Annotated in this window: 96 protein-coding genes and 1 riboswitch (2 of these 97 running past the window's edge); of the genes, 36 read left to right on the plus strand and 60 right to left on the minus strand. The window is 45.8% G+C overall.

All coding sequences use genetic code 11. The annotated features are described in order from the left end of the window. Together EZE20_RS04000 and EZE20_RS04005 are read right to left on the minus strand one after the other, a co-directional pair. A protein-coding gene (locus tag EZE20_RS04000) for a DUF4249 domain-containing protein (RefSeq protein WP_132114728.1) crosses the window boundary here: on the minus strand, positions 1 to 405 show its start. 594 nt of this gene lie to the left of the window's left edge; the window shows 405 of its 999 coding nt (coding positions 1-405); its start codon is at positions 403 to 405; the stop codon falls past the left edge of the window. A gap of 7 nt (positions 406 to 412) precedes the next feature. Continuing rightward, positions 413 to 2,818, minus strand: coding sequence for a TonB-dependent receptor (locus EZE20_RS04005; RefSeq protein ID WP_132114730.1), 2,406 nt, complete (start codon positions 2,816 to 2,818; stop codon positions 413 to 415). Between the two features lie 166 nt (positions 2,819 to 2,984). On the opposite strand from EZE20_RS04005, the gene EZE20_RS04010 reads away from it, so the two are divergent. From EZE20_RS04010 to EZE20_RS04020, 3 genes are all read left to right on the plus strand, one after another. Further along, a complete protein-coding gene (locus EZE20_RS04010; protein WP_132114732.1) occupies positions 2,985 to 4,313 on the plus strand; it encodes a GntP family permease in 1,329 nt (442 codons plus the stop codon). Between the two features lie 107 nt (positions 4,314 to 4,420). After that, on the plus strand, positions 4,421 to 5,452 hold the full coding sequence (locus EZE20_RS04015; RefSeq protein WP_132114734.1) for an LA_2272 family surface repeat-containing protein: 1,032 nt from the start codon (positions 4,421 to 4,423) through the stop codon (positions 5,450 to 5,452). A 221-nt stretch (positions 5,453 to 5,673) separates the two neighbouring features. After that, a complete protein-coding gene (locus tag EZE20_RS04020; protein WP_132114736.1) occupies positions 5,674 to 6,060 on the plus strand; it encodes a DUF2306 domain-containing protein in 387 nt (128 codons plus the stop codon). 10 nt (positions 6,061 to 6,070) lie between these two features. Here the strand turns inward: EZE20_RS04020 and EZE20_RS04025 are convergent, their stop codons facing one another. Next, positions 6,071 to 7,069 (minus strand): c-type cytochrome, encoded by a 999-nt coding sequence (locus EZE20_RS04025; protein WP_132114738.1) that lies wholly within the window; start codon positions 7,067 to 7,069, stop codon positions 6,071 to 6,073. 274 nt (positions 7,070 to 7,343) lie between these two features. Between EZE20_RS04025 and EZE20_RS04030 the strand changes: the two genes are divergently transcribed. After that, complete coding sequence (locus tag EZE20_RS04030) at positions 7,344 to 7,868, plus strand: DUF421 domain-containing protein (protein WP_132114740.1); 525 nt, start codon at positions 7,344 to 7,346, stop codon at positions 7,866 to 7,868. Positions 7,869 to 7,980: 112 nt separating this feature from the next. Then, positions 7,981 to 8,967: a phosphotransferase gene (locus EZE20_RS04035; protein ID WP_132114742.1), complete on the plus strand. Its 987-nt coding sequence runs from the start codon at positions 7,981 to 7,983 to the stop codon at positions 8,965 to 8,967. 72 nt (positions 8,968 to 9,039) lie between these two features. On the opposite strand, the gene EZE20_RS04040 is transcribed toward EZE20_RS04035, so the two are convergent. The 5 genes from EZE20_RS04040 to EZE20_RS04060 form a co-directional block, all read right to left on the minus strand. Then, positions 9,040 to 9,693, minus strand: coding sequence for a TenA family protein (locus tag EZE20_RS04040; RefSeq protein ID WP_132114744.1), 654 nt, complete (start codon positions 9,691 to 9,693; stop codon positions 9,040 to 9,042). Between the two features lie 17 nt (positions 9,694 to 9,710). Next, positions 9,711 to 10,541, minus strand: coding sequence for a bifunctional hydroxymethylpyrimidine kinase/phosphomethylpyrimidine kinase (thiD, locus tag EZE20_RS04045; protein ID WP_132114746.1), 831 nt, complete (start codon positions 10,539 to 10,541; stop codon positions 9,711 to 9,713). After that, positions 10,538 to 11,164 (minus strand): thiamine phosphate synthase, encoded by a 627-nt coding sequence (gene thiE, locus EZE20_RS04050; protein ID WP_132114748.1) that lies wholly within the window; start codon positions 11,162 to 11,164, stop codon positions 10,538 to 10,540. Before thiE ends, thiD begins: the two co-directional genes overlap by 4 nt. 27 nt (positions 11,165 to 11,191) lie before the next feature. After that, positions 11,192 to 11,995 carry a hydroxyethylthiazole kinase gene (gene thiM, locus EZE20_RS04055; RefSeq protein WP_132114750.1) on the minus strand — a complete coding sequence of 268 codons (804 nt, stop codon included), beginning with the start codon at positions 11,993 to 11,995 and terminating at the stop codon, positions 11,192 to 11,194. Positions 11,996 to 12,081: 86 nt separating this feature from the next. Then, positions 12,082 to 12,174, minus strand: a riboswitch (TPP riboswitch). A gap of 172 nt (positions 12,175 to 12,346) precedes the next feature. Next, complete coding sequence (locus EZE20_RS04060) at positions 12,347 to 12,784, minus strand: response regulator (protein WP_132114752.1); 438 nt, start codon at positions 12,782 to 12,784, stop codon at positions 12,347 to 12,349. Positions 12,785 to 12,966: 182 nt separating this feature from the next. On the opposite strand from EZE20_RS04060, the gene EZE20_RS04065 reads away from it, so the two are divergent. Next, positions 12,967 to 14,238 carry an alkaline phosphatase family protein gene (locus EZE20_RS04065; protein WP_132114754.1) on the plus strand — a complete coding sequence of 424 codons (1,272 nt, stop codon included), beginning with the start codon at positions 12,967 to 12,969 and terminating at the stop codon, positions 14,236 to 14,238. Here the strand turns inward: EZE20_RS04065 and EZE20_RS04070 are convergent. From EZE20_RS04070 to EZE20_RS04080, 3 genes are all read right to left on the minus strand, one after another. Then, positions 14,177 to 16,732: a cation-translocating P-type ATPase gene (locus EZE20_RS04070; protein ID WP_132114756.1), complete on the minus strand. Its 2,556-nt coding sequence runs from the start codon at positions 16,730 to 16,732 to the stop codon at positions 14,177 to 14,179. The genes EZE20_RS04065 and EZE20_RS04070 overlap by 62 nt on opposite strands. Positions 16,733 to 16,778: 46 nt before the next feature. Continuing rightward, positions 16,779 to 17,225 (minus strand): hypothetical protein, encoded by a 447-nt coding sequence (locus EZE20_RS04075; RefSeq protein ID WP_132114758.1) that lies wholly within the window; start codon positions 17,223 to 17,225, stop codon positions 16,779 to 16,781. A 169-nt stretch (positions 17,226 to 17,394) separates the two neighbouring features. Continuing rightward, positions 17,395 to 18,318: a LysR family transcriptional regulator gene (locus tag EZE20_RS04080; RefSeq protein ID WP_132114760.1), complete on the minus strand. Its 924-nt coding sequence runs from the start codon at positions 18,316 to 18,318 to the stop codon at positions 17,395 to 17,397. 95 nt (positions 18,319 to 18,413) lie between these two features. Between EZE20_RS04080 and EZE20_RS04085 the strand changes: the two genes are divergently transcribed. From EZE20_RS04085 to EZE20_RS04095, 3 genes are read left to right on the plus strand one after another with little or no spacing between them, the layout of a single operon-like run. After that, positions 18,414 to 19,850, plus strand: coding sequence for an NADP-dependent isocitrate dehydrogenase (locus EZE20_RS04085; RefSeq protein ID WP_132114762.1), 1,437 nt, complete (start codon positions 18,414 to 18,416; stop codon positions 19,848 to 19,850). A gap of 16 nt (positions 19,851 to 19,866) precedes the next feature. Further along, positions 19,867 to 20,115, plus strand: coding sequence for a hypothetical protein (locus tag EZE20_RS04090; protein ID WP_132114764.1), 249 nt, complete (start codon positions 19,867 to 19,869; stop codon positions 20,113 to 20,115). Beyond that, complete coding sequence (locus EZE20_RS04095) at positions 20,112 to 20,390, plus strand: hypothetical protein (RefSeq protein ID WP_132114766.1); 279 nt, start codon at positions 20,112 to 20,114, stop codon at positions 20,388 to 20,390. Before EZE20_RS04090 ends, EZE20_RS04095 begins: the two co-directional genes overlap by 4 nt. 168 nt (positions 20,391 to 20,558) lie before the next feature. On the opposite strand, the gene gloA2 is transcribed toward EZE20_RS04095, so the two are convergent. The 5 genes from gloA2 to EZE20_RS04120 form a co-directional block, all read right to left on the minus strand. Beyond that, complete coding sequence (gloA2, locus tag EZE20_RS04100) at positions 20,559 to 20,954, minus strand: SMU1112c/YaeR family gloxylase I-like metalloprotein (RefSeq protein WP_132114768.1); 396 nt, start codon at positions 20,952 to 20,954, stop codon at positions 20,559 to 20,561. Positions 20,955 to 20,972: 18 nt separating this feature from the next. Further along, complete coding sequence (locus EZE20_RS04105) at positions 20,973 to 22,607, minus strand: ribulokinase (protein ID WP_132114770.1); 1,635 nt, start codon at positions 22,605 to 22,607, stop codon at positions 20,973 to 20,975. A gap of 200 nt (positions 22,608 to 22,807) precedes the next feature. Beyond that, on the minus strand, positions 22,808 to 24,346 hold the full coding sequence (locus EZE20_RS04110; protein WP_132114772.1) for a M20/M25/M40 family metallo-hydrolase: 1,539 nt from the start codon (positions 24,344 to 24,346) through the stop codon (positions 22,808 to 22,810). A gap of 119 nt (positions 24,347 to 24,465) precedes the next feature. Further along, a complete protein-coding gene (locus tag EZE20_RS04115; RefSeq protein WP_165933402.1) occupies positions 24,466 to 25,713 on the minus strand; it encodes an aminotransferase class V-fold PLP-dependent enzyme in 1,248 nt (415 codons plus the stop codon). 69 nt (positions 25,714 to 25,782) lie between these two features. Further along, entirely contained in the window at positions 25,783 to 26,181 is a 399-nt protein-coding gene (locus tag EZE20_RS04120) for a hypothetical protein (RefSeq protein WP_132114776.1), read from the minus strand. 212 nt (positions 26,182 to 26,393) lie between these two features. Here EZE20_RS04120 and EZE20_RS04125 point away from each other — a divergent pair, with 212 nt between their 5' ends. Then, positions 26,394 to 27,671, plus strand: a complete 1,278-nt coding sequence (locus EZE20_RS04125) for a PQQ-dependent sugar dehydrogenase (protein ID WP_132114778.1) — start codon at positions 26,394 to 26,396, stop codon at positions 27,669 to 27,671. 174 nt (positions 27,672 to 27,845) lie between these two features. Here EZE20_RS04125 and EZE20_RS04130 read toward each other — a convergent pair whose 3' ends face one another. Genes EZE20_RS04130 through EZE20_RS04145 form a run of 4 tightly spaced genes read right to left on the minus strand, consistent with a single transcriptional unit; the run spans position 27,846 to position 33,739 of the window. Then, positions 27,846 to 28,628, minus strand: a complete 783-nt coding sequence (locus EZE20_RS04130; RefSeq protein WP_132114780.1) for an SDR family NAD(P)-dependent oxidoreductase — start codon at positions 28,626 to 28,628, stop codon at positions 27,846 to 27,848. Positions 28,629 to 28,676: 48 nt separating this feature from the next. Continuing rightward, the gene (locus EZE20_RS04135; protein ID WP_228713520.1) at positions 28,677 to 29,783 is read right to left on the minus strand and encodes a sugar phosphate isomerase/epimerase family protein; all 1,107 of its coding nucleotides are present in this window, start codon (positions 29,781 to 29,783) and stop codon (positions 28,677 to 28,679) included. Positions 29,784 to 29,789: 6 nt separating this feature from the next. Then, positions 29,790 to 32,345, minus strand: a complete 2,556-nt coding sequence (locus EZE20_RS04140) for a DUF7133 domain-containing protein (protein WP_132114782.1) — start codon at positions 32,343 to 32,345, stop codon at positions 29,790 to 29,792. A gap of 26 nt (positions 32,346 to 32,371) precedes the next feature. After that, the gene (locus EZE20_RS04145; RefSeq protein WP_132115114.1) at positions 32,372 to 33,739 is read right to left on the minus strand and encodes a Gfo/Idh/MocA family oxidoreductase; all 1,368 of its coding nucleotides are present in this window, start codon (positions 33,737 to 33,739) and stop codon (positions 32,372 to 32,374) included. A gap of 297 nt (positions 33,740 to 34,036) precedes the next feature. On the opposite strand from EZE20_RS04145, the gene EZE20_RS04150 reads away from it, so the two are divergent. Further along, the gene (locus EZE20_RS04150; protein ID WP_132114784.1) at positions 34,037 to 34,945 is read left to right on the plus strand and encodes a YitT family protein; all 909 of its coding nucleotides are present in this window, start codon (positions 34,037 to 34,039) and stop codon (positions 34,943 to 34,945) included. A gap of 37 nt (positions 34,946 to 34,982) precedes the next feature. On the opposite strand, the gene EZE20_RS04155 is transcribed toward EZE20_RS04150, so the two are convergent. The 8 genes from EZE20_RS04155 to EZE20_RS04190 all read right to left on the minus strand — a co-directional run bounded on the left by EZE20_RS04155 (position 34,983) and on the right by EZE20_RS04190 (position 45,801). Next, a complete protein-coding gene (locus tag EZE20_RS04155; RefSeq protein WP_132114786.1) occupies positions 34,983 to 36,215 on the minus strand; it encodes an MFS transporter in 1,233 nt (410 codons plus the stop codon). 143 nt (positions 36,216 to 36,358) lie between these two features. Further along, a complete protein-coding gene (locus EZE20_RS04160) occupies positions 36,359 to 37,126 on the minus strand; it encodes a 3-ketoacyl-ACP reductase (RefSeq protein WP_132114788.1) in 768 nt (255 codons plus the stop codon). 108 nt (positions 37,127 to 37,234) lie between these two features. Continuing rightward, complete coding sequence (locus tag EZE20_RS04165; RefSeq protein ID WP_132114790.1) at positions 37,235 to 38,380, minus strand: Gfo/Idh/MocA family protein; 1,146 nt, start codon at positions 38,378 to 38,380, stop codon at positions 37,235 to 37,237. Positions 38,381 to 38,455: 75 nt separating this feature from the next. After that, positions 38,456 to 39,268 carry a sugar phosphate isomerase/epimerase family protein gene (locus EZE20_RS04170; protein WP_132114792.1) on the minus strand — a complete coding sequence of 271 codons (813 nt, stop codon included), beginning with the start codon at positions 39,266 to 39,268 and terminating at the stop codon, positions 38,456 to 38,458. Positions 39,269 to 39,318: 50 nt separating this feature from the next. Continuing rightward, a complete protein-coding gene (locus tag EZE20_RS04175; RefSeq protein WP_132114794.1) occupies positions 39,319 to 40,701 on the minus strand; it encodes a glycoside hydrolase family 88 protein in 1,383 nt (460 codons plus the stop codon). Positions 40,702 to 41,059: 358 nt separating this feature from the next. Then, the gene (locus EZE20_RS04180; protein WP_132114796.1) at positions 41,060 to 44,119 is read right to left on the minus strand and encodes an Eco57I restriction-modification methylase domain-containing protein; all 3,060 of its coding nucleotides are present in this window, start codon (positions 44,117 to 44,119) and stop codon (positions 41,060 to 41,062) included. A 155-nt stretch (positions 44,120 to 44,274) separates the two neighbouring features. Further along, complete coding sequence (locus tag EZE20_RS04185) at positions 44,275 to 45,189, minus strand: helix-turn-helix domain-containing protein (protein ID WP_132114798.1); 915 nt, start codon at positions 45,187 to 45,189, stop codon at positions 44,275 to 44,277. Positions 45,190 to 45,231: 42 nt separating this feature from the next. Continuing rightward, a complete protein-coding gene (locus EZE20_RS04190) occupies positions 45,232 to 45,801 on the minus strand; it encodes a DUF4126 domain-containing protein (RefSeq protein WP_132114800.1) in 570 nt (189 codons plus the stop codon). A 102-nt stretch (positions 45,802 to 45,903) separates the two neighbouring features. Here EZE20_RS04190 and EZE20_RS04195 point away from each other — a divergent pair, with 102 nt between their 5' ends. Next, positions 45,904 to 47,670, plus strand: a complete 1,767-nt coding sequence (locus tag EZE20_RS04195; protein ID WP_132114802.1) for an ABC transporter ATP-binding protein — start codon at positions 45,904 to 45,906, stop codon at positions 47,668 to 47,670. 200 nt (positions 47,671 to 47,870) lie between these two features. Here the strand turns inward: EZE20_RS04195 and EZE20_RS04200 are convergent, their stop codons facing one another. The 6 genes from EZE20_RS04200 to EZE20_RS04225 form a co-directional block, all read right to left on the minus strand. Beyond that, the gene (locus EZE20_RS04200; protein WP_132114804.1) at positions 47,871 to 48,191 is read right to left on the minus strand and encodes a 2Fe-2S iron-sulfur cluster-binding protein; all 321 of its coding nucleotides are present in this window, start codon (positions 48,189 to 48,191) and stop codon (positions 47,871 to 47,873) included. 92 nt (positions 48,192 to 48,283) lie between these two features. After that, the gene (locus EZE20_RS04205; protein WP_132114806.1) at positions 48,284 to 49,288 is read right to left on the minus strand and encodes an NAD(P)/FAD-dependent oxidoreductase; all 1,005 of its coding nucleotides are present in this window, start codon (positions 49,286 to 49,288) and stop codon (positions 48,284 to 48,286) included. Positions 49,289 to 49,402: 114 nt separating this feature from the next. Continuing rightward, on the minus strand, positions 49,403 to 50,299 hold the full coding sequence (locus tag EZE20_RS04210; protein WP_132114808.1) for a LysR family transcriptional regulator: 897 nt from the start codon (positions 50,297 to 50,299) through the stop codon (positions 49,403 to 49,405). A gap of 30 nt (positions 50,300 to 50,329) precedes the next feature. Then, positions 50,330 to 52,888 carry a penicillin-binding protein 1A gene (locus tag EZE20_RS04215; RefSeq protein ID WP_132114810.1) on the minus strand — a complete coding sequence of 853 codons (2,559 nt, stop codon included), beginning with the start codon at positions 52,886 to 52,888 and terminating at the stop codon, positions 50,330 to 50,332. A gap of 76 nt (positions 52,889 to 52,964) precedes the next feature. Further along, the gene (gene msrB, locus EZE20_RS04220; RefSeq protein WP_132114812.1) at positions 52,965 to 53,456 is read right to left on the minus strand and encodes a peptide-methionine (R)-S-oxide reductase MsrB; all 492 of its coding nucleotides are present in this window, start codon (positions 53,454 to 53,456) and stop codon (positions 52,965 to 52,967) included. Between the two features lie 111 nt (positions 53,457 to 53,567). Continuing rightward, a complete protein-coding gene (locus tag EZE20_RS04225) occupies positions 53,568 to 54,878 on the minus strand; it encodes an alkaline phosphatase D family protein (RefSeq protein ID WP_132114814.1) in 1,311 nt (436 codons plus the stop codon). A gap of 211 nt (positions 54,879 to 55,089) precedes the next feature. Here EZE20_RS04225 and EZE20_RS04230 point away from each other — a divergent pair, with 211 nt between their 5' ends. Then, on the plus strand, positions 55,090 to 56,346 hold the full coding sequence (locus EZE20_RS04230) for a DEAD/DEAH box helicase (protein ID WP_132114816.1): 1,257 nt from the start codon (positions 55,090 to 55,092) through the stop codon (positions 56,344 to 56,346). A 129-nt stretch (positions 56,347 to 56,475) separates the two neighbouring features. Here EZE20_RS04230 and EZE20_RS04235 read toward each other — a convergent pair whose 3' ends face one another. Next, positions 56,476 to 58,029, minus strand: coding sequence for a DUF5723 family protein (locus EZE20_RS04235; RefSeq protein WP_132114818.1), 1,554 nt, complete (start codon positions 58,027 to 58,029; stop codon positions 56,476 to 56,478). A 314-nt stretch (positions 58,030 to 58,343) separates the two neighbouring features. Between EZE20_RS04235 and EZE20_RS04240 the strand changes: the two genes are divergently transcribed. After that, positions 58,344 to 59,774, plus strand: a complete 1,431-nt coding sequence (locus EZE20_RS04240; protein WP_132114820.1) for a circularly permuted type 2 ATP-grasp protein — start codon at positions 58,344 to 58,346, stop codon at positions 59,772 to 59,774. A 10-nt stretch (positions 59,775 to 59,784) separates the two neighbouring features. Here EZE20_RS04240 and EZE20_RS04245 read toward each other — a convergent pair whose 3' ends face one another. The 3 genes from EZE20_RS04245 to pyrF all read right to left on the minus strand — a co-directional run bounded on the left by EZE20_RS04245 (position 59,785) and on the right by pyrF (position 62,590). Beyond that, complete coding sequence (locus EZE20_RS04245; RefSeq protein WP_132114822.1) at positions 59,785 to 60,462, minus strand: pseudouridine synthase; 678 nt, start codon at positions 60,460 to 60,462, stop codon at positions 59,785 to 59,787. A 4-nt stretch (positions 60,463 to 60,466) separates the two neighbouring features. After that, on the minus strand, positions 60,467 to 61,696 hold the full coding sequence (lysA, locus tag EZE20_RS04250; RefSeq protein ID WP_132114824.1) for a diaminopimelate decarboxylase: 1,230 nt from the start codon (positions 61,694 to 61,696) through the stop codon (positions 60,467 to 60,469). A 66-nt stretch (positions 61,697 to 61,762) separates the two neighbouring features. After that, on the minus strand, positions 61,763 to 62,590 hold the full coding sequence (gene pyrF / locus EZE20_RS04255; RefSeq protein WP_132114826.1) for an orotidine-5'-phosphate decarboxylase: 828 nt from the start codon (positions 62,588 to 62,590) through the stop codon (positions 61,763 to 61,765). A gap of 112 nt (positions 62,591 to 62,702) precedes the next feature. On the opposite strand from pyrF, the gene rfbC reads away from it, so the two are divergent. Next, positions 62,703 to 63,248, plus strand: coding sequence for a dTDP-4-dehydrorhamnose 3,5-epimerase (rfbC, locus tag EZE20_RS04260; protein ID WP_132114828.1), 546 nt, complete (start codon positions 62,703 to 62,705; stop codon positions 63,246 to 63,248). Positions 63,249 to 63,390: 142 nt separating this feature from the next. Next, positions 63,391 to 64,155, plus strand: a complete 765-nt coding sequence (locus EZE20_RS04265; protein ID WP_132114830.1) for a tyrosine-protein phosphatase — start codon at positions 63,391 to 63,393, stop codon at positions 64,153 to 64,155. Between the two features lie 3 nt (positions 64,156 to 64,158). Here the strand turns inward: EZE20_RS04265 and EZE20_RS04270 are convergent, their stop codons facing one another. Next, positions 64,159 to 64,839, minus strand: coding sequence for a type 1 glutamine amidotransferase domain-containing protein (locus tag EZE20_RS04270; protein ID WP_132114832.1), 681 nt, complete (start codon positions 64,837 to 64,839; stop codon positions 64,159 to 64,161). A 603-nt stretch (positions 64,840 to 65,442) separates the two neighbouring features. Here EZE20_RS04270 and EZE20_RS04275 point away from each other — a divergent pair. The 3 genes from EZE20_RS04275 to EZE20_RS04285 all read left to right on the plus strand — a co-directional run bounded on the left by EZE20_RS04275 (position 65,443) and on the right by EZE20_RS04285 (position 67,651). Next, the gene (locus EZE20_RS04275; RefSeq protein ID WP_132114834.1) at positions 65,443 to 66,393 is read left to right on the plus strand and encodes a manganese catalase family protein; all 951 of its coding nucleotides are present in this window, start codon (positions 65,443 to 65,445) and stop codon (positions 66,391 to 66,393) included. A gap of 15 nt (positions 66,394 to 66,408) precedes the next feature. Then, positions 66,409 to 67,110: a DsbA family protein gene (locus EZE20_RS04280; protein WP_132114836.1), complete on the plus strand. Its 702-nt coding sequence runs from the start codon at positions 66,409 to 66,411 to the stop codon at positions 67,108 to 67,110. A 157-nt stretch (positions 67,111 to 67,267) separates the two neighbouring features. Then, positions 67,268 to 67,651 carry a hypothetical protein gene (locus EZE20_RS04285; protein WP_132114838.1) on the plus strand — a complete coding sequence of 128 codons (384 nt, stop codon included), beginning with the start codon at positions 67,268 to 67,270 and terminating at the stop codon, positions 67,649 to 67,651. A 186-nt stretch (positions 67,652 to 67,837) separates the two neighbouring features. Here the strand turns inward: EZE20_RS04285 and EZE20_RS04290 are convergent, their stop codons facing one another. From EZE20_RS04290 to EZE20_RS04305, 4 genes are all read right to left on the minus strand, one after another. Continuing rightward, positions 67,838 to 69,382 carry a 4Fe-4S binding protein gene (locus EZE20_RS04290; protein WP_132114840.1) on the minus strand — a complete coding sequence of 515 codons (1,545 nt, stop codon included), beginning with the start codon at positions 69,380 to 69,382 and terminating at the stop codon, positions 67,838 to 67,840. 54 nt (positions 69,383 to 69,436) lie between these two features. Further along, a complete protein-coding gene (locus EZE20_RS04295; RefSeq protein WP_132114842.1) occupies positions 69,437 to 70,771 on the minus strand; it encodes an NAD(P)/FAD-dependent oxidoreductase in 1,335 nt (444 codons plus the stop codon). A gap of 48 nt (positions 70,772 to 70,819) precedes the next feature. Next, positions 70,820 to 71,218 carry an OsmC family protein gene (locus tag EZE20_RS04300; RefSeq protein WP_132114844.1) on the minus strand — a complete coding sequence of 133 codons (399 nt, stop codon included), beginning with the start codon at positions 71,216 to 71,218 and terminating at the stop codon, positions 70,820 to 70,822. Between the two features lie 129 nt (positions 71,219 to 71,347). Further along, entirely contained in the window at positions 71,348 to 72,376 is a 1,029-nt protein-coding gene (locus EZE20_RS04305; protein WP_132114846.1) for an AI-2E family transporter, read from the minus strand. 183 nt (positions 72,377 to 72,559) lie between these two features. On the opposite strand from EZE20_RS04305, the gene EZE20_RS04310 reads away from it, so the two are divergent. Further along, positions 72,560 to 74,455: a beta-N-acetylhexosaminidase gene (locus tag EZE20_RS04310; protein ID WP_132114848.1), complete on the plus strand. Its 1,896-nt coding sequence runs from the start codon at positions 72,560 to 72,562 to the stop codon at positions 74,453 to 74,455. Positions 74,456 to 74,569: 114 nt separating this feature from the next. Here the strand turns inward: EZE20_RS04310 and EZE20_RS04315 are convergent, their stop codons facing one another. Both EZE20_RS04315 and EZE20_RS04320 read right to left on the minus strand, forming a co-directional pair. Next, a complete protein-coding gene (locus tag EZE20_RS04315; RefSeq protein WP_132114850.1) occupies positions 74,570 to 76,015 on the minus strand; it encodes a DUF5723 family protein in 1,446 nt (481 codons plus the stop codon). A gap of 84 nt (positions 76,016 to 76,099) precedes the next feature. Further along, positions 76,100 to 76,822, minus strand: coding sequence for an OmpA family protein (locus EZE20_RS04320; RefSeq protein WP_132114852.1), 723 nt, complete (start codon positions 76,820 to 76,822; stop codon positions 76,100 to 76,102). A gap of 231 nt (positions 76,823 to 77,053) precedes the next feature. On the opposite strand from EZE20_RS04320, the gene EZE20_RS04325 reads away from it, so the two are divergent. Further along, complete coding sequence (locus EZE20_RS04325) at positions 77,054 to 77,215, plus strand: DUF1328 family protein (protein ID WP_132114854.1); 162 nt, start codon at positions 77,054 to 77,056, stop codon at positions 77,213 to 77,215. A gap of 171 nt (positions 77,216 to 77,386) precedes the next feature. On the opposite strand, the gene guaA is transcribed toward EZE20_RS04325, so the two are convergent. Then, a complete protein-coding gene (gene guaA, locus EZE20_RS04330) occupies positions 77,387 to 78,916 on the minus strand; it encodes a glutamine-hydrolyzing GMP synthase (protein WP_132114856.1) in 1,530 nt (509 codons plus the stop codon). A 139-nt stretch (positions 78,917 to 79,055) separates the two neighbouring features. On the opposite strand from guaA, the gene EZE20_RS04335 reads away from it, so the two are divergent. Then, positions 79,056 to 79,247, plus strand: coding sequence for a cold-shock protein (locus EZE20_RS04335; protein ID WP_132114858.1), 192 nt, complete (start codon positions 79,056 to 79,058; stop codon positions 79,245 to 79,247). A gap of 77 nt (positions 79,248 to 79,324) precedes the next feature. On the opposite strand, the gene EZE20_RS04340 is transcribed toward EZE20_RS04335, so the two are convergent. Beyond that, positions 79,325 to 80,710 carry a Gfo/Idh/MocA family protein gene (locus tag EZE20_RS04340; protein WP_132114860.1) on the minus strand — a complete coding sequence of 462 codons (1,386 nt, stop codon included), beginning with the start codon at positions 80,708 to 80,710 and terminating at the stop codon, positions 79,325 to 79,327. 192 nt (positions 80,711 to 80,902) lie between these two features. Here EZE20_RS04340 and EZE20_RS04345 point away from each other — a divergent pair, with 192 nt between their 5' ends. Beyond that, complete coding sequence (locus EZE20_RS04345; protein ID WP_132114862.1) at positions 80,903 to 81,139, plus strand: hypothetical protein; 237 nt, start codon at positions 80,903 to 80,905, stop codon at positions 81,137 to 81,139. A gap of 85 nt (positions 81,140 to 81,224) precedes the next feature. On the opposite strand, the gene EZE20_RS04350 is transcribed toward EZE20_RS04345, so the two are convergent. Further along, positions 81,225 to 82,781 carry a RagB/SusD family nutrient uptake outer membrane protein gene (locus tag EZE20_RS04350; protein WP_132114864.1) on the minus strand — a complete coding sequence of 519 codons (1,557 nt, stop codon included), beginning with the start codon at positions 82,779 to 82,781 and terminating at the stop codon, positions 81,225 to 81,227. A gap of 36 nt (positions 82,782 to 82,817) precedes the next feature. After that, positions 82,818 to 86,057 carry a SusC/RagA family TonB-linked outer membrane protein gene (locus EZE20_RS04355; protein WP_132114866.1) on the minus strand — a complete coding sequence of 1,080 codons (3,240 nt, stop codon included), beginning with the start codon at positions 86,055 to 86,057 and terminating at the stop codon, positions 82,818 to 82,820. 480 nt (positions 86,058 to 86,537) lie between these two features. Between EZE20_RS04355 and EZE20_RS04360 the strand changes: the two genes are divergently transcribed. The 5 genes from EZE20_RS04360 (at position 86,538) to EZE20_RS04380 (ending at position 90,842) form a co-directional block, all read left to right on the plus strand. Further along, positions 86,538 to 87,458 (plus strand): aspartate carbamoyltransferase catalytic subunit, encoded by a 921-nt coding sequence (locus tag EZE20_RS04360; RefSeq protein ID WP_132114868.1) that lies wholly within the window; start codon positions 86,538 to 86,540, stop codon positions 87,456 to 87,458. 196 nt (positions 87,459 to 87,654) lie between these two features. Then, a complete protein-coding gene (locus EZE20_RS04365) occupies positions 87,655 to 88,200 on the plus strand; it encodes an LVIVD repeat-containing protein (RefSeq protein WP_132114870.1) in 546 nt (181 codons plus the stop codon). 34 nt (positions 88,201 to 88,234) lie between these two features. Next, a complete protein-coding gene (locus EZE20_RS04370) occupies positions 88,235 to 89,008 on the plus strand; it encodes an LVIVD repeat-containing protein (protein WP_132114872.1) in 774 nt (257 codons plus the stop codon). Beyond that, positions 89,005 to 89,706: a DUF3575 domain-containing protein gene (locus EZE20_RS04375; protein WP_132114874.1), complete on the plus strand. Its 702-nt coding sequence runs from the start codon at positions 89,005 to 89,007 to the stop codon at positions 89,704 to 89,706. The genes EZE20_RS04370 and EZE20_RS04375 overlap by 4 nt, the downstream gene beginning before the upstream one ends. Positions 89,707 to 89,894: 188 nt before the next feature. Beyond that, entirely contained in the window at positions 89,895 to 90,842 is a 948-nt protein-coding gene (locus EZE20_RS04380; protein WP_132114876.1) for a bile acid:sodium symporter family protein, read from the plus strand. A gap of 102 nt (positions 90,843 to 90,944) precedes the next feature. On the opposite strand, the gene fbaA is transcribed toward EZE20_RS04380, so the two are convergent. After that, complete coding sequence (gene fbaA / locus EZE20_RS04385) at positions 90,945 to 92,024, minus strand: class II fructose-bisphosphate aldolase (protein ID WP_132114878.1); 1,080 nt, start codon at positions 92,022 to 92,024, stop codon at positions 90,945 to 90,947. Between the two features lie 223 nt (positions 92,025 to 92,247). Between fbaA and EZE20_RS04390 the strand changes: the two genes are divergently transcribed. Both EZE20_RS04390 and EZE20_RS04395 read left to right on the plus strand, forming a co-directional pair. After that, the gene (locus tag EZE20_RS04390; protein ID WP_132114880.1) at positions 92,248 to 92,487 is read left to right on the plus strand and encodes a hypothetical protein; all 240 of its coding nucleotides are present in this window, start codon (positions 92,248 to 92,250) and stop codon (positions 92,485 to 92,487) included. Beyond that, positions 92,484 to 93,668: a hemolysin family protein gene (locus EZE20_RS04395; RefSeq protein ID WP_132114882.1), complete on the plus strand. Its 1,185-nt coding sequence runs from the start codon at positions 92,484 to 92,486 to the stop codon at positions 93,666 to 93,668. The genes EZE20_RS04390 and EZE20_RS04395 overlap by 4 nt, the downstream gene beginning before the upstream one ends. A gap of 8 nt (positions 93,669 to 93,676) precedes the next feature. Here EZE20_RS04395 and EZE20_RS04400 read toward each other — a convergent pair whose 3' ends face one another. From EZE20_RS04400 to tsaD, 3 genes are read right to left on the minus strand one after another with little or no spacing between them, the layout of a single operon-like run. Further along, positions 93,677 to 94,525: a UbiA prenyltransferase family protein gene (locus EZE20_RS04400; protein ID WP_132114883.1), complete on the minus strand. Its 849-nt coding sequence runs from the start codon at positions 94,523 to 94,525 to the stop codon at positions 93,677 to 93,679. 3 nt (positions 94,526 to 94,528) lie between these two features. After that, positions 94,529 to 95,323, minus strand: a complete 795-nt coding sequence (locus EZE20_RS04405; RefSeq protein WP_132114885.1) for an MOSC domain-containing protein — start codon at positions 95,321 to 95,323, stop codon at positions 94,529 to 94,531. 40 nt (positions 95,324 to 95,363) lie between these two features. Next, positions 95,364 to 96,362 (minus strand): tRNA (adenosine(37)-N6)-threonylcarbamoyltransferase complex transferase subunit TsaD, encoded by a 999-nt coding sequence (tsaD, locus tag EZE20_RS04410; protein ID WP_132114887.1) that lies wholly within the window; start codon positions 96,360 to 96,362, stop codon positions 95,364 to 95,366. Between the two features lie 76 nt (positions 96,363 to 96,438). Between tsaD and EZE20_RS04415 the strand changes: the two genes are divergently transcribed. Next, a complete protein-coding gene (locus EZE20_RS04415; protein ID WP_132114889.1) occupies positions 96,439 to 101,010 on the plus strand; it encodes a translocation/assembly module TamB domain-containing protein in 4,572 nt (1,523 codons plus the stop codon). A gap of 22 nt (positions 101,011 to 101,032) precedes the next feature. Here the strand turns inward: EZE20_RS04415 and EZE20_RS04420 are convergent, their stop codons facing one another. Beyond that, positions 101,033 to 101,431, minus strand: a complete 399-nt coding sequence (locus tag EZE20_RS04420) for a hypothetical protein (protein WP_132114891.1) — start codon at positions 101,429 to 101,431, stop codon at positions 101,033 to 101,035. Positions 101,432 to 101,497: 66 nt separating this feature from the next. Between EZE20_RS04420 and EZE20_RS04425 the strand changes: the two genes are divergently transcribed. From EZE20_RS04425 to EZE20_RS04435, 3 genes are all read left to right on the plus strand, one after another. Then, positions 101,498 to 101,980 (plus strand): DUF2147 domain-containing protein, encoded by a 483-nt coding sequence (locus EZE20_RS04425; RefSeq protein WP_228713522.1) that lies wholly within the window; start codon positions 101,498 to 101,500, stop codon positions 101,978 to 101,980. Between the two features lie 120 nt (positions 101,981 to 102,100). Further along, positions 102,101 to 104,911 (plus strand): M16 family metallopeptidase, encoded by a 2,811-nt coding sequence (locus EZE20_RS04430; protein ID WP_228713524.1) that lies wholly within the window; start codon positions 102,101 to 102,103, stop codon positions 104,909 to 104,911. Between the two features lie 291 nt (positions 104,912 to 105,202). Then, positions 105,203 to 106,147, plus strand: a complete 945-nt coding sequence (locus tag EZE20_RS04435; protein ID WP_132114893.1) for an EamA family transporter — start codon at positions 105,203 to 105,205, stop codon at positions 106,145 to 106,147. Positions 106,148 to 106,155: 8 nt separating this feature from the next. Here the strand turns inward: EZE20_RS04435 and EZE20_RS04440 are convergent, their stop codons facing one another. Continuing rightward, positions 106,156 to 107,268, minus strand: coding sequence for an MFS transporter (locus tag EZE20_RS04440; protein ID WP_228713526.1), 1,113 nt, complete (start codon positions 107,266 to 107,268; stop codon positions 106,156 to 106,158). A 373-nt stretch (positions 107,269 to 107,641) separates the two neighbouring features. Here EZE20_RS04440 and EZE20_RS04445 point away from each other — a divergent pair, with 373 nt between their 5' ends. Further along, positions 107,642 to 108,439, plus strand: a complete 798-nt coding sequence (locus tag EZE20_RS04445; RefSeq protein WP_132114897.1) for a murein L,D-transpeptidase catalytic domain family protein — start codon at positions 107,642 to 107,644, stop codon at positions 108,437 to 108,439. On the opposite strand, the gene EZE20_RS04450 is transcribed toward EZE20_RS04445, so the two are convergent. The 4 genes from EZE20_RS04450 to EZE20_RS04465 all read right to left on the minus strand — a co-directional run bounded on the left by EZE20_RS04450 (position 108,397) and on the right by EZE20_RS04465 (position 114,227). After that, positions 108,397 to 109,590: a L,D-transpeptidase family protein gene (locus tag EZE20_RS04450; RefSeq protein WP_132114899.1), complete on the minus strand. Its 1,194-nt coding sequence runs from the start codon at positions 109,588 to 109,590 to the stop codon at positions 108,397 to 108,399. The genes EZE20_RS04445 and EZE20_RS04450 overlap by 43 nt on opposite strands. Positions 109,591 to 109,753: 163 nt before the next feature. Next, the gene (locus tag EZE20_RS04455; RefSeq protein WP_132114901.1) at positions 109,754 to 111,976 is read right to left on the minus strand and encodes a DUF5916 domain-containing protein; all 2,223 of its coding nucleotides are present in this window, start codon (positions 111,974 to 111,976) and stop codon (positions 109,754 to 109,756) included. Position 111,977: 1 nt separating this feature from the next. Further along, the gene (locus EZE20_RS04460; RefSeq protein WP_132114903.1) at positions 111,978 to 112,484 is read right to left on the minus strand and encodes a peptide deformylase; all 507 of its coding nucleotides are present in this window, start codon (positions 112,482 to 112,484) and stop codon (positions 111,978 to 111,980) included. Positions 112,485 to 112,763: 279 nt separating this feature from the next. Further along, the gene (locus tag EZE20_RS04465) at positions 112,764 to 114,227 is read right to left on the minus strand and encodes a M20 family peptidase (protein WP_132114905.1); all 1,464 of its coding nucleotides are present in this window, start codon (positions 114,225 to 114,227) and stop codon (positions 112,764 to 112,766) included. 172 nt (positions 114,228 to 114,399) lie between these two features. On the opposite strand from EZE20_RS04465, the gene EZE20_RS04470 reads away from it, so the two are divergent. Further along, positions 114,400 to 114,801 carry a VOC family protein gene (locus EZE20_RS04470; protein ID WP_317129151.1) on the plus strand — a complete coding sequence of 134 codons (402 nt, stop codon included), beginning with the start codon at positions 114,400 to 114,402 and terminating at the stop codon, positions 114,799 to 114,801. Positions 114,802 to 114,867: 66 nt separating this feature from the next. On the opposite strand, the gene ccsA is transcribed toward EZE20_RS04470, so the two are convergent. Further along, positions 114,868 to 115,343: the 3' end of a cytochrome c biogenesis protein CcsA gene (gene ccsA, locus EZE20_RS04475; RefSeq protein WP_132114907.1), read on the minus strand. Its footprint extends 2,119 nt past the window's final position; only the last 476 of its 2,595 coding nucleotides appear in the window; its start codon lies beyond the right edge, outside the window — the gene reads right to left on this strand; the stop codon is at positions 114,868 to 114,870.

Consider the following 115,343-nt stretch of genomic DNA (forward strand, 5'->3'; position numbering starts at 1 on the left):
GGCCCGGCGGTTACCTTCGGCAACGGTGAGGGTGTAGGTCTTGCCAGCCAGAATCGGAAACTGTTTGGTAGAAATGGCAAAGAGTTCTTCCTGAGGTACATACGTTAGTGCCGCTGATGTTTTTCCATCTGATATCTGTACGGAAGCCTTTGGCAGTGCGTCGCCGGTATAAATCGTATCGCCGTTTATGATCATCAAATTTGAGCCTGTCAGTACCTCCCCAAACAAGGGCCGGGTTTGACTGACTTTCACCCGAATGAGCGTGTCTTGCGGAGAAATGAACGAAAAGAGCGTTAGCTGTGAAGTGGTTTTGGGAAGTTCGGATTCCGGAATTGTATTGACGAGCGTGTCACAGGCCATATTTCCCAGCACGAGCAACATCAGAAGTAGCGAATATCTTGTCATATCTATTTTAAAACTTGAAGTTATAGCTGAATGAGGGAAGAAACGGAAAGAGTGAATAGCGTTTGAGAACGTTGCGGTACGTGGTGGTGCCGGCGGCGTTGGTGACGGGCTCGGAGGCGATGTCGTAAAAAAATGGATTTCGACGGTTATAGGCATTATAAACGCCAAATTCCCAGGTACGTTCGTGATGTTTGAGCTTCTTGCGAAACTGAACGGCTATATCCATTCGGTGAAATGGCTCCGCCCGGAAACTATTTTTGGCCCCATATTCATTTACGCCCCGGCCAGTCCAATCCAAAAATTGATTATAAGGACTCGTAGCATTGTCGCGGTAAACGTTGTAGGTAGAAAGCGGGATAGTCAGTGCATTGCCCGTTCCGTAAACCCAGGTAGCCGAAAGCGTAATCCGTTTAGTGAGTTCAAAAATACCTACTACCGAAAGGTCGTGGCGGCGGTCGTAACGGGGAAAAAACGTTTGTCCAAAGTTGAGTTCCGGAAATTTCCATTGGGTCCAGGAGAGGGTATATCCGATCCAGCCCGACAGCCGTCCGTATTTTTTCTGAATCAAAAACTCCGTTCCGTACGACCATCCCCGGCCCGACGTCACGTTGTTTTCCCAGTTGAGTTCGTTGGCATTTTCTCCATCCAAACTCAGGAAAGAAGAGCCTTCTTTATAATTCAAGATATTATTCATGTCTTTATAGTAGCCTTCCAACGTAAGCGTAAGTGCCGGATTTTCAAGATCTTTGGCAAAACCTGCGGCAATTTGTTTGGACTGCTGCGGCGCTACACGGTCGGTGGTGGGCACCCACAAGTCGGTTGGCAGTCCCAGGCCGGTATTCGACAGCAGGTGCACGTACTGATTCATGTGGGCGTAGGAGACTTTAAACGAAAAGTCTTTGGCCAGCCGTAGCGCTGCTGAAAAGCGTGGCTCGGGCCGGATGTAGTTTTTGGATTCGGTCGTAAACGAACTTAGCCGAAAACCAACGTTCATTTTCAGGGCATTGAAAGGCTGCCAGGTATCTTCTACGTAAATTCCGCTCTCCACACTATTGACGGGCCGCACCGATCGCTCAATCGACTGATCGAAGAAAGAACCCTGAATGGCAAGCGCCGAAGGAACAAACCGATGAAAGGTAGCCTGCACGCCAAATTTGATGGCGTGTTGGGTATTGGGATAAAAATCAAAATCTGTTTTGATGCCAAAATCCCGAATTTTAGATGTGTAGTCGAGGCTGAACTCATCGCCCGAGCTGCCGTCTTCATAAATATCTTTGGTGTAGCTATTTACTCCAAAATTAAAATTACTGGCAATAAGCGAGGTATTGGCGAAGAGTTTTTGCCCAAACAGGTGATTCCAGCGGAGTGTTGCCGTGGCATTTCCCCAATCCAGGCCATTGCGTGAGTCAATTTCCGGTCCGATTTCATTGGCATAGAACCGATCCCGGCCAAAGTAGCCGCTCAGGTAGAGTTTGTCTTTGGCGCCCAAATCTACGTTTACTTTGGCGTTCAAATCATAAAAATAGTAGCCGGGCCGGACCTGCGTGGGGTCATTGCGCTGCTGCGATTTGATCAGCGGCGCGGCCAGAATATCGATGTACGTGCGCCTGCCTGATACCAAAAACGATGCTTTTTTTGATTTGGTCAAAGGCCCTTCCAGCGTCAGGCGGGAGGAAATGAGGCCAATGCCGCCCTCGCCGTGGAGTTTATCTTTGCTGCCTTCCTTCATGTTCATATCCAGAACCGACGAAAGTCTGCCGCCATACCGCGCCGGAAAACCACCTTTGGTAAGCTCGACACTTTTGAGGGCGTCGCTGTTAAAAATGGAGAAAAAACCAAACAAATGACTCGCATTATAAACCACGGCATCATCCAGAATAATAAGGTTCTGATCCGGCCCGCCGCCGCGTACATACAGGCCCGTTTGGCCTTCGGTGCCTTTTTGAACGCCGGGCATTAGTTGCAGCACTTTCAGGACATCTTTTTCGCCAAAAAATGCCGGAATTTTTTTGATCTGCTGAATCGGGATTTCTACCTGACTCATTTGGGCACTCCGGCTGACGTAATCTTCCTGCCGCCGTGCCGATACGGTCACTTCGTCAAGCTGATTGACGCTCGCCAGGAAAATGTTGAGCGTGGTGTTTTGTGAAAAAGGGCTCAACAGACGCTCGGTTTTTTCGTAGCCGACAAATGAATAAATCAGCCGCAGCGAGTCAGCTGCCGGAAGTGTCAGTGAGTAAAAACCATACGTGTTGGTGACGGTTCCAAAGGCCGTACCGGGCACGAAGACATTGACGCCCGGTAGCTGCTCCTGACTACCGGATTCGCGCACAAAACCGCTGATAGTCAGAAGGTTTTGAGAAAAACAAATACCCGAACTGAGGAGGAAAAAACACGTAAAGAATAGGCGCATACAGATAGAGGATTATTTTATATGTAGGTAACGATTCTTAAAAGTCAATATTGGTTGCCAATCAGTAAAATAATATTGTTCAGGAACCTGCCCTTTCTGCCTAAGTAAAAGCAGTGCCACGGTGTCTTATTTGTACTATTTTGGGCCTTTTTATTCCTAATCCGCTATGTTTACCCTTTTGGTCATCCTGATTTCTCTTGCGCTGATTATCCTTGCCATCATTAAATTCGACATTCACCCGTTTCTCGCGCTTTTTGTGGGCGCCATTATTTACGGTCTGTTGGCCGGAATGCCGGGCGACCTCATCCTGAAATCTATCACCGAAGGCTTTGGAGGCGTGTTGGGAAGCATTGGGCTGTTGATTTTGCTGGGGGTAATGATTGGTACTTTTCTGGAAAAAACCGGCGGCGCCTTTGTCATCGCCCAGCGGATCCTGGCCGCAATTGGCGAAAAATCGGTGATGTTGGCCATGATGATTACCGGATACATTCTATCCATTCCGGTTTTTGGCGACAGCGCATTTATCATGATGAACCCGATCAATAAATCGCTGTCTTTCAAAGGAAAACTGCCCTATGCAACCACCACCGTGGCGCTTACGCTCGGGATTTCGGCGAGTCATTCGTTGGTGCCGCCCACACCGGGGCCCATCGCCGCTACCGGAATTTTGGAGGCTGACCTCGGCATGGTAATACTTTGGGGCATCATCGTGAGTGCGTTGGCCCTGGTCCCATGCTACTTTTTTATTCAACGTTTTACTCGACACATTCACCTGGTTCCCCAGTTTGCAGAAGTAAAAAGTGAGGCGATTATTGGGAAAAAACCTGGCCTTGGTAAGTCATTCATGCCCATTATTATTCCTCTGTTGTTGATCGTACTGGCGTCGATAGCCAAGTATCCGACGCAACCTTTTGGCGACAATTCCTTCACAACCACGCTGTTGTTTGTGGGTAGTCCCGTAATCGCCCTTTTAATTGGAGCTTTTTTGTCCTTTATGCTTCCTGAAAAATTTGATGCAAAACTGCTTTCTTCCTCCGGTTGGATCGGCGAGTCGCTGCTTATCGCCGCGCCGGTCATTCTGATTACGGGCGCCGGGGGAGTTTTTGGAAAAATGCTTCAAAATTCAGGCATTGCTGACCTGGTAAGCAGCAATTTAAGCGCGGCTTCCTGGGGTATTTTTCTTCCTTTTTTGATGGCGTTGGCGCTCAAAACCGCTCAGGGATCATCTACGGTTGCACTCATTACCACGGCATCCATCGTAGCTCCGCTCCTGGCAACGCTGGGTTTGGATAGCGAAATGATGCGGGTGTTTACGGTGCTTTCCATCGGAGCCGGAGCCATTGCCATTTCGCATGCCAACGATAGTTTCTTTTGGGCCATGACGCAGCTTTCGGGTATGAATATCAAGCAGGGAAACCAAACCCATAGCTTGGGTACGCTCGTGTTGGCCACTTCTGCCATTATGATTATTTACGTATTGACACAATTGATTTAACCGAAATAATTCAATTTCTATTAATAAAAAAACCAGCAATGCTGAGGGGAAATGATTTTTGAAATGTCTTCGTACAAGACTAACTATTTCAAAAATTCATTTTAGCCATGAAAAAAATTACTCATGTACTAGTTGCCCTATTGCTGGTTTTACCGCTTTTGCTGCATGCGCAGGCCGACGAAACGACAGACGAATTTCGCCCCGTTCAATTTACATTTTTAACACCCATCGGCACCAATGGACTAGATGCTGTACGCTATGTGAATGGCTTGTCAGTCAATATGTTGGGGGGCGTAGCGAAGGGGCTGGACGGCGTAGAATTCAGCGGCATTTTTGCCATCGAAACCCACAATGTAAAGGGCGGGCAGTTTGCCGGTATTTTTAATGCCGTAGGCGGTCAGGTTCGTGGTGCGCAGTTTGCGGGCATTGCCAACCTGGTTGCCAAAAACGTGCACGGCGCACAGTTTGGCGGGATTGCCAATATTTCAGGAAAAGAGGTAGATGGCGGACAGTTTGCAGGTATTGCCAACCTTGCCATTGGGGTAGAAGGTGCGCAGGTATCCGGTATCCTAAACGTAGCCGCAGGCCGGGTAAAAGGGGCGCAGATTGGCCTGATTAACCTGGCCGAAGAGGTAGACGGCGTTCAGATTGGCCTGATTAACTACGCCAAAAATGGCTACCGCCGCGTAGAATTCTGGGCGAGTGATGTGCTGTATGCCAATGCCGGATTCAAGATGGGCGGCAATCGTTCTTTTTATACCATTTTTACAGCTGGCGCTACCTGGCCCGATAGCAAAACCGCCCGTTGGGGCTATGGACTTGGGTTTGGTACCAATAGGCCTTTGGGTAAAAAGAACCAACTGAGCCTGGAAGGAATTTCCTACCACATCAACGAGCGCAAAGCTTCCTGGCAGGACCTGAACCAACTGAATCAGCTGCGGGCGAGTTTTATCTTCCCACTTCGCAATCGTCTGGCCCTGACCGTGACGCCTACGTTTAACGTACAGGTATCGCAGCTACGCACCGCCGATGGCAGTGTTGGTGCAGAATGGGTCGACTGGCACGTGTACAACAAAGTCTTCAATAACCGCACCCGACTCATGATGTGGCCTGGCCTGAACGTCGGGATTCAGTTTTGATCGGAAATGATGATGTATAATTTTCGTAAAGAAAAGCAGTCAGCCCACATCAACGGGCTGACTGCTTTTTCACTTTGAAATTTTCAAAAACAATTGATCTGGTATTTTGGCAATTTGAGTACACAAAATCTTCATTTCGTCGGAAATGCAAAGCATGTAAGCGTTCGTGCAGGTAGTTTTGAATCAACGTAAAACACCTGCTCACACAAACCGCTTTGGCCATGACTTATTCTCAATTGATGTACTTTCACCTCCTGACCGTCGTTCCCTGTTTCTTTCTCGGAACGGCCCTGATTTTTATGCGCAAAGGAACCAATCTCCACAAATTCCTTGGCCGGATTTACATGATTCTCATGGTAATTACAGCCCTGAGTACCCTATTCATGCCGGCCAAAGTTGGGCCCTTGTTTTTTGGACATTTCGGATATCTACATCTATTTAGTTTCCTGACGCTCTATTCCGTTCCGACGGCCTATTGGGCTTTGAAAAAAGGAAATGTAAAACTGCACAAACGCAAAATGATTTTGCTATATGTTGGCGCATTGCTTATTGCAGGCGGTTTTACCTTCTTTCCGGGCCGCTTTATGCATACCGTGTTTTTTGGATAAATCAGATTGTTTAGCGCAATGCCACCGAAGTGCCAACTGGTACGAACCTTTCTGGAATTAAATTTTTTACAGGTTCAAGCGTTTTCAGAAAGGTGTAAATTGCACCCAAATCTTCTTCCTTCATTCCGGCATACATCATCCACGGCATGATGGTTTGAAACTCTCCCGGCCCAATTTTCTGGGGCTGATAGCTACTGTCGGCATAAGCCTTGAACCGCGCAATGAAAGCTTCTTTGGTCATTCGACCCAGGCCAGTTTCCGAATCCGGTGTCAGGTTGGGACTGTAAACGGTACCTGTCGGCAATTCAAAATTTCGCCCACCGGCGTACATTTTATCCAGAATCAGCTGTCCATTTTCAAATGGCGTGTGGCACTCCACGCAACCGGCAATCGTAATCAGATATTTCCCTCTTCCGACTTCATCCGTTGCGGCTGGCATTGGCAGTGGGTTTGCTGCTTTGGGAATAGTATTTATTATAAAATTAAAAGGGAAGTCTGCCTGAGAATCAGCCGGTTTATTTTCAATTGCAGGCAGCGTACGGAGGTACGCAATGATACTTTTTACATCTTCATCATTCATTTGTCCGTAATAAGGGTAGGGCATTACGGGGAAAAACGCATGCCCATCACGGCTGACTCCGGTGGTAATCGCCCGGTAAATTTCGCCGTCGGTCCAGGAGCCAATGCCAAAAGGGGTTATGTTTTTTGATGTAAAAGTTCCAGGAAAACCCGCCCGCTGATCAAATACCTCGCCCCCTTTACCCAAGGTACCGGCTACGAGTGGAGCCGAAAAAAGTTCGTAATTGCGCGTGCTGTGGCAGTCCATACAAACTACTACATGATTGGCCAAATAAGCACCCCGCTCAATGCGCGCAGGCGTTGATTCCACTTTTAACTCCGGCGCTTGACCTACATTCGGTAGCGCAAATTTGACATAGGTCATGCCGGCCACTACTACTAAAACCACCAGTCCAAGGACCCAACCGATCAATTTTAAAGCTTTTTTCATACCGTTTTTTTGAATTGTTGTAACCAAATAAATCATGTAAAAGAAAAAATTTATCCTGAATTTTTTCTTCAATTGGCTCATTTATTTATAGTTAAGAATGATTTTTTTATCAAAAGGAAAATGTGCCAAAAGTTTTCTGTTTTAGAAAAAATTCAATGTTTCAGGCGTTTTGTGCTGAGGTATATTTTCAAGAAAAGTTGCGATACAGGCGTATAGTAATACCACAGAAGTAGTCGCATTTCACATTTTGTTCCTTTATAATTTTAAAAAATTCATGGAAAAGATATTTTTTGATACCTGGGAAAGCCTGTTTCGGACGTTTATCATCACTATTTTGGCTTATGTAGTACTAATTTTTATGTTACGCTCCTCGGGGAAACGAACACTATCAAAAATGAATGCATTTGATTTTATCGTCACAATTGCCCTGGGTTCGTCGTTGGCTACGGTGGCTTTAAATAAAAATGTGGCGCTGATTGATGGTGCATTGGCGTTTTTCCTGCTCATATACTTACAATATGCGTTAACCTGGCTATCGGTTAGAGAAAATAAAATCAAGAAATTGGTCACGAGTCAGCCGTCACTTTTGCTTTACCGGGGAGAGTTTTTGCCGGGAGCATTGAAAAAAGAGCGGATTACAGAAGAAGAAGTCTATGTAGCAGCCCGCCAAAAAGGAATTACATCTACGGCTGATATTCATGCCGTTGTTCTGGAAACTACCGGAACGCTTACGGTTATTGCGGCTAATGAAACACCGAATTCGGATGCAATGAAAAATGTGAAAAATTATCCGGGTTAAGACGGAACTCACAAATTACCGAGCACTTTTGTTTCCAAATCCGATTTATTCAAATCTCTGAGTCATAAGTTTTACACTATATTTACGCCTATTTCTCTCAATATAGCGACGAATGATCCCTTTCCCGGTTACAGATTCCACTCTCTCATCGTTGCACCTCGGGCGCTTTGTGGCAGAACACTACAACCTAGGTTCAGAAACTACCTGTCAAATTGTGCGTACAGGCATTAATCATTCCTACCTGATTACGGATCAGGATAAGAAATATATTTTTCGGGTATATAGTTTTAACTGGCGCAGCCGGGAAGAAGTTTCGGAAGAAATACGGCTGCTAAATGTCTTGAAAAACAGGGGATTATCCGTGTCTTTTCCAATTCCGGACTCCAATCATCAGTTTATTCAGGAACTATCGGCTCCGGAAGGAGCCCGCTTTGGAGTGCTTTTTAGTTTTGCTCCTGGTAAAAAAGAGCGCTATTTTTCGTTGGAAACCTGTCGTTCTTTGGGGGTAACACTCGGGAAATTTCATGAAGTAATGGGTACTATGGAGTTACAGCGTATTACGTATACCTCCGAAACGCTCATTCGACAACCGTATCAGTTTGCTACCCGCTTTTTCAGTCCGGAATTAGCTGAAATGCAATGGATTAAAAAATCAGAACAATCCGTAGAAGAGTTGTTTGCAACCGCTTCACGTTTGTCATTGCGGCATGGTGCGGTACATTTGGATATGTGGTACGACAACATGCATATTCTGAATGAAGAAACCCACACGATTTTTGACTTTGATTTTTGTGGAAATGGTTATTTGCTTTTTGATGTAGCCTACTTCATCATGCAGTTATACCATATTGAACCCAACAAAGAACTTTATCAAAAAAGGCGTAAAGCCTTTCTTTCAGGCTATACAGCAATTTTACCAATCAGTGCCCAAGAACTGGAACTTTTGCCGGAGGCAGGGCGAGCGCTTTGGATTTTTTATTTGGGTGTTCAGTCACAACGGTTTGACAATTGGTCCAATGTTTTCCTGTCGGAAAACTACCTGATTCGGTTCATTGGTATGTGTAAAGATTGGCTGTCTTTCCATGGGATAGAAGAGTAAATCATTTAGCAGAAAAAAGTATAACCGATTCTTTTTGATTCTATTGTATGATTTCTTGCCAACCTGAATGTTCTAGATTTTCCAATTTTCCAGCTGATACGCACTTTCCCAAAATAGAAATTCCATACGCGCGGAGGTCCGGTATGCTACTTTCATGCGCTGCTGCATGCTTTCACTCGCCTGCGCCGCTACCTGATTGCATAGGTCCATTGCTTTTTGAACCGCTTCGGCAAATTCTTCACCGGCATAGGTATCAATCCATTGCTGATAAGAATTGGGAATAGTTTGCCCGGAAAAAATCGCATCCCCATTTTTTTTGTAAATCCAAAAACAGGGCAACAATGCCGCTACGGCCACTTCAAACGGTTCATGCGCACAAACTGAGCGTAAATAGTGCGTATACGCAAAGCAGGCAGGTGCCATCTCCCGGACAACAGGTTGAGGCATTTTTTGCAAAAAGCCTTCGTGCAAAACACGCTCCACAAGCAGGGCATTTCGCGAAAAATCAAGGAGTTGCAGCATTTGATCAGCTTGCGCGGCCCGTGTTGCGGCAACGGCAAGCGCTCGTGCAAATTCTACGAGATACAGAGAATCCTGATAAATATAAAAACTGAATTTTTCTGCGGGAAGCGTACCTTTTTTGAGTTCCTGATTGAAAGGATGATTCTCGATTTTATGGTAGATCGACAGGTTTTCTTGCCACAGTAGATCGGTAAATAGAGACATTTTTTTTAATAAATTTATTACATACTACTCTCTTTGTATTGCATTTCCCTTGGTGCAAACGAATGATTGAGCGGACCATGACCGCCTCCGGTTTGCACGTCTTTTCCTGCCAAAATGGCCCCTGCTACGTAGTTACGCGCTTCGTCGACGGCATCAAACAGCGACAAACCCAACGCCAGAAACGTAGCAATCGCCGACGATAACGTGCAGCCTGTGCCGTGCAGATTTTTACTGGGAATAAATTCAGATTGAAAAATATGGGTGGGTTTTCCGCTTTGCGCCAGAATATCGTACACCTCCCGACCCGGCAAATGTCCGCCTTTTAGCAAAACCGCCGCGCAGCCCTGCGCCACGAGTTCTTCAGCGGCCTGCTGCATTTCTGAAACCGACCCAAGCGATTGCCGAACCAACAACTGCGCTTCATCAAGATTTGGTGTCAACACGGTAAGTTTGGAGAAAAGTTCTTTCCGTAGAATTGCAATTGTTTCATTTTGAATAAGTTTTGCCCCACTTGTAGCTACCATCACCGGATCAAAAACCACGTGACGAGGCGAATACTGATCCAGGGTTTGCCCAATAACCGTCGCAACTTCCCGGGTATTAATCATTCCGATTTTTACAGAATCTATGGTAAAATCCTCAAAAACAGCTTCCAGTTGCTGCCGCAAAAAGTCGGGTGGTACGGGATGAATCGCCTGTACGCCCTGTGTATTTTGGGCCGTTAGAGCCGTCAGAGCCGACGTTCCAAAAGCGCCCAAAGCCGCAATCGTTTTGAGATCAGCCTGAATACCAGCACCGCCGCCGCTGTCGGAGCCGGCAATTGTAAGGACAATTGGGTATCTTTTCATGGATTAAGTGCTGCATTGGTGATACTTTTGAGAAGAATCTGCGCGGCCCGGCGCGGGGATTCTGCGCTGCAAATTGCGGAAATAACGGCGATTCCATCGGCCCCCTGCGACACGGCCTCTGCGGCCTTGACGGCGTTGAGCCCGCCGATGCCGACCAACGGATGACGGCTGTTTGCACGTACCCACCGCAAGCCCTCCATGCCCCAGGCGGGCGCGGTGTCGGTTTTGGACGGAGTGTTGAACAACGGACTTACCGCCAGGTAGCTCAACTCCCAGGCTTCGGCTTCTTGTACGTCTTTTTTGGTTTCGACCGAAAGACCAAGCATGTAGTGTTCGGGCAACATTTTTTTTACTTCCGTATAGGGTAAATCCTGTTGCCCTACATGCACGCCATCGGCCTGTGCTGCGAGTGCCACGTCCACGCGGTCGTTGATGATGAGTGGGACTTTGTAGGGTTCAAGCAGGGCTTTCAACCGAATGGCTTTTTCGATAAATTGCTGCGTTCCGAGATTTTTCTCCCGCAGCTGCACGAGTGTAACTCCACCCAAAACGGCTTCTTCAACCACCCAAAACAAATCCCGCCCCAAACAGGCTTTTTCATCCGTAACCAGATATAGTTTCATGCGAATTTTGGTTTTTGTGAAATTATCTCAAATTTCCTGCCAGGCGATTTTTGCCTTTTCTGTCAATAGTTCCGGGCTTATTTCGGCCAAAGCATCCAAAAAATGAATCTGAAAACTTCCCGGTAAAGTGGAACGTTCTGCGGCCATTTCACCACACACGCCCATTGTTGTAGCGGCAGCCACGGCAGCTTCAAACATGGAGCCTCCTCCGGCACAAAAAGCCGCCGCCACGGACGAAGCCGAACAGCCCATGCCCGTCACCTGACTCATAACCGAATGCCCGTTTTCGATGAGGGCTACCTGTTTTCCGTCCAAAACAACGTCTACCGCGCCACTGACGCTGACGACGCAGCCGTGGCGGTCGTGGAGAATGCGGGCGGCTTCTATACTTTGCAGCGACGAATCGGTACTGTCTACGCCTCTCGTACTGCCCGTCAGTCCGGCCAAAGCCCTGATTTCGGACGCATTGCCCCGAATGACCGTCGGGGTAGCCTGAGCGAGAAGTTGCACCAATACCTGATTCCGGAAGGAGGTGGCTCCGGCGCCTACGGGATCCAGAATTATAGGTTTTCCGAGCCGAGCCGCCGTTTGCATGGCTTGTTGCATGGCCGAAACCCAGGGCGTTGAGAGCGTACCAATGTTAATGACAAGTGCTCCTGACAACGCCACCATTTCGTCAACTTCCTCTGCTGCATGCGCCATCACGGGCGAAGCACCCAACGCAAGTAGCGCATTGGCCGTAAAGTTCATAACTACATAATTGGTGATATTGTGCACGAGCGGGCGGGTGGCACGCAGAGTGGTAAGGGCAGCCTGTGGGGAATTTTTCATGGAGTACCGTTTTTTGTTTTTGATAACTAAAAAAACAGAATGGACGCTGGAAGGCGAACGGTACGTACCGATACTAAGTCTAGAAGAGTTAGTAGTAAGCTTTTCCCTACGACAGCGTCAACTGTATCAGGTTCAAAGGGTATTCTCTCAGTCCATAACGGACACCCCCAAAGCCATTCTTAGTTCAAATGTACATAAATATTCTAAATTGATGTATTGGATGGTGTGAAATTTAACTATCTATTGAGGTAAAGAAATGCACAGAGATAAAAAGAGGTTGCTTAGATTCAATGCTCTAAAAGGACGGGTTTTGAAACCTGCCTTTCCACAAATCATTTTTCAGCCCTATATCTATTGCTGCACATTTTTGATATAATTGGGCGATTCGCATTCCTGCCAGTATTCCACGATTTTTACGATAATTTCTTTCAGCTTTTCGTAGCTATTGGGCTTAATAAAAAAACCTTGAATCGACCTTGAATAGGCATCAATTACGTGTTTTTGTTCGGCGCTTGTGGAAAAAAAAAGATAAGGGATGGATTTCATCCGAAGGTCTTCGTTGTTGTGAATCTTCTCCCGCAGTTCCATTCCGTTCAATTTTGGCATGTTGATGTCGGAGAGAACGAGAAACGGTTCAATATCAGTAGTAGTCAGATATTCCAAAGCCAATATGCTGTCGCCAAAGAAAATCAGTTTATTCTCATAATTTAATTCTTTGAAAATTTCTGCCAAAATAACCTGATCATCAAGATCGTCTTCAATAATGACAATGGGCCCGGTTTTATTCATGATAGAATTAGTTAGAGTGGGGTTCTTGTAAGGTAAGAGTTTTTTGGAGGAAACAGAGCGTTTTTTTGTCGGCGGGGATGTGATTTTTTTGTGAAATTCCCGGAAAGAGTATCGGGATAAAGGCTAGTAGTTGTATACTCGCACGTTTGATACCCTGTTCCTGCATGAAATCATTGAAATCTATGAACTATTCTTTCGCTCTATTTTGTCTACTGCTTACTTCTGGACTTACATCTTACACTAGTCAGGCCCAATCTGCGGCAGAACCAAAGGCGATTTTCATCATCGTCGACGGGATTTCTGCCGATGTACTGGAAAATATTGCTACGCCCAATTTGGATGCAATTGCCAAAATTGGCGGATACAGCCGAGCCTACGTAGGGGGCGAAAAGGGAGCCTATTCGCAAACGCCAACTATATCTGCCGTTGGGTACAACAGTCTGCTAACGGGTACCTGGGTGAACAAGCATAATGTGTGGGGAAATGACATAAAGGCGCCTAACTATTTATACCACAGTATTTTTCGGTTTTTCGAAAATCAATATCCGCACAAGAAAACTGCTGTTTTTTCAACATGGTTAGATAACCGTACCAAGCTGATCGGAGAGGGCCTGCCGCAAACGGGTCAGCTCCGACTCGACTATTCGTTTGATGGATTTGAATTGGATACGCTCCATTTTCCGCACGATAAACAAGCGCATTATATCCGGGACATCGACGAACTCGTCGCAGCCGAAGCCGCCCGCTACCTCCGGCAGGAAAGCCCGGATTTGAGTTGGGTGTACCTGGAATTCACGGACGATATGGGCCACCGCCACGGCGACAGTGAGTTTTTCTACGAGGCTGTCCGACAAATGGACAGGCAAGTCGGGCAGATTTGGGCGGCGATTCAGGAGCGGCAGCAGACGTACGGCGAAAACTGGCAATTGTTCATTACCACAGATCACGGACGAAGCGCGGATACCGGAAAAAATCACGGGGGGCAGTCGGATCGGGAGCGTTCTACCTGGCTCGTAACCAACGCCACAAACCTCAATCGCTTGTTCACCCAAAGTGCTGCGTCGGGCATTTTGCCTGGCATTGTGGACATTATGCCCACGCTTACGCGCCACTTACAGCTTCATATTCCCAAAGAACAGGCCTTTGAACTCGACGGAGTGCCCCTGACCGGACCAATTTCGTTGATAAAGCCAACCACAAAACTGGAAGGCAAAACGCTCAATATTGGCTGGAAATCCATGAGCACGGACCCAAACGAAGGGGTGAAGATCTGGCTGACAACTACTAATAATTTCGAGAAAGGCGGCAGTGATCGCTACCTGTTCATGGGTGAAGCAAAACTTTCCGACGAAGGAGCACAACTATCCGTAGAGGGCTTACCCACGGAGTTTTTTAAGCTCGTTTTGCAAGGAAGGCACAATTCGGTGAACCGTTGGATTGTGAATCAGAAGTAGTTTTTTTGCGAGTATATAATTTGACTAACTCGTACCAAAGCACTGACGCCGTCCCCACCACAAAACAGCTGACAACTTTTGAAACAGTCAGCGGAGCAAAGTTGAAAAACTTTGCCAAAGGAGGTGTGTAGATAAGGAGGAACAACAAGCACAACGTGAGTGAAATCATGTACCACACGAGATTATTTTTATATCGCAGGGTGGTCAGAAGCGAATAAAAAAACGAGCGATTAACCAGTGTGAGCGTAATATTTGACACAATAAGCGTAGCAAAAACCATGGTTCGGGTTTGGGTTTCGCCCATATTTTGCGCTACCGCAAGCTGGTAAATAAGTAACGTTCCTGCTGTAATACACAATCCCTGAAAAATGCTGGTAGTTAGCTCTTGATAATTAAAAAAAGTCTGACTCGGCGGTCTGGGTTTTTGCAGCAGCGTATTCTTTTCCATGGGTTCATTTTCATAGATAATGGAGCAAGTGGGGCCCATGATGAGTTCCAGAAAAATGATATGAGCCGGAGAAAAAATGGCCGGATAAATCCAGCCCAAAACTAACGGTATAAAAACTGTAAGTATAATGGGAATATGGATTGAAATAATGTACTGAATTGCTTTTTTAAGATTTGTATAAATTTTACGGCCCATGGCTATGGCAAGAAGCATATCGGCCAAATCGTCTTCAATCAGGATCAGGGAGGCGGCTTGCTTTGCAATTTCCGTTCCTTTTTTGCCCATCGCAATTCCGATATGAGCAGCTTTGAGTGCAGGCCCGTCGTTGACTCCGTCGCCAGTCATGGCTACAATCTCCTGATTGGCTTTGAGTGCCTGAATGATCCGGAGCTTGGCTTCCGGAAACATTCGGGTAAATAGCTTGGTGGGCCCTACGCGGGAACGCAGTTCTTCCTCCGAAAGAGTCATTAATTCGTCTCCTGTGAGTGCATGTTCTGCTCCGCGAAAACCTACCTGTCGGGCAATGGCGGCGGTAGTTGCGGCATTGTCGCCGGTCACGATCTTTACATCAATTCCGGCGGCATAAAATTGCTCAAAAACGTTTGATATATTCTTTTTGGGTGGATCATAAAAAGCAACCAGCCCGGCAAAAGTAAACGTCAGCTCCTGTTGAGACTCGGGAAAAACTGCTGGCTCCTGCGAAACTTCTCCAACACCAAGTACCCGAAATCCTTCGCTTGTCAGGCTATGCAGCGCTTGTTCAATTTGGTTTTTTTCTGAGTCAGGAAGATTTGACACTGCCATCAGGGCCTCTGGTGCGCCTTTTGCCGCAATAATCGCTGGCCCGTTTGCAGGCCGGAACACGTGCGTCATGAAAGGAGGCTTTCCGCTCAGCGGGTATTCATGCGCCAAATGGTAATTGTTTCGCAAATCCTGAGGGGCATGTTGTGCGTAGGCTTCATGCAGTGCAATTTCCATGGGGTCAAACGGGAGGGGTTCACTTGCCCACATGGCAAGGGCCAAAAGCTCCTGCGCTTCGGTAGTACCGAGTTCTCCTGGCTCAATGAAGTGGGCGGTTTTGTGGACATATATCCGGGCCAGTGTCATTTTATTTTCGGTGATTGTTCCGGTTTTATCCGTACAAATGACCGTTGCGCTCCCGAGCGTTTCCACCGTTTTCATTTGCTTCACCACCACGCCCATCTTCATCAGGCGCCAGGCTCCCAGGGCCATGAACGTAGTAAAGGCAACGGGAATTTCTTCCGGCAAAATGCTCATAGCCAAGGTCAACGCTTGTAGAAGGCTGTTCAGGAATTCGTAGGTGCGAAAGTAGTTAATGCCCCAGACCACCAGAAAAACAGCGGCCCCAAAAAGTATCATTCGTTTCACAAATTGGCTGATCTGCGCTTCCAGTGGCGTTTTCTCTTCCTGAATCTCATCCAGACTTTTCCCAATGCGGCCCAGGCGGGTTTGTCCACCAATGGCCGTTATTATGGCAATTGCCATTCCGCTGACTACCTGAGTTCCCCGAAATATTTCGTTGGTATTGGCTTCCGAGTTTTTTGGAACGGGCAAAGACTCGCCCGTCAGAATCGACTCATTGATGGTGCAGTCATGTGCTTGTACCACCCGTGCATCAGCAGGCACAGAAGTGCCCTCTTCGGCTAACAGGTAATCGCCCAGCACCAGCTCGTCGGCTGGCATCGGTATTGTTTGACCGTTTCGGATCACTTTGGCGCGAGGCTGCGTAAAGGTTTCAAGTTTTTCCAGGGCAGTACGGCTGCGTGAATCCTGATAGAGGGAGATGGTAGCTACAAAAACAATGGCTGATGCCAAAAAAATGCCATCTCCGGTATTGCCACTTATAAAATACAATGTGGAAGTTAGCAGCAGGAGAAGTACCATAGGCTCTTGCGCCAAGCTTTTGAGTGCTCGCCATAGGCTATTTTTCTGTTTGAAGGCCAGGGCATTTGAACCATTATTTTTTCGTGATTCAAGTACCTGCTCATCGGTAAGCCCCGAAAATTGCACCAGCTGATCTTCCATGTCGCCAGAATGTTTTTCGTTAAGGTACACCGAATTAACGACTCTTCTACCAAACGCCCTGCTGATCTGTATCAGGTTGGCTTACAGCATTAATTTTGAAAGTTGATTCTCTCGAAATGAGCATGTAGGCGATGTTGTGCATGCTGCTATCGTCAAAAGACAGGCAATACGATAATTGTTGCCTGGGTATCCCGGAAAATATTGTCGGATTGGAAGTAGCGCCCTCCCAATGATCAAGCAACCCGTATCGTTTTGTGCGGTTATTCCATGTTTTAATGAATTGATGTTTGGGTATTTTGGCCCGCAAGGGTCGGGAATAAAAACCGTAGGCGGTTTCAATTTTTCCTGACTGAATTTGTGCAAAATAATAGTTCATTACCTGGTCCGGATTGCGAAAATCCGTCGGGCTATACCTTCGGGAAAAATAAAATGCAGAGCCAATCGCGAGGGTAAAAATGCCTGCTAAAAAAAATACATTTTGACGTGGATTCATGATAAGGGTTAGGAGAGTTTTACACTACATTGAATCGTCAATGTACTATTTTATGTTTATTCCCGCAAAGAAATATTTATCAAATGGGAATTTTTATTAAAAATACTAAATTTACGATAGTTACTAAAAAAAATGACGTTTTTTCAAGTGTAACAAATCAAAATTCAAATTAGAATTGTTCGGTCCAGCTAAAATGTTTTTCAATTACGGCAGCTTTGTTTTTTTGGATATAGGAAAGAAATGACTGCGCTACCGGCGAGAAGTTTTTGTTTTTTAACCAAATCAAATTCCAGCGCGAACGAATCGGAAATCCTTCGACCGGTATGACGTGTAAATCACCGTTTCGAAGTTCGTTTTTTAAACCAATTAATGGCATAATTGAATAGCCCAATCCAGCCATAACTGCCTGTTTTACAGTTTCATTGGACGTTAACTCCATTTTTTTATGTACCGGAAGATGATTTTGATCAATAAATTTTTCCATCACCTGACGGGTACCTGAGCCCGCTTCCCGGTAAATCAGTGGTAATTCGTCGAGCAATTCTTTGGAGTACATACTTTCGCCAAAAGTCCGTTCTGCATTTCCTACTACATATAATTTGTTTTCCATGAGCTCAATTTTTTCTACCTTCAAATGTTCGGGAATAATTGATACAAGGGCAAAATCTATTTCGTTGCGTTCCAGACTTGTTAATACGCCGGTTTTATTAGTTACATCTAACATCAATTCTATCCCTTCATGCTGATGTAGAAAGTCGGTTAAGAAATAGGGCATGACGTACTTACCCGTTGAAACGGATGAAATTTTGAGTCTTCCTGAAAGCTGACCTTTAAACGCCAATGTTTTATAATTGATGGCGTAGACTTCGTTCAGAATGTTCTCGGCAGCTGCCGAAATTTCCTTGCCAAATTCTGTAACATATAGTTTCCTGCCCACGACCTCGGTGAGCGGAATTTCAAATTGATCCTGAAAATTTTTTAACTGAATCGACACCGCCGGTTGCGTCAAATGCAACTCCTCTGCGGCTTTTGTGATGCTAAGGGTCTGGGTAATTTTCAGAAAAACCTGTAACTGATGAAGGGTATAGTTCATAAGTAATATTTATATAAAATATTACAAATATAAATAAAAATTTATGATGGCCCTTTGCCAATTTTGCATCAGTAAAACAGTCAAAACCAAAAACTATGACACGAATTACCGTTGCAAAAGGAGATGGCATTGGGCCGGAAATTATGGATGCCACACTGGCAATTATTCGGGCTGCGGGCGCGCAGTTTGAGATCGATGAAATTGAAGTAGGAGAGAAGGTATATCTGGCCGGAAACACGGCCGGAATCTCCAAAGAATCGTGGGACGTCATCCGAAGGAATAAGGTTTTTTTGAAAGCGCCAATTACAACTCCGCAAGGCGGTGGCTACAAAAGCCTGAATGTAACGACCCGCAAATTTCTGGGACTTTATGCCAACGTCCGGCCTTGCATGAGCCTGCATCCGTATGTAAAAACCAAGCATCCGGAAATGGATTTGATCATTATTCGTGAAAATGAGGAGGATTTGTACGCAGGAATTGAACATCAGCAAACGGACGAAGTGGTGCAGTGCCTGAAACTGATTAGTCGGCCGGGCTGTGAAAAAATTGTTCGTTACGCCTTTGAATACGCCCGTCAGTACGGGCGCAAAAAGGTAACCTGCTTTACCAAAGATAATATCATGAAGCAGACCGACGGGTTGTTTCATCAGGTATTTGACGAGATAGCGGCGGAGTACCCGGACCTGGAAAATGAGCACTGGATTATCGACATCGGAGCCGCCAAAATGGCCGATACGCCCGAGGCGTTTGATGTGCTTGTGATGCCTAATTTGTACGGCGATGTGCTGTCGGACGTAGCGGCACAGATTGCCGGTTCGGTTGGTTTGGCGGGCTCAGCCAATATTGGCGAAGAGTGCGCAATGTTTGAGGCGATTCACGGATCAGCACCACGCCGGGCCGGACAAAATATGGCCAATCCTTCGGGCCTTTTGCAGGGGGCAATTATGATGCTCAACCATCTTGGACAAACTGCCTGCGCTGAAAAAGTACAAAATGCCTGGCTGAAAACGATTGAGGACGGAATTCATACCTACGATATTTACAAAGAAGGAGTTAGTAAACAAAAGGTTAGTACGAGTGAATTTGCTGAGGCAGTAATTGCGAATTTGGGCGAAAAACCCACGCAGCTAAAATCAGTTTCGTATGCCAATAGTTCAGCGTTGCAGCTGCCGCGCTACCAACGCAAAGCGCCGAAAAATAAAGAATTGGTGGGCGTGGATGTATTTGTGCATTGGTCAGGTACTGATCCTGATTTGCTGGCGCAAGAGCTGGCCGCAATCCGGACGCCTGCTTTGGAACTTAGCATGATCACAAATCGTGGAATCAAAGTTTGGCCGGATGGCTTTTCGGAGACCTTTTGTACCGATCACTGGCGCTGCCGATTTAAGGCTGGCTCGGGGAAGCAACTTTCCAAATCTGATATTGTGATGTTGCTGGCTAATGCCGAGTCTCTGGATATTGACACGATTAAAACCGAAAATCTGTACGAATTCGACGGAAAACAAGCCTTTTCAATGGGTCAGGGACAGTAACCAAACCAACAAAGCAATGAAAATACATCTGATTGACGGTCATTTTGAATCTCGGGAAACCATCGAACTTCTCACCCAGCTAGTGCATGTCAAAATAAAATTTCAGGAAAGTAAGATTACAGCTGCCAGTGTAGAGGAGGACATTAAAATGCGTGAAAAACGGATTAAAGAGTTGCAAAAAGAACTATTTGAAGTCAGGCAGTTTGTTGCTCAGAATCATGCTGAAATTGCCCTGACGGGAACCATTGAACTACATGTATTATGACAGATTTTCCAAAATTTAAATTGGTCGAAGGTACGTTTGTTCCTGCCGAAGCGACCCGCGTTATGTGTGACCTCATTCATAGTAAAATCAACTACCATAACCTGGAAATTCTTTCGGCCATCGAACGGAACCTTGACACCCCGGTGCATTCGGAACAGCGAATTGAAGAGTTGATACGGTTCAAGAATGAACTGAAAGTTTTACTGGATAAAGCAGAAAGCATGCACATGAAACTAAAAATAGATGGGGTTATATCCATAACTCTGACTTCTTAGGCTGCCAAATAAAGGTTGTGTGAATGTTTACAGGTTGGAGTTGTTAACTCCAACCTGTTTTGTTTTTAGAAGTGACAAAATTTATTCGGTGAAATTATGCAGTAACTGGTTAACCAGTAAAAAGATAAAAACTTAATTTTCTTAATTTCTTACTAGTAAACCAAAAAATTAAACGTTCCTCTCATAAAACTCAATGGGCAAATCGTCGGGATCGGCAATGAAGGTAAATTTTCTTCCGGTCTGTGCATCTACCCGAATCGGCTCAGCCTCAATGCCTTGTTCATGAAGCGTATCTATAATGGCTGCAACATCATCTACTTCAAAAGCCAAATGTCGCAGCCCGGCGGCTTCCGGTCGGGAAGGACGTGCCGGTGGGTCAGGAAATGAGAAAAGCTCAATTACATAGCTGCCGTTCAGCGCCAAATCAAGCTTATATGACTGACGCTCAGATCGGTAAATTTCCTGTATGACGGTAAGACCGAGAATCTCCGTATAAAATTTCTTGGAGCGTTCATAGTCAGCCGAGATGATGGCGATGTGGTGAATCTTATTGAGATGAAGCATTTTATAAATTGTTAAAAATCAGAGCTCTACGAAAGCTCCCAGCGCCTGATATTTTACATATAATTTTTTATAAATTTCTACAACTTCCGGACGAGGTTCGTAGCTCGCATCAAAACCGGAACCCATCGCTTTTTGGGCCTCGGGCAGCGAGGCATGCGCACCCGCCGCTACGGCCGCATTCATAGCCGCTCCCAACGCGCACGCCTGATCTGAACTTGTTACCTGAATAGGCATATTGAGTACGTCAGACAAGGTTTGCATCACAAAAGGAGATTTTTTGGCAACGCCGCCAATGGCAATAACCCGCTTAATGGGCACACCTTCGCTCAGAAACCGATCGACAATTGCCCGTGAACCAAAAGCGGTTGCTTCAACTAATGTCTTGAAAATCAGCACAGCATCCGTTCCCAGGTTGAGTCCCATCAGAGCTGCTTTGAGCCCGTGATTTGCATCAGGCGTCCGACGACCGTTGATCCAGTCGAGGGCTACGGGGTCGTTCTCGGTTACGGGTAGGGCAGCGGCTTTTTCTGACAAGTACGGAATCAGCTTTTCTGCCAGCAACTCGGCCGCTTCCTGACCCAGCAGTTGCCGCACAGGTTCAGTAATGAGGCGCTGAAACCAGGCGTAGTAGTCGCCGTAGGCGGATTGTCCCGCTTCGGTGCCCAGCATGCCGGGCACAATGGAGCCGTCCACTTGTCCGCAGATACCTTTGATGAGTAAATGACCGATTTCTTCATTTGGTGCCATGAGCATATCGCAGGTCGAGGTTCCCATGACACGTACAAAAGTATACGGCTCAATCTCAGCCCCAACAGCACCCATGTGGGCATCAAAAGCGCCAACGCCCACAACAACCGAAGTCGAAAGCCCCAGTTTTTGAGCCCATTCCGACGACAGCGTTCCCATTCCTTCATCGGATGTGTAGGTTTCGCGATACAGCCGGTTTCGCAAACCGTGCAGAAGTGGGTCAAGAGTGGTCAGAAATTCGTCGGAAGGTAGCCCGTCAAACGTTTCGTTCCACATGGCTTTGTGGCCTGCCGCACAGCGTGAGCGTTTCATTGTGAGCGGGTTAGTGTTTCCCGTAAGCACTGCCGAAATCCAGTCACAGTGCTCTACCCACGAAAAAGCTTTTTCCCGAATGCTTTCGTCTACTCGCAGCGTATGCAGGATTTTTGCCCAAAACCATTCAGACGAGTAAATGCCTCCGACAAATTTGGTAAAATCAATCTCCCAGCTATGAGCCAACGCATTGATTTCGTCCGCTTCCGCATTGGCCGTATGGTCTTTCCACAGAATAAACATGCCGTTCGGGTTTTCGGCAAATTCGGGAAGCAGGGCCAGCGGAGTGCCATTTTTATCTACCGCACCGGGAGTTGAGCCGGTAGTGTCCACCGAAATACCGACAATTGAGGTGCGAACCGTGTCCGGGCAGGTTTCAAGCGCCGCCCGAATACACCCTTCGAGTCCTTCCAGGTAGTCAAGCGGGTGCTGCCTGAATTGCGAAGAAGCCGGATGGCAGTAAAGCCCCTTTTTCCAGCGGTCGTAGGAATGAACGGCAGTTCCGGCTATTTCACCGGTTGAAGTATTAACAATTAGTGCCCGAACCGAATCTGTGCCGAAATCGACGCCAATGGTATATTGATTTTGTGTCATGATGGTTTTACAAAAAAATGCGCAGGTTCTTTGCGTCAGGAAATGGTTGATTTTGAATTAAAAGAAGTAAACATTCATTTTGCCAGAAAAGGAAAAATGAGAGACTTTATACGGTATTTCCCAAAAGGCTTTACTAAAAAAAAGCTCCTGTTGCAGGAATAATCCTCAACAGGAGCTAGTATAGAGCTGATTAGCGAAAATTATTCCAACCCGCCCCGTCGGGTAGGCGAGCGCTTCGCGGGCCAGGTGGTTGGCTCGCCGTTGCGACCTACCGGTATGCGAACTTCTTTGGACGTGTCTTCGTCTTCACAAGCCATATACACCAAAATTGCGGTCAGAATGGCATTGCTGCGTACATCGTCAAATACAATCTTATCGTAGGTATCCAGATTGGTGTGCCACGTATAGTTGCCATATGACCAGCTAAGTGAACTCAGCGAAAAAGCCGGAACGCCCGCCGCAAGAAACGAGGCGTAGTCGGACCCGCCGCCGCCCGGATTACCGGGATAGGTGAACGTAATGTCTTTGGTAATTTCTGCCGGTACCTGACTAAACCACCGACCCAAATAGTCGTAGGCATGTACAAAACCCTGTCCCGAAATATTGGCCACACGGCCCGTGCCATTGTCCTGATTAAACAACGCCTGAATCTTCGGCAGCATGTTGGCGTGGTCTTCCACAAAACCGCTTGACCCATTCAATCCTTGTTCTTCACTGCCCCAATGTCCCACCAAAATCGTCCGTTTGGGGTTTGGGTAAACTTTTTTCAGAATCCGCATAACCTCCATCATCAGAATCGTCCCCGTTCCGTTGTCGGTAGCACCAGTACCGCCATCCCACGAGTCAAAATGCGCCGAGAGCATCACGTACTGATCAGATTTTTCGCCGCCCATCATTTCCGCAATCGTATTATAAGTAGGTACCACCCCGTTTTCTTTGGATTCCGCTTCCAGCCGAAGCGTTGGTTTCTTGCCACTTTCCACCAGCCGATACACCAATCCGTAATCTTCCAGACTCAGGTCAATGGTAGGTACTTTTTTGGTGTATGCGCTAAAAATTTTATTTGCTCCAAATCCCTGCGACCAGTAGGAAGTTACGATACCCACAGCTCCGGCATTTTCGAGAGTAATTGGCAAACTCCGGCGGTCTTTGCCGGTCTTGGCAAGTCGCGCATTCCAGGCCTCCGTTTGTTCTTCTTTTTCTTTTTTAATTTTTTCAAAAGATTCTTTGGTGGCAAACTCCTCCCAGTTGTAATTGGGGCGTCCGGTTGGTTGCAGCATCGAAATCATGACCAATTTCCCTTTTGCCGAGGGAAGCCATTTTTGAAACGCCAGTGAATCGGCAAACTCCGGCAGAATAATTACCTCAGCCGTCACGCCACCTTTTGGTGTGGCGGGGCTCCATGCCAGTTGAGTGCCCGAAAGCGATCGTACCCAGGGAGTTAGCAGGTCAATGTGGGTAATACCGCGTTCCCAGCCGCGCCATTCGCCCCATTTTTCGTTGCGTGCCTGAATGCCCCATCCGGCATATTTTTGCACGGCCCATTCGTGGGCCTTTTGCATCTGCGGACTTCCCACAAGTCGTGGGCCAATGCCGTCCATCAGTTCATGGGCAATCGGTTCGAGTTGCGAGTTATTGGTTGCTTCGGCAATGATTTTGTCGATGATTTCCTTTTTTACCTGTGCAATTGAAAAGTGCCCGGCCAGAAGAAACCCGACGAGTAGCAAATGTTTTTTCATGGGTTTGGTTGTTTGTGTAGCTAAATATATGCCTAACAAAGAGAAGAATTAGTAAAAAATAGATTTGTTTTACTCTTTCACCGGAATTTGCCAATCAGTTGATTTTTATAAATTCTGAATTACGACTCATTTTTCAGCAACTCCCGTAGGCCTGCCGCACAGCGATCCATTTCTTCCGACGTATTGTAATGAGAAAGACTGATGCGAAGTACGCCGTCGGTCAGGTCTTTTACGCCCATTGCCTGCAACAGTCGATAGGCGTAAAAATGCCCGTTTTTAGCGGCAATATCATAAGCAACTAATCCATCAGCCAGAGTTTTGGACGGTACTTTGGCGGCTGTCAGTGAGATATTTGCCTCCCGGTTTTCTACCGTAGAGCGCCCAAGGATCCGTATGGGTAGCGTATTCAATTGCCGCAAAAGTTGATCACAAAGGGCGGTTTCATGCGCATGCATGAGTCCGGACACAAGCCGGGCTTTTTGATGCAGCGGCAGCGATTCATCCGTAAAATGATGGGAATAAAGCGCCTGAAAATAGTCCCCGATTCCGGCCAACGCAGCGATAGCCGCATGGTCGGGACCAGCGGAGTCCAGGCGTTTGTTGAGATAGGGGGTATTGAAAAAATGGCATTGCGGCGCCAGAAGTTCCAGAAAATCAGGCTTTACTACAAGCACTCCCTGATGCGTACCGTAGGTTTTGTAAGTGCTGAAAACGTACGCATCCACGTCAAGTTCGTCGAGATTTGGCCAGCTGTGGGGTGCACACGAAACGCCATCTACCACAAAACGAGCACCAACGGACCGCACGCGCTGCCCAATTTCGGCCAGCGGATTGATCGTGCCAATGATGTTGGAACTGTGCGTGACGCACACCAAAACCGTAGCCGGATTGAGTAGTTTTTCTAAATCTTCCAGCGCAAGCTCACCGGTAGCAGGGTCAACTTTCCAGAATTTCAGCGTGGCGCCCTGCTGCTGACAGAGGCGTTCCCAGCCACCGATGTTCGATTCGTGGTCCTGCTCAGTAACAATAACTTCGGTATTTTTTTTCACCAATGGCACACAGGCCTGCGCCAGTGTATTGAAGCATTGCGTAGAAGAAGCTCCCAGTGTAATAAAATCAGGAGAGACGTTCAGCAAATCGGCCATCGTTTGACGGCCTAAATCCATGGCTTCTCCGGCCCGACTGGAAAGCGGATTGGCGCCGTAGGGTTGTACTTTATAGTTCCTGTAAAAATCGGTCAGGCGGTCAATTACCGCCCCGGCTACGAAACTCCCCCCGGCATTGTCCAGAAAACCCAGCGTTTGGCCGGTTGGGGTTTGAAATACGGGAAATTGTTGTTTGACAAAGGCTACATCAAGTGATTTCATGCGAAGTGTTTTGAACAAAATGATGTGGCAAATTAGCATTTTGCAGCGTCAACAAGGGCACTATGGCATTTATTTTTCCAGAGCAAGACGAGCGGTGAATAGGGCGAGCAGGAAGGTGAGAGGAGTGAAAATGATGGTTTCCAGGGAATTCAAAGCCAGGAGGTTGCCAACGGTATTTAATGTAAAAAGGGCTACAAATAGCCAAAGAAAAAGCGTAATAAGTGGGTGAGAAGCCTTTTTGTCAACCCGCTTTTTTTTAATTAAAATTAAAGATAGAAATAGGAAGTTTATGGCAAGAGCAACGCTTTCAAACTGAATGAGTTGGTCACGTGTTTGCAGCTGTCCGCCCCACACCATTGTGATAGGCACAAACCCCAGGAGAGCTGAAATATGGTATAAAAATGTAAATATAAGGATACCAATCAGCGCTTTGTATGCAAAAGTGAATGGAATGTGGCGAAGCGGCATAGTTGAAAGATTTGAAGGTTTACGCTCTGAATGTAGCCGTGAAGATACCACGATGCCCCTGATTTATTTACCTTTTCAATCCTGAAAATTATACGCTTAACGTAGGGGAAACGGTACCACCAAATTGGGGAATATGTAGTGATAAATAAGTAAAAGAATTTACAAAAGAGCTTTGGAAGAAGTTGTTTTCATTTAATTAATCCTCTTTTTTCATGCAAAAAATAGCACGTACTGCGTACTTGTCTGCGGTGGTGGCCGGATTGGGTTCACTTTTGGCATTTACAGACGGCCTTGTACCTTTTTCCGAGTCCGTCCAATCTCCCAAAATCGCTGCGGCCATCAAAGTCCCCACGGGTTTTGTGACGACAATCGTAGCCGAAGACCTGCCGGGCGCCCGACACATGGTGGTTTCCAAAGGCGGTGATTTATTTGTAAAGCTCTCAAAACTCAAAGACGGTAAAGGGATTTACAGGTTGTCGGATACCAACGGAGACGGTGTGCCTGATGCCAAAACGGGCTTTGGCGATTACAAAGGAACCGGGATTTTTATCAAAAACGGGTATTTGTACGCTTCGTCCAATAGTGAGATTTTTCGCTATAAACTCAATGAAAAAGAGGAAGTTATAGATTCTGAAAAGCCCGAACGGCTGGTTTCTGGAATGGTAGATACTGGCCGCGATAATTCCAAATCAATTGCCCTGGACGATCAGGGAAATATCTATGTGAACATCGGTTCGTCTAACGAAGCCTGCCGGGAAACCGGAACGGGTAAAGGAATGATGCCGTGTCCGTTGCTTGATACCGTGGGCGGAATTTGGCGTTTTAAGGCCGATCAGCTAAATCAAACTCAAAAAGATGGTTTTCGTTTTGCGACGGGTTTGAAAAATACTGTCGGCCTGGACTGGAATCGGAAGACCAACTCTCTGTTTGTGCTGCACCACGGACGCGGACAGTTCCATGATTTTTACCCCGATTTTTTTACGCCTCAGCAAAGTGCGGTATTACCTTCTGAAACGATGTATGAGCTGCATGAAGGAGCTGACGCAGGATGGCCGTATGTGTACTATGATCATTTTCAGAAGAAAAAAATCCTTTCACCAGAGTATGGAGGAGATGGCAAAAAAACGGGAGGTGAAAAAGCACTGAATCCCGTAGCGGCCTTTCCAGCGCATTTGGGGCCAAACGGATTGCTTTTTTATACGGGTAAAATGTTTCCAGCCAAATACCGCGACGGTGCTTTTGTTGCGTTTCACGGACAAAATTCCGACATGAAAAAAGGCTATTTCGTTGCTTTTATTCCATTTAAGAATGGAAAACCAGCGGGTCCGTATGAGGTTTTTGCGGATAATTTTGCCGGAATCGATCTTGCCAAACCCAGCGGCCCGGTGCAGCACCGTCCGTGTGGACTGGCCCAGGGACCCGATGGTTCTCTCTATGTTTCGGACGATTTGAACGGGACTATTTTCAGAATTGCGTATGCCAAAAAATGAGAAGCATGTATTGATCCCTAAAAACTGATTTGGTTGCTTTTAGCTCCGTCAGCAGCGGCCCATAGGTACTGAAAATGGGCCGCTCCTAACGGAGCTCATGCGTTTTTTACGGCAACACATCTACAAACAGGTCGCCATGCTGAGGCTTAGGTAATTAATTTAATCAGTCACTTTTCAGCGGGCAGTCCAGCCACCATCTACCGGAATAATCGACCCTACCATGTAGCTCGCTGCATCGCTTGCCAGAAAAATGGCCAGGCCCTGAATTTCCTGCAACTCACCCCAACGGGCCAGCGCCGTGGCTCCCACAATGAAGGATTTGGCTTCCTCGGTATGTGCAATCGGCAGGTTCATTTCGGTCAGAAAAGGACCCGGACAAATGGCATTTACATTAATTGCAAAGGGAGCAAGTTCCAGCGCCAGCGCGCGGGTCATTTGTACCACGGCACCTTTGCTCGACGTATAAGGTGTGCGGTTTGCCAGCCCCACCATGCCAAGCGTACTTGCCAGGTTAATGATTTTTCCGGCTCCCTGTTTTTTCATGGCAGGAGTTACCGCCCGGCAGCACAGCCATGTTCCATTCACGTTGACCTCCATGACTTTTGAAAAATCTTCCGGTGTAACCTCATCAATTGCGCCTCTGATGTTGATGCCAGCACTATTGATAAGAATATCAATCGTGCCAAATAATTCAAGCGTTTTTCGAGCCATTGCCTCCGTTTGTTCCACGCTCGTAACATCGGCTGCGAAGGAGTTGATTGTGCAGGCAGGATATTCGGCCCGAAGGGTTTCCGCGGCCTGAGCGCCTTCTTCGGCATTGCGGTTTACGAGCATCAGGTTAGCACCTGCCGAGGCCAATCCGGCGGCCATTGCCAGCCCCAGACCTTTGGAACCGCCGGTGATAATTGCCGTTTTTCCAGTCAGATCAAATTGTTTTATTCCGGGTAAAGAAGTCATTCGTGTTTTGTGAAAATGTGTTTTTTGTACAAAGAAATTGAAAATTAATTAAGTTAATTTTAGAGTTTTTCGGCTAAAATTCAGCGATTCCAGAATGTTTTTTTCCTCAATATTCAAACGTTCTTCAACTGTTTTATCAGAAAGTACCGGAAGGTCAGTTTTTGACTTTTTCTCCCGAATCATCCGAATGATAGCTGCTGCCTCTGCACCCGAAACCTCCGCCATCGTGGCCCAGTACTCCGGCTGCAAACAGGGGATTTTGAGCGGGTCACGGGTAATCATTTCGAGGTTAAAAGTCACCGTCGGATTCTGTTTCTGACACAGGGCCACAATGGCGGGTAAATCCAAAATGCCTTCACCCAAAGGTACTTCTGACAGCAAAAATCCATCGTCGTATTCCTGAACACCCATATCTTTCACGTGCGTTGACATCAGGAAAGGCAGTAACGTTTGAACCACCTCCATGGGTTTTTCCAAAAGGGCAATGCTATTTCCGAAGTCGAGCGTTACACCTACCCACGGGCTATCGAGTTGTCGCATTGTGGCAGCTAATTCGGTGGCGCGCCAGTCTTTGTGGTTTTCAACGGCCAATTTTACTTTGTGCTTCCGCACCACGGGTTCAGCCCATTGCAGCGATTGAATGGCGTTTTTCTTAAACTCCTGAAATTCCTGTGCCGTTTTGAGCGATTCATACCTTCGTCCGTTCATGCATACTGTCCGCAGAACCTGCGCTCCGGCTTCTTTGGCATTTTTAACGTCCTGTTCAAAGCGACTAACGTCCTCGGCAGTACGCGGCAAAGAAATTGAACCTTCCAGATACATGTCCCATTTTTCCCGTTGCGACCGCACTTTTTTTGAAAATTCATCGCCCCAATCCCGCACCACGACCTGAATCCCGCCCGCCCCAATCTGATGACAATGTTGCATAAGATCCAGCGCATTGGTAAAGCCGGGAAATGTTGAACTCGGAGTTTTGGAGTTCCAGCGGGAAGCGTAGGAGTGAACCACTATGCCCATCTGAGACGATTGAAACAGGCTGCTAGGCTTTGGAAGCGTCAACGCAAGCGCTCCCCAAGCGGAGTGTTGTATAAAGCTCCGGCGACTCAGCGCGGTATTTTCTTCCTCAGAAGATGTTGAAAATGGGAACTGCGGCATAAGGGATTATTTTTGGTTGCCTTGTGGAGTTTTGGTTTTTTCAATGTGCTGATTCAACTCATGAGCCGTCCAGGGAACTACCCGGCCCTGCGAAGTATGCCGTGTAGTACCTACAACCCGCTTGTTTACCGGCCCGGCGGCATTTCCCCACTCATTACGAATGTAAGTCAGAATGGCCGTCAGTGCCCCGTCGTCCATTGTGGAGTGCGACGGCATCACCGGCAGAATTTCCGGAGCGTCATATTTTTTGCCCAGCACGTCTACGGGCCCTTCCATGCCATGGAGCAGGATTAACGAGAGTCGTTTTTCATCCCCCAAAACCCATTCGGAGCCAACCAAAGGTGGAGCAAAACGATTGAGTCCGGCTCCGTCGGTGCCGTGGCAACCGGCGCAGGTGGTCAGGTACTGCTGACGGCCCAGAGTAAATTGTTTACGGTCTTCGTCATTCAGTGGATGAGCAGTTTGTGCCACTACCGTACGCGAGGGCTTGTGTCCCGGCCAGCTAAACAGCCCCTTAAGCGCAGTAACCCGGCCGGGATCGGGGCCATTTTTGGGTTGTAAAAAGAGGACAGGAGCTTTGGGCAGAGCAACCACGCCGGGCTTGCCGCTGTTTGCCTGTATGGCAAGTGCCGTAAGTATTGTTTTTTGGTGCCAGCCAAAGGCCGCTTTCTCCTGATTGATAGTGGTAAGTAAAGCGTTTAACTCGGTGGCATTGCGTTTTTTATAAATGGCCGTAGTCAACATTTCGAGAAAAATCTCTTTGGGCTGACTGTATTCCTGCCATGTTGGGCTCGCTGTCAGAAAGCGTAAAAAGGAGTATTCCTGGTTTTGGAGGCTACTTAAAACGGCATCCCGCATCAGCGGAGCTTCTCCATGAATAGCCAATAATTTTTCAAAAATCGGAAAACTCACAGCGGTCGAAACCGCCCCAACCGACAGCGCAAGCTGTAAACTCAACTCAGGAGACGGATCGGATGCCAGGGTTTTTAGCTTCATTTCCAACGCTTTGCGGGTCCATTCGTCCTTCTTTGCCCAGGGATCCAACAGCCGCAATGCCGTCGATTGGACCAAAGGATGAGGGTCAGATAAAGCAGCAAGATATAGTTCAGCAGTTCCTTTTTTCATCCCATCCAGCGTCCAAAGGGCATGAAAGCGGCCGAACGGAGCGGTGCCATTTAAGGCAAGTTGTCGCAGATTGGCTACGGAAGTTGGGTCGTTTCGCTCTACCAGCAGGCGTTGAGCTATGTCGCGGTGCCAGCCATTTGAATTGGAAAGTTGGGTAACGAGTTCAGAAGAGGACGCAGCAGAGAGTTTCTGGGGTTTTGCAGGTTGCCAATTTTCAGGAACGATCCGCCAGATTCGACCCAAATGAACGGGCAAAACCAATCCGCGAGACAGCGTTTGTTCCCGAAGGTAGGGTGTAACGTACGCTCCGTGTTGAATTAATCCTCGGTACATATCGGCGATATAGAGCGCTCCGTCGGGCCCGGTGGCGAGGTGAACCGGTCGGAAACGTTCGTCGGTAGAAGCGAGAAATTCCGTGCCCGGTGTCGGGTCGAAAGCTTCAAGTAAAAACCCTTTTTTTTGAACGACATTTCGTTTGATCAAATTACCGGCCGGTTCACAAACAAAAGCATTTCCCTGATAGTCAGTGGGTAATGTTTTTTCCCGATACACCAGGGGTGAACAGGCTGCGGTAAATTCCAGCAGCTTTCCTTCGGCGTCCAGCGTGCCGGGAATGTAGCCCCGATTCACCGCCGGATTGGGCCGGATGGGGTACACCCGACGGTCAATCGTGAGGCCGTGGTCAATTCCGGACGTTGGCGCGTGGTGCTGATTTCGAGTCAGAGCGTTAGGTGGAACGAGGTCAGCATGTAGCTGCGACCAGTTGTAATTATAAAATAAATGCCCTTCGTCGTCGTGACTGACGCCCCACTGTCCCCTGAACTCCGTGCTGTCGCGCAGCCATTTGCCGTTGGTGAGGCGATATCTGAACCTTGATTTTACATTATAATAGTAGTTATCCATTCCGCGCCAAAGTCCATTTCCCGAATGTTCGGGGAGGGGACTTCCGGCATAGTCGGCATCCAGCAAGGTTTTGGAATCTGCTTTAAGATCTCCATTGGTATCCTGCGTTAGCCAAAGCGACTGATTTTCAGCAACAAGTGCTCCGCCCGGCACGAGCGCCAGCGCGCGGGGCATGAGCAGGCTGTCGAGGTAAATCGTGCTTTTGTCCATTGTCCCGTCTCCGTCGGTATCTTCCAGCACCGAAATCCTGCCCGACGGCTGATCTTCTCCTTCGCCGTCAATTGTTGGCATAAATCCCCGCATTTCCACTACCCACAACCGACCGTCCGGGTCAAATGTCATTACTACCGGATCCTGAACGAGCGGTTCGGCGGCAACGAGTTGAATTTTCAGCCCCGGCGGCAGGCGAAACGTGGCAAGTTCTTCCTCTGGCGTTTTTGGGGGAGAGCTGCCTTCACTTCCCGGTGCACCCACCTGCACCGGAACGAACATTCCGGCGCAGTAGAGTCCCAGCAAATAGAGATTTTTGAGCATGAAACAAAGATTTTACACAAAATGACTTACACTTTTCTGTAATCAGGATGTATGTACGGTTTGCGGTAGGGGCGTTCGAGCAGGCCATTGGCTTCGCGGTCGCCGCTGATGCTCCGGGTTTTTGGGTCGTATACGATCGGGCGCCCGGTCTTCATCGAGATATTCGCCAAAATACAGCTTGCCGTAGAAATATGTCCTTCCTCAATATCCGCCACAGGCCGACCCTTGTTTTGAATTGCGGCCAGAAAATCAAGCATGTGCAGACGTGTGGCGGGAGCTGCGTTTAGTTCGATTCGCTCTTCGGTAATATCTTCCGGATATTTTTCTTTTTCATACACCACATCTTTATGGATTTTTTCTCCTTTTCCGGTGGGAATAAAATCATACTGCATCGTACTTCCCCAAAGCGTACCTTTTTCGCCGTACAGCGTAAACGACCAGGGGTAATCCGGATTATTGGGCGTTCCCCACGAGCGGTGCTGCCATACGCAGTTTAGTTCGGGATATTCAAAAATGGCTGACTGCGTGTCCGAAATATTGGATTTACCTTCCTTTTGTACATAAATTCCGCCCGTAGAGCTGATGCGCGTAGGCCAGCCCAGCCCGAGCATCCAACGCACCGTATCCAGCATGTGTACGCACATATCGCCCGTAATGCCGTTGCCATATTCCATAAATGTACGCCACCAGCGAATATGCGGCAGACCATCGTAGGGGCGTAGGGGAGCGGGGCCGGTCCACATCTCATAATCCAGAAAATCGGGCACGGCTTCCACCGGCGGATTTCCGTTGTTCCGCATGCCAAAGTAGCAGCACATTTCAACGTGAGAAACCTTGCCTAGCAGCCCGGCATCCACAATGTTTTTCTTGGCGTCAATCAAATGCGGCGTACTTTTTCGCTGTGTACCCACCTGCACCACGCGGTTGTATTTGCGGGCAGCAGCCACCATTGCTTCGCCTTCCATAACGTCAACGCTAATGGGTTTTTGTACATATACGTGCGTTCCGGCTTTAAGCGCGTCAATTGTTTGCAGGGCATGCCAGTGATCGGGCGTGCCAATCAGTACAATGTCCAGCTCGTTTTCATTTAGCATTTTTTGATAATCTCCGTACAGCTTCGGCACTTTGCCAGATTTCTGTCGTTGACTCACAAGCTTTCCGGCCGCTGAAAGCAAATTTTTGTCTACATCGCACAAGGCTACCACCTCCACGGGTGCTACCTGAATCAGGCGAAAAAGGTCACTTTTGCCATACCAGCCGGTGCCAATCAGCCCAACCCGATACGGTTTGAGGGGGTTAATAATGTCCATTCCCTGCGCACCAAGTGCCGTGAGGGCCAGCGTGGCCGATGCTCCCTGAAGAAATCGGCGGCGATTGATATTGAAATGATTGATCATGAAGGTGAACTTTTGACCGGCCTGCCAGCAGAAGACCGCGGATTTGAGTGTTTGTTTTTGTTGATTAAAGCCAGTTAGGGTGCGTAGATACTTTTTTTTACCTATGAAATTTACTATTTTATCCTTATTTAATAAATAAAATTAATGATTCAGGCGAGAGAATTGCTCGGAGTGGTAGAACAGTACATGCCGGATACTTGAATTGTCCGATTCTCTGCGTTTTTTTGCTATATTAAGCCAGGTATTTTGACCTGTATCCGGAAGTTATATTTTTTAAATTTTTAGAAGAATAGTATGCGTGCCAAAACGATTACATTTTTTAATGAAGGCAAGAGAATACAACAGCTCATCTTTGAGCGTTACCTCAAAGACTTTATTCTCATAAGCATTGGGGTGGGCTCGGCCACGATTGGCCTGAAAGCATTTTTACTACCCAATAAATTTCTGGACGGAGGCGCAATGGGGCTCTCGCTGCTCACCCGAATCGTCACGGGAGTAGATTTATCCTTATTGATTGTCCTGATCAATTTGCCTTTTCTGATCATTGGATATCGACAAATTTCCCTTCAATTTGCCATTAAAAGCGCATTTGCCATTCTAGTTCTTGCTATTTTGGTTCACTATGTCGAGCTCCCGATGCTGACTCAGGACAAACTTCTGATTTCGGTTTTTGGTGGATTCTTTCTGGGAGCGGGCATTGGTTTTTCGATTCGGGGCGGAGCCGTTATTGATGGTACAGAGGTTCTTGCCATTTACGTCAGCCGCCGGGCGAGCCTGACCGTGGGAGATTTTATCGCCATTTTTAATGTAATTCTGTTTACGGGAGCCATTTTCTTAATTAATATTGAGACAGCGATGTATTCCATGCTCACGTACTTTGCAGCTTCCAAAACAATCGATTTTATTATTAATGGAATTGAAGAATATATTGGGGTGACGATCATTTCTGAACATGCCGTACGAATCAGAGAAACGATTGTAAATACGCTGGGGCGTGGCGTAACCGTCTATAAATCAGAAGGTGGCTACGGAAAAGCCGGGCGTGTGGATCAGGATCGCAAGGTGCTTTTCTGCGTCGTAACGCGGCTGGAAGTTTCGCGGCTGCTACACGAAGTAGATAAATTGGATCAAAATGCGTTCGTTTTTCAGCATTCTATTATGGATACAAAAGGCGGCATGATAAAAAAACGCCCGCTTCATTGAGGAAGCGAGCGTTGGAATTTTTACTAAAAATGAGTTACTATTCTTCCAGATAATCCATATCTTTTTTGAAGGTTTCTTCCAGAAAAGCCAGCGAAAGCAAGGCAATTGCCGCCGTAGCGATTCCGAGAATTAACCCGGCCTGAATTACTCCATAATCGCCTTTTAGGTACACAAAAAGGGAGGCCAACGGTATAGTTGCGCCACGCACGAAATTGGGTACGGTGGTGGCCACTGTGGCCCGAAGATTTGTTCCAAACAGCTCGGCTGCGATGGTGATAAACAAGGTCCAATATCCGTTGCAAAAACCCAAAAAGGCACAAAGCATGTAAAAAGAGAAGGATTCGGAAACCGGGAGCAGCAGGTAAAAGCCCATCATGGCCATCGACAAAACGATAAATAGTCCGATGACCTGCTTACGGCTTTTGAGATATTGGCTGAATAACCCACTGAAAATATCCCCAAAAACTTGTCCCGTAAAGGCAAGCATAACGGCTTTGCCGGCTTCAATACCTGCAATGCCTTTGGCCGCTGCAAATTCGGGAGAAAAGGTAATGAGAATGCCTACAACGAACCAAATAGGCAGACCCACCAAAATAGACATCATGTACTTGGTGAGGCGTTTACCGTTGGTGAAAATACTCAGAAAATCGCCTCTCGAAACGGCTTTGTCCTTCAAATGCTGAAACATGCCGGATTCAAACACATTGAAACGCAACACGAGCAACATCAAACCGAGCCCGCCACCGACGAAATAGGATATACGCCACGCAAAAAGATCAGCAACAAAATAGGCCAAAATGGCTCCCAAAACCCCCAACGTTGCTACAAGCGTGGTGCCGTAGCCTCTGATTTCTTTGGGAAGAACTTCGGTAACGAGCGTAATACCCGCACCCAGCTCGCCCGCAAGACCGACGCCCGCAATGAAGCGTAATACGGCGTACATGCCCAGGTTGGTGACGAAACCGTTGGCGATATTGGCCAGCGAATACATAATAATAGAGCCAAAAAGAACGGACAAACGTCCGCGTTTGTCGCCCAGAACACCCCACAAAACGCCACCGATGAGCATACCGGCCATTTGCATGTTGAGCAGGGTGATGCCCTCTGGTAAAAGCTGATCGTCCGAAACGCCAAGTTCTTTCAGGCTGGGAACACGCACCACACTAAAAAGGAAAAGGTCATACATGTCCACGAGATAGCCAAGTGCGGCCACAAGTACCGGAACCTGAAGCAACTGAGAAAGCACAGTCGGACGTGAAGTTTGAGACATAGGATTAGGTTGGGTTTAGGAATGAATGAGCCCGAAAGCTACAAGTTTGTTTACGATTTCAGGATAAAAATTTCTGAATTTAGTTCAAACACATAGTGAAAATTGCAATTTACCATAAGCAAAAATTTGCCAGTAATCAGGATCTACAAACGGTCAATCAGCATACCGCCATCTACATGAATGACCTGTCCGGTGGAGTACGGAAAATCGCCACGCACGAGCGAAGCGACTGCCTTGCCCACATCGTCGGGAGTGCCCCAACGGGGTTGCAGCGCCAGGCCTCCTTCAAACAACTGATCGTATTTTCCCTGTACTTTGGACGTCATGTCGGTGGCAATTACTCCCGGTCGCACTTCGTATACCGGAATGTTGAACTCAGCCATTTTAACCGCAAAAAGTGCGGAAGTCATGGCTAATCCTGCTTTTGAAATACAGTACTCGCCCCGGTTGATGGAGGCTACCGTCGCGGATATGGACGTGACAAATACAATTGTACCCTGAAATGCCGGATCTTCTTCTTTTGCCTCGGCCATGCGTTTGGCAACTGCCTGGGTGAGGAAAAACGGGCCTTCCAAATTCGTGTCCAGCAATTCACGATAGCTTTCGGGGGTAGTTTCCAGCAGGTCGAGCCGCTGCCGGGGGGCAATTCCCGCATTGTTGATCAATACGTTCAAAGGGCCCAGTTGTTCTACTGCCTGCGCTATGATGGACGTGCGGTCAGTTGCCGAAGCAATACTACCCTGACAATAAACCACCTGAACGCCCAGGGCGCGCAGGCTTTCCAGCGTTTCCTGCACAGACTCTTCCGGGCGTACGCCGTTGATAGCCAGGTTGTAACCTTCTTTGGCAAGTGCCTGAGCGATGCCGAGGCCAATGCCCCGGCTCCCGCCCGTAATTAATGCTGTCTTCATGGATTGATTCCTCTTCTGATAATTTAGAACTACTGATTTTTTACAAAAAACAGCGGGAAGAATCCCAGAGATTTATATCGCTGACGAATTCTTCCCGGCGTCTAATACCTATAATTCATTGATTTCTACCCACTGCCGTTTTTCCCAGCTTTCGATGCCTTTTTCGGCCAGTTGCACGCCCTTAGCTCCTTCTTTCAGGTTCCAGGGGAACGGAGTATCTTTTACAATGTGAATTAAAAATAGCTCCCACTGCGCTTTGAAGGCATTGTCAAACAGCTCTTGCTCAGGTACTTTGGCCCAGCCTTCCATAAAGTCGATGGGCTGCTTGATGTCTGGATTCCACACAGGTTTTGGCGTATTGCCGTAGTGCTGCGTGACGCACTCACGCAAGCCAGCCACGGCTGAGCCTTTGGTGCCGTCCACGTGCAGTGTGAGGAGATCGTCGCGCCGAACACGGGTAGTCCACGAGGAGTTGAATTGGGCAATAACACCGCCTTCGAGTTCGAAGGTTGCGTAGCAGGCGTCATCTGCCGTACACACGTAAGGATTTCCCTGTTCGTCGATGCGCTCCTTGATGTGCGTTGCGCCCAAACAGGAAACGGCCTTCACTTTACCAAACAGATTATCAAGTACATAGCGCCAATGGCAAAGCATATCTACGATAATACCGCCGTCGTCTTCCTTGCGGTAATTCCAGGAAGGCCGCTGTGCGGGTACGCTGTGGCCTTCAAATACCCAATAGCCAAATTCGCCGCGTACGGACAGGATTTCACCAAAGAAATCATTTTCCATCAAACGTTTGAGTTTAAGCATGCCGGGCAGCCAAAGTTTGTCCTGCACAACGCCGTTTTTGAGTCCGGCTTTTTGGCAGAGTTCAAATAATTCAAGTGCTTCTTCGGTACTTGTTCCGGTGGGTTTTTCGCAGTAAATATGCTTTCCGGCTTCAATCGCCTGTTTCACGGCAGCCGCCCGACGGCCCGTTACCTGGGCGTCAAAGTAGATTTGGTAGTGCGGATCTGACATTACCGAATCAAGATCCGTCGTATATTTTTCAACACCCGACTGCGCGCACAACGCTTTCAGTTTGGCTTCGTTGCGGCCTACCAAAATAGGATCAGGCATGATGATTTCATCTGCCGAAAGTTTCACGCCGCCCTGCTCCCGAATCGCCTTAATAGAGCGCAGCAAATGTTGGTTGGTTCCCATACGGCCCGTTACGCCGTTCATGATAATCCCGATGGTATGTGTTGTCATTGTTGGATGTAGTAGTACTGTTTAGAATTTTTTATAAATCTTAATTTTATAAATAAGCAATTGAATTTCAATTATTTATATTTTCTGAAATGCGTCCGTAATTTTGCCAAGAAACTCGTGTTGATCGGTTTGCCAGTAAATATTGGAGAAAATTTCTACCTCCACATATCCATCAAATCCGGTTTGATCCACCCATCCGCTGATTTTTTTCAGGTCAATGCAGCCTTCGCCCATGAGCCCGCGGTCATTGAGCAAATCGAGCGTATTTACTTTCCAGTCGCACACGTGATAGGCCAGCAAATGCCCGTTAGCACCGCAGCGAATGATCTGTTTTTCGAGTTCCGGCTCCCACCACACGTGGTACACATCGACGGCAACACCGATATGCGACGAACCGATTGCCTCGGCCATGTCGTTGGCCTGCGCCAGCGAATTGATCGCCGAGCGGTCGGCAGCGTACATCGGGTGCAAGGGCTCAATCGCCAGTTTTACGTTCAGCTGCTCGGCAAGCGGAAGTACCGCCTCAATGCCTTCCTGTATCTGCTGCCGCGAAACTTCAAGCGATTGATCCGGCGAAGCGCCACACACCAACACAATCAGCGGAGCGCCGAGGGCGGCGGCTTCTTCAACCAGTTTTTTGTTATGATCAATGGCCTTGGCGCGCTCCTGAGCACTTGTATGCGGAAAAAAGCCCCCCCGAACGTAGGACACCACGTCCAGACCATTGCGGCGGATAAGCTCCCCGGCCTGCGCATGGGTCATGCCTTCCACGGCATTTTGCCACACGCTGATACCCTTCACACCGGCGGCGGCGTAGTGTTCAACCGACTCCGTCAGGGTCCAGGGCTTGGTGGTGATGGTATGAATACAGCAACGATTTAAATCCATAAGTTCTGAACGTTTTGGATGTAAGTAAGGTAAATTTAAATGTGAAATACTTACGCTTTTACTGCACCCAAATAGGAATAGTAGGGTTGATCTTTTATGATTCGCTGCAGATACAGCGCCACTTCCCGGGCGTGGTAATCGCCCCACATACTCGACTCACCGCACGGAACCGATTGTCCTTCCGGAATGTAGTCCCAGCCATTAGGCTGATGATACACCGAATGTAGAATAAGTCCCTGATGCGTTGGATCGGTAGAAAGGTACGGCTCCTCAAAAAGTGAGTTAAGAACCGTGAGACCAGCTTGCCAGTAGCGATTTCCGGCTTCGGTTTGGCCTTTATCCGTCAGGTATTTTCCTAACCGCAACAAGCCTTGTGCACCTATGGCAGCGGCAGAGCCATCGACGGGTTCAAAGGCATTGTACGGGTCAGACGGGCGAGTAGTGTAGTCGCCCAATTTGTGAATTTGCGGCGCTCCGGTGTCCCAGTAGGGGATTCCGTCGGAGGCCGTATTGGCAATGTAAAAATCGCAGGTAGCCTGCGCGGCTTTCAGATAGATGGCTTCAACGGCTTCTCTTCCACCAAAAGGAGCAAGTTCCTCATCGGAGAAGTAAGGCAGCGTTTCGAGTTGTTCGGGAAAACCGATCATTGCCCATGCCAGGCCGCGGGTCCAGGTAGTAAAGCCCGAAAAGCCCTGCTGTGAATTAGGACAACGGTAGTTGCCGTCGTTTACATTAAACACGCATTCGTGGGCGGCACGTCCCCACAAATCGTAGCTGTCGCGGCCTTCGCCATAAAACACGGAATAGCGCGCAGTCGAAATTGCGTGCATGATTCCACGCTCTAACAGGCTGGTTTTGAGGTCATTTTCGCCCATCAGGCTGTGGCCCAAAAGATGGGAAACCATCAACGCCCGAACTGAACGAATGGTATCTACAAACAATGAATGCGGGCCGTTGAAGGAATAAATGTAGCCGCCATCTTTAATGGGAGTCCAGCGGCGAGCCTGCACGGCACCCGACAGTTTGAGGGCGATTTCGTAAAAATTACGTTCCCACTCGTTTTCTTCCAGCCGCCCTTCGTTCATCAATCGCACGAGATTTCCGTAGGTGCTGACGTTGTTGAAACCGTGATCGTGTACGCCAAAGTGCCCCACGTGTGAGGCCATTTGCTTCACTGTATTGGCTTTTGCCATTGCCAGAAAAGCGTCGTCGTTGGTGGCATCATACTGCAAAACTTCGGCTCCGTAGCGGAAACCTTCGGTCCACTCAGTCCAGCCACGGGTGGTATATTTTCCCTGCACGGTAAATACAGGCGAACCTTTGGCGGGGTCGTATTCCTTATTAATGAGGTGAATTTTTTCGCCGGAAAGTTGCCACAGGCGGTCCAGCTTGGGCTGCAAAGCGGCAGCCGTTAAGTCATTTTTGATTTGCATAGAATAAATGAAATGTACCTGATTTTATGCTGAAATTTTCTCCCAATCCTTACGCAACTTTCTCTGTACACTGCAACGGAGGACTTTCCACTACTCGTCTGAATGGTAATATTCAGGAGTGAGGTTTAGGATTTAACAAAGATATTACTGAAAGAAACGGCCATCAAGGTACTTTTTTGTCAGTTTATGGCACTTTTCCGGACTAGTTTGTAGCAGAAGAAGAGGGCAACTTGATTTTGCGTTGGGAGATGGATTTCGAAAATCTTTGGCTGAGGATGACTTGGGTTCATTTATTTTATAAACAGGGTGATTGGCATTCCAATTCCGGCATGCTTCTTACAGGCTGAGAGATTGAAGTTTAGATGGTTTCCTCAATAATTTTAATTTCTTCACTTGTCAGGCCATAAAGTTCATAAACCAACTGATCGATTTTTTCCTCGGTTGATTCAATATCCACTTTAAAATTTTTAATTCTTTCTTTTTCTTTAAGAAAATACTGTATCCAACCTGATTCCTCAGAAAGAGTTAGTTTAATTTTATGTGCCGATAATTCAGATAAGAAATTTTTGGCGTCTAAATCAAACCAGTTAAGAAGTTTATTACTAATTTTTATTAAATCATATTTTGTTGCTAATAATTTTATAAATATTTCTTTTTCTTTGTTGAATAAGAATATTTTTGAAGATAAATAAATAGCACTTTCAGTTAATTCGTTTGAATAACTGTTTAAATTTGAAGGGATAGGGAAAGTACCAAGATTGTCTAAACTAATTTTTGCAAATACCTTACCTTTAATATCATGAAGTAATCGATAAAATAAAGTTGCGGGTTTTGAGTTTAAAATGGCCAATAAAGCTTCAAGTGAATTCTTTTCTTCTTTTAAATATATTCCATGGACAAGAGTGTCAAAATAATAATTATTTTCATCAATACAAGAAATTAATGAATCCCCGGTCTTTCTAATTAATAATTTTTTGTTTTCAAATAAATCAGGAGTCCGAAGTGCAAAGTCAATTCTATTTTGTTTATTCATGCCTTCTTTTGTTTTAATATCTTCAATAGAAATTCTATTTACAATAGAAGAATCATAATTAATATAGTTGCCAGACCAAGATATTATGTAACGAGAAATATCACGTCCCCAAATTATTGGTTTGTGCAGTTCAGATTCTTTATTTTCAGAAATTAGAATGTGTTTAACATTCCCAGGATTTAAACCATTTTTTAATGAATAATAATCTTTTACTTGTTTATAAGAATGTAATTTTTTCAAAATTGATTGGGAACTTGAAGAAATTATTGAAATTTCGCAGTTGGGCACATCCAAAAAAAAGCTTTGAGGTACTTTATTTTCCAAGACGTTGTAATTCATAATGAAATTTTCGATTTTTTCTGCTACGGCTAAGCGAGTGATATTTTCTGGATTAATTTTTATTTTGAATTTTAAGAGTAAGCTACTTCCTACTTCTGCATCTTCGAATACTTTTTCAGTAATTGTATAAATTTCCTCTATTTCAGTATTTAGGATAAGAGCCTTTCTTATTGCTTCAAAATATGTATTAAAAAGTAGAGATTTAGGGATAATAAAGTGAACAGTTCCTTTATTAAAGATTTGTAGCATCCTTTCAATAAAAAGGATATATAAATTAGTTTTATAGTTTGTAAATGGAAAATGTCTATTAAAATGATCTTGTGATTTTGGGTCAATAAAAATACCATAAGGTGGATTTCCAATCACTACATCAAAACCTCCATTTGCAAATATTTCCGGAAACTCTTTTTGCCAATTGAAGGCTTTTTCTCCTGCGATTTCGGGGTCGTCTATCAGGGAGTTTCCGCATTTGATATTGTTTGTCAGGCTATTGAGTTTTCGGCCTTTCTTTGCTGTTCTAAGCCAAAGTGAAAGTTTGGCAATTTCCACAGATTCTTCGTTCAGATCAACGCCATAGATGTTCTTTTCAAGGATGTCCGTAGTGATGTCAGAAAGAACCAAGCCGCCTCCAAAGAGCTGTGCACGTAAATCATCAATTTTTCGGTGTTCAATAATCAAAAAATCCAGGGCCTGATTCAGGAATGCTCCTGAGCCACAAGCCGGGTCAAGGATTGTTAAGGTTAATAGCCAATTTCTGTATTCATTTAGTTTATCATCCAGAATTTTTATAGTATCTCTTTTGCGATTTTTACGTCCTTTTGCATACTCTTCATCAACTAGATCAAGTTCCTTCCTTTTTTCATCGCACAGTTTACCAATAGTATTTTCTACAATATATTTTGTAATAAACTTAGGCGTATAAAAAATTCCGTCTTTCTTCCTTTTTGTCTTTTGACTGTCAACTTTTTCGCCTTTAATTTGGGCTTGAACATTTTCAATTTCACCCAGTGAGTGTTCAAATATATGTCCAAGAATATTTACGTCAACATCAGTTTCAAAATCATAGTTGCTTAACGCAAGGGTATGATAATGAAGAATGTCATCATCAATTGAGATAGTGTCTAAAATTTCATCAGGAGCAAACAATCCGCCATTGTATGCATATACATCATATTTTTTGCCTTTATATCCCGTATTCATATAGCCGAAATATTTCTTAAATCGATCATACAACGGGACATATTCGTCTAATTCATCTTTCAGCGTAGTCCACTGTTTTACAATCTCACTTATAGAGTTTGGTGGCAAAAGCAATCTATCCTCAGCAAAGAATATAAATAAAAATCTGTCAAGTAGTTTTTGTGTTTTCTTAAAAAGTAAAAGTTTGTCAGTTTCGGGATTATTTTTTACAAGATTATTATAAATAGCTTCTCGGAATTTTGAATAATCTGCATAAAGTTTTTTAGTTATATTTTCTTCCTGTAATAAAGATGATTCTTTTATTTTTTGTGGCAATCCATTGAGTAAATTGTCTTTTTCAAGACAAATCCAAAGTAAGGAGAACTGATCTTTGGTTAAATTAAATAAGTCAAAGTCGATATGATCAACTGCATTTTGTATATAAAAGCGTAGTTTTTCAAAATTTGATGTAATGACATAAACACATTTTGGATGATGATTCTTGTAGCCAAAAGCCTGCGTTTCAATTTTGTCTAAATCAGTTGTGTCTGTTCCCTTTAATTCAATTACTGCTAGGGCTTCTCCATTTTTCAAGATAGCTCCATCAGCTTTTTTACTATTTGTTATATTTTTTAATTCTGTCGTTAGATTGAAATTTGGTTGCGGATTTAGCGTATATCCAAAAATTAGGACGAACAGTTCTCGTAAAAATCCTTCCTGAAACTGCTCTTCTTTGGAATTTCTAATGTTCTCCTGAATTGAAGGATTGCCAAAATAAGATTGAAATTTCTGATATTTCTGTTCGATTAGAACGGAATCTAATTCATTCAAATACTTTTTCTCTACTGACTTTTGGAACAAACTCATGATGGGCTATTATTTTTCCTTGCAAAATACAATTTATTGATCATTCCCAATAGTGCTTATTGAAATTACGTCATTGTACCTGATGTTTGTTATGTATTTTATTGAAAACCAGTATGTTGACAGAATATGTAAATATCTTATCTTCTTTCCTAACCTCAGTTTATGGCACTTTTCCGCACCGATTCCCGGTATTCGCTGGGGGTTAGTCCGGTTTTGCGTTTGAAGATTCGGCCAAAGTAGGAGGGGTCTTCCATGTGCAGGGAATAGGCGATTTCCTTGGCGCTCATGGGTGTAAAAACCAACAGCCGCTTGGCTTCCATCAGCAGGCGGGTTTGGAGGTAATCTCCGGCGGCTACGCCCAAATGATTCTTGACAGATTTACTCAAATAATCGGGCGAAACCTGCAATTGGCCTGCGTAATATTGCACAGCATGCTGCTCCCGAAACTGCTTATCCACAAGTTCCTGAAAACGAACCACAAGATCAGGAAGTGTAAAGCCTGTCATCCGGTTTTCTTCGATTTGCAAAGAAAGTGTAGCGCTTTTTTGCAGCAGAATTCCCAGGTATTTTCCGTTCATGATGCGCTCGGCCGGAGTGGTGAGGTGGTCGGCTACCATGTTTTCGAGCAGGTTGTGAAAGTACTTTTTGTCGGTGGCCGTCAGCGGTAGTACCGGCTGTCGCTCGGCAGATCTGAAAAAAGGAAAATGCGCCAAACGTTGGCTATCGGGATTATAAAACGAAAAAAAATCTTCTGAAAAAGCCAGAATATACCCCTGACAAGGACTCGTAAAACGCAGCAAATGGACTTGTCCGGGCGTGAGAAAATGCAATCCGGCCCCCTGAATCGGGAAAGTCCGAAAATCAATTTCATGAAATCCTTCACCTTCCTCAATAAATAGAATTTCGTAATAACTGTGCCGATGTGGCGCATCGGTTGGCAAAGGAGTGATGGGCAACGGCGAGGCCTGTTCAGGCACCGGGCGCTGACTATTTTTGAACCGAAAGAGTTTGAGCGCAGGAACGTCGGGCGTGTCGGACGATAGCTGATGAATGGGAATGCGTTCGGTCATAAGCAAGGGCTGGCAGCCAGAATCTTCTGCCCGTTAAGTAACTCAGGAGACCGGGCTTTGTTTTTTGCGTAGCCGCGACACTCGGCGAAACAGCCACCAAAGAAGCATTAAAACGCTGACCAAGGCAATAATCGGCAGGAAAATGGCTATTCCTGACAAACCAAAGGAAAGAACATTTTCGGCTGTGGAGACTACCGGATTGCCCAGCCCGGCAGTAAATTTACTCGAACCCAGTCGCAGCAAACTCGTGCCCGCCTGTACAACGCCCGCCGTGCTGCCTCCCACCAAAAGCCCAAGGCTCCATTGCAGAACGGGGTTGTCAATTTCGACAAATGACGTAGTAAGCAGTGTTCCGGCCACGACCGATAGCGGTCCGGCAATGGTGTCAAGTAAATTGTCCACAAAAGGAATGTAGTAGGCGGCGATTTCGACAACAGTAGCGGCCAGTAATACAAAAAACGCCTGCCAGGTGGCTAGCCACGCAAAGCTTTCGGTGGGTGTAATCCATCCGTTCATGCACGCAATGTTGGCCAATAGTGCCGGAACGAAGACCCGAAAACCGGTGCTTGCGCTCAATCCAATGCCCAGACAAATGCTTAAAAATAGCTCCATAAGGATAGGATGTTGAAAGGGTAAAGGATTCAAAACTTAGAAATGCTGTAACTTTCGCCGTTTAATCCGTGTTAGCTACCAAAACAGACGCAATTTAATCACGTGAATCAGGAAACCAAAAGCGGACAAATCTTTGACCTTCCAACGCTGAAACGGCTCTATACGTTTGTGCAGCCCTACAAAAAAGAGTTTTTTGGCCTTATCGGCATCATCATGGTCAGCGCCATGTTATCCCCGCTGCTTCCGTTACTTATAAAATACACCATTGATACGCCCGTCGCCAACGGCGATTATAATCAGCTGGCACTCATGCTCGTGCTCATGATTGTCGTGCTCATTGTGCAGGGACTCGTGTCGTTTGTCAATACCTATTTGTCGGGTTGGCTTGGGCAGTACATCATTCGCGATATGCGTGTGACGCTCTATGAAAAGATTATTCACCTTCGGCTAACCTTTTTTGACAAAACACCCATCGGACGGCTCGTAACCCGCACCATTTCGGATATTGAAACGCTTTCCAATGTTTTTAGCGATGGCATGGCTGCCATAGCGGGCGATATTCTGCAATTGACGCTGATCATCGCTGTCATGTTTTATACTGATTGGAAATTATCATTAATCAGTTTGTCGATGGTACCGCTGATGCTGTTTAGTACCTATGTATTTAAAGAAAAAATAAAGGATGCGTTCAATGAAGTTAGAGCGGCGGTTTCTAACCTGAATTCCTTTGTGCAGGAGCACATCACGGGCATGAATATCGTCCAGATTTTCAGTAGTGAAGATGCCGAATACCGCAAGTTTGAAAAAATTAATGCCGAGCACCGCGACGCCAACATCCGCTCGATTTTGTACTATTCCATTTATTTTCCGGTGGCAGATGTCATCTCCGCCGCCGGCACCGGGCTCGTGGTGTGGTATGGTTCCAAGCAGATTTTGCAGCAGGACGTTACGTTTGGGACGGTAACGGCATTTGTGATGTTTATTAACCTGTTTTTCCGCCCGATTCGTCAGTTGGCTGACCGCTTCAATACGTTGCAAATGGGAATTGTGAGCACGGATCGTATTCTGAAATTGCTTGATAGCGAAGATTTTACACCCAACAATGGAACTCACGTTCCTGACCTTGTGCAGGGCAAGGTTGAATTCAAGAATGTATGGTTTGCCTATAATGAAGAAGAATACGTTCTGAAAAATATCAATTTTAACATGAACGCCGGCGAAACCATTGCCTTTGTAGGCGCAACCGGCGCCGGAAAATCCTCGATAATTAATTTGCTCAATCGTTTTTATGACATCAATAAAGGCGAAATTCTGATTGATGGAGTAGACGTACATGCCTATGAGTTAACAGCACTTCGTCGGAATATCGGCGTAGTAATGCAGGATGTATTTCTATTTTCGGATACCATCGAAAATAACATTCGGCTGGGCAACCCGAACATCACGCGCGAGCGCATAGTAGAAGCTGCAAAATTAGTAGGCGTGCATGAGTTTATCGAACGCCTGCCGGGTGGCTACGAGTACAATGTGCAGGAGCGGGGCGCTACACTTTCGGTGGGGCAACGACAGCTCATTTCGTTTGTGCGCGTGATGGTTCACGATCCAAAAATCATGGTTTTGGACGAAGCAACTTCCTCGGTGGATACCGAAACAGAAGAACTGATTCAGAAAGCAATCGAAAAATTGATGAAAGGACGTACGGCCATTGTCATTGCCCACCGCCTGTCTACGATTCAGGAGGCTACCAAAATAATTGTACTGGATCGTGGAGAAATTATGGAAGAAGGTTCTCACGATCAATTACTTGCAAAAAATGGTTTTTATGCAAATCTGTACCGAATGCAGTACAAAGAGGTAATTGATTTATAACAAACAACCCTTGTTTGCCGCCCTCAGCCCTGAAAGGGCGAAATCTGACAGCGCAGGGTGAAGCCCTGCTTCTGAAAGGGCGAAATCTGACAGCGCAGGGTAAAGCCCTGCTTCTGAAAGGGTGAAATCTGACAGCGCAGGGTAAAGCCCTGCGGCTGCGAAAACATTAAAAATCCGCCCAGAAGGATAGGGCGGATTTTTCAATTTTCCTCCCCGGCGATTTGAAAAACAGCACCTTCTATCGTTTCCTCCACCCGTAGCTGACAGGCAAGGCGACTGTTGGCGTGAGCGCTTGGCAGCGTATCTAAAATATCAAGTTCGGCATCGCTTACCGGTGGTAGTTTATCTTCGCCTTCCAAAATATGTACGTGGCAGGTTGCACAAAGCGCCATGCCGCCGCAGGTAGCCAAAATGTTGTATTCAGAGGCTTTCAAGACTTCCATCAAATTCAGCCCCATGCCCTCCGGGATTTCAACAGGTCGACGTGTGCCGTCGCGGTCTTCTACTATAAATTGAATCATGGATATTGGGAGCTACTGGCTTTTAGCCATTAGTATTAATAAGTATTTGATATATAAGTGATTAACTTACAATAGTAAAATTTTTTAATTCTTCAAAAACCGGGCGCTCCGTTTACAGTGGTGTATTTGAAGCTAAGTTTCTGGCTGGGATACACATATTTAAACGCACTTTGGCACATCAAGGCGGCTTCATGAAAACCACACAAAATCAGCTTTAATTTCCCCGGATACGTATTTATATCGCCGATCGCATAAATCCGCTCAACATTCGTGCTATAATCCTCAGTATTGACCTTGATAGCCGATTTGTCAATCGCCAGATTCCAGTTCGCAATCGGGCCGAGTTTTGGAGTTAGTCCAAACAGCGCCACCAAATGATCGGCTTTCAGCGATGACTGAACTTTATCCTTACCTTCCACAATCACTTCCTGCAAATGTCCATTTCCGTGAATTGCCCGGATGTTTGAATTCAGGATGAGGTTAATCTTGCCTTCCTGTGCCAGTTCAAATACTTTTTCGGCAGAATCAGGTGCCCCACGGAAGGAATCTGACCGATGAATCAGCGTCACTTCTTTGGCAACCGAAGCTAGAAAAATGGTCCAGTCCAGGGCAGAATCCCCACCCCCGGCGAGCACCACGCGGCGGTCACGCAGCAGCTCCGGGTTTTTAACCATGTAGCCAACCCCTTTGCCTTCAAATTGTTCCAGACCAACAATCTCGGGCTTGCGAGGTTCAAAGCAGCCTAGTCCGCCGGCGATAACCACCACCTGACACCGTACCTGCGTACCTTCATTGGTTTGCACCAAATAAGACTTATCTTCCTGTTGTTCAAGAACTTCTACACGCTCGCCCAAACTAAACGTCGGTTTAAATGGCGCGATTTGCTGCATCAGGTTATCGACTAGTTCCTGAGCTTTAACTTCTGGATAGCCCGGAATGTCATAAATTGGTTTTTGAGGATATATCTCAGAAAGTTGCCCGCCAACTTGCGGGAGCGCATCAATGAGGTGGCAACGCATTTTGAGCAAACCTGCTTCAAACACAGCAAAAAGCCCAACAGGACCCGCACCAATGATGCATATATCGGTCGTAATCATCAGAAAATCTGTAAGTTAGATGAGAAATAAAGCCCATAGTTTTTGTAGGCTTTTTTGTAGGACAAAGGTACGGCTGATTGGCAGGGAAGGCTAATAACTATTTGTTATGAAGCATCAGGTTTGGTTATAGTATTTGCGGGCAAAACGCAAAAAAGAATCGGCCAAAGGCTCCGGATCGCCCTGCCGATGAATGGTATATAAAAATCGGGAGATAGTTAAATTTTGTATGTCCAGAATCCGAAAAGTGCCCGCACGAAGTTCATTTTCAATGGCATAGATGGAAATAAAGGCCATGCAGCTGGAATGGAATAAGTAGGATTTTATGCTTTCGGTACTCCCCAAATACATATCTACCACCAAATCACTCAACTTTATGCCGTGTTCTTTGAGTGCATATTCAATGACTTCCAGCGTACCCGAGCCTCGCTCCCGAAGAACGAGCGGCACGCTTCGGAGCTCATCCAGTGAAAGTTCGTCACGCTGAGCCAAAGGATGATCGGCCCGGGCAATGAGTACAATTTCATCACGCCTAAACTCCTCATAATGAAGCTCCGGGAGATGCGTACGACCTTCCACAATTCCTGCATCAATATCTTTGTTTAGAAGCGCCTGCTCAATTTGTTCGGTGTTGCCGCTGATGAGCGAAATGGCAACGTCTGCATTTTTTTCGTGAAAATAAGCCAAAACCGGCGGCAGTACATATTGTGCAATTGTAGAACTTGCCCCGAGGTGCAGCGCCCCGGCTCGCTGCCCTTTTAAGGCGTTCAGGTCATATTCCAATTGTCGATAATTGGCCTGAATCGTTTCGGCATGATGCAGCGTCAGCAATCCGGCAGGTGTCAGGCTGATTTGCCGTCCGGCTCGTTCAAAAAGGGCCATACCAAACTGCTGTTCCAGCTCATGAATATGCCGGGTCACTGCCGGTTGGCTAATGTAAAGTTCGGCTGCTGCTTTGGTAAAGCTCAGTTTTTTGGCAACGGTATAAAAAACATGCAGGCGAAAGTCGAGCATTGAGTCAAAATTTGTGGAAAAGAATCCTCACTACTGCTTTTTTGCCGTATCCGGAGCGGGCGGTGGCGGTGGTGGCGGACCAATCTGAAACTCGATTTCATCCGGCAGGAAATCACCACTATCGGGCTCAAATTCAAGAGTATCGGCTTGAATGGGCTCATAGGTGCATTGATATTCTTTTTCGATGGGGAACGAAGGCTTGGGGAAAGGGCCCGGAACCATACCGATGCTTTTGTCTTTGTAGACCCGTTCAAGGAAACTCCCCACAATCGGCAGCGCCATGCGGGAGCCTTGCCCAAGGTCAGTACTTCGGAAGTGAATCGAGCGGTCGTCGCCACCTACCCACGCGCCCATCACGAGGTCACGGGTGATGCACATGTACCAACCGTCCGAGTTGTTGGAAGTTGTTCCGGTTTTTCCTCCGATTTCGTTGCGTTGATTGAGGCCTACTTCAAAATTATAGAGTCCACGCGACGTTCCGCCCGGTTCTTCAATGCCGCCTTTGAGCATGTGCGTCATGAGAAAAGCAGATTCGCGTGAAATTGCCTGATGATGTTCGGTTTGAAATTCTTCAATAATATTTCCCCTCCGATCTTCAATTCGGGTTACTAAAATCGGGGAGGAGGACATTCCTGAGTTGACAAAAACACAGTAAGCTGCTACCATATCATACAATGACACGTCAAATATTCCCAGGCCAATCCCCATTTCTGAGCGCAGGGGAGTCGTAATTCCCATTTTTTTGGCATAGTTGGCAACATTTTGAGGACCCACTTTTTCGGTAAGCTGCACCGTTACAGAGTTGACCGATTGGGCAAGGGCGCGCCTGAGTGTCAAGTTGGAATAGGTAAAATAACCTGTAGAGTTTTTAGGCGACCATTTTTGCATTTTACCATTAATCATTACCTCTTTGGTATACGGCTCATCTCTCACAAGGTCGCAGGGGTCCATATTATAGGTTGTATCGTCAATTGCGGTGGTATACACAAAAGGCTTAAAAGTGGAGCCCGGTTGGCGTTTTCCCTGCTTTACGTGGTCATATTTAAAGAAATTATAGTCCAGACCACCTACCCAAGCCCTAATTTCTCCGGTGTAAGGGTCCATCGCCATCATGCCGGCCCGCAGGATTCGTTTGTAATAATTCAAAGAATCCATGGAGCTCCAATACTGAACCATCTGCCCGCCCGTTTTCCAGTCGTAGACGGTCATTGTATCTTTTTTGTTGAGATGAAAATTGATGGAATCAGGCTGATTGGGATAGCGTGCGGCAAGGGCTTTGTAACGACTCGTTCGCTTGACTACATCTTCCAAAAAGGTAGTCAATTCCTGTCCGTTTTCGTCTCTCCACGGATTCTGCTTGCCCCAGTGATCTTCAAAAACCCGTTGTAACTGCCGCATTTTCTCTTCCAGCGCTTTTTCGGCGTGAGCCTGCATCCGGGAGTCAATTGTTGTATAAATTTTCAGCCCATCTGTGTAGAGATCATAGCCGTTTTCGTCGCCCCATTTCTTCACATAATCAACCACCGCATTTTTAAAATAGTTGGCGTTGCCGTCGTAGGGAGTTTCAAATTTAAGAGCCAGTTCAATGGGTAACTGACTGATCGAATCAGCTTCCTGAGGGCTTAGGTACTTATATTTTGCCATTTGCGCCAGCACTACATTGCGGCGTTCGAGCGAGCGTTTGGGGTTTCGGATCGGGTTGTAGGTAGTCGTTGCTTTTTGTAAGCCAACCAATACGGCCGCTTCCTGAACGTTAAGACTATCAGGCGATTTGCTAAAATACGACTGTGCCGCAGTGTTGATTCCGTAGGTATTATTGCCATAGTCGACGGTGTTAAAGTACATCGTCAGAATTTCCTCTTTGGTAAAATAGCGTTCCAGTTTAATAGCCGTGAGCCATTCTTTGGTTTTGTAAATCAGCGTACTTACACCCGGAATGTAGCCCAAAAGCCCACGAGCCGAGCGTTTACGGGTTTTGAAGAGTTTTTTGGCGAGTTGCTGCGTGACGGTACTTCCGCCGCCCCGGTCGGTTTCGCCCGTCAAAATTCCTGCGGCTACGCCGGCCATTGCGCGATAGTCAATTCCTGAATGCTCGTAAAAACGAATGTCTTCGGTAGCGATGAGCGCTTTGGTGAGGTTAGGAGAAATTTTATCGTAAGCCACCGGCGTACGATTTTCCGTATAAAACTTTCCGATCATGACTCCGTCCGAAGTATAAATTTCGGAGGATTGCGCCACCTTCGGATTCTGCAAATCCTCTATGCTCGGCATGCTGCCCATGAGCCATAGAAAATTGGTTTCTACACAAAAAATATAAAAAATAGCCAGGAAAATTCCCCAGATAAAAACCTTCCAAATACGGTAGATTGGTTTGAAATAAGGAGATTGAGTATCAAAGCGATCGGCTGCATAGTGGCGTATAGCCTGTGTGCGGTCGCGGGACCATCCAAGAAAAGTATCGGTTCTGTTCTGACCAAAAAGCAGGACACTTACGGCGTAAATTCCAGCGCTCAATTTGCCCGAAAGCCAGGCTGCAAAACGTTGATAAGTAGATTGTATTTGTTTAATAAAAGCTCTGATAGCCTCCATATATGGGTCGGTTCGTCGGGGTCAAATATAACGAAAGCCGGACAAATCCCGATATGTCCGGCTTGCGATCCGACTATTATTCTTTGGGTTTAAAGGCTAACGACACTCCGTTCAGGCAATAACGCAGGCCGGTCGGAGCGGGGCCATCGTCAAAAACATGCCCCAAATGCCCGCCACAAACCCGGCAAAGGACTTCGGTGCGCACCATTCCGAGGGTTTTGTCAACTTCCTCTTCCACGTTTTTTGTATTGAGAGGTTTATAAAAACTCGGCCATCCGGTTCCGGATTCAAATTTTGTATCCGAGCTAAACAAAGGTGTTTGACAGGCTGCGCAGACATACGTTCCTTTTTTCTTATTCGCATTTAAAGGGCTGGAAAAGGGGCGTTCGGTACCCTTCTCGCGGAGGACATAAAATTGCTGTGGTGTTAAATCTTTTTTCCACTCGGCTTCCGTTTTTTGAACCTGCCGGGGTTTACTGCTGGTTTCTGATGACTTTTTCTGCGCCTGTGAGCACGAAATTATTCCCAAACAAAGCGAAACAACTGCAAGCATTCGTGTGATTTTCATAGTGAATTTCTGACGTTACATGTATTCATTTTAACCTACTTATGATCTATAAAAAGCGGGCTGAGAAAACGTTTTTCTCAGCCCTATAAACGTCAAAAAATGGGCTTTGGTTTATTTTAATTCCGAAGCCGTCAGTTCCCTGCTCCACAATTCTTTACCCTGCACATTTCGTACGGACACCCGTAATTTGCGATCAGTTGCCGGGCCGCTTACGTCCAAAATGGCAAAATTTCGCTCCGTCACAACGGTTGTCGTATCCATTGTACTATTCTGATATTCTTCCTTGACCGGAATAGCCCGACCGGATGTGAGCGGAGAAATGGTAAAATCATGCAGCGGGTATGTCCCCGGACGTTTCAAGGTATGCAGGGCCGTGCTGTGGCGGTCGCCGGTCAGGAATATAACACCCGGTATTTTTTCGTCTGCGAGCTGTTTCAAAAATTGCTCCTGTTCGGCAGCGTAATTGGAATAATTTTCAAAAACAGGCGAAGCATTGATTATTTGACCACCAGCCACCACAAACTTAAACGGCGCTTTACTCGTACTGAGTGCGTCAATCAGCCAGCGGATTTGCTGCTGCCCAAAATAATCGCGCGGCTCGGCGCGCTCATTCGGCGCTTTGAACCACCGGTCATCCAATAGAAAAAACTGAATGTCATTCCAGAAAAATGTCCCGGTGCAGGGACCGTCAAGTACATAATTGGGATTTGCCCAAAAAAGCTTGAAGGTTTCGGCAGCGGTATTTTTGAGCCAGAATGCCCGGTCAGAATCATTGGGTCCAAAATCATGGTCGTCCCAAATAGCGTAGTTGTGGGCGCTCCCGAGCAACGCCTGCATTTCGGGCAGCGAGCGGGTGTGGGTGTAGCGATATAGCATGCCGGAGCGCGTGTTCCAGTCGGGTTCGCGGAGGTAGGTGTTATCTCCTCCCCAAATCATAAAGTCCGGTTTTTGTTCATGAATCGACTTAAAAATTTCATACTGACCTCCGTAAGGTTTTCCCGGGCGGTCATACGCCTCGTCGTTTACGTAGGTACAGCTGCCGATGGCAAATCGAAAGTTGGGCGGATCAGATCGGTACTGCCACAGCGCCTGGGTTTGGAATTGCAGCGGGTACGGGCGTTTGACAACCTTGTTGTTTATCACTACTTCATAGCTGTATTTTTTGCCCGGTTCGAGCGGATAGGCGAGGAGTTTGGCCACAAAAGCATCTTTTTTTTCTGTTTTAATTTCTTCGGTTGACTGCCTGGCAGTGGGTTTTCCGTCTTCCCAAAAATCAATGCGGACGTTGGCGGCTTGTTGTGTTTGTACCCAAAGCATCACCTCCCGCATGTCAGAATAACCGACCATCGGGCCGGACTGAATCTGTCCAAAAAGGCTCGCAGAAAGCAAAAAGCAGAAGGCAAAAGCTATATATTTTTTCATTGGAAAAATAGGTTGGTCTGACAATGATTTCTGCAAAGATGCAAAACAGTTGATTAGAAGTATATGAATTTTCTGTGAATAGTTGCCTGTCAAAAGGACCAAAAGACGGCAGGAAGGCTTTTCCATAATTAAGCCGTATCTTTGCAGTTCTATTCACTGGCCTTGGGATAAGAATCTCCCGAAGGCCTTTTTTTAACTCTATTTTACCTACATGTCATTCGAATCCTTACAATTAATTCCAACCATCCTGAAAGCAGTTCAGGAGGAAGGATATACAATCCCCACACCGATACAGGCGCAGGCTATTCCGCTGGTACTTCAAGGCAGAGATTTGCTGGGTTGTGCCCAAACCGGAACGGGAAAAACAGCCGCATTTGCCATTCCGATTTTACAATTGCTCAAAAAAACTGAGACTAATGAGCGCACCCGCAAAATTCGCAGTCTGATTGTAACCCCAACCCGGGAATTAGCCATTCAGATTGAAGAAAGTTTTGTGGCTTACGGGCGGCATACCGGCATGAAATGTGCCGTGGTTTTTGGGGGAGTGAACCAAAATCCGCAAACCCGTACGTTGCAGCAGGGTGTGGATATTCTGGTTGCTACGCCGGGCCGCCTGCTTGACCTGATGAATCAGGGATTTGTCTCCCTGAAAAACGTAGAATTTTTTGTGTTGGACGAAGCCGACCGCATGCTCGATATGGGATTTGTACATGATGTGCGCAAGTTGTTGGCGGTGCTTCCCAAAAAGCGGCAATCACTGTTTTTTTCGGCAACTATGCCTCCCGAAATCGTAAAATTGGCGGATACCATTCTTCAAAATCCGGCCAAGGTAGAAGTAACACCCGTGTCGTCTACCGCCGAAACCATCAATCAGTTTGTCTATTTTGTAGATAAAGGGAATAAAAATGCTTTGTTGCTTGATGTGCTGAGCAATGAAAAGATAAAGACCGTTCTCGTTTTTGCCCGAACTAAGCACGGGGCTGATAAGGTAGTGAAGATTTTAATTAAACACGGAATTTCTGCCGAAGCCATTCACGGCAATAAAGCTCAAAATGCCCGGCAACGTGCTTTGAGCAATTTTAAAGCGCAAACAACCCGTGTGCTGGTAGCCACGGATATTGCCGCCCGAGGAATTGATGTTGACGAGCTGGAATTTGTCATCAACTTTGAACTTCCCAACATTGCCGAAACCTACGTACACCGCATTGGCCGTACGGGCCGCGCCGGTGCCAACGGAACGGCCCTTTCGTTTTGTGATGCCGAAGAAAAAGCTTATTTACGAGATATAGAAAAGCTGATTGGAAAGAAAATTCCGGTGCGGGATGCACATCCTTTTCCGTTGATTGATCATTCTCCGGTGAAAGAAGAGCAGCGGCAGCAAGGCCGCGGAGCACGTGCCCCCCGGCCAAAACCCGCAGGTGAAGCTCCCCGCAAGAAATGGCAGAGCCGTCCCAAGACGAGATCTTGATTGGATTATAAATAAATTTTGAATGTTTTGAAATTCAAACTACCCCAATTCATGTTCACAGCTGAACGTTAATCGGGGTAGTTTTTTTAGTGAATAAAAGTGTTTAGGATTTTTAACTCCTGATTCCCTTTACCGTCTTCTGAAAATGCGTCGAAAAAACGGTTCGCGATCTTCCAGATAACAAGGATTTGGTGAAGACGGTGGCCGTCTGTAAAGTCCCATGGAAAGTCCGGCGTAGAGATTTACCATCTTGGGTTTTCCAATATTCAGCAAACCGGCGAGGTGGTCTGTTCCAATCCACAGCGGCCCGGCACGGCCCGCAAGGCCAATACCAAAGGAGCCGTACTGATTCATGATTGAAACGGGAACCGAAAGTTCGTACCACCGGTGTTCGTAGCGGGGCGTCACCGACAAAATAGACTCGCCTTTCATGCCAAAGGCGCCGGCTCCCCGCAGGTTTTGAACCCACAGTGTGTTTATGTACACATTTGGTTTCACCATGTAATCGAGACTTGCCTGAAAAGTAGTGGGCAAAACCGACCGAAAGCTCGTGGTGCGGGTAGCGCTCGTAACCCCCAATGACTGATCAACGGCATTGAAAAACCCATCAGTGCCCTGCAAATTCTGAAACCGCTCGTAACGAAAGGATCGATTAATAACGTTGACCTGCTGTACGTTTACGTAATTTGGATTTTTATAGTTGATTCTTCCAACATCCGTGAGAGAAACAGCCATGCGATAGAGGTATTTATTCTTACTGCCATCACGTTTGCGCTGACCTTTTTCGGTGTAAGAATATTTGTGGACATTGGGACGGTACTCATACACCATTCCCACATCAAAACCCCACCCGCTACCGGCGGGAGCATTGCCCAACAGCCACGCCGGATTAGGAGTAAAGTTCTGAAAAGCTCCTTCGGAAGTATAGCCGTACTGAGCATTAAGGACGGGGACTTCAATGATTTCTCTGAGATTGTTATAATTTTCATCAGGAAATACGCCAAAAGAACTGTTATCGGCTACAACGTGTGCATTGTAAAGCCCTAACACCCGTTTCACAGTAAAACCTACTTTTAAAAAATCAGCTTCGTTATCCATCACTACCCCACCCAGCGTCAATGCGAGTTCGCCAACGCCATTCAAATGCAGAGTAGTGGCCTGATTTTCAAAAATTATACTTTGTATTTCCGGGGCTTTTCCCCGGCTGCGAAGTGCCTGAGCCAAAGACTCAGTTGTTTCGGTTGTATTCAGAATCGCCCGCACACGCGAGCTTAGTCCAATGCCGATTTTTCCATCCCGCAACGAAAACATAACGGAAGGCAAGCGGGCTTCTGCGCCCAAATTCAGATGTTTGAGCCGACCGTTCAGGCGTTGTTCCAAATCTGCACGAGGCAAAATAATGGCTCCTTTTTCGTTGCGGTATTGATCAGGAACATTATTGGTTAGAAGGCTGAGAAAAGAGTAGGGGGCATTGTATTTTATGTGACTATTGGCGATATAAGTTTGCGAGCCGATGCCGTTAATGTAGAATGCGTAGCGAGAGTCGGCCACAAAGGCCGGATTATGATAAAGCGCCTGCGTGCCTGCATAGTTTCCCATTGCTACGCCGGGCATGTGTTGCGCCAGGGCTGTGTGCAGGCCGGTTGCCAATAACCAAATCAGGATAAGTAGTGTGCGGTTCATACAAAGTAAAATCGAAATGACTGGCGATTAGTTGGCAAAAGTAGGGCCAAATATGTTAAAACAGATTCAGAAAAATGGTATGCAAGAAGATAAAGCGAACAGAGCCGAACTTTTACCTGACGGCTCGGTAGGAGACAGTAGCGTTGGATTTTAAATGGAAACGAGATTTAGGTGGGAAATAATATATTATTAATAACAAGTAGCACGAACCAAAGATCCTATTTTTGGAGAGATAGTAAATTTGGTAATACCAAAGTCTTGCTATAAATTGTTTGGTCAATTATGCATAACTACCAAACCTTATTTTGACTTATATGAATTTTTCATTTGCTAATTATGATTCGGAAAAATTTTATGATGAAATGTTCAGTCCCGAAGGAAGCGTCAGACCCGGCTATGACCATTTAAAAAATAAATTTGAAACCCTCACTCCTCAGGATCTTACAAGTCGGCAGCAGGCCGCCGAGCGTTCCATGCTTTCGATGGGCATTACATTTAATGTATATTCAGAAGGAGAAGGAACCGAGCGTACGATGCCGATTGATATTATCCCGCGTGTACTGCCCGGTCCCGAGTGGGAATTGCTGGAAAAAGGTCTCAAACAACGCATCAAGGCATTGAATATGTTTATTAACGATGTCTATAATGATCAGAAAATCCTGAATGATGGCGTGGTGCCGCGCGACCTGATCGAATCAAGCAAATGCTTTTTGCCCGCCTGCATGGGCATTACGCCTCCCAAAGGTATTTGGTGCCATATCACCGGTACGGACCTGATTCGGGATGATGAAGGTACTTTTCTGGTGTTGGAAGATAATCTTCGCTGCCCGTCGGGAGTTTCATACATGCTCGAAAATCGGGAGTTATCCAAGCAGATTATCCCGGATGTGTTGGCGCGTACGGGCGTTCGGCCCGTGTCGGATTATCCCACACGTCTGCTTCAAATGCTCCAATACCTCAGCGATCGCCCCAATCCCACGGTAGCCGTACTCACGCCGGGTATTTACAATTCGGCCTATTTTGAACATTCGTACCTTGCTCAGCAAATGGGCGTAGAGCTCGTGGATGCGCGCGATTTGGTCATTTCTGATGGCTACGTAAAGATGCGGACAACCAAGGGTTTTGAAATCGTGGACGTGATATACCGCCGACTCGACGATACGTTTCTTGATCCCGACGTGTTTAATCCTGATTCGCTTTTGGGTATTCCGGGGATATTTGAGGTATTCAAAAATGGAAAAGTGGCGCTTGCCAATGCACCCGGTACCGGTGTCGCCGACGATAAGGTAATTTATGCCTACGTACCGCGCATCATTGAGTACTATTTGAAGGAAGAAGCCATTATTCCTAATGTAAAAACTTATATCTGCCGTGAACAGGAAGATATGGATTATGTGTTGGCCAATATTGAACAACTAGTTGTAAAAGAAGCCAACGAAGCCGGTGGCTATGGCATGCTCATTGGTCCCAAAGCTACTGCGGAAGAGCATGAATTGTTTCGGCAGAAAATCCGGGAAAATCCCCGGAATTATATTGCTCAACCAACCATTTCACTATCCCGTGTACCCTGCATGATCGACGAACACGCCGAAGGGCGGCACGTAGATTTGCGGCCGTATATTTTGTATGGAGATGAAGTGCACGTAATTCCGGGCGGACTTACGCGGGTAGCTCTACGGAAGGGTTCGCTCGTGGTAAATTCGTCGCAGGGTGGAGGTGGAAAAGATACGTGGGTGTTGTACTGAAAATCAGAATTTAAAGATCCAAAAGCTTTTTAATACGCTCAAAATCAGCAGACAGCGGTGCACGTACGTGCACCGCTGTTTTTGTTTCCGGATGTATAACCTGCAACTCAGCCGCATGCAGGAGCATGGTTGTATGATTAAAATGTTCCTTAAAAAACCGATTCTGCTTGTTGCAGCCGTGCGGGCGGTCGCCAATAATGGGATGAAACACATGCGCCATGTGTCTCCGCAGCTGATGCATTCGACCCGTTGTGGGAGAAAGCTCCACAAGAGAATAGCGAGAAGTTGGATGCTTGCCAAATGCCACCGGAATTTCGGTGCGGCCAAGTGTACGTGCGGCTGTAAAGGCCTCCTGCGTAGCGCCATCTTCCCGCGTCAGCGGGTAATCTATTTCAAACGTATCCTCCGTATATCCCCTCACAATGGCAAGGTACTTTTTGTCGATTGAGCCTTCGGCAAACTGTCGCTGCATGCGTACGTTTGTGGTTTCGTCTAAGGCAAAAAGCAAAATGCCACTCGTTTTGCGGTCCAGTCGATGGACGGGAAATACTTTTCTGCCCAACTGATCCCGAAGCAGCTGTACGGCAAATTCGGAGGCATCGGCAGCCAACGGCGAGCGGTGTACCAGCAAACCATGAGGTTTGTTGATGGCAACCAAATGCTCATCCTGAAAAAGTATGGGCAGCATGCGGTCAGGCCAAATCAAGCTGTGACCGCAGCAAGTCGTCCATGGTTTCGCGCCGACGAATGAGCGCGGCTTTTTCCTGATCAATCAACACTTCTGCCGGACGGAATCGGGCGTTGTAGTTGGAACTCATCGTGAAACCGTAGGCTCCGGCATTCAGAAAAGCCAAAAGATCGCCGGGACGAACCTCAGGCATCGTTCGGTCGGTGGCAAAAGTGTCGGTTTCGCAGATATAACCCACTACGTTATAAGTAGAAGGATTTCCTTCCGGATTAGAAACATTCAGAATATGGTGGTACGAACCGTACATCATGGGCCGGATGAGGTGGTTAAGACCAGAATCGACATGCACAAATGTTCGGGCGGGATCTTCTTTTACTACTGTCGCCTGTACAAGCAGGTACCCGCTTTCGCTCACCAGAAACTTACCGGGCTCAAACCAAAGTTGCAGGTTCCGGCCATAGGATTGACAAAATTTCTGAAAGCCTTTGGAAATTTCAGCGCCCAGGTGCGCCATATCCGTTACCTCATCGTCGGGTTTATAAGCCACCTTAAAACCTCCGCCCAAATCAATAATTTGCAGATCGGGGAAATGACGTGCGGCTTCAAAAATTACTTCTGACGCTTGGAGAAAAGCGGATGCTTCTTTTATGTCTGAACCCGTATGCTGATGCAAGCCGATGATTTTGAGCGAGTAGCGCTCGACTATTTCCAGAATTTTATCCAGTAAATCTACCGAAATACCAAACTTGGAATCGCGGTGACCAGTCATGATTTTAATATTTCCGCCAGCGGCTACGTTGGGTTTCAGGCGAATCAGGCAGGGTTTTTCGGAGCCATAGGTTTCACCAAACCATTCCAAAAGTGCCAGGCTATCCACATTTACAACGGCTCCGGCCTCAACGGCCTCTTTTACTTCTTCAAAAGGCACGCCGCTGGGAGTGAAAGTAATTTCGCCGGGCCCGTAGCCTGCCTGAGCAGCCATGTGCAGTTCGCCCATAGAAACTACGTCAACGCCGACGCCGAGGCTACGCAAAAGCCGCATGATGGCCAGGTTGGTATTGGCTTTGCAGGCATATTTGATATGCATGTCCAGGCCCGAAAATGCCTCCTGCAACCGGGCAACTTGCCGACGAATTATCTCGCCATCATACACATAAAGCGGAGTACCGTACTGCTGGCACAACTCAGAAAGAGAAATAGACTGAACAGAAGTTAGTTGCCTGGGAAAAGACATGAAGTTGGATATTAGTTAAGCTAAATTATTAAAAAAATACAAACCGGATTAAATAAAAGAGGCTCTTTATTTCAAATAAAGTTCCAGATATTTTTCCATCTCCTGCTGAATGGCATGTGCCTCTACCCGGGCTTTTTGGGCAAAATCCTGACCATTTCCGGCATACAAAATCCCTCGCGACGAATTGACCAAAAGGCCACAACGGGCATTCATCCCGTAGCGAGACACCTCTTCCAAACTCCCGCCCTGCGCACCTACGCCCGGAACAAGCAGAAAATGATTGGGTACAAGCGTTCGAATGTGCGAAAGCGCATCAGCCTGCGTGGCGCCCACTACGTACATCATGCGGTCGGGGCCGGCCCATTGCTGCGAGGTGGTCAGCACGTGTTCGTACAGTGGCTTGTCATCCACTACCAATCGCTGAAAATCGCTGCCTCCTGTGTTAGAAGTCAAAGCCAGCAGAATAACCCATTTATTGGAATAATCCAGAAAAGGCAACACTGAGTCGCTTCCCATATAGGGGGCTACGGTAACCGAATCAAAATCAAGGCCGGAGGCTGCCGGGTCAAAAAAAGTACGGGCATACAGTCCGGAGGTGTTGCCGATGTCGCCCCGCTTGGCGTCGGCAATGGTAAAATGCGTTTTAGGAATGTAGGCCAGCGTTTTGCGCAGACTTTCCCAGCCCGCCACACCCTGCGCTTCATAAAAGGCAAGGTTGGGTTTATAGGCCACGCAATAATCAGATGTAGCGTCAATAATCGCCTTGTTAAACGCAAAAACCGGATCTTCCTCATTCAGGAGGTGTTCGGGGATTTTGCGAATGTCGGTATCCAACCCTACGCAGAGGTAGGATTTTTTGTGGGTGATTTGAAAAAAAAGTTCCTCGTGAGTCATCAGTCTGTGAAATATTGGGCCGAAATTACAACCTCTAACAATAGATTCATAAATTTGCGGGAAGAATAGAGATCGTCAAACCCCGGATACAACTTTACATCACTTACGACATATGCAGATTCGAGAAACGTCCATCAAAGGTTTAGTTGAAATTTTCCCCCGCGTTTTTGAAGATGAACGGGGAGCGTTTTTTGAGTCCTTCAATAAGGATGCATTTGAAAAAGCGGGATTGCCAGTGCATTTTGTGCAGGATAACCAATCATTTTCTACCAAAGGTGTTCTGCGTGGGTTACACTTTCAAAATGCACCTTTTGCTCAGGGAAAACTCGTTCGGGTTATTGTGGGGCGGGTACTTGATGTAGCCGTAGATATTCGGCCCGATTCTCCAACCTTCGGGACCTACGAAATCTTCGAACTTGACGCTGTCCGTAACAACATGGCCTACATCCCCGAAGGATTTGCCCATGGATTTGCAGCTCTGGAAGATTCTGTTTTTAGTTACAAATGCACAAATGTCTACAACAAAGCAGCCGAGTCGGGCATTATCTGGAATGACCCCGAACTGGCAATAGACTGGGGCATAGAAAATCCGATTGTTTCCGAAAAAGACTGGCAATTGGAATCCTTTAAGGCATTGTTTTCAAAACAGACGCATTAATTTAAGATGTAGTAATTGGTTGGGCTTTATGTAAATAAGTCGAATTTCATTTACATAAATTTCACTTTTTGTCCGCAAAAGCAAAGCTTCATTAAAAATTGGCATACTACTTGTAAATGGAATAGTCAAACTCAACTGGTTCATGACTATTCCATTTTTAAAACGTCCTGCCGAAATTCAGCCTTTTCCCAAAACGTTTTCTGCGGGCATTCGCGTAGACGTACATTCTCATATATTGCCCGGCCTGGATGATGGCTCGGATTCTATGCAGTGCAGCATACAGCTTGCCAAAGAATTAGTAAAAGCAGGTTTTTCCAAGGTAATTGCTACGCCACACGTCATGAAAGGCTACTATGACAATAGCGTTGAGAAGGTATTTGGGATGAAAACGATGCTGGAAAAGGAATTGATCCTTCAAAAAATTCCCCTAAAAATTGAAGCCGCAGCGGAATATTATGTAAATCCTGAATTGCTGGAACTGGTACAACAAAAACAACCTTTGCTCACGATAGGCGCTCCGGGTCAGCGCCCGTTTTTACTGCTCGAAACGGAGCGGTCTCAGGAACCTGACGAGTTGATGGCACTTGTGGAGGCTCTGAATCGCCGATCCATAACGCCTGTTCTGGCGCATCCTGAAAAATATAACTACCTGCAAAATAGCTTTGAGCGGGCTATTGAGCTTTTTCGCGCCGGACTTTTGTTTCAACTCAACTGGGATTCGCTGCATGCCCAAAGCAATCTTGTTACCCGGCAATTGGCCGAGCGACTCATTGAATACCGCATGGTTTCTTTTTTAGGAACTAATCTCCACCGGGTCAGTGAGTTGAGTCTTTTGCGGGAAGCCGCCCGCGAGCCTTACTTTTTGCTTTTAACTGAGAGTGGACTGCTGAATAATACGCTCAGGTAGAGATTATTTTTCAAACATTTCTTCCATGACTTTGCGGGCAACCTTTCCTGCCGAATTAGGATTTTGCCCCGTAATCAGTCGTTCGTCCACTTCGATATATTGAATAAAAGGAATCATGCTTTTGGTAAAATGCGCACCATTTTCCCGCAATCGGTCTTCGAGGTAAAAGGGAACTTCCGTCACAAGGCTCACAAGTTTTTCTTCCATGTTTGAAAAACCCGTCAGGTACTTATCCTGAATTAACAGGCTTCCATCTGAAAGTTTCACATTCAACAGGCCACTCACGCCGTGGCAGGCAGCGGCTACCATGCCGCCTTTTTCGTAGATATTTCGAGTAATTTTTTGTAATTCACTATTGTCTGGAAAGTCCCACATGGCTCCGTGACCACCCGCAAAGTAGATCAGGCGGTAGTCATCGGCGTGTACGTCTGTAGGTTTGAGGGAATTTTCCAGTTTACTACGAAAATCAGGAATTTCGTAGTAAAGCCGGTTTACGTCGTCTTTCAGATCCATACTTCGCTCGTCAATTGGAATGAGTCCTCCGAGCGGGCTCACAAAATCCATCTGAATTTTACGTTTGTTCAGCACGTGATAAAAGTGTGTTACCTCGCTGAGCCAAAGCCCGGTTTTTTGCGTTTTGGTCGGGAACGTATCATGATTGGTACAAACGATCAGTGCTTTCATGGTTTTTGGGAAAAGGGTGTTGTTGCGGCTTTTGCGAAAATTAAGGAGATTATGCTTTGGAACAAAACCTCAAACGGATTGGCGCGCTTTTCATGGACTACATATCTGCCATAGGAAGTATTCATTTACCAATTTTTCATGCATTCAGAATAAGAACAGGAGTATGCTAGTTGCATTTTGAAAGTCCGCCTGTGGAGAATTAGTGGAAGTTCACCACGATATAAATAACTGAAACATAGAATGCCACAAGAAAGTCACCACTTTTTGATTTTGTAGAATTGATTCCCGGAAAATTTAACCCCTACGGGTTGTATATCCCAATTAAAAACGCCTTAGTCTGCTAAAAATACACGGGAACACGTTTTTTAGTTTTGATTCTTAGCGAACAGAAGAGTTAAGAATAGCTATTCTGTCTCCGTTTATTTCTGGAAAAGTTTGACAGGAATCTGGGACGTATAAAGTCTAACGTTCAAATTTTTTTCGGCTTTGCTTAAAAATTAGCCCTTTGTCCAGTTCTTCAAATTCAAAAAAAGGATTTGATAAAGAACAGGTTGCGAAAATGGCTTGCAGGAATTCTATTGTTCACTCTAAACCAAATACCTTATGTTTTATCACGTAAAGGACTTACAGTATAATGCCCGGGTGTCGAAGCCCGATCCGAAATTTGCCCGTTTGTTGCTCGAACAGTTTGGCGGCAGTAATGGCGAGTTGAAAGCTGCTATGCAGTATTTTGTGCAGGCTTTTGGCTGCAAAAATCCGTATCCGGATAAGTACGATTTATTAATGGATATTGCCACGGAAGAATTTAGCCACCTGGAAATCGTGGGAGCAACCATTCAAATGTTGCTCAGCGGGGTCAATGGCGAGCTGAAAAATGCAGCCGAGGAATCGGAGATTATGCAGCTTTTGGATGGATCTGCCGCACGCGAAGGTTTCATCCACGAAGCGATGGTAAATCCGCAGTTTGGGGTACTTTCCGGTGGCACACCCACCTTGACGGACAGCAACGGAAATCCATGGTCGGCTACGTACGTAACTGCCAACGGTGATCTCACAGTTGATTTGCGCTCAAATATTGCGGCAGAGTCGCGCGCAAAAATTGTGTACGAGTACCTCATGAAATTTACGGACGATCCGTATGTGAAAGATACTCTGCGCTTTTTGATGACTCGTGAAGTAGCTCACTTCCAGATGTTTGAGGCAGCTTTGGAAACCATTAAACCGAACTTCCCGCCGGGTATTCTGCAAAGTGATCCGCGGCACAGCAATACGTATTACAACTTATCGAGTGGGGCCGAAGCTCGTGGGCCGTGGAACGAAGGGAAAAGTACGCAGTTGGGCGAAACCTGGCAATACATAGAAGATCCGCTGTCGTATGTGATGCAGACAAGCGGCCTCACTTCTATTGAACCTGAAGGTACACCCCGTACGGACAGTTCCGTGGAAAAGATGAATCAGGAACTGAGCGAGTTGCGTAGTCAGGAAGTAAAAAAGGCCACACCAACCGAGGATATGGAGTGGAGCACCTACGTTAAATCAAATGGAGTCCATTAGGAAAATTGATAAGTCATGAACAAACCAGTTAATACTAGCACAGCGGAAAAGCACTCAGATAAAGTACGTATTGTTTTTTACGCCGATCCGCTGTGCTGCTGGTGTTGGGCCTTTGAGGCCAATTGGAAAAAATTTTGTGTACACTATGAATCCATTTTTGAATGGGAATATTGTATGGGAGGTATGATACCCAATTGGACACACTATTCTGATCCGCTCAATATGGTCAGCAAACCTGCCCAAATGGCTCCGATGTGGATGCAGGCGCAGCAAATCAGCGGACAACCGATTTATGAAGATATTTGGATGGAAGACCCGCCCGAATCTTCGTATCCGGCATGTTTGGCCGTGAAAACCGCCGGGATGCAATCGATACTTGCAGGCAAAGCTTTGTTTAGTGTGCTTCAGGAGTCGGTTATGATGCGGGGAATTAATATTGCTAAAACCGAAAATATAAGCAGAATTGCCCGGCAGCTTTCTGTCCGAAATTCGATACTTAACTATGAATTGTTTGTGGAAGAGTATAATTCACCTGCGAGTCTTGCCGCCTTTCGCACCGATTTGCAGCAGGTTAAATTACATCAAATTGGTCGTTTCCCCACTCTGACGATGACCCGTCCCGGCAGGCCCGGTGTGATGATTACCGGCTATCGGCCCTTTGAAGTTTTGATCGAAGCTTTTTTTCAAATGGCACCTGAATGTCAGTCGGCCTCCTGAAAAAATGGTGATTACTCAGGCACGGTTTTAGTCTATTTCTAAAAAGAGCAGACATTGTTCCACAATCCTAAATGAGGAGGTAAAAACAATGAGTTTCAGAACAGGCAGAAGGCTATGTCTAATGTCTGTTGTAACCATCAACTAACTGTCAATTCATATGGAATCAACCACAAATCATCATCCGGGCCGTTCAGCTGAGCGCCCAACGTACATGACCACGTTGTCGAGTGTTTTGGAACAACTACGAATCAAAAAACTGGATAATGAATGGAAATGGACTGCCGAGGGATTTACTCTGGGAAAGGGGAAAAACTATCAGCCCGAAGATCTTACAATTATCAAGGTGTACCGGTTTGAAGGAGAATCGGATCCGGCAGATTCGTCGATTCTGTACATTATTGAAGCCAAAGATCAGTCAGTCGGGTATAGCCTTGATATGTACGGTTTATACAGCAATCATGATGGAGAGCAGGGATACGATAGCTTTATCCGGCAGATAAAGGTAGATCAGCGGGATGAACAGATTATATTTTCAGACTAGGAAAAGCAATCTGAAAGTCTTAATAATATAGATCATTTGATCAACCATGATTTTCAGTTTCAGCAAAAAAAGGCGATGTATTCTCAGTTTATGAAAATACATCGCCTTTTTTCTATTAAGTAAATTGTGTAAAATTATGTAGCTTTTTTTCTACAAAAATTTGATTCCACAAGTTTCCTAATCAAACTATCCAATTTTCGGCATTTCATTTCCTGTCATCAATTCGGGTGCAATCATAACGCGGGAATTCGGATCGGCATTTTCAAGGTTGAGTACACCTCTTGGGCAAACTGAGGAGCAAATCCCGCACCCTACACAGGACGAACGAACAATATCCTGTCCGCGCTGCGCGTACCACCGCACATCAATACCCATTTCACAATAAGTAGAGCAGTTGCCGCAGGAAATACATTGACCGCCATTGGTTGTAATCCGAAAGCGAGATTTAAATCGCTGAACAAGACCAAGATACGCCGCTAACGGACACCCAAAGCGGCACCACACCCGATTGCCCATCAGCGGGTAAAAGCCTGTGCCGACAACACCCGAAAACAACGCTCCGATCCAAAATCCGTAGGCCGAGCGTACGGTGTAACTATCGATTGGCCCAACGTTGGACTGTCCGGTAAAGTACGTATACAGCACAAAAGCCGTCATCACTATCGCAAATACCAATACGCCGTGTACCATGTAACGTTCTATTTTCCAGGATTTTAATGATTTGTCGGAGAGCTGACGATACGGATCGCCGAGCGTTTCGGCCAGGCCGCCGCAGCCGCAAACCCAGGAACAATACCAGCGTTTCCCAAAAAAATAGGAGAAAATCGGAACCGCAATCACGATCAGGGCAATGCCCCACCCAAGCATAAACAAACCCAAAGTGCCGTTACTGATGAGCGTGTTTAGATTAAATTCAAAGAAAAAATCGTAGTCGAGCGGCCAGATATTTTTGAAATCGTAGTAGGGCTGATTCAGGCGGATTAGTATTTCTGGAATCAGAAAGGCAAAGGAAGTCTGGAAAAACATCACCGACAACGAGCGGAGCATTTGGTAAGGCGAATGACGGTATTTTATCAACATTCGGATGCCCATAATGACAACGGCCAATGTATATAAAAACCCATATAGAAACCACTGCGAAGCCGGATTGCCGCTAAGTGCCTGACTCAGCGGATCGACGAGGATGATCCAGTTGACGACGTATTCGGGATAGAAGTACAGCGCGATGTAAAATAGAATTAAAAATGACCCGAGAACTATGCCAATCCAGCCGCGCGAGGTGGCCGGGCTGTGATAAATATGATCGTTTTTGATGCCGGGATGCTTGCGTCGATTGGGTAAAATGTACAGAAAAGCTCCCAAAATAGCCAAACCAAAGCTCAGCCAAAACCACAAACCCGTTTGTTGAATGATCGTTCCCTGTGAGGAGGCCTTGGCAACGGGCAGCGAATAATTATCGTAGATAACCTGATCGTATTTTTGGGCCGATCTAAATTCCTCATTCAGCGTTTCTACTTCGGCCCGAAAGGCGTTGCCAAAACCAAAAGCCGTGGAGTAAGTTTGCCCGATTATGTTCTGCACTCGTGGCCGAATCAGTTCATAATGCTCCGGTTTCAGGTTTTCTTTCAGGGCATTTTCCGTAAGCACAAATTGCCCCAGGCTAAGCGTCACAATCCAGACCGCAAAACCAGTCAGAAATAGCCCAAGTCCAATTTTTTGTATCGTTTGCATAAATTTTCTGGTAAAAAATAAATGGATGAATCTGCTGATAGAAGGCTGTAAATTTCAGGAGAAGAGTTTTTCCCAAAAGTTTGGCTGACGCACCTGCGTGATGGGCGTCGTCGGGTGTTTTTCGTTGTAATCAGCCACAATTTCGGGTTCATAGCGCCGAAAAAATTCTGGATCAAAATGCGCTTCATGTAGCTGAGCGAGCACCTGTTGAATTGGTTTTTTTTCCTTAATCCAGCGGTCAAATACCTCATGACGCAATCGGATTCCAAAACCGTTTACGCCCGTAAGTGCCTGATTATCTTTTCTAAAATTTAAACGAAGAGCCACCTGTTTTTCTTTATTTTCCCAATAAAATGTGTCGCACTCTTCCGGCAATCGGGCTGGAACCTGTCCGTAGGTTTGGTACTCAATGGCAAAAAATTTGGCGGAATTAAAAAATACACCGGGCTGATAGGCCGTTCGTTCGCCACAGATTGTACGGGCTACGGTTTCGCCCATAATCCTTCCTGTGTACCATATTTGCTCCACTGATTTGCGGTCCTGTTGAGGCGTTCGGTGCTGCACGCAATCGCCGATTGCGTACACATCGGGCAGATTCGTTTCCAGAAATTCATTAACCAAAATTCCCCGGTCCGTTTCCAGTTTTGTGTCTTTCAGCAACGACAGGTTGGGATGAACACCAACTGCGAGGCCCACAAACTGACATTCAATTTGTTCGTTAGTTGTGGTCTTTATGGCTTTTACCCGGCCGTTTTCATCCGGAATAATTTCAGCCAATTCAGTTGAAAGTCGAAGTTTCACGCCATGTTCTTCAATATGTCGCCCAATCAAAGCTGATTCTTCTTCGGGTAACACATTGTTCCAGTAGCTTTTTTCCCGTACCAGAAACGTCACGGGAATGTTTCGGGTCAGCAGCATTTCGGCCATTTCAATTCCGATGAGTCCGCCACCTACAATTACTGCGGACGTCACGGCGGCGGTGTTTGCTTCCATCAATTCCAGATCCTGATAGCTATACAGGCCCTGCACGCCGGCAAGTTCCTGTCCCGGCCAGCCAAAGCGATTGATTGATGATCCAACGGCCAAAATCAATTGATCGTACTGCATGGTTTCGGGTGTCTCGAAATGCAGGGTTTTTGTGTCAAAATCAATGGTTTTTACCCACGCTTTTTTCAATTCAATCCGGTTTTTTGCCCAGAAAAAATCCTCGTAAGGTTTGGTATGCTGGTATTTCATGTGGCCCATGTAGATATACATGAGGGCGGTTCGGGAAAAAAAGTGTTCGGTTTCGCCCGAAATAACCGTGATTCGGAAATCACTATGCTTGCGGATGTGGCGCGCGGCGGTAATACCGCTAATGCCATTGCCGAGAATGACTATATGTTTCATGAGACGGATTCCGTGAAGATTCGAGTCGGGTTTTTTTAGTACATACGGTTATTTTACCAGCGTAGTTTCAATCTGAATAGGATTGGCTAATAACTGATGTACCGGGCAGGCGTTTGCAATTTGCAGCAGGCGCTCGTGTTGCTGTGCTGTTATAGCACCTTTGATATGAATGGAGCGGGCAATTACGGGCGTCTGATTTTTCTCGGTAGTCAGCGTTAGTTGTACGTCCACGTCGTCCAATTGCCAGCCTTTACGTTGGGCATACATTTTCATAGTAATGCTCGTGCAGGCTCCTAAACTGGCCAAAACCAACTCGTAAGGCGTAAGCCCCAGATCTTTACCTCCCAGTTCCTCCGGTTCGTCGGCCAGAATTTCATGTTGCCGGGCCTGCAACGAAACCAGATAATCTTCCTGCCCCAATATGGCAAGCAGCGATGGTATACTCATTAGAAATCAGGATTGAATAAAGGTTGAAATGTACTTATTTTAACTCGTTGATACAATGTATCTGGTTTCAGCTTTTGCCAGTAAGCTTACTTTTTTGGACTATTTTCAAACCAAATTTCCCGACCAAATTCAGTCGTCTGAATCATCACTCATTAAGTAAACGAGCGGTTGGGTATGCACAGACAATTTGAACAAAACCCGAATGATGGCCGTCAGCGGAATGGCTATAATCGCTCCTCCCAGGCCCCAAATGGTACTAAATACGATGATTGACACAATACTGAAAAACGGATTTAACTGAACAGAATCGCCAACAACAAAGGGTGAAAGTACGTAGTTTTCGAGCAACTGAGCGACAATCATCACCCCGGCCACAATAAAAAAACTAGACGGTTCGCCCGAAACAACGGCAAGGAGCGCGGCCAATCCACCACCAATAACATTTCCGACATAGGGCAAAAAAGAAAAAAGAGCAGCCAGAATCGCAAGCAAAATGCTGTATTTAACGCCCCCAATTGAAAACCCGATAGCGTACACTATGGCGAGGGCCGTAATGACTTTTAACATGCCCCACACGTAGCTGCTTGCAGTTTTGCATACCTCCGCCATCATTTTATTCACCGGACCTTTTTTATGATCAGGGCTGACCATCAATAGAAATTTTTTGACCCGATGACGTTGGGAAAGCAACAAAACTACATACACAAATACCAACAAAAAATTGGCTAATGTGGAGGTAAAACTACCGAAAAAACCTGCTGCCTGACTACTCAATTTAGATACAGAATCCTTTGCTTTGCTGATTTGCTTGTCAGGAGAAACACCCGTTTGTTCGGCTACATATTCCTGAGCCTGCGTCAGCATTTTTTCAGATCTTTCCTGAATTTGCGGCCAATCCTGCGAAACGAGACTTACCTGATACCAAAGCAAGCCTGCCAACCCTACAAAAAAAAGAACCAATAAAAATGTACTCGCGGCTACGGCCAGGCTTTTCCTGAATCCTTTGGCCATAAGCCAATCCATGACCGGGTTCAGGACAAGGGCGAGAATGACGCCGATGCAAAAAGTAACTAAAAAAGCTTTTCCCAGATAAAGCGCTGCCGGAATTCCGACCATGATTATGATGCCGCGAGAAAAGATCGTAAGTTTTTCCTTCATAGTGTAGGTGCTAAGATGTATCAGCAGACCCTTAAAAAGAATATACCAGCAGAATTGAAGCGGCAGTTGTCGCCACCAAAGAGGTTTATTGTTCAGGAAATTTTGTATTGATTTCGGCTATGTGTTTATTGCCAATTAATTGAATTTTTTTACGTAATTCGAGGATATTTTTTAATTTATTTTATGAAAAAACTCTTTCTTCTATTCCTGATACTTGGAGCAAACTACCCCACATTTGCGCAGCATAACCTGATTCCGGCTCCGTTTTCTTATGAATCAACTTCTGCTTTTTTTATGCTCGACGCGCAAACGAAGGTCGATGTGGTGGATGAAAATGCGGACGCAAAAAAAATTGCTGATTTCTTTGTCCGGACATTTTTGATGGGAGATCAGGCCATGCAGTTTAGGAAAGTGGCTACGCCTTCGCAAGACAACCGCGTTATTTATTTTCAATTAAACAAAACTGAACAATCAGAACTTGGTGCGGAAGGCTACGCCATTGAAGTTAGCGATCACGCCGTTCGGTTATCGGCCAATCGGCCCGCCGGTTTGTTTTATGCAGTGCAGTCGTTTAGGCAAATGTTGGGTGCGTCCTACGAAAATAAGGAAATGAAAATGCCGATGGTCACGATTCAGGGCTGCAAAATAATTGACAAGCCCCGCTTTGGCTGGCGTGGTTTGATGCTTGATGTAAGTCGTCATTTTTTTACCAAAGAGGAAGTGAAAGCGTACATTGACCTGATGGCGCAGTATAAATTCAATACGTTACATTGGCACCTGACAGACGATAACGGATGGCGGCTCGAAATAAAATCTTTACCCAAACTAACCGAAATCGGAGCGTGGCGGGTCGAACGACGCGGACACTTTAACGACCGCGAAGATCCCAAAGAAGGCGAACCCGCTACTTACGGTGGATTTTACACGCATGAAGATGTCAGAGAAATTGTACAGTTCGCCGCCGAGCGCCACGTAACTATTTTACCCGAAATCGACATTCCCGGTCACAGCATGGCGGCTTTGGCAGCCTATCCTGACTTATCGACGCTGAAAGATCCCAAAACGAAGGTAAATCCCGGAACGGCATTTTCGGAATGGTTTGCTGATGGCTCCTTCAAAATGAACATTGAAAATACGCTCGACCCGTCCAATGAAAAAGTGTATGACTTTCTGGATAAGGTGTTTACGGAAGTAGCCGCCCTTTTTCCGCATCCCTACATTCACGTAGGTGGCGACGAAGCCTACCACGGATTTTGGGAAGCCGATGCCAATTGTCAGGCACTTATGAAGAAAAAGGGTCTCAAAAATGGTCATGAATTGCAGGGCTATTTTATAGGAAGAGTAGGGGAGATCTTGAAGAAAAAAGGCAAGAAAATGATTGGCTGGGACGAGATTCTGGAAGGCGCTACCAATAAAGATGCGGCTATCATGAGCTGGCAGGGCATGAAGCAGGGTATTGAAGCTGCCAAAGGTGGGCAGTACGTGGTGATGACCCCGAAGATGTTTACCTACCTGGACTATATTCAGGGAGATCCGAGCCTGGAAACGCCGATTTATGCAGCCCTTTCGCTCAAAAAAGCCTATTCGTTTGATCCCTTGCCCGAAGGTGTGGACCCGAAATTTATTTTGGGTGGTCAGGGAAATCTATGGACCGAGCAAATCCCCACCTTACGGCATGCCTACTACATGACCTATCCGCGGGCGTTTGCTTTGATTGAATCGATGTGGAGTCCGGCTGACAAAAAAAACTACGAGGATTTTTTACGCCGAACCGAAGCTCATTTTGCCCGATTTGATGCTGCTGAGCGTAGTATCTCAAAAGCTATCTACGATGTTATTGTAGAAACCAACATGCAAAACGACGATTTGATTTGTACCCTGAGTTGTGATGTGCCGGGCGTTGATATTTTTGTTACGGACGACAATACCTTTCCTGATAAGTTTTCACCTAAATATTCCGGTCCTTTTGTCGTACCAACCGGGCCCGTTACACTCAAAATTGTTACCTATCGCAACGGGCAGCCGTTGGGCAGAATGTTGTCTTTACCCCGTGCAGAATTGATTAAGCGAGCAAAATAGACATTTATTATAAATGCATATCTATCTATAAATCAGTAAATTAAAGTCAAAAAAGTCCGTGAAAATTTTCACGGACTTTTTTGACTTTAACCTGTAAATAATTTTAAAACTTCCTTATTGACCCAAACCAAAACTGAGCCCTGCGTATACATCTACGCCCTGCGCCTTGATGGCTCCGCCCGTTGAAAATAGTCCTAGTAAATTATCTGATCCAATCGATAGCGGCCCGAGCCGAAGCCCGGCTCCAACGGCCCACGCATCGTTCTGGCGAATGAGGGGTATTGAAAGCGCTAATTTTTTGGTTTCAAAGCGGGGGATAACTGCCCATAAACTAGTTTGTCGGATTTGTGGCAGCGAGCGGTTTTTTAATCCCTGAATCAGCGTTGCATTTACATACACGGCGTTCAATAGTTTGAAATCTGCGCTGACATTGAGGGCCGTCGGTGCGGCAAGGGTAAAGGAACCGGTGTTTTTTTCTTCGGTCAAATCAAACTCTTCTTCAAGTACACGCCCAAAAGCCGCAAGCTGCGACTCACCTTCCCGGGGTGAACTGTACCCGCGCCATTCTTCCTCGGTAATTTGCCGATCTTCGGCTACAAAATCATAGTTTTTGACACCCGCCTGATCGTACACTATTTTTCCGGCGTCAATCAGGGAGGCACTTAACCGAAATGAAGGTTGTTTGTCCGAATCTTCATCCCGCAATTCATACGAAAAACCCACATCAAGTCCCCAGCCTTTTCCGGTTGCTTTTTGTCCAAAGAGTTTTCCGGGAGAAGGAAACGTCGTCAGGTCTACATCGGTATAGCCCATCGTAGCCTCAAATCGATCGACCTGCATGTAGGCACCGTTTACAGTGTTTGGATCGGGCAAAAGTCGGTAATTGAGCGTTTGGTTTTTGATATATCCACCCGCATATCCAAAAAATCGCTTGACCGTTCCGCCGATTGTCAGTCGGTAGGTTTCGTTTTCGGCAACAGTTTGGGAGAGCGAAAAACCTAATTCAGAATAGGCCTGACTCGTAATATTGAATCGGTTTTCAGAATTGGACGCATAGAGTGCCAGGTAGCCCAAATCCTGTAAGTTGGAAGCATTGGCGAGCCCAAGGCGTGCAATACCCATGAGGCGCTCGGAGGCCTCGCTCACCTGAAAACCACTGCGGATTCGGCTCATGAAGGCGATACTCGTCTTTTCGCCAAGTTTAAAGGCCAAAGCGGGACCACGAACTTCGGCGGTAAGTGTACCATTTTTTGGTTTTCCGTTCCGGATTTCTTCCAAATCGTAGGGGTCAAGCGGGCGCGAGTTTCTACCTCTCAGCAAATCCAGCATCGTAAAAGGAGCATTGTACCGCACATAATTATTGTCGAGGTGCACTCCGACAGTGCCTACGTGAAGTTGAAATTTTTGCGGGCTATTGTTTAAAAAAGCAGGATTCTGATAGACGGAATAAAATCCCCCATAGTATTGAGAAGCTAAACCCTGAAATCCCTGCGCATAAGATTCCAGCTCCAAAGCCAGAAAACTTAGCAGGAAAAATAATGAAGAACGTGTGTATTTCATGGCATTATGGAATAGTATAACAGGCGGGAAAGCATACAAAAGTATGCCGAAGTTCAAAAAACAGGTTAGGAGGGCGCCGAAAGATTAATTGGCAATTACGACAAACTCTACGCGTCGGTTTTGGGCTTTATTCGCTTCGGTGTCATTTGGCGCCACGGGGCGGGTGTGGCCATAGCCCACATGTTGCAGGCGGTCGGCCCGAATATTCTTACGGATGAGGTAGGTGTAAATAACTTTGGCTCGATTCTCGGAGAGATACTTATTCAAACGTAAATCGCCTACATTATCGGTATGTCCGGCTATTTGAATTTTTAACTTTGGGTTGTCGCGCAAGGTACGATACAGTTTTTCCAATTCGACCTGGGATTCGGGCCGGAGGTCGTATTTACTTTGATCAAAATAGATTTTTTCGAGTTTGATTATATCATTTACTTTGAGATCGGTAAATACGGAATCCACTCTTTTTTCCATCAGGGCCGTATACTGATAAAAGCCACAGGTATCGCAGGACACAAGTAAAATTTCCTCAATTGTATAATAGCCTTCTGAGGAGGTTTCTATGGTAACTGTATCAGAAGAATACATTTTTACATTAAAATAATCTTCGCCTGCCCGATTGGCACCTGTATATTTTTCCTGAACCGAGTGAAGAAGCACCGAAAAATTGGCCGGAATTTCCTTTCCGGTTTTGTCATCGACAGCCTTAATGGTAAAAAGCGTAACCGGTCGTTGTGCGGTGGTTATTTGGGCCCGACCAATGTCGGGAATTAAAATAGAAGCCAGAAGTATCAGGAATAAATAGCGCATAGAGGGTTCAGCTAATGGATTTATTGTACTAGTAACGTTTCAGTTTCTTTCAAAGATATGCAGCCACGGAAGAAGTCGCAAGGGCGTAGAAATTATGCTACACATTTTCTAACAATTACTGAATAGGGGAAAATAACGCCCGTTGTACATGAATCAAGATTGCCTACATGAAGTGGTACAGGCTTTTTGTGAATATATGTAAAACTATTTTTCACCTAGACTTTTACTCTCATGCTTAAATGGACCGTAATATTTCTGATTGTTGCAATTATTGCAGGTATTCTTGGATTCGGCGGAATTGCTGCCGGGGCTGCCGGAATCGCTAAGATTTTGTTTTTTGTGTTCCTCGTGCTTTTCGTAATCAGCCTCATCAGTGGCCGGGCAAGAGGATAGCAAAACTACCGACACATTTTTTTATTCAATCAAAAAGCCGGACACTCCTGTCCGGCTTTTTGATTGAATATACCATTTTAAGTACTTGAACATATTTAGTTTTCATTAAATAGAAAATCAAATAATAGAACAAATACTTGATTATCAGCATAATAAATCACTAATAGCTACTTATTCCCATTCGATCGTAGCGGGTGGTTTGGACGAAATATCGTACACCACGCGGTTGACGCCTTTAACGCGGTTGATGATTTCGTTGGAAACCTCAGCCAAAAACGTATAAGGAAGATGCGCCCAATCGGCGGTCATTCCGTCAACGGAGGTTACGGCACGAAGCGCAACCACACGTTCGTAGGTACGTTCGTCGCCCATGACGCCCACACTTTGGACTGGAAGCAGCATGGCACCTGCCTGCCAAACCTCGTCATATAGTTCGTGTTTTTTTAGTCCATTAATAAAAATAGCATCGACCTCCTGCAAAATCGCTACTTTTTCGGGGGTAATATCGCCCAAAATCCGAATGCCCAGGCCGGGACCGGGAAACGGGTGGCGGTTGAGGATAGAATTGGTAATACCCATGGCGCGCCCAACGGCCCGAACCTCATCTTTAAACAGCGTATTGAGAGGTTCTACCACTTTAAGCTTCATAAAATCAGGCAAACCACCCACATTGTGGTGCGATTTGATCGTGGCAGAAGGCCCTTTTACAGAAACGGATTCAATGACATCCGGGTAAATTGTTCCCTGACCAAGCCATTTTACATCCTGAATCAAATGTGCTTCGTGATCAAAAACTTCAATAAAGGCCTTGCCAATTGCTTTCCGTTTGGCTTCCGGCTCTTCCAGTCCGGCCAAAGCGGTATAGAACTGCGCTTTGGCATCTACACCTTTGATATTCAGGCCCATATCCTGATACGAGTGAAGAACCTGTTCAAATTCTCCTTTGCGTAGCAGGCCGTTATCCACAAAAATACAGTAGAGATTTGTACCAATTGCCCGGTGCACGAGCGTAGCGGCTACGGTAGAATCTACCCCGCCCGAAAGCGCCATCACTACTTTGTCTTCGCCAAGTCTGGTTCGTAAGCCCTGGATAGTAGTTTCGACAAAAGACTCTGAGGTCCAGTCCTGACGGCATCCGCAAATGCCGACTACAAAATTGTGCAACAGTTGTTTTCCTTCGGTGGAGTGGGTTACTTCCGGATGAAACTGAATGCCATAGGTAAGCTCATTTTCAATTTTGAAAGCGGCCACTTCAACAGACTCAGTGGAGGCGATGATGCGGAAATTTTCCGGGATTCGGACAATTGTATCTGCATGCGACATCCAAACTTGTGAGGTTTCGGATAACCCGGCGAGGAGCGAAGAGTCGGTGTCGCCAATTTCCAGTTTAGCCCGGCCGTATTCCCGATGTTGGGAAGGCATCACGTCGCCACCCAACATTTGGGCGAGCATTTGGGCACCGTAACACACGCCTAGAATGGGTACCTGCTTTCGATACTGATCCAGGTCGATCCGGGGAGAGTCGGCATCACGCACCGAGCAGGGACTACCCGAAAGGATAATTCCCTTGACATTGGGGGAGAGGTCCGGAATATGATTATAGGGATGAATCTCACAATAAACATCAAGTTCGCGTACACGACGGGCGATCAATTGAGTGTATTGTGAGCCGAAATCGAGAATAAGAATTTGTTCGGTCATGGTTGGCTATCTAAGTCGCAAAATTAAGCAGAAACAGCCAAAGCACAAGGAGAATGCCAAGTTTCGTAGCTGTTTGAAAATATTTGCAAAAAAATTTTTATGTTGATATATTTGTAAAAAATACAATTACAAATTTATTATGAACCAAGGAACAGTAAAATTCTTTAATGATTCGAAAGGATATGGATTCATTAAAGACACCCAAACCGGACAGGATTATTTCGTACACATTTCAGGGCTTGTAGATGAGGTCCGTGAGAACGACGAAGTTACCTTTGATCTACAGGAAGGCCGTAAAGGTCTAAATGCCGTGAATGTTAAGCTTGCCTAATCGAGACTTATCATACGCATAAACAGCAAACGCCCGGCCAATCAGGTCGGGCGTTTGCTGTTTATGGGAAAATGATCTTATTTTTTTCTCTTGACTTTTTTCATCTCTACCGGATCCCAATACACTGTTTTTTTGTCAAAATAACTCTCGTTGCAGGCAAGTACCGGACCGGCAGCGCGGAAGGCAAAAACCGGATCTTCAATAGTTCCCTGACTCCCTTTCTGTATATTTTCAAAAAAGTTGGCAAAGTGATTGGCATGCTGATCATCTTCTTTGGGCGAGTCAAACCTCATTTCCTTAATAGGCTCCGCCTGACGGGTGTCGGCAGGATATTGAGTTTCATATTGTTTTACAAAGTCTTTTTGAACATTTTCAGGAAAAGTAAAAAAGCTATCGTAGTTGCCATAGCCCGGTGCTTTGGGGAGTTTTTTCTTGGTTACAATCAGGTTGTTTTCTGAAAATTCAATTTGGCCTTCGGTACCAATAATTCGGGTAAGATTTTTGATTGAGCCGGCATTTGCAAAATTGACGCGCAAAACCATCTGAAATTGTGACTGTGTGTCCGTTTTTGGATAATCCAGAATTGATACAAGCACGTCGGGAACGTTACGCCCGTCGTTCCAGTAACTCAGCTGTCCCGACGAAAATATTCGGTCCGGCCCCATCGACCGGGTCACGTAATGAACCCCCGTGATGAGGTGCACAAATAAGTCGCCGGCTACACCGGTTCCATATTCACGGTAGTTTCGCCAGCGAAAAAAGTGTTTGGCATCAAAAGGAGTTTTGGGAGCATCGCCCAAAAAACGGTCCCAATCGCAGGTTTCGGGAGAAGCGTCGGGAGGAATGGAATAATTCCAGGCGCCAATTGCTCCAAAGCGGTCATTGTTGGATTCTATATAGTTGATTTCGCCTATATCACCTGCATCAAGCAGCCGCCGGGCTTCCTGAAAAGCCGCTCCACTAATCCGCTGACTGCCCACCTGCATGGTTTTGCCCGATTTTTTCCAGGCGTCAATCACCGATAGTCCTTCGTCGATATGATGGACCATGGGTTTTTCGCAGTATACATGTTTGCCAGCTTTGAGGGCATCTTTGGTAATATGGTCGTGCCAATGATCGGGCGTAACTACCAGTACTGCGTCCACATCCGGGCGGGCAAGAATTTCCCGATAGTCGCGGGTTGTAAAAACAGAAGCGCCAAAAGTTTCTTTCACCCGTTGAAGCCGTCCATCATACAGGTCGGCGGCGGCAACTAATTCTACGGCTGAGGAACTTTTGAGCGCCGCCCGTGTGTCAAAGTGTCCCTGTATTCCCATTCCGATGGTAGCAATTCGGATTTTGTCATTTGGACTGATTTTTGTTAGATTCGGTATACTAGCGAAGGGCCGGGCGATGCTTTCTGTGGCAACAAGCGCCGAAGCCGCAGTTACTTTTTTGATAAAATTTCTCCGGGTTGGTTTCATGGTAGATGGGCGAAAAGATGTTTGATGAATCCTGAATTTAAAAAAGCGATGTCGAATAAAAACTAATCAAAAATATCTCTAAAAGCCATAAAATTTACGCAACTCTGGTTACAGAGAACGTTGTTCAAAAAAATTATTATATGTAAATTTGAAACCGATATTTTAATATCTTAACCTAACCTATGAAAGCCTATGACCCATAAGATTACCCTCCTGCTGGTGCAAACCCTTTTCTTTTTTTTGGCAATAACCATATTTAGCTTCTTTGCGGAGGTAGTTTACATGGTGAGTAAAGGCAATTCATTTGGCGCCAGTTTCAGCACGTGGTATGCCACCGAGTTTGTTTTCAGTAAAACACTCCTGCGCTTTGCTGCCTCAGCTCTGTATGTCCTTTTTCGCAATCGCCGGATGCTTTTTAATAGACAATAGAAAAGAATAGATTTGAGAATTGAACCATAAAAAAAGCCGTTAAACCCTAAGGTTTAACGGCTTTTTTTAGAAAAGAGGTTTACAATCAATATCCAGGATTTTGTGGTTTTAGATTCGGATTGTTCAGCATTTCCTGAACCCCGAGCGGAAACAACAAGTGTCTGCTTGCAAGCGCAACATTTGTGTTCAAGTTTACGTGACCTACGAAATCATCGAAGCCTTTGGTTTTTTCGTTGAACACTTTCCGCAGACGGACCATGTCAAACCAGGTAATTCCTTCGTAAGCGAACTCGTACCAACGCTCCCGCCAAATCGCTTCCCGCAAGGATGCCTGATTGAAAGTGCCCAGTTCAGGGGTAGCCAATGTAGAACGGTCACGTACTTTTTTGTATGCGTCATACACGAGCTGCGACGGGCCACCAACTTCATTTTGAGCCTCAGCATAAATGAGCAGGGTTTCGGCAAAACGAAGCAGAGGTACATTCAGGTTGTTGTTTCGAGTTCCGGCTACGCCCTGTGTACCGTTCGCAATCCGATTGAAGTGCTTAAATACGTAAGGTGCCCCCAAGTCGAAACGTTCACCATTTCCATTCAGAAAATAGGTAGTATAAAACCAGCCTTCCTGATCCTTGGCACGCAAGTCGCCTGTTTCATAGGAGTTGTAAAACGAGTTTGTAGGAACCGAGCTTCCTGTACCACCGGGGCCTGCAAAAGTTACAGGCTTGAAGTTTGGAAAGTAGTTGCCCATGGGGTTACCAGCTACCGAAGCATTGTACTGAATCATGAAGATGTGTTCCACCCGATTTTTCTTGGTTTCATCATTGATGTCCGTGTACTTGGGAAACAAGTTCAAGGTAGCAGGATTTGCATTGGCGTAATCGATTACTTCCTTGGCCTTGTCAGCAGCCAACTTATAATGAGTTGCACCTTTGCTAAGCGGGAAGCCGGCCATTGTCAGGTAAACCTTAGCCAGTAAGGTTTTGACTGCTGCCTGATTTGCCCTTCCACTAACATCCATCCAGGGAAGCCCAGCCGCCTCGGCTGTCTGAAGATCAGAGATGATCAGGTTGTACACTTGTTCTGTAGGTGTACGTGAAGGATAGAAATCCTCCGACGAAGCTGTTTGGGCATTGGTAATCAAGGGAACATCTCCCCAAAGCTGTACAATATTAAAATATGCCCATGCACGCAGGAAGCTCGCTTCTCCCAAAATTCTCTTTTTCTGAGCTTCGGGCATTGGCGTAATTGGCGGAACCTTGTCCAATACCTGATTAGAATTTGCCACGAGGCGGTAAAGACCGTTCCAGTAGTTTACCACATGCCCGGTAAAACCGTCGTAGGAAAGCGAATACAGGTTGTTTAGGTCAGAATTCTGAGCAGTCTCGGTAGTTGAAGTACCCGTTACGGCTTCTAGAAGTTGCCAGTTCGACGAAAAAATACCGGCACCATCTCCATAAAACCGGAGCCCTGAATAAGCAGCAGCAATGGCAGCTTCGGCGTGGTCGGGAATCGTGTAAAAGCTCTCAGGCGTTAGGTTGGAAGGGTCCAGCTCGTCGAGAAAGTCATTACAAGCGGTAGGCCCCAGTAACGCAAATCCACAAAAAAGTACGGTGGCTGTTTTCTTTAATTTATATAAATTCATAATGATTCGTGTTAGTATTGTCTAAAACCGGATGAATTAGAGTGAGATCTGAATACCACCCATGTAAATGGTAGGTTTTGGATAGCCGTGCCAAATGATTCCCTGTGAGAATACATTGCTCGCTTCGTTACCATTCGTTGGAGTTGCCTCGGGGTCGCCGTGTGGGTATTTGGTCAGCAAAAAGAAGTTCTGAGCAGATACATAAAGTCTTACGCGACTCATTTTTAATTTGCTGGTCAAATCAGCAGGCAGGTTGTAGCCCAACAACAAGTTACGACCTCTGATGAACGAACCATCAAAAACCCAACGGGTGTCAACATTGGTAACATAACCCGCGCGGGTCTCTCTGATTTCGGCAACCTGTGAATCCTGATTGGTAGGCGTCCATGCATCAAGTACGGTGGTATAGCTGTTGGCAATTGCCTGACGGTCTTCGCTTGGGTGAAGCGTAAGGTCCAACACGTCGTTTCCGTAAACAAATTGCAGATCAAGCATCAAATCAAAGTTTCCGAATCTTACTGTGTTCATCACTGAACCCCAGCCTTTTGGACTACCATTTCCAATAATGGTACGGTCAGCATCTGTGATAGCTTTGTCGCCATTCAGGTCGCGGTATTTAATGTCACCGGGCAGCATTGTCAGGTTGTTGCGGTAGCTGCGGAACTGTGCCGCTTCGTCGCGCTCAGCTTCGCTCCATATACCATCGCGGATAAGTCCATAAAAAGAACCAACAGGCTCACCCACACGAATTACGCTTGTAGGGTTGGTGAAGTTAGGTCCACCCACTCCGAAAATATCAGAAGGAGTTGCCAATGAAAGTACCTTGTTGCGGTTCAACGACCAGTTGATATTACTTGTCCAGGAGAAGCTTCCCCGCTCTACGTTTACGGTATTGACTGCAAACTCAAATCCTTTATTCTCCATAGAACCTACATTGGTACGGATTACTGCGTATCCACTAGTACGGGGTACGGGTGCATCCAATAGCATGTCGGTAGTTTTGCGATAGTAGTAGTCAGCTTCCAGAGACACACGTCCTTTGAATAAACCTATTTCAGCTCCGATGTCGGTTTGGGCGGTGCGTTCCCAACGTAAGTTGGGGTTTGCCAAACGGTTAATACCTGTTCCGCCTACACGGGTGTCGCCATATACGGTAGCATAGTTAGAGCTCAGCAGCGAAAGTGATGAGTAGGGGGGGATTTCGGAGTTACCCGTCACCCCGTAGCTTGAACGAAGTTTCAGATTGGAAATAACCGGATTGCTTTTCAGGAATTCCTCCTCTGATACCCGCCATGCCAATGCGCCCGATGGGAAGAACGAGAATTTGTTGTTATCCCCAAATTTGGACGATCCGTCAGCCCGGCCGGTAAGTGTTACCAGGTATTTGTTTTTCAAACCATAATTAACCCGCCCAAAGTATGAGCTAAACGCAAATCGTGAGGCACCCGATCCTACCGTAGGGTTGGTGGCACCTGCACCAAGGTTATCAAATCCAAAGAAGTCAGTGGCAAAGTTTTGTACAAAAGCACGAAGACCTGTATTGTTGGTTTCCTGCCACGATATACCCGCCAGAGCGTTTATTGTGTGGATACCATTGAACGTCTTGTCGTACGTCAGGTAGTTTTCCCAGGACCAGAACGTGGACTTGTTGTTTACTTTTTCGGCAGTTCCAAACTGTGAAAGGGCCAGCGTACGCGTCTGCGACTGATTGATTTCCTGCGTGATTACATTCGCACCAACTACGGAACGGAATTGTAGGCTAGGGGCTAGGGTAATGTTGGCGTAAATACTACCCAATGTATTTTGGGTACCAATAATGTACTGACGACCCATGAGCCGGTGAACAGAACTCATCGTTCCCTCGGCCTGTGGGTAGTCGCGGTTGTTGGCAAATGTGCCATCTGCATACCGAACGGGCAGGAACGGAAAGTCTTCAACGATTTGCCGTGATACCGCATCGTTAACATCCGAAAGCCGCTCATTTTGGTTGTTGTAGCTTAATGTAGCCCCAATTTTCAACCATTTCTTGACCTGATCGTCGATGCTGAAACGAGCTGCGTAGCGTTTCTGATAGGTAGTCTTGATGAGTCCTTGCTCATCGCGATAGTTCAGTGAAAGTGCATAGGTAGTGCGTTGATTACCACCGCTGAACCCTAGTTGATGGTTTTGAGAAAGTCTGTTTTGGGTAGCCTCTTCAAACCAGTCAGTATCGTACAGAGGGTTTAGATTGGCATCAAAAATACCAGGAAATCTTTCGCTATACGCCTGACGCCTTGTAACCGGATTTAGGTTGTTATACCTTCCCGAAGCCCAACCAGCTGGATCGTATTTGGCAATGTTGGCATAGGCAAGGTCTTCAACCGCCAGATATTCTTTGGCATTGAGTACCTGTGGACGGTTTGGACCAATTGTTGAAACGCTGAGGTCAGTATTGTACGTAATGGTACTTTCACCAGCTTTTCCTTTTTTTGTAGTTACCAGAATAACCCCGTTAGCGCCGCGAGCTCCGTAGATAGCCGTTGAAGACGCGTCTTTTAAAACCTCAACCGAAACAATATCGTTGGGGTTCAGGTAGTCGATTGCTGAGCTATACTGCGAAAGGTTTCCCTGCGGAAGCATCACGCCGTCCACTACATAAAGTGGGTTGTTGGAAGAGTTGATGGAGCTAAACCCGCGAATACGAACGTTTGTCCGTCCGCCCGGGCGTCCGGAGTTGGTATTGACCTGTACCCCCGGCATGCGGCCGGCCATCATTTGGTTCAGAGATGGAGCAGGGCGCTCTTTTAGTTCGGCTTCTTTTACTGAACTAACAGACCCAGTTAAGTCTGATTTTTTGGCCGTACCATATCCGATAACTACCACCTCACTCAAAACCTTGGTGTCGGCTTCCAGCGAAATATCAATTGTGTTGCGGTTGCCAATTGCTACTTCCTGACTAATATACCCTACAAAACTAAATACGATTGTAGCAGCATTGTCGGCAGCGTTCAGAACAAAATTTCCCCGTTCATCGGTACTTGTTCCCTGACTAGTTCCTTTCACAACTACGTTTACGCCGGGAAGTCCCTCACCGGACGTTTTATCGGTTACTCTACCCCGAATAGTTTTATCAACGCTCGTGATCTCTCCATAAGCAAAAGGCTCAGCAGAAGCGGCAAATGTTGTCACCTGACTGACCTGAAACAAAGCTGCCGCCAAAAGTCCGATTCTCGTGTGTCTGAGAATTCCCCTCCTTTTGGATTGCAGCCTGACGGGCTTGGTAATGTTTTTTTGCATAAAAAGTGTTGTTTGAGAATTATTGAATAGTTAACTGATTGATTGTGGGTAATTTAAAATTGTTATTAAAATATATTATTTACTAAAATCAAAAGGTATACTTATTTACTCTTTTTACTAGATTATTTTATTATAAATCAAGTATGACCGCAGTATTATGTAGTAAATTTAAGAAGCTGAACTTTATAATACTTTACAAAGAAGAAAATAGACTATTGCAGGGATACGTAAATATAAAGTTTTTTGTATCCGTAAACCAGATACAAAAAATAAAAAAAAAGAAAGCAGTATAAAATGTTGGTTACAATTGATCGGAAAGTAGTTAAATCCTAAACAATCAAGCGGCTTTTTTAAACGCTGTTGAAAATGGGCACTTCGGAAAAATAGAATTCAACGTGCAAATGAAGAGGTGAACGGTCGGCAGCTACTCGATTTTTTGTTTTCTTCCGTATCTTTGCCAAACTTTCCAGAAAAATAAAAATGACAAAGCTTTCGGTTCGGCACTTACTTGGGATCAAGAATCTTACAGAAAATGACATTCATACGATTTTAGACACTGCTTCTCAGTTCAAAGACGTCATCAACCGACCCATCAAGAAAGTACCTTCCCTGCGTGACATTACGATTGCCAACGTTTTTTTTGAAAATTCTACCCGTACCCGATTATCGTTTGAACTTGCCGAAAAGCGCCTTTCTGCCGATGTAGTTAATTTTTCTGCCTCTGGAAGCTCCGTCAAAAAAGGCGAAACGCTGCTCGATACCGTCAATAATATTCTGGCTATGAAGGTTGACATGATCGTCATGCGACACAGTAGTCCCGGTGCGCCGCACTATTTGTCCGGGAAAATTCCGGCCAATGTGGTCAACGCCGGCGACGGAACCCACGAACATCCCACGCAGGCATTGCTTGACGCCTTCTCCATGCGTGAAAAACTGGGTGACCTGGCAGGTAAAAAAATTGCAATTATTGGAGATATTCTGCATTCACGGGTAGCTTTATCCAATATCTTTTGCCTCCAAAAATTGGGTGCAGAAGTAATGGTTTGCGGACCAACAACCCTGATTCCCAAGTATTTGCCTGAAATCGGAGTGAGGGTAAGTCATCAGGTAAAAGAAGCCCTCGAATGGTGCGATGTCGCCAATGTACTGCGGATTCAGCTCGAACGGCAGCAAATTAAATATTTCCCCTCGCTTCGGGAGTATTCCCTTTATTTTGGAATTACCAAAGCAATGCTCGATAACCTGAACCGGGAAATTGTGCTCATGCACCCCGGACCCATTAATCGGGGGGTGGAGCTCTCGTCTGATGCTGCTGATTCGTCCCATTCAATTATTCTTAATCAGGTAGAAAACGGCGTTGCCGTACGAATGGCTGTGCTTTATTTGCTTGCGCAGCAGTAATTCAACCCATTTATTTTTTTAAGTCAAAAGCCATTTTTGTGAGAATTTTATCGCAGAAATGAAATTGCTTGTATGTCACTGTTGGAGAAAGATTTTATGAAAATTTAAACCAGGATGTATCCGGTTATATCTTTTTATTTTTGATCTTTACAACCCATTGGAAGTCAAAAGAATCTACCAAAGAAAGACATAAGGTATGAAAACTTTTTCCCTGATAACCTTCGTAGGTTTACTACTGTTCTGCATAGCCTGCACACCCCGCGAAACGGGCGAACCGCCCAACGGCCCGGCTTTTAACGGAACGGCCTACGTGCCTGTATATGCCACTGCCGCAGACCTCGATAAGGTTGAAACCTTGCCGGCACGCGCGCTGAAAGCGCCCGGAAAAATCTATATAAAAGACACGTACCTTTTTGTGAATGAGCAGGGAGAAGGCATTCATATCATCGATAACCGGGATCCGGCGTCGCCCGAAAAAATTTCCTTTGTATCTATTTTGGGAAATTATGACATGGCCGTAAAAGGTAACTTCCTTTACGCTGACAACGCCCGCGATTTGATCGTTTTGGATATTAGTAATCCGTTGAAAATCAAGGTGGTCAAGCGAATTCCTTCGGCGATTCCTCAAAATAATTATCCACCCTACACCAACATTTACTTTGAATGCGTGGACTCAGAAAAGGGAGCGGTCGTTGGTTGGGAAAAAGTTAACATGGACGAACGCCCGGCTTGCTTTCGGTAGAAGAAGACACTCCTAATTTTTGTCAGAGGTAATTATGAAAAAATCATCAGGTTTTAGTCTATTCGGCGCATGGGCAATTCTGGCCTCTGCCTTATTGTTAAGTGGGTGCGAAGCAGGTAATTCTGCGGACATCGGGCCCGGTTCTCAGAGTGGAGTTGGCGGGTCAATGGCTCGTTTTGCCATCACTGGAAACACCTTATACATCGCTACCAAACAGAGCCTGGACGTGTATGACATCAGTCAGGCAGATGCACCGGTAAAAACAGATAAAACGGAATTGGGTGTAGGTGTGGAAACCATTTTCCCCTACAAAAATAACCTGTACATTGGAGCCATTGATGGCATGTACATTTTTGATAATTCCCAACCTCGCAATCCACGGCTATTGTCCAAATACGAGCATTTTATGAGCTGTGACCCGGTTGTGGTTCAGGACCAATACGCCTACGTAACCTTACGAACGGGCACTGTTTGCCGGCAGTTTATTTCCATGAGCGTACTGGAAGTAGTAGATATTTCAAACCCAATGGCCCCGCAACTAGTGCATACGACTTCCATGACGTCGCCGTATGGATTGGGCGTTGATGGCAAACATCTGTTTGTTGGCGAGGGATCACGCGGACTCAAATTGTTTGATATTTCCAATCCGGCAGAGCCGAAGCTGATGCAATTCCGGTCGGATATTCCTACGTACGATGTCATTCCGTATCGATCGACGCTGATTATCACGGGCGAAAAAGGGATATTTCAGTATCGCTATGATGAGGATGAACAGTTTGATTTTTTGAGTAAAATTCCGGTAGAATGAAGAATGGCTGGTTGATTGGGTTTTTTATTTTTTTGGGTATGTCGGTACAGGCGCAGCGGGCCTCAACCGATTCGCTGAGCTCGGTCATCATGCTGAAAGTCACACCGCTTGCCCTTTTTGATCTGGACAATACGGTGCAAGTCGGCATAGAGTTGCCTTTACCAAATCCTGCCTGGACGTTTCAGCAGGAAATGGGCTATGGACATTCAGCCTTTAATCTCTGGTACAGCGAGCGGCTCGAAAACCCCAACCGCGAAACGTGGCGATTTCGGTCGCAGCTACGGTACTATTTTCGGAAACGCAATCAGCAAAGTCCTTACCTGGCTGCTGAATTTTTATTCAAGAAAAATAGTCGGGAAAAACTGGAAAGTATTGGAATGGATTGTACGGGCGAGTTTTTTAATCGTCAATGTGCCTATTTCCAAAACCGAACGACGCACCTGGGGCGTTTTGTAAATGCATTTCATTTAAAATGGGGCTGGCAATTTTATTTGTCTGAGCGCTGGTCCATGGATATGTACGCCGGTGCTGGTTTACGTGGCCTTAAAGTCAAATACCTCAGCCCCAACGTAGATGATCAGCCGTTTCGGGATAACAATTTTTTTGATGTCCGAACCGACGAACCCGGTGCTTACGGGCCGTTTCCCAGCCTTTCCATGGGTTTACATCTTTCATATAGCCTTTCAAAAAATAAGTAGTCTTCACCTTTGTACGTCAAATCCTGATTCTTCCGAAGGATTGTATTTTGTGAATATAACTTTGTGTTAAACGTTGGTCAGTAACAGTCAGTAGTTTTTGAAACTGCTTTCCTTTGCTTATCCAAAAGTTGCCTGCGGCAGCTATATTCATTGTTTATTCCTGTCTTTATTTACAACCTGCGTCTATCGTGCGATCTTACCTCTACACGCTTTCCATCATTTTGGCGGCTACACTCGCCATGTTTTTTCCGGAGCCATTCACAAGAATTGGTGGTTTTGAATTGAAAAATCTAATTGTACCTCTCCTCATGATTATCATGTTTGGCATGGGTACAACGATGGGACTGAAAGATTTTGAAGGCATAGTAAAAGCCCCACGCAGCGTTTTTATCGGATTGTTTTGCCAGTTTACCATTATGCCCGTAGTTGGGTACACCCTTGCCATGTCATTTGACTTTCCACCGGAAGTCGCCGCCGGGGTTATTTTAGTAGGTAGCTCCCCCAGTGGATTGGCCTCCAACGTAATGTCTTACATTGCCAAGGCCAACGTAGCACTTTCGCTCACGATCACCGCCGTGGCAACGCTGCTCGCACCGCTCATTACGCCCGCTCTCATGAAATGGCTGGCCGGAACTTTCGTAGAAGTTGATTTTATTAAGATGATGATTGACATTTTGAAAATGATCATCTTGCCTATCGGACTAGGCTTGATTGTCAATTATATTTTCCGAAAACAAACCGTTTGGCTCAATCGCTACATGCCTTTGGTGTCTATGGTTGGAATTGCCCTCATTATATGTATCATCACCGCAGCGGGGCGTGAAAGCCTGCTCACAATCGGGCTGGCTTTGGTAGCCTGTACGCTCATTCACAATTTGTTAGGCTACACGTTTGGCTACGGACTGGCAAGAATGTTCCGGCTGCCGGAGCAGGATTGCCGGACTATTGCCCTGGAAGTTGGTTTGCAAAATGGCGGATTGGCATCCGGGCTCGCCCTTCAAATGGGAAAAGTAGCTACGGTAGGGCTTGCCCCCGCACTTTTTGGCCCCATCATGAACATTACCGGATCGCTTTTGGCTAGTTTTTGGAGTAAAAATAAACCTCAGGATAAGGTTGTTGAGGAAAAGAGCCATTGATCAAAAATTAGAAAAATAATAAAAAAAGTCACGGCCAACGCAAGCAGAATGTTTGACTGACCGTGACTTTTTTTTATTTAAACAAATCCTGAATTACAGGATTCAGGCAAGGCGATTGATGCAATTGAGGTCTTCAAAAGCAACTTTCAAACGGCTAACCATTGTTTCTTCACCTTTGCGTAGCCATACGCGTGGGTCATAGTATTTTTTGTTGGGAGAATCGCTGCCTTCGGGGTTTCCGAGCTGCGTTTGCAGGTATCCTTCTTTGGCTTTGTAATAGGCAAGAATACCTTCCCAGGTAGACCACTGCATGTCGGTGTCGATGTTCATTTTGATGGCACCGTATTCGATTGCTTCCCGGATTTCCTCACGCGTAGAGCCTGATCCTCCGTGGAATACAAAATTCACAGGTAGCGGACCGGTCCCAAATTTCTCAACAATATAATTTTGAGAATTAAGCAGGATTTTCGGTTCGAGCTTCACATTGCCGGGCTTGTATACTCCATGAACATTTCCAAAAGCGGCTGCAATGGTAAAGTTCGGTGAGATTTTCAGCAATTCTTCGTAGGCATGTGCCACTTCGTTTGGCTGTGTATAAAGTTTTGAGCTATCTACGTCGGTATTATCCACACCATCCTCTTCTCCACCCGTTACGCCCAATTCTATTTCGATGGTCATGCCCATTTTGGCCATGCGCTCAAAATACTTGCAGCAGATTTCGATGTTTTCTTCCAGAGGCTCTTCCGACAAATCCAGCATGTGCGAGCTGTACAGTGGCTTGCCATATTGGTCAAAGTGGCGCTCTCCGGCTTCAAGAAGGCCGTCGATCCAGGGCAGAAGTTTTTTAGCACAGTGGTCGGTGTGCAAAATAACCGGTACTCCGTATAATTCCGCCATTTGATGCACGTGCATCGCGCCCGAGATTCCTCCGGCAATAGCAGCTTTTTGGTTTTCGTTGGAAAGGCTTTTGCCCGCGTAAAATATGGCTCCTCCGTTGGAAAACTGAATGATTACCGGACTATTGACCGCACGAGCGGTTTCAAGAACAGCATTCACTGAGTTGGTACCTACCACGTTAACTGCCGGAAGGGCATAGTTATTTTGGTTGGCATGATGGAAGATTTCACTTACTCCCTCACCGGTTACTACACCCGGTTTGAAGCGCATCATAGTTTCACTCATGGTTTTAAGGATTATATCAAGAAATTGTATACGGTATTTGGTATTTCAAATACAAGACTACTATTAAATTGCAAGTTAGTTAAATTTACCAAAATATGCGGTAGAAACCGCATCGGGAAATGCGCAGGAAAGGTGTCTCTTTGGCCTAAACCATTTACCTTTGGCAGCTGAAATTTTTAGAATATAGTTTGAAAATTACCAGTCTACCACTGAATTATAAGCGATGAATTCCAAATTAGTAAAAACAATACTACTTGCAGCAACTATCGGATTTTTTATCCTTTGGGTTCTTGAATGGCGACGTACCGATTTGAGCAACAGCTATTGGTTGCTCATGCTCAGCTTAACCTTACTATTGGGCCATCAGTATTATCGCTTGAAAATAATTGAAAAACCAGCTTCCAAGCCATCGGCCAAGCCAGTACAAAAAGGCCGAACCTTACCCAAACAAAAATCCAGATGAACGTTTTATATCCGACTCTCGCAGTAGTTTTTTTCTTTTTTGCCGGTTATTTCGGGGCTGTACGAGCGATTCTGCTCGATTTGCCCGCCATGATATTTTCCTCCGGCGATGATTCTGTCAGGCTTCCTGAACAGGTTGCTTACTGGCGGCGTATCCTTCGAATGGCTCGGTTGCTGATTGTTGCTTTTGGTAGTTTTTATCTGGTTATGACCTGGTTTACTTATCTTCCAAATCTTTCAGAACCCTGGCACCTGGCGCTGCTTTTTTTAGTAGCCATCCTTCTCTGGATCAGTAGCTATATGAGTTGGTTGCAGATTGGTCGGTTGTTTCCGGCAGTAGTTTCTTTGAAGGCGTTTCCCGTGCGCTTGGCCGAGTGGGGCATGACGCCCGTGTATTGGGTTCTCGAACCATTCATGAATCACGCCTCTGCTGAGTCCCGGGCGCATGGTTTTGGGCGAGAAGAATCTGCTTCGGCCGATGATACCGAAAACGAAGATCATCGCATGGAGGAACGTATGTTTATTAATGCGCTGGATTTTAAGGATGTTCGGATCAGAGATTGCATGATTCCCAGAACGGAAATCACGGCCGTGGCTTTGGAAGATACCATCGAAGATCTTCGACAGGCGTTTATTAGTAGCGGGCATTCCAAAATTGTGGTGTACCGAGATTCGATTGATGAAGTAGTTGGCTACTGTCATTCGCTGGCTCTGTTTCGTAAACCCAAAGAAATTGCCAACATCATCACCCCAATATTAATTGTTCCGGAAGCAATGCCTGCTAGTGACCTGATGCTGAGATTTCTGGAAGAGCGGAAAAGTCTTGCTTTGGTAGTCGATGAGTTTGGCGGAACCTCAGGCCTCGTAAGCGTGGAAGATGTAGTCGAGCAGATTTTTGGAGAGATTCAGGATGAATATGATACCACCGAAGACTGGACCGAACGAAGCGTGGATGAGCATACCTATATTTTTAGTGCCCGCCACGAAGTAGATTATCTCAATGAAAAATATGACTGGAAGTTTCCAGAAGGAGACTACGATACACTGGCCGGAATGTTGATTCATGTTCACGGCGATTTACCCAAAGTAAATGATGACATACGGGTCGCACCCTATACATTCACGATTATTTCCATGCAGGATACCCGAATTGAGCTGGTCAGAATGACAATGGATCATTAATTCATTTTCTACAATACCAATAAAGGAAGCGCAAAAACCAGCTCTCCCGCAATTCGGAAGCGTTCATTAAGCACACCTTTTTCCGGATTTTTCATCATCCAGTAGTGGGCTGCCGTTATTGCGATAAGGATAAGGGAAAGCCGTTGCGCATAACGAAATTCAGAATAAAAGCAGACTGCAAGGCACATAACAACCGTTAACAGGCTGATTGCCTGAATGATTTGGAGAGTACGTGGTCTTTTGAGCCAACGCGCAAGGTTGAACACTTCCCGGTAACGCAGCGCTTCAAAATGTGAAAAGAGCAATAAACTCTGGAAGGTAAGCATAAAAAAAACGAGACCCAGCACCATACTTTCCCAGGAAACATCACGCCCCAAAAACCAGGTACTTCCCCACACACCGCCCGCATAAATCAGAGAGGTAATGGGTTCTTTTACTGCCTGTCGATTACTTTTTTCGGGAATTCGTGACACCAGCCAAAGATAAAATGCTACGAAAATCAGCATACCAAATCCGAAAAACCAAAGTTCGCGCGGCGTAAACCATACCAGTAGCGCAGCTAAACCGATTGCTCCGGCAGTAAGGCGCCAAATAAGGGCCTGATGCAGCCGAATAAAGGAATGTCGTTGGGTACGAGGCGGCGAAGGGCGTTGGTTATCTAAAAGATGATCCAGTGTATAAATGCCTAAAACTACAAGGCCCAATAGTATGATTACCAGATAGTTAACAGGCGTTTGGTCATCCGGCAGGCGACTTGCCGCAAGGTGCGATACTACCGCCCCTGCTACAATATCCAGGCTAAGCCAATGAAGATGAATAGGTTTAAATCGGTAGGGTACAGCAGCAGAATCTTCCATAAACTAGCTAAAACGTAGCGTATCACCCACGGCCAATTGGCCCGGCAAAGGCAGCAGATTTTGTCCAAAAAGTATTTTATTTCCTTGCTTTCTAAACGTAGCCAATGTTTTCAAAGGCTCACTTCCGGTTTCTCCCGTGAGCGGATCAACCGTCGTAAGTACACAACGGGCACAGGGTTTTACAACTAAAAACTCCGCCGTGCCGATGCGAACATTCGTCCAGCTATCTTCGGCAAATGGCTCAGAACCTGTTATTACCAAATTGGGCCGAAAGCGTTTCATTGATACAGGTTCTTCCAGTTTCGCATTCAGCGTGTCAAGCGACGATTGGCCGATAAGAAGCACCGGGTATCCATCCGCAAAGCTTACGGTTTCGTTGTGTTTTGCGTAGCGGGGGTCTACCAATCGCTGACTGGATTCGGGCATCAGGACCAGTCGAACGCTTCGGCCAAACCACTCACTCAGTCCACTGTCGAGCTCGTCAGAAACGGACAGGGCGGGGAGTTCATCGTCCCATACGCGAACTTGTACCACCTTTTTGCTGACGGGTTGAAATGGCAAAAACAGGCTTTTTTCCGAATGGGAACGATGCGTTAATGAAAAACCTCCCTCAGAAAAAGCAACGTCGATCAGAGCCATGGAATGAACCGAGCGCTGCGTGACAAAAACTCCCGATTCATCTACAATCATCCACCGCCGGTCGTAACGAAGACCACGTTCTTCCACCTCGGACTGAGATATCGAAATTCCTCCCAACGATTTGACGGGATAGATCCAGAGTTCGGAAAGCGTAAGCATAAGATTTGATTTATAGTAATTTATAGGACAAAAGCCGTTTTTACCATTCCATGCGGGCCATAGGGCTTACGGTTTGGTCAGTAAAATCCTGTTGTAGAAATTTGAAATGGGCCACAATGGCAATCATGGCAGCGTTGTCGGTACAATACTCAAAGGCTGGGATATAGACGTTCCAGTTCAATTGTTTTCCCAGCTCAGTCAGCGAATTCCGCAGGCCCGCATTTGCCGAAACTCCACCGGCAATGGCGATTTCACGAATTCCGGTTTCGGAGGCAGCTTTTTTTAACTTTTTTAACAAAATTTTCACAAGCGTGTGCTGAATACTGGCACAGATGTCGGGGAGATTCTCCTGAATGAACGCAGGGTTTTGTCGGGTTTGTTTTTGTAAAAAATAAAGAATTGACGTTTTTATTCCACTAAAAGAAAAGTCAAGTCGGGGGACATCCGGAATCGGGAAGTCGAATGCCAGCGGATTTCCTTCACGTGCATAGCGGTCGATTAAGGGCCCGCCCGGATAGGGCAAATCGAGCAGTTTGGCCGTTTTGTCAAAAGCTTCACCTACGGCGTCATCGAGCGTTTGGCCAATGATTTCCATATCCAGATAATCCCGTACCAACACCAGTTGCGTATGACCGCCGCTGACAGTCAGGCAAATAAAGGGAAAGGCAGGAGCGGGCGCATCTATAAAATGCGCTAAAACGTGTGCCTGCATGTGATTGACCTCAATCAGCGGAATGTCCAGCCCCAAAGCCATCGATTTGGCGAATGAGGTACCCACGAGCAGGGCACCCAAAAGCCCCGGCCCTTTAGTAAACGCTATGGCTTGCAGATCTTTTTTCGCTATTTTTGCATCCTGAATCGCTTTGTCGACCACAGGTAACACCAACTGCTGATGCGCTCGCGAAGCCAACTCTGGAACTACTCCGCCGTAGGTTTGATGAATAAGCTGCGTAGCAACAACATTGGAGCGAATTTTGCCGTTAGAAATGACAGCAGCCGAGGTTTCGTCGCAGGAGGATTCAATGGCTAATATAATCATGCAAATCAGTAAAAATTTGCACAAAAATAGGTAAATTACTGCAAGATGGGGCAACTTATGCCTTAAAGCTGCATCCATGATCCATATTCTCAAAAAAGTCGGAAACGCATTTGTATTGCTTATTATCCTGGGACTATATGTACTTGGGGTAGTAAACATTGCCATGCAGGATCCGTCTGTACAAACTTACCTGACGCAGAAAGTAGTCCAAAAGCTTTCGAAAGCGATGGGCTATCCGCTGGGAATTGAACGCATAAATGTCAAATGGCTGGATGTGATTTCGCTGGAAGGAGTTTCTGTGAAAGATAGCCTCAGCCAACCCATGATTGATGTCGGACGCATTGATATAAATTTCAATATCTGGACCATTATTGAAAACTCTTCCCGGGAGATTCACCTCGATGAAGTAACTCTTTATCAGCCCAATGTGCGTTTGGTAAAAACGCAAAACGGCTACCTGAACATGGATTATTTCATCAGCCGAATCAATCAAATGGTTCAGCCGAGTGATACAACCAACAGCATTCCAAATCAGAATATCCCGTTCACTATCGGCAAAGCAACCCTGACCGATGCTGTTTTTCATTACGACGATCCCCGCGAACCTTATACCCGAAGCCCGAGTGTTTTTGATTACTACCATTTTGAATTGCGGGACCTGAACGTGCAGTTGCAGGATTTTCTGGTTTTGGGTGATACCATTCAGTTCGTGGCGAAGGATCTAACTACTATCGACCGCCAATCCAAACTAAAAGTACACGACCTCGATACACGGTTTATGTACTGTGCCAAAAAAATAGAGTTAGCTTCGTTAAGTGCCTATATCGGTGGAAGTTATCTGACTAATTACCTGAGTTTTAATTACGATAAGCCATCTGATTTTGGAGATTTTAATCAAAAAGTGCGGATGATTGCACATTTTGAGAATAGCCGTATTTTTTCGGACGATTTGGGGCTTTTTCACGAATATCTGCTTACATTAAATGAAACCTGGCGACTTTCGGGAGATTTTGACGGAGCAGTTGACAATTTTATCGTACGAAACACCGACCTGCGGTTTGGCAAAGGAAGCCGACTTTCGGGTGATTTTGGGTTTAAAGGTTTGCCCGATTTCTGGTCTACAACCATGAAATTCAACCTTGTAAGTTCCCGCATCGAAACGCAGGACCTGGTGCAGTACTATCCTGAAACGGACCTCCACGAAACTTTTGGTAAATTTGGTTTAGTAGAAATTGATGGAACTTTTGCCGGAACTGCCGTTGACTTTGACCTCAAAAGTAACGTCCGGACCGAAATAGGAAATCTGGCTACCGACATGCTTTTTCATATCAATGATCGGTATACGTCAACCTATAACGGGTTCTTGAAAACGGCAGGGCTAAATATCGGGCTGCTGTTTGACCGCCCCCAAAGTCTGCAAAAGCTGGATTTTTCCGGTAAAATTGTTGGGAAAGGATTTGATATTACTACGGCTTCTGCCAATTTGGATGCTACGGTTACAAGGCTGGGTTTTAATCAGTATGATTATCGGAATATACAGCTTCGCGGAAATTTACAAAAAGCTTATTTTAACGGGCAGGTCAGTTCTGCCGACACCAATCTGACATTTAATCTGGATGGAGAAATAGATTTATCTGCTGCCCAGAATACCTTTGATTTGCAGGGGGTTGTCCAAAAGGCTAATCTTATGGCTCTTGGTTTTTCTGCGGAACCACTGACGCTGCAAACCCAAATCGACGCCCAAATTGAAGGCAATACGGTCGATGAGCTGGTTGGACGTGCGCGCTTCTTAAACACCTTTCTGCTTACGCCCCGCAATAGCCGGAATTTAGTGATGGATACTCTCCTGATCACGTCGAGTCAACAACCCAACGAACGCACGATTGAGGTCGGGACCGAGTTTCTGGACGCTCGCTTTTCCGGTAATTTTGTCATCAGTGAGGCTTTGGAAGACCTCAGCGGTTTATTGCAGGAATATAAACTCTATTTTTGGGGAAATGAGTCTGCTCGACGAACGTACTATGCCCGAAAAAATAAGGAGCATGTAGATCGAAATTATTCGGTTTTGTATGCAATACAGGGCAAAAATGTCTCAAAGTTGCTTGATTTCGTTTATCCGGACTTAGCGATTTTTGGCAAAAATCGTGTAGAAGGAATCTTTCGGATGGGCAACACGGCTTTCCTCAGCACAGCAGCACAGATCGACACGCTCAAAATCGGGACAAATCAGTTTTTGGATGCAGAAGTTGATATAACAACTTCAAAATTTGTACGTAGCGCGGAAGTTCTGGCATCCGCCCTGATTACTTCAAAAAATCAAAAAATCAACACCCTGGCTCCTACGGAACGGCTGGATATTGAAGCGATTTGGGATAAAGATCACATTGATTTCACAAGCGGGCTGCGACAGACCAACAGCGCTAATCGGGCAAATCTCAACGGAGAAGTCAGGTTTTTGGCCAATGGATTCAGTTTAAGGCTCAATCGATCAAATTTGTTTTTGCTGGATGAGGTGTGGAATGTAAATCCAACGAATCTGATTACGATCAGCGGCAAACGCACCGAATTTAGCAACCTTTCTCTGCAAAGTGGAAAGCAGCGAATTTCCCTCAATGGAGAAATGAATAATGATTCGACCCGAAATCTGAACTTTGAAATACGAAATTTCCGACTTTCTACGCTTAATCCTGTGTTTGAAACTCAGTTGGGCGGTATCATGGACGGAACAGCGGAGTTGCATGATATGTTCAATTACAGTGAGTTAAGCAGCGATTTTAAAGTAGAAGGTCTAAGTTACGAGAACTACGAACTGGGAAATTTTTCGGGTAGCGGCGAGTGGGATCAACTTCTTGGTCAGTTTTCGATTGATGCCCACTTGGAGAAGAATCTCAGCCGGGTGTTTACTCTTTCCGGCAACTATGATCCCAATCGACGCGAAAATTCCCTGAATCTGAAAGCTGATTTTAATGGAACTTCCCTTAAAATTATTGAGCCGTTCAGCGAAGGGCTGGTTTCTGACGTCAGCGGAACGGCCAAAGGTGTCGTGACGGTTAAAGGAACACCCGAAAATCCGATCCTGAATGGGCAGGTAAAAATTGATCAGGGTCGCCTGACATTTGATTACCTGCAATCGGTCCTCTCATTTGCCGACGTTGTGACGTTTAGCGAAAGTGAGATTGCCACCAAAAATATGCTTGTGACCGATCAGGAAGGTAATACGGCTACGGTTCGCGGGGGCGTGTATCATGACGGATTCAAACTTTTTTCGCTGGGATTCAATGCCGATATGCGCAATTTCAAAATCCTGAATACCACCCTGAAAGATAATGACCTGTTTTATGGCACGGCCTATGTTAGCGGAAAAGCAAGCTTATATGGCCCGATTGACAATTTGACAATTGAGGCAGACGTCACGAGCAACAAAGGTACGCGCATGTACATTCCACTGGATGGGGCCACGGAAGTAACCACTCAGGATTACATTCAATTTGTGAGTGCCATGATTAAAAATGATAGTTTGGGTTCACAAAATGCCGAACGACGCAGTATGGATGTGGGGGGTATAAAAATGGATTTCAATTTTAACATTACTCCCGATGCATACTGCGAAATTCAGCTGGATCGTCAGGCGGGAGATATCATAAAAGCCTACGGAAGAGGCCTTTTGAATATGAAAGTGGACACAAAGGGTGATTTTACAATGGCCGGTAATTATGAAATTGAACGGGGCGATTACACTTTTACCTTTCAAAACGCACTGAATAAGAAATTTACCATTAAACCCGGCAGCCGCCTGACCTGGTCCGGCGATCCATATGGCGCATTACTTGACGTTCAGGCCGGATATACACAACTTGCGTCACTCTCCGGTGTGCTGCCCGGATTGTCAACCACCGGAAATACAGCAAGCGATTTAATTGCGAGACGCTACCCCGTAGAAGTTACCATTGCCCTGACCGACAGACTACTATCACCAACAATTGGTTACGATTTGGCCGTTAAGGAGTATCCTTCTTCGGGAGAATACCGGTCGGCCGTAGCGGCGTTTGAAAGTCGGCTCAAAAGCGATGAACAGGAGCTGAGCCGACAGGTGAGTAGCTTGATTCTTTTCAATCAGTTGCTGAGCCCGCAGGATGTATTCCTTGCACAGCCCAACCAAAGTCAGTCGTTTATTGGCAACAGCATCAGTGAATTAGTTTCCAATCAAATCAGTAAATGGGCTTCTGCTCTAAACGAAAACCTGGAAGTAGGCGTCACAGGGCTTTCTCTGGATCAGAATGCATTTGACAATTTACAACTCCGGTTTTCGTATCGCTTTCTGAACGATCGCTTCCGGGTTACCCGAGACGGGCGCTTTACTTATGGCTCAAATCAGTATGATGCTACGAGTCTTTTGGGAGAATGGACGCTGGAATACTGGATGTCGCAAAGTGGAAGTGTGCGTTTAAAAGCCTATAACCGCAATATTCAGTCACCTTTATTGCTCAACAACGCACTCACAACGGGCGGCGTAAGCATGCAGTTTACGCATAGCTTCAACCGCTTCAAGCTTCTGAATAAAACAGACGCTCCGTCGCAGGAAGTGCCCCGTCAGGCACCGTTGGATCCGCTACCTTCTGGTAAACTTACCTCCAAACTCGAAGAATAAACCGATTTGGACTAGATTTGTCTCAGTCTCCGCGATAACGAATGGCCAATCCTTTCATGACAAAACCTTCTTTTGTGGCCGAAGTGAAGTATTTGTACTGGACACTCATGATGGCATCTGCGCCAAGTTTCTGGGCTTTCAGAACAAGTTGTGCCGTCAAAAGATCTTTCGATTCGGCATCATTGCCCCGGTAAAGCATACGCTCACTATTTTTTTTCTGTCGTGTATCAAGAGTATCTTCTCTCGAAATTTCTACCCATTCAAGTTCCGAATATGGCCGATCGGGATTTTCATTTTGCATAAAAACATCAATCGGATAAACTGTTCCGGTAGAAATAGGAATTGACGGACGAAAGCAGGCCGCAACAGCTAGCAAAAGGCTAAGAATGAGTAAGGAGTGTAAAATTCGGGAAGGCCGCATATATCCTGATTTTGGTTTTTTCGTTAGAGGTTCTGTACATTAGAGTCACTTTAAAAACGATTCCGCATGATAAACATTCAATTTAAGATGAAAAAATATGCGCGTTTAATTTTCTCCTTGTTTTTTCTGAGTTGCTGTCTGATGCTGCCTGCTTCGATTGCTTTGGCCCAAAGTCCTGATGCTGTGACAGGTACCTGGCTCACCGGATCAAAAAAGGGTCATGTGGAGATTTATAAACAAGGTTCCAGGTATTTTGGAAAAATAGTATGGCTGAAAGAGCCGAATGATCCGGCAACAAACAAGCCCAAAACTGACAGCAATAATCCAGATCCTGCCAAAAGAAAACAACCGCTCGTAGGTTTGGTTAATTTAAAAGGATTTGCCTTCGAAGGTGACAATACCTGGGTGGATGGTACAATTTACGATCCTGAAAATGGAAAGGAGTATAGCTGCAAAATGACCCTTCGGGGAAACAGCACGTTGGACGTGAGAGGATATGTGGGCGTGTCGCTCCTGGGCCGGACGGATACCTGGCAACGTGTAAAGTAAAGTATTTAGTTTATAAGCCTGAAAAACCGTCTGTACCAAAACGAGTCATTTAATTCCGTAAAGGACCTATTTTCATTGTTTGAGCCCCTTTATAATTAATTATTTAACTAACATTTGACCATGAAAAGAATGAGGAACAAATTTTTACAAAACACAAAACGCACCGCAGGCTATCTACTGCTGTCAGGTTTGCTGGCGGTACAGGCTCTGGCGCAGGTTCCGGAAGGGATTAAAAAAATTACTTCGGTAGAAGGAATTACGGAATATCAAATGGACAACGGGCTAAAAGTCCTGCTTTTTCCTGATCCTTCTAAGCCTACGATTACGGTTAATGTGACCTACCTGGTTGGATCGCGCCACGAGGGCTATGGTGAAACCGGCATGGCGCACTTGCTCGAGCACATGGTGTTCAAAGGCACACCGAATCACCCAAATATTACGCAGGAACTTACGGAACACGGTGCTCGTCCTAACGGAACGACATCCTATGACCGTACCAATTATTTTGAAACCTTTTCGGCCACGGACGAGAATCTTAATTGGGCGCTTGATATGGAAGCCGACCGGATGGTCAATTCGTATATAGCCAAAAAAGATCTTGAAAGTGAGTTCAGCGTGGTTCGGAATGAATTTGAATCTGGTGAAAACAGCCCCTTTCGGGTTTTGTGGCAGCGGGTTTCGTCAACCGCTTTTGAATGGCATAACTATGGAAAATCAACCATCGGAAATCGCTCCGACATTGAAAATGTACCCATCGAGAATTTACAGGCATTTTATAAAAAATACTATCAGCCAGATAATGCCGTACTGACCGTTGCCGGAAAAATTGACGAAGCCAAAACCCTGGTGCTTATACAAAAATACTTTGGCAAATTGGCCAAACCCACCCGTGTGCTGCCTGTCAGCTATACCGTGGAACCTATTCAGGACGGCGAACGCTTTGTGAATGTTCGGCGGGTAGGCGATGTGCAAATGGTGGCTTGTGCGTACCATATCATGCCGGGTTCGCATGCCGACTATCCGGCGATGGATGTATTGGTTGAGGTTTTGACGGCTGAGCCTAACGGTAAACTGTATAAAAATCTGGTGGATACGAAAAAAGCTTCCAGTCAGTATGGATTTACATTTTCGCTACATGATCCGGGATACGTTTATTTTGGCGCAGAAGTATTAAAAGAAAAATCTCTGGACGAAGCACGTGCCGCGATGATTGCGACGCTGGACTCAGCCGCTAAGGTAAAGCCTTCGGCAGAAGATGTAGAAAGAGCCAAAACTACGATTCTGAAAAACTGGGATTTGCAGTTTAGAAGTTCAGAGCGTATCGGATTGGGAATCAGTGAGTTTATCGCCGCAGGGGACTGGCGTCTGTCGTTTTTGTTTCGGGATGCCGTCCGTAAAGTTACCGCCGACGACGTATTTCGGGTAGCGCAGTATTATTTCAAACCCTCCAATCGTACCACGGGTACTTTCGTGCCCGAGGCGAATCCGGACCGGACCGAAACTCCTTCTGCCCCAAACATTGCCGAACTCGTAAAAGACTATAAAGGGGAGGCTTTGATGGCCGAAGGTGAAGCGTTTGATCCGTCACCTGCCAATATTGAAAGCCGTACGACTAAGGTAGAAAAACCCAATACGATCGAACTGGCACTTTTGCCCAAAAAGACGCGCGGAAATGTGGTAGCCGCACGTTTGACACTTCGCATGGGAGATCAGAAAAGTCTGATGAATAAGGGAACAATTGCCAGCCTGACCGCCTCTATGCTAGACAAAGGAACCAAGACCAAAAGTCGTCAGCAAATCAAGGACGAATTTGATCGACTCAAAGCGCGCGTAAGTTTCTTTGGTGGAAGCAATCAGGCGGGGGCATCCATTGAAACAACGGGTGAGAATTTGCCGGAAGTATTGAAATTGGTAGCAGAAGTCATGAAAGAACCGGTTTTTGATGCCAATGAATTTGAAAAATTGAAACAAGAGCAGTTGGCCCAAATAGAGTCTCAGCGCAGTGAACCTCAGGCAATTGCCATTACAGAATACCGGCGGCTTACTTCTCCTTATCCTAAGGGAGATGTTCGGTATGTAGCTACTTTTGATGAGGAGATTGCAGAAATAAAGGCCGCTACACTAGATCAGGTAAAGGCTTTTTATAAAGATTTTTATGGTGCCTCTGATGCCTCAGTGGCGGTAGTAGGAGATTTTGAAAAAGAGGAAATTCAAAAAATTATTGAAGAAAAATTCTCTTCCTGGAAAAGCCCAAAACCTTTCAAAAGGATTGAGTCGCCGTACGTGGCGGTAAAGGCCGAGAACAAATCGTTTGAAACACCCGACAAAGCCAACGCGATGTTTGTAGCTGGCCTGAACATGCCTTTGAAAGATTCAGATCCGGAATACCCGGCCTTGATTATGGCAAACTATATGCTGGGTGGAGGGTTTCTGAATTCACGACTTGCTACCCGAATTCGTCAGAAAGAGGGTCTTAGTTATGGGGTCGGTTCGCAGTTTAGCGCAAGTTCACTCGATAAAAACGGTAGCTTTTTGGGGTATGCTATTTATGCTCCGCAAAATGTGGAGAAGCTTGAAGCAGCGTTTAAGGAAGAGATTGAGCGGGTTTTGAAAGACGGTTTTACTGCCGAAGAACTCAAAGCCGCCCGTTCGGGCTATTTGCAGTCGAGGCAGGTAAGTCGTGCGCAGGACGGCGCCTTAGCCGGAACCCTGAACAATAATTTGTACCTTAACCGCAGTATGGATTGGGATGCAGATTTTGAGAAAAAGATCGAAGCGCTAACACCCGAGACTGTCAAAGCGGCTGCTAACAAGTACCTGGATTATTCTAAATTTACGGTAATTAAGGCTGGCGATTTTGAAAAGGCAAGAAAAGAAGGCCCGGCCAAAGAAACACCACCCGCATCGATGGGAGGAAGTCCGAAGAACTAGGAAAAGCTAGTGTTGTAACACTTTTTGATCATGAGCCACTTCCAGAACCGGAAGTGGCTCTTTTACTGGTTTATAACTGGATATAATATTGTAAGTAAAGTCAATTTTTATCCTGCCCGGAAAGACCACCTCCTGATTTTTAGATAATTATTTAGAAAAAAATCAAACATTTTTATACTTAATAAACTATAAATAGTACAATTATAAGAGAGCTCAGAAAATCCAGAAAATGGGGGAACTTTGGGTTTTGAATAGGTCGTTACCTCTTCTTAATTTCAAGAATTTAGTAGTATGGCGTTCAGTGTATTGCCTCAGTTGTCTTCCCGTATTTCAGGGAATTTTCGCACCAAATTAATTCTGAATCTGATTTCGGTGTATATCCTGTGGGGGTCTACCTATTTATTTATTCACTTCATGACCGAAAACATGCCCCCACTTTACATGGCGGGCTGTCGGTTGCTGACCGCCGGATTAATCCTATATCCTTACGCACGCTTAACCGGTCATTCGCGTCCCACACGTCAGCAATGGTACTCCGCCGGACTGATCGGTGTGTTGCTGCTATCTGTTGCCAACGGCGGAATGACGATGGCTATTCAATATGTACCAACAGGTGTAGCCGCCTTATTGGCTGGGATGCTGCCACTATTCATTATGGTGCTTAACTGGTTGTCATTCAGTAAAGTAAAACCAACGAAACTGGCATTGGCAGGATTGATAGTTGGCATGATCGGAATTGGACTCCTGGTAAAGCCGGGTGGATTTCAGGCTACGTCAACCGAAAGTTGGCTGGGCATTGTCATTATTATGTTCTGTAACTTATCCTGGGCTACGGGTACCTTGCTTTCTGGGCACATGAAACTTCCCACTCAGATTATTTCCAGCGCCGTGCAAATGCTCGTTGGCGGTGGCGTGCTGTTGGTTGTAAGTCTCTTGGTTGAGCCCGTTTCACTATTTAGCATCAGTCACGCACCCGATAAAGCCATCGGTGCACTGATTTACCTGATTATTTTCGGTTCTTTAATTGGATTTTCTTCCTTTGCGTGGCTGGCGCGCAATGCTCCTCCTCAGTTACTATCTACCTATGCATACGTAAATCCGGTGGTAGCAATGCTATTGGGATGGGCTTTTGCCGGAGAAGCTCTCACAGGTCAGTCGTTACTTTCTGCTCTGATCATTGTAGCCGGTGTTTTATTAATCTCATTAGGAAAGAAAAAGCAAAAAGCCGCAGTATAGGTTGTTGCTTACAGCCGTGCCCAGCGACTTACCACTGATCCTAAAACCAACAACAAACCTACTAAAACCAGCCCATACGAAAGACCGAAGGCTTCGGCGACAAAGCCAACCATTGGCGGTCCGGCCATGAAACCCACAAAGCTAAATGTTGCATAGGTAGCGAGTCCGGCGGCTGGCGCGGTATGAGGCAGTCGCATGGATGCCGCATATAAAATGGGCGCACCGAGAGAACAACCAAATCCCAGTAAAAGAAACCCGAGCAATACAATAGATGGCGCCGGGATCAGAACTGCAAGGCTGAGCCCAAGTGCGCCTAAAATTCCGCCGAAAAGTAAAAGACGTTTCTCGCCAATATGCGGAATAAAACTATCTCCAATAAATCGACCCAAAGTCATGGCAAAGGCAAAAAATGCAAAGCCCAGGGCCGAAACGGAAGCTGTGGCGTGAGAGACTTCGCGTAAATAAATGGCACTCCAATCAAACGCCAACCCTTCACCAACGGAAATGGTAATGCCAATAAAAATTAGAATTAACAACTCTGGTGTTGGTTTGGCGAGCGAAGAACCGTCTGCCTGCCGAATCTCAGGAATGGATGTAAGTTGATCTTTCAAAAGCAAAAGGCTGGATACCAGAAAGATAGCTACTCCAATCATGTGGTAATTGGCAGGTATATTTGCCCAAATTAGTAGCCCGGCCAGGGCACTGCCAAACATGCCCCCAAGGCTCCACATGCCGTGGCAGGTAGACATGATCCGGATGTTCTGTTCGCGTTCAATGTTAGTGACTGCCGTATTCATGGCTACATTTAGCAAGGCCGTAAAAATGCCCATGAAAAATAATCCGGCAGTGAGCACACCAAGAGTACCGGCATGAATCGGTAACAGCACGCTGAGAAAGAATAAAATCCCGCCAAGCAGGCTGGCATTTGCCGAACCGATGGCACGAATGATGCGTCCGGTAAATGGATTCATCAAAATCGAACCGATGGGCATCGCAAAAAGTGCAAGCCCCAGCTGTGCGTCGTTAAGCCCCAATTGGTATTTTATGAAAGGGATTCGGGCCACCCAACTGCCAAACAAAAAGCTATCGGCAGCAAATACAAGACCGACCGCCCGAGTCATGGGGTTGTAAAAAAATGAGGAAAGTGATCTCAGAACAGCGAACCGACGGAGAGAATAGGGCGAATCCATTTCTACGCATTCAGGAATGATACAGAGCAAAGGTATCAAGTAAACTAATTTGAACGGGTAGCATTTGTTTAATTTTTACAAATTGATAAAAAATGGGAAAACATAAAACGGGAACCAAATCAGCTTTAACTTCCTTATAAATAAGTATCCGATTGTAACTTGGAGCCGTGATATGTTATCTGAGGTCAAAATACCACATCATGCAAGGCAAGGTTAAGCCCTGGATTTCGTTTTTTGTTTGGTTTTGAAACATACTCCATTTACTAACTGCTTGAAAATTAAGTAGGTATTTATCAAGAAATAAATGAAAAGAACTACAATCCTGTTCGTGTTTGGAACAATTCTGGCGGGCCTTTTGGCCGGATTTCAAAGAAATGGCAGCTCGTTTATCAACGAAAAATCTTTAGAAAAGACTACAAGTATATCTAACATAGATTCTGTCGGAGAGTCGGCGCAGGCTCTTGAAAGTGCCTGTCAGGCGCTGTACGACTCCTTGCATTTACAATCTATTGGACTTTCCAAAGATGCGTTTCGGCAAGCGTGGTTTGGATTTCAACAGGAAAAATTTAGCCGTCCTATCCTCGCAATTGTAGATTTTAGCCAATCTTCCCGCAACAAAAGACTCTACATTGTTGATTTTGAGGCAAAGAAATTAGTATTGAATACCTACGTAGCGCATGGGAGAAATTCAGGAAATGAGTTTGCGCAAAAGTTCTCCAACGAAAATTCTTCCTATCAGTCCAGCCTTGGTTTTTACCGCGCACTCGATGTCTATCAGGGCAAGCACGGTCTCTCGTTGAAATTACAGGGATTAGAGAAAAATATCAACGACCGCGCACTCGAACGAGCCATCGTATTGCATGGCGCCGACTACGTAAGTGAATCGTTTATTCGCCAAACAGGAAGGTTGGGTCGTAGTTTAGGGTGCCCGGCCGTGTCGTATGCCGATCACAAAGTTGTCATTGAGACGCTTCGCAATGGCGCCGGGATGTTCCTGTATTATCCCGACGATTCGTACGTTGCTCTATCAAAACTGCTGCAAAAAGCCAGCAATGTAAGTCAGGGATTTGCCGCTGCGACTTCTTTTGCCTCCTCAAAATAAATCAATCGTCCAAGGGAATCTGCATCGGCAGTTAAATGAAAAATGAATACCGGAACTCGCTTCTCCAAAGCATGAGTTGTAGGCTTATGCTCTTCATCGGGTGTTTTGATGGCCTTCTCAATAAAATCCGCCGGTAGCAATTCTTTATTAGCCAGGAAGTTAGCAAATTGTACCGGGTTTTGTAGCCGAATACAACCGTGGCTTCTCCACCGTTGTTTGGCTTCAAATAACGTTCTGACGTTGGTGTCGTGTAGATAAATGGCCAGTGGATTTTCAATATTTACCTTCATCACCCCCAACGAATTATCTTCTCCGGTTTCCTGCCGAAATCTATATTTAAAATTTTCAGCAGTTATATCCGCCCATTCAATCGAAAATTCGTCCACAACCTGTCCTTTTGCGTCAATTACCTCAATGCCATTTCGTTCCAGATAGTACCTGTTTTCCTGGATCTTTGGCAACATCTCTTCAAGCGCAATGCTTTCAGGAACATTCCAATAGGGATACGTAATTACATTGGTTGCGTAGGTGTCAATTCCTGGCGTTGGCGAGTTTGCCTTTCCTACAATTACGTTCATCTGAAATTGTAAATTGCCCAATGAATCAAAGGCAGACAGGTAAGCTCCGTTAATATTGACAAGTGCCCACCGCTCTGCGCCCTGTGTTTGTCGATGAATCCACCGATAAGTATTCAACGTTTCGGCTACTTTCGCTGCACTGTCTGACTGACCATTTTGCGAAAGTCGGGCATAATGCTTTTTGAGACTTTGGTATGCAGGATAATTTGGTTCCAGATTTTCAAGTGCCTCAGCCATAGACGTACCTTCCGCAATTTTCCAGGCTGCTTCCCAAATACGGGCCGAATCGGGGCTTAGTTTTTTCTGAATGTGTTCAATGTTTGCAGGCATTTGGCCGTAGCCAATCTCTTCCAGGTAACGTAGGAGCCCTTCCTTTCGGTAAAATGCAGAGTCAGCCCGAAGACCAATCGTCTGACCATAGACAACGAGAGAGTCGAAGGTGTTTTTCTTTTGAATCTCTGTCATCAGTTCAGCCTCAGTCATGCTGAAATAATCTTTTTGGCGGCAAGAGTAAGGTAAAATGGCGAACAGGAGCAGGAAGAGAACTCCTTTGTACAAAGGTGTATTGAGCATAAAATAAGATACTTATGGTTATATCCTATTTAGTAAAATTACTGTGCTAGAAATATATAGAATATTCAGTACTCAGATTGACAGCTTATTAGTAAAAATCCCCGAAGCTTGCCAGTAAGCTCCGGGGATTTTTTTGCACATTCCGGCAGATGCACTTTGGTTTCTATACGTTCCACCAATACGTAAATTTTACCACGAGTGCCCGGTTTTTTACATGAAAATTTTCGGGTAAATAATTGTCCGTATAGACGATGAATAAATCAGAAGCCGGTTTGTAGCGCCACTGCAATCGAGTATTTAGATTAATGTTATCTGCCTGATTGTTGTACTGTACAAAGGTGGTCAAAAATAGATTATTCCGGAATGTTACATCCACCCGTGGCCCAACCAACCAATATTCAATATGATTCCAGGGAGCGGGTAACGATATGCTGTTGTAATTGCTGCTTAGTGCCAATGCCACGTAGGGCTGAAAACGATAACCTGCATTAACGGCCAAATTTAACCGTTCGCCATTTTGGTAGTAGCCGCCCACTCGTCCTGAAAAATCATAGGTAAAATTATTTTGAGGGCCTGAGAAAAACTCAAAACCGGCTGATTTCCAGCGATGTTCGGTACCAGCTCTCAATCTTTCCCTGCCCGAGTTAGTTGGGTCAAAGGGTTGGAGTAACCGTACATAATTGGTAGCTGTCCAAATAGTTGCCAACCCACGGCTTTTGAAATTAAAAGTATATACGAAAGCAGTTTCGTTGTCTGAAAGTGCTCTTTTTTTGTCCCAAAACAGCGTGGTTTGCAGTTTGGGGCCGTGGCTTATGAGTCTATTTGATTTAACAAAAAATAAATAGCCCACACTTGGATTTATTTTATAATAGCCATTTCTTACGGAATTGGGGACGTAACCAACTTCGGCATTATAATTTGCTCCTATATATTCATGCTGCCATTGCCAGGTAAAGTTTGTACTTGCGTATCGAATGTCTGCGGCATGCACCATGTCATCACCTTTTCGGTCGGGGCTAAAGGATTTCAGAAACAGTGCTTTTCCAGACCAAAGGTTGTTGGCCGACGCCAGGTTAAACTCCGTTCCAATGTTTCGATTGTAGCGGGAAAAGGCATTATTTAGCTCATGACTATACCGAATTGCATCCTTATTGACCATCATGAAACGAATATTTGAACGGGCAAAAACCTGCCGTTGCAGGGCTACAACTGCATAATTAGTAACCGGAAGGCTATCCTGTGCCGAAGTTTGAACGTCTAGAATTCCTAACCGCCAATTTTTATCCAACTTACCGCTCAACCGGGCGCCATACTGAATCGGTACGCCAAGGCCGATTCGTCTGGAAAAAAACGGGCGAATGGATGCATATCCAAAGTTGGCAAATAGGTCGGCATTTTCGAGGAAAAATTGACGACGCTCGGGAAAGAAAAGCTCAAAACGATCCAGATTGGTTTGTTGCACATCTACTTCTACCTGCGAAAAATCCGGGTTTACTGTGAGGTCCAAATTCATAGATGGTGTAATCCCGATTTTAACATCTCCGCCAATCGCCAGGCTGCGTTCGTGATCATTTGAACGCTGAAAGTTTTTGTTAAATCGGGCAGCTGTATATGGAATCAGTGAGATATTCAGGCCCGGATCCGGTGGTGGCTGATCCCAGATCAACTGACCGGTATAGGCCAGCGAAGCCGAGGCGAACTGCCTTGGAACGGGTGCCCAGGCCGATTTTTCGGCAATAGTTAAATCCAAACGGCTAAAATTGATGCCCCAGGAGGTAATTCCCGGTTTATACCGAATACTCTTGAACGGTATAGCCGCTTCCCAAATCCAGCGATCTTCCAGGTTTTTTACAGCCGTCACCCACTTGTTGTCCCAACTCAGATTGACGGCTCCTCCATCAAATTGTTGCCCGTCCCAGGGAGCGCCAACGGCATTGCTACCAAACGAAAACCCGTTGGTGCGGTCGTCAAACGTATCCATGAAAAGCAGGAAATTGTCATTTTTATTAAACGAAAAATCCCGTCGCAGCGATTCTACGATAAGTGTACCCTTAACGGGTTTATGATTGACAACCAGAATATACATATTTTGACTGTCGTAGGCCATCCGAACTTCTGTTTTGGCTCTTGCAAAGCTTGTATCTATCGGCTGAACCATGAAAAAATTGTCGGCCACTTCGGTCGTTTGCCAGGCAGGGTCGTCGGCATTGCCATCAATTTTGATCGGAGATTGGGCTTTAAAAATGTGATACTTGTAATTCTCGTTGGGTTTTTGAGCAAGTAAGAAACCTGGCAGGCAGATTAACAAAAGAAGAATTGGACGTAAATTTTTGTACACAGGAGTTGTAAGAAATAAGTTGGGAGACAAAGGGCAATTTTTCAACATTCTACTTTGGCGGATTGGCGGTTGGTTTCCAGCGGAACGACTTTTCGTCAATCGCCCGCATTGTGCACAAAACTCCATTCAAATGATCGTATTCATGTTGCAGAAGTTCGGAAAGATCGCCTTCCAATATATCCGTGTGGAAATTCCAGTCCTGATCCTGATAGCGAATATGAATGGTTTGATGCCTTTTGACGCGTACCAGTAAATTTGGCAGGCTCATGCAGTCATCCCATAGCTCAAACATTTTGTCACTAAGGAACACAAGTTCGGGGTTTATAAATACAGTGGCTTTGCCGTCTATATTCATGTAAATTAGTCTTTTCATGTAGCCAAGTTGTGGAGCCGCAATCGCCCGTCCGGCCTGATAGATTTCCCGAAATTGGAAAAGCGCCCGGTGCAGGTCTGTAACCATCTCCTGAATGAGCGCATCGTCTTGAAAACTGAGAGATTCGCAGGTTTGATACAGGCGTTCGTCTCCCAAAAGAATAATATCAGCTAGTCCTTTCATTTTTTTTCTACAAAAAAAGCATCATTTCAGAAGAAATGATGCTTAAAAACAAAAGTAATAAAATATGTGTGTGTATAGTATTTATACAAACTATGATTTTATGACGAGCTATCGGGGGGTAAGTCACACTTGATTTTTACATTTTTGTGTGTTTGAAGACAAAAAGGTGTAAAAGTTCAGGAGTGTTTCGGAGAATCTAATTTCCTCACAATTATACTATGATTATCAATACTTTACAATCTTTTATTTTCATTTTCTTTAAGAATATGCAACTTATTTTTACATTGTTGTATTCTTAAATAAGGTAACGTAAAACTGAATCATCGCTTTGTAGGTATCTATCTGTATACGTTCATTGGTTCCGTGCGGGCGTTTTAAATCTTCCTCATCCAGTTGATAGGGAGTAAACCTGTACACATTTTCGCTTAATTTTCGGTAGTAACGGGCGTCGGTTGCGCCCAAAACCAGGTAAGGCGAGACTAGGACTTCGGGGTAACAGCTTTTGATTGTGCGATGTAAGATCTGAAAAGTTTCGGTCTCGGGCGAAGACACAGGGGAAGGCTCGGTATCAAAAACTTCCAAAGATTTGACTTCAATCTCTTGATTATCAATCACTTTTTTGATGTGATTAATCACACCCTGCACCGAATCTCCGGGTAGAATTCTAAAATTGACGATTGCGGTAGCATCAATTGGCAGTACATTATCTTTTATTCCGGCTTTCAGAATCGTGGGGGCAATAGTCGTTTGCGTACTCGCTGCCCCGGAATTGGTGGCACCAAAGGATTGAATCAGAATTGGTTCCAGCAACCACTGATTGGCAATCGCCATTTTTTGTGCAAAGGGCATTTCCGGGCCCAAATAGCGAAGCATTTCTCCAACCGTTCCTCCCAAAGATGATTTAAAAGGATTTTGTTGTAGTTTATCCAAAGCAGTTGCCAGCAAACCGATACTAGTATTTTTGGGAGGCATTGACGAATGTCCGCCTTCGCCACGTGCCGTAATTTCCACACTTGTATAGCCTTTTTCGGCAATTCCAATCAGGGCAACAGACTGATTCAGACCAGCCACGCCGTCGGTTTTGATGGTTCCACCTTCGTCAATCACCATTTCCAGCTGAACACCTCTTTTTTCAAGCGTTTGGGCAAGAGCTTGTCCCCCTCGTAATCCACTTACTTCTTCATCATGCCCGAAGGAGAAATAGAGGGTGCGTTTGGGTTGATAGTTTTGTTTGAGCAAAAGTTCGGCAGCTTCAAGAAGTCCCATGACTGTACTTTTGTCGTCGAGGGTTCCTCTTCCATAAACAAATCCATCTTCGATTATACCAGCAAAAGGAGCCTTTTTCCACATTCGCTCCGTTCCCTGAATCACCGGAACAACATCATAGTGTCCCATCATCAAAATGGGTTTGAGGCTTGTATCCGAGCCTTTCCATTCAAAAAGCAAAGCGTATTGATTGATTTTTTCTCTCTTCAATCGGGCATGAACCAAAGGGAATGTGGTTTCCAGATACGAAATAAATTTTTCAAACTGCGTCGTATCCGTAAGTTCAGCATCCTGATAGGACACCGTCCGAAACTGAATCGCCTGACTTAGATGTTGGATGACAGAATCGCTCACGGCAACAGCCTCAGCCGGAGGTACATCCTTTACTTGTTTTGAGTCAAATCGGTAGGTATTCCAAAGAAGTATCCCAAGCAGGGAAGTTAGTATAAGACCAAGAATCAGAAAAAATGTACGCATGAAATACAGAGGTTTAGGTTAAGTTGATGGAAGGTTTCTAAGGATGTAAAGATGTAAAACTTGATGTATGAACATCAAATCAAATATACTTAATTTACTCGTTTTTGGGTTTATGTGGTTTTTTTAAAGACTTTTTTGCTTATTACCATTTCAAAATAATTCTACTTAACTGATGATAAAAATAGATCATATTGCCCTGTATACGAATCAGTTAGAGCTGATTCGTGAATTTTATTGTACGTACTTTGATGCTAAATCCAATGAAAAATACGTCAATCCGCGTAAAGGCTTTGAATCGTATTTTTTGACTTTTAGTACGGGAGCACGGCTCGAAATTATGCAGAAGGATGCTGTTTCAATATCGGCTTTGCAGCCTGGCGAAGAGGCAAACGGTTGGACACACCTGGCTTTTTCGGTCGAAACGCCCGCGGTAGTCGATTCCCTTACGGACCGATTGCGGATGGATGGCTACACCGTAGCAGGCGAACCACGCACTACGGGCGATGGCTATTATGAAAGCGTGGTACTGGACCCGGACGGGAATCGGCTGGAAATTGTAGCTGATCCAACCTGACAGGGACAAAAAAATTGGGGATGAATCTCAGATTCATCCCCAATAAACTATTCAATCAAACAAGTTTCAGGAGACCTGTTGCGGTTTCATTTTCTTGACTTTAGGAAGTTGCGCCAATTCTTTTTTCTGATTTTTGAGAAAATCACGGAAACGTCGGATAGTCGCCATCAGGAAACCAATAATCAACACAAAAGTACCTAACCAAAGGATGTTGATCAGCGGCTTTTCGAGTGCTTTCATCACAATAAAGTCACGCTGTTTGGTATTGATTGCAAAGGTAAATTGGCCCGTTTGAGGATCTATTTCCTGGAATTGTGCCCGAAGCCCAAGCTCATTACTAACTTCCGCTTTGCGGCCCACGGTCCGGTCTTTGATTACAAAAGAGGGCGTTAGTACGAACTCCTGCCCATTATCAAGAATCCGAATCAGCGCCTTTACAGCGGCGTCACCTTCGCCAAGCGTAATGCCGTCTACTTTATCGGTACGTACTACGTTATCCAGAATCGCCACGTAATCATTGACAAAAAACGTATCGTTCATTG

The sequence above is a fragment of the Arundinibacter roseus genome, assembly GCF_004348825.1.
GTDB lineage: Bacteria > Bacteroidota > Bacteroidia > Cytophagales > Spirosomataceae > Arundinibacter > Arundinibacter roseus.

Coding starts and splice junctions, on each gene's coding strand:
- EZE20_RS04180 (WP_132114796.1), bottom strand. CDS start 44,119: ATGAGTTTGTTCCAAAAGTCAGTAGAGAAAAAGTATTTGAATGAATTA.
- EZE20_RS04360 (WP_132114868.1), top strand. CDS start 86,538: ATGACAAAGCTTTCGGTTCGGCACTTACTTGGGATCAAGAATCTTACA.
- EZE20_RS04275 (WP_132114834.1), top strand. CDS start 65,443: ATGTTTTATCACGTAAAGGACTTACAGTATAATGCCCGGGTGTCGAAG.
- EZE20_RS04425 (WP_228713522.1), top strand. CDS start 101,498: ATGATAAACATTCAATTTAAGATGAAAAAATATGCGCGTTTAATTTTC.
- EZE20_RS04465 (WP_132114905.1), bottom strand. CDS start 114,227: ATGCGTACATTTTTTCTGATTCTTGGTCTTATACTAACTTCCCTGCTT.
- EZE20_RS04285 (WP_132114838.1), top strand. CDS start 67,268: ATGGAATCAACCACAAATCATCATCCGGGCCGTTCAGCTGAGCGCCCA.
- EZE20_RS04445 (WP_132114897.1), top strand. CDS start 107,642: ATGAAAAGAACTACAATCCTGTTCGTGTTTGGAACAATTCTGGCGGGC.
- EZE20_RS04200 (WP_132114804.1), bottom strand. CDS start 48,191: ATGATTCAATTTATAGTAGAAGACCGCGACGGCACACGTCGACCTGTT.
- EZE20_RS04135 (WP_228713520.1), bottom strand. CDS start 29,783: ATGCCGCAGTTCCCATTTTCAACATCTTCTGAGGAAGAAAATACCGCG.
- EZE20_RS04065 (WP_132114754.1), top strand. CDS start 12,967: ATGAACTATTCTTTCGCTCTATTTTGTCTACTGCTTACTTCTGGACTT.
- thiD (WP_132114746.1), bottom strand. CDS start 10,541: ATGAAAAGATACCCAATTGTCCTTACAATTGCCGGCTCCGACAGCGGC.
- EZE20_RS04365 (WP_132114870.1), top strand. CDS start 87,655: ATGAAAACTTTTTCCCTGATAACCTTCGTAGGTTTACTACTGTTCTGC.
- EZE20_RS04150 (WP_132114784.1), top strand. CDS start 34,037: ATGCGTGCCAAAACGATTACATTTTTTAATGAAGGCAAGAGAATACAA.
- EZE20_RS04130 (WP_132114780.1), bottom strand. CDS start 28,628: ATGACTTCTTTACCCGGAATAAAACAATTTGATCTGACTGGAAAAACG.
- EZE20_RS04155 (WP_132114786.1), bottom strand. CDS start 36,215: ATGTCTCAAACTTCACGTCCGACTGTGCTTTCTCAGTTGCTTCAGGTT.
- EZE20_RS04300 (WP_132114844.1), bottom strand. CDS start 71,218: ATGAGTATACCATCGCTGCTTGCCATATTGGGGCAGGAAGATTATCTG.
- EZE20_RS04270 (WP_132114832.1), bottom strand. CDS start 64,839: ATGAAAGCACTGATCGTTTGTACCAATCATGATACGTTCCCGACCAAA.
- EZE20_RS04450 (WP_132114899.1), bottom strand. CDS start 109,590: ATGCTCAATACACCTTTGTACAAAGGAGTTCTCTTCCTGCTCCTGTTC.
- EZE20_RS04175 (WP_132114794.1), bottom strand. CDS start 40,701: ATGCAAATCAAAAATGACTTAACGGCTGCCGCTTTGCAGCCCAAGCTG.
- EZE20_RS04025 (WP_132114738.1), bottom strand. CDS start 7,069: ATGAAAAAAGCTTTAAAATTGATCGGTTGGGTCCTTGGACTGGTGGTT.
- EZE20_RS04320 (WP_132114852.1), bottom strand. CDS start 76,822: ATGCGCTATTTATTCCTGATACTTCTGGCTTCTATTTTAATTCCCGAC.
- EZE20_RS04310 (WP_132114848.1), top strand. CDS start 72,560: ATGAAAAAACTCTTTCTTCTATTCCTGATACTTGGAGCAAACTACCCC.
- EZE20_RS04335 (WP_132114858.1), top strand. CDS start 79,056: ATGAACCAAGGAACAGTAAAATTCTTTAATGATTCGAAAGGATATGGA.
- EZE20_RS04040 (WP_132114744.1), bottom strand. CDS start 9,693: ATGTCTCTATTTACCGATCTACTGTGGCAAGAAAACCTGTCGATCTAC.
- EZE20_RS04470 (WP_317129151.1), top strand. CDS start 114,400: ATGATAAAAATAGATCATATTGCCCTGTATACGAATCAGTTAGAGCTG.
- EZE20_RS04105 (WP_132114770.1), bottom strand. CDS start 22,607: ATGACACAAAATCAATATACCATTGGCGTCGATTTCGGCACAGATTCG.
- EZE20_RS04010 (WP_132114732.1), top strand. CDS start 2,985: ATGTTTACCCTTTTGGTCATCCTGATTTCTCTTGCGCTGATTATCCTT.
- EZE20_RS04095 (WP_132114766.1), top strand. CDS start 20,112: ATGACAGATTTTCCAAAATTTAAATTGGTCGAAGGTACGTTTGTTCCT.
- EZE20_RS04245 (WP_132114822.1), bottom strand. CDS start 60,462: ATGCTGCCCATACTTTTTCAGGATGAGCATTTGGTTGCCATCAACAAA.
- EZE20_RS04235 (WP_132114818.1), bottom strand. CDS start 58,029: ATGAACCGCACACTACTTATCCTGATTTGGTTATTGGCAACCGGCCTG.
- EZE20_RS04110 (WP_132114772.1), bottom strand. CDS start 24,346: ATGAAAAAACATTTGCTACTCGTCGGGTTTCTTCTGGCCGGGCACTTT.
- EZE20_RS04430 (WP_228713524.1), top strand. CDS start 102,101: ATGAAAAGAATGAGGAACAAATTTTTACAAAACACAAAACGCACCGCA.
- tsaD (WP_132114887.1), bottom strand. CDS start 96,362: ATGATTATATTAGCCATTGAATCCTCCTGCGACGAAACCTCGGCTGCT.
- EZE20_RS04340 (WP_132114860.1), bottom strand. CDS start 80,710: ATGAAACCAACCCGGAGAAATTTTATCAAAAAAGTAACTGCGGCTTCG.
- EZE20_RS04080 (WP_132114760.1), bottom strand. CDS start 18,318: ATGAACTATACCCTTCATCAGTTACAGGTTTTTCTGAAAATTACCCAG.
- EZE20_RS04225 (WP_132114814.1), bottom strand. CDS start 54,878: ATGAAAAAATATATAGCTTTTGCCTTCTGCTTTTTGCTTTCTGCGAGC.
- fbaA (WP_132114878.1), bottom strand. CDS start 92,024: ATGAGTGAAACTATGATGCGCTTCAAACCGGGTGTAGTAACCGGTGAG.
- EZE20_RS04085 (WP_132114762.1), top strand. CDS start 18,414: ATGACACGAATTACCGTTGCAAAAGGAGATGGCATTGGGCCGGAAATT.
- EZE20_RS04305 (WP_132114846.1), bottom strand. CDS start 72,376: ATGAAGGAAAAACTTACGATCTTTTCTCGCGGCATCATAATCATGGTC.
- EZE20_RS04315 (WP_132114850.1), bottom strand. CDS start 76,015: ATGAAATACACACGTTCTTCATTATTTTTCCTGCTAAGTTTTCTGGCT.
- EZE20_RS04240 (WP_132114820.1), top strand. CDS start 58,344: ATGAATTTTTCATTTGCTAATTATGATTCGGAAAAATTTTATGATGAA.
- EZE20_RS04405 (WP_132114885.1), bottom strand. CDS start 95,323: ATGCTTACGCTTTCCGAACTCTGGATCTATCCCGTCAAATCGTTGGGA.
- thiE (WP_132114748.1), bottom strand. CDS start 11,164: ATGAAACTATATCTGGTTACGGATGAAAAAGCCTGTTTGGGGCGGGAT.
- gloA2 (WP_132114768.1), bottom strand. CDS start 20,954: ATGCTTCATCTCAATAAGATTCACCACATCGCCATCATCTCGGCTGAC.
- EZE20_RS04170 (WP_132114792.1), bottom strand. CDS start 39,268: ATGGATTTAAATCGTTGCTGTATTCATACCATCACCACCAAGCCCTGG.
- EZE20_RS04230 (WP_132114816.1), top strand. CDS start 55,090: ATGTCATTCGAATCCTTACAATTAATTCCAACCATCCTGAAAGCAGTT.
- EZE20_RS04345 (WP_132114862.1), top strand. CDS start 80,903: ATGACCCATAAGATTACCCTCCTGCTGGTGCAAACCCTTTTCTTTTTT.
- EZE20_RS04395 (WP_132114882.1), top strand. CDS start 92,484: ATGAACGTTTTATATCCGACTCTCGCAGTAGTTTTTTTCTTTTTTGCC.
- EZE20_RS04370 (WP_132114872.1), top strand. CDS start 88,235: ATGAAAAAATCATCAGGTTTTAGTCTATTCGGCGCATGGGCAATTCTG.
- EZE20_RS04290 (WP_132114840.1), bottom strand. CDS start 69,382: ATGCAAACGATACAAAAAATTGGACTTGGGCTATTTCTGACTGGTTTT.
- EZE20_RS04355 (WP_132114866.1), bottom strand. CDS start 86,057: ATGCAAAAAAACATTACCAAGCCCGTCAGGCTGCAATCCAAAAGGAGG.
- EZE20_RS04460 (WP_132114903.1), bottom strand. CDS start 112,484: ATGAAAGGACTAGCTGATATTATTCTTTTGGGAGACGAACGCCTGTAT.
- EZE20_RS04280 (WP_132114836.1), top strand. CDS start 66,409: ATGAACAAACCAGTTAATACTAGCACAGCGGAAAAGCACTCAGATAAA.
- EZE20_RS04455 (WP_132114901.1), bottom strand. CDS start 111,976: ATGTTGAAAAATTGCCCTTTGTCTCCCAACTTATTTCTTACAACTCCT.
- EZE20_RS04440 (WP_228713526.1), bottom strand. CDS start 107,268: ATGACTCGGGCGGTCGGTCTTGTATTTGCTGCCGATAGCTTTTTGTTT.
- EZE20_RS04035 (WP_132114742.1), top strand. CDS start 7,981: ATGATCCCTTTCCCGGTTACAGATTCCACTCTCTCATCGTTGCACCTC.
- EZE20_RS04210 (WP_132114808.1), bottom strand. CDS start 50,299: ATGCTCGACTTTCGCCTGCATGTTTTTTATACCGTTGCCAAAAAACTG.
- EZE20_RS04415 (WP_132114889.1), top strand. CDS start 96,439: ATGATCCATATTCTCAAAAAAGTCGGAAACGCATTTGTATTGCTTATT.
- EZE20_RS04375 (WP_132114874.1), top strand. CDS start 89,005: ATGAAGAATGGCTGGTTGATTGGGTTTTTTATTTTTTTGGGTATGTCG.
- EZE20_RS04115 (WP_165933402.1), bottom strand. CDS start 25,713: ATGAAATCACTTGATGTAGCCTTTGTCAAACAACAATTTCCCGTATTT.
- pyrF (WP_132114826.1), bottom strand. CDS start 62,590: ATGACTCACGAGGAACTTTTTTTTCAAATCACCCACAAAAAATCCTAC.
- EZE20_RS04400 (WP_132114883.1), bottom strand. CDS start 94,525: ATGGAAGATTCTGCTGCTGTACCCTACCGATTTAAACCTATTCATCTT.
- EZE20_RS04160 (WP_132114788.1), bottom strand. CDS start 37,126: ATGAAGACAGCATTAATTACGGGCGGGAGCCGGGGCATTGGCCTCGGC.
- EZE20_RS04125 (WP_132114778.1), top strand. CDS start 26,394: ATGCAAAAAATAGCACGTACTGCGTACTTGTCTGCGGTGGTGGCCGGA.
- EZE20_RS04090 (WP_132114764.1), top strand. CDS start 19,867: ATGAAAATACATCTGATTGACGGTCATTTTGAATCTCGGGAAACCATC.
- rfbC (WP_132114828.1), top strand. CDS start 62,703: ATGCAGATTCGAGAAACGTCCATCAAAGGTTTAGTTGAAATTTTCCCC.
- EZE20_RS04075 (WP_132114758.1), bottom strand. CDS start 17,225: ATGAATCCACGTCAAAATGTATTTTTTTTAGCAGGCATTTTTACCCTC.
- EZE20_RS04015 (WP_132114734.1), top strand. CDS start 4,421: ATGAAAAAAATTACTCATGTACTAGTTGCCCTATTGCTGGTTTTACCG.
- EZE20_RS04295 (WP_132114842.1), bottom strand. CDS start 70,771: ATGAAACATATAGTCATTCTCGGCAATGGCATTAGCGGTATTACCGCC.
- guaA (WP_132114856.1), bottom strand. CDS start 78,916: ATGACCGAACAAATTCTTATTCTCGATTTCGGCTCACAATACACTCAA.
- thiM (WP_132114750.1), bottom strand. CDS start 11,995: ATGAAAAATTCCCCACAGGCTGCCCTTACCACTCTGCGTGCCACCCGC.
- EZE20_RS04140 (WP_132114782.1), bottom strand. CDS start 32,345: ATGCTCAAAAATCTCTATTTGCTGGGACTCTACTGCGCCGGAATGTTC.
- EZE20_RS04350 (WP_132114864.1), bottom strand. CDS start 82,781: ATGAATTTATATAAATTAAAGAAAACAGCCACCGTACTTTTTTGTGGA.
- EZE20_RS04070 (WP_132114756.1), bottom strand. CDS start 16,732: ATGGAAGATCAGCTGGTGCAATTTTCGGGGCTTACCGATGAGCAGGTA.
- msrB (WP_132114812.1), bottom strand. CDS start 53,456: ATGAAAATCACACGAATGCTTGCAGTTGTTTCGCTTTGTTTGGGAATA.
- EZE20_RS04120 (WP_132114776.1), bottom strand. CDS start 26,181: ATGCCGCTTCGCCACATTCCATTCACTTTTGCATACAAAGCGCTGATT.
- EZE20_RS04185 (WP_132114798.1), bottom strand. CDS start 45,189: ATGACCGAACGCATTCCCATTCATCAGCTATCGTCCGACACGCCCGAC.
- EZE20_RS04190 (WP_132114800.1), bottom strand. CDS start 45,801: ATGGAGCTATTTTTAAGCATTTGTCTGGGCATTGGATTGAGCGCAAGC.
- EZE20_RS04060 (WP_132114752.1), bottom strand. CDS start 12,784: ATGAATAAAACCGGGCCCATTGTCATTATTGAAGACGATCTTGATGAT.
- EZE20_RS04030 (WP_132114740.1), top strand. CDS start 7,344: ATGGAAAAGATATTTTTTGATACCTGGGAAAGCCTGTTTCGGACGTTT.
- EZE20_RS04435 (WP_132114893.1), top strand. CDS start 105,203: ATGGCGTTCAGTGTATTGCCTCAGTTGTCTTCCCGTATTTCAGGGAAT.
- EZE20_RS04390 (WP_132114880.1), top strand. CDS start 92,248: ATGAATTCCAAATTAGTAAAAACAATACTACTTGCAGCAACTATCGGA.
- lysA (WP_132114824.1), bottom strand. CDS start 61,696: ATGTCTTTTCCCAGGCAACTAACTTCTGTTCAGTCTATTTCTCTTTCT.
- EZE20_RS04420 (WP_132114891.1), bottom strand. CDS start 101,431: ATGCGGCCTTCCCGAATTTTACACTCCTTACTCATTCTTAGCCTTTTG.
- EZE20_RS04215 (WP_132114810.1), bottom strand. CDS start 52,888: ATGGAGGCTATCAGAGCTTTTATTAAACAAATACAATCTACTTATCAA.
- EZE20_RS04265 (WP_132114830.1), top strand. CDS start 63,391: ATGACTATTCCATTTTTAAAACGTCCTGCCGAAATTCAGCCTTTTCCC.
- EZE20_RS04165 (WP_132114790.1), bottom strand. CDS start 38,380: ATGACAACACATACCATCGGGATTATCATGAACGGCGTAACGGGCCGT.
- EZE20_RS04205 (WP_132114806.1), bottom strand. CDS start 49,288: ATGATTACGACCGATATATGCATCATTGGTGCGGGTCCTGTTGGGCTT.
- EZE20_RS04005 (WP_132114730.1), bottom strand. CDS start 2,818: ATGCGCCTATTCTTTACGTGTTTTTTCCTCCTCAGTTCGGGTATTTGT.
- EZE20_RS04325 (WP_132114854.1), top strand. CDS start 77,054: ATGCTTAAATGGACCGTAATATTTCTGATTGTTGCAATTATTGCAGGT.
- EZE20_RS04020 (WP_132114736.1), top strand. CDS start 5,674: ATGACTTATTCTCAATTGATGTACTTTCACCTCCTGACCGTCGTTCCC.